General features: G+C 30.0%; 92 protein-coding genes and 8 tRNA genes. 54 read left to right on the top strand and 46 right to left on the bottom strand.

Annotated elements, in window-relative coordinates; translation table 11 throughout:
• Together CRV02_RS14855 and CRV02_RS11730 are read left to right on the top strand one after the other, a co-directional pair.
• On the top strand, positions 1-201 hold a 201-nt coding region (locus CRV02_RS14855), incomplete at its 5' end, for an Hpt domain-containing protein (RefSeq protein ID WP_164968999.1).
• Between the two features lie 160 nt (positions 202-361).
• Positions 362-640 (top strand): c-type cytochrome, encoded by a 279-nt coding sequence (locus CRV02_RS11730; RefSeq protein WP_129085447.1) that lies wholly within the window; start codon positions 362-364, stop codon positions 638-640.
• 27 nt (positions 641-667) lie between these two features.
• Here CRV02_RS11730 and ccoS read toward each other — a convergent pair whose 3' ends face one another.
• Both ccoS and CRV02_RS11720 read right to left on the bottom strand, forming a co-directional pair.
• Complete coding sequence (gene ccoS / locus CRV02_RS11725) at positions 668-895, bottom strand: cbb3-type cytochrome oxidase assembly protein CcoS (protein ID WP_129085446.1); 228 nt, start codon at positions 893-895, stop codon at positions 668-670.
• Between the two features lie 13 nt (positions 896-908).
• Positions 909-3,344, bottom strand: coding sequence for a heavy metal translocating P-type ATPase (locus CRV02_RS11720; RefSeq protein ID WP_129090478.1), 2,436 nt, complete (start codon positions 3,342-3,344; stop codon positions 909-911).
• A gap of 96 nt (positions 3,345-3,440) precedes the next feature.
• Here CRV02_RS11720 and CRV02_RS11715 point away from each other — a divergent pair, with 96 nt between their 5' ends.
• Positions 3,441-5,063 (top strand): EAL domain-containing protein, encoded by a 1,623-nt coding sequence (locus tag CRV02_RS11715; RefSeq protein WP_129090477.1) that lies wholly within the window; start codon positions 3,441-3,443, stop codon positions 5,061-5,063.
• A 2-nt stretch (positions 5,064-5,065) separates the two neighbouring features.
• Here CRV02_RS11715 and gmk read toward each other — a convergent pair whose 3' ends face one another.
• From gmk to rpsB, 5 genes are read right to left on the bottom strand one after another with little or no spacing between them, the layout of a single operon-like run.
• Positions 5,066-5,683: a guanylate kinase gene (gene gmk, locus CRV02_RS11710; RefSeq protein ID WP_129090476.1), complete on the bottom strand. Its 618-nt coding sequence runs from the start codon at positions 5,681-5,683 to the stop codon at positions 5,066-5,068.
• 1 nt (position 5,684) lies between these two features.
• Positions 5,685-6,473 carry a hypothetical protein gene (locus CRV02_RS11705; RefSeq protein ID WP_129090475.1) on the bottom strand — a complete coding sequence of 263 codons (789 nt, stop codon included), beginning with the start codon at positions 6,471-6,473 and terminating at the stop codon, positions 5,685-5,687.
• A 1-nt stretch (position 6,474) separates the two neighbouring features.
• Positions 6,475-7,164: an ABC transporter ATP-binding protein gene (locus tag CRV02_RS11700; protein ID WP_129090474.1), complete on the bottom strand. Its 690-nt coding sequence runs from the start codon at positions 7,162-7,164 to the stop codon at positions 6,475-6,477.
• 35 nt (positions 7,165-7,199) lie between these two features.
• Complete coding sequence (gene tsf, locus CRV02_RS11695; RefSeq protein ID WP_129090473.1) at positions 7,200-8,243, bottom strand: translation elongation factor Ts; 1,044 nt, start codon at positions 8,241-8,243, stop codon at positions 7,200-7,202.
• A gap of 2 nt (positions 8,244-8,245) precedes the next feature.
• Positions 8,246-9,046 carry a 30S ribosomal protein S2 gene (gene rpsB, locus CRV02_RS11690; RefSeq protein ID WP_129090472.1) on the bottom strand — a complete coding sequence of 267 codons (801 nt, stop codon included), beginning with the start codon at positions 9,044-9,046 and terminating at the stop codon, positions 8,246-8,248.
• Between the two features lie 231 nt (positions 9,047-9,277).
• Here rpsB and CRV02_RS11685 point away from each other — a divergent pair, with 231 nt between their 5' ends.
• The 10 genes from CRV02_RS11685 to CRV02_RS11640 all read left to right on the top strand — a co-directional run bounded on the left by CRV02_RS11685 (position 9,278) and on the right by CRV02_RS11640 (position 18,889).
• Positions 9,278-10,228, top strand: a complete 951-nt coding sequence (locus CRV02_RS11685) for a MoxR family ATPase (RefSeq protein ID WP_129090471.1) — start codon at positions 9,278-9,280, stop codon at positions 10,226-10,228.
• Positions 10,229-11,062 (top strand): DUF58 domain-containing protein, encoded by an 834-nt coding sequence (locus tag CRV02_RS11680; RefSeq protein ID WP_129090470.1) that lies wholly within the window; start codon positions 10,229-10,231, stop codon positions 11,060-11,062.
• On the top strand, positions 11,059-11,448 hold the full coding sequence (locus CRV02_RS11675) for a hypothetical protein (protein WP_129090469.1): 390 nt from the start codon (positions 11,059-11,061) through the stop codon (positions 11,446-11,448). Before CRV02_RS11680 ends, CRV02_RS11675 begins: the two co-directional genes overlap by 4 nt.
• A complete protein-coding gene (locus CRV02_RS11670) occupies positions 11,441-12,355 on the top strand; it encodes a VWA domain-containing protein (protein ID WP_129090468.1) in 915 nt (304 codons plus the stop codon). Before CRV02_RS11675 ends, CRV02_RS11670 begins: the two co-directional genes overlap by 8 nt.
• Positions 12,356-12,364: 9 nt before the next feature.
• Positions 12,365-13,234 carry a hypothetical protein gene (locus CRV02_RS11665; RefSeq protein WP_129090467.1) on the top strand — a complete coding sequence of 290 codons (870 nt, stop codon included), beginning with the start codon at positions 12,365-12,367 and terminating at the stop codon, positions 13,232-13,234.
• A 78-nt stretch (positions 13,235-13,312) separates the two neighbouring features.
• Complete coding sequence (locus CRV02_RS11660; protein ID WP_129090466.1) at positions 13,313-14,284, top strand: AraC family transcriptional regulator; 972 nt, start codon at positions 13,313-13,315, stop codon at positions 14,282-14,284.
• 103 nt (positions 14,285-14,387) lie between these two features.
• Positions 14,388-16,460: a TonB-dependent siderophore receptor gene (locus CRV02_RS11655; protein ID WP_129090465.1), complete on the top strand. Its 2,073-nt coding sequence runs from the start codon at positions 14,388-14,390 to the stop codon at positions 16,458-16,460.
• A gap of 45 nt (positions 16,461-16,505) precedes the next feature.
• Complete coding sequence (locus CRV02_RS11650) at positions 16,506-16,808, top strand: hypothetical protein (protein WP_129090464.1); 303 nt, start codon at positions 16,506-16,508, stop codon at positions 16,806-16,808.
• Positions 16,809-16,817: 9 nt separating this feature from the next.
• Positions 16,818-18,392: a PepSY-associated TM helix domain-containing protein gene (locus tag CRV02_RS11645; protein WP_129090463.1), complete on the top strand. Its 1,575-nt coding sequence runs from the start codon at positions 16,818-16,820 to the stop codon at positions 18,390-18,392.
• Positions 18,389-18,889, top strand: a complete 501-nt coding sequence (locus CRV02_RS11640; protein WP_129090462.1) for a hypothetical protein — start codon at positions 18,389-18,391, stop codon at positions 18,887-18,889. The genes CRV02_RS11645 and CRV02_RS11640 overlap by 4 nt, the downstream gene beginning before the upstream one ends.
• Positions 18,890-18,898: 9 nt before the next feature.
• Here CRV02_RS11640 and CRV02_RS11635 read toward each other — a convergent pair whose 3' ends face one another.
• The 4 genes from CRV02_RS11635 to ileS all read right to left on the bottom strand — a co-directional run bounded on the left by CRV02_RS11635 (position 18,899) and on the right by ileS (position 23,883).
• Positions 18,899-20,185: a UDP-N-acetylmuramoyl-L-alanyl-D-glutamate--2,6-diaminopimelate ligase gene (locus CRV02_RS11635; RefSeq protein WP_129090461.1), complete on the bottom strand. Its 1,287-nt coding sequence runs from the start codon at positions 20,183-20,185 to the stop codon at positions 18,899-18,901.
• The gene (locus CRV02_RS11630) at positions 20,166-20,759 is read right to left on the bottom strand and encodes a hypothetical protein (protein ID WP_129085428.1); all 594 of its coding nucleotides are present in this window, start codon (positions 20,757-20,759) and stop codon (positions 20,166-20,168) included. The genes CRV02_RS11635 and CRV02_RS11630 overlap by 20 nt, the downstream gene beginning before the upstream one ends.
• The gene (locus CRV02_RS11625; RefSeq protein WP_129006955.1) at positions 20,759-21,037 is read right to left on the bottom strand and encodes a NifU family protein; all 279 of its coding nucleotides are present in this window, start codon (positions 21,035-21,037) and stop codon (positions 20,759-20,761) included. The genes CRV02_RS11630 and CRV02_RS11625 overlap by 1 nt, the downstream gene beginning before the upstream one ends.
• Positions 21,038-21,153: 116 nt before the next feature.
• Positions 21,154-23,883, bottom strand: coding sequence for an isoleucine--tRNA ligase (gene ileS / locus CRV02_RS11620; RefSeq protein WP_129090460.1), 2,730 nt, complete (start codon positions 23,881-23,883; stop codon positions 21,154-21,156).
• A gap of 382 nt (positions 23,884-24,265) precedes the next feature.
• On the opposite strand from ileS, the gene CRV02_RS11615 reads away from it, so the two are divergent.
• From CRV02_RS11615 to CRV02_RS11495, 25 genes are all read left to right on the top strand, one after another.
• Positions 24,266-25,624: an FAD-dependent oxidoreductase gene (locus tag CRV02_RS11615; RefSeq protein ID WP_129090459.1), complete on the top strand. Its 1,359-nt coding sequence runs from the start codon at positions 24,266-24,268 to the stop codon at positions 25,622-25,624.
• Between the two features lie 58 nt (positions 25,625-25,682).
• The gene (locus CRV02_RS11610) at positions 25,683-26,177 is read left to right on the top strand and encodes a CinA family protein (RefSeq protein ID WP_129090458.1); all 495 of its coding nucleotides are present in this window, start codon (positions 25,683-25,685) and stop codon (positions 26,175-26,177) included.
• A gap of 59 nt (positions 26,178-26,236) precedes the next feature.
• Positions 26,237-26,312, top strand: a tRNA-Lys gene (locus CRV02_RS11605).
• A gap of 24 nt (positions 26,313-26,336) precedes the next feature.
• A tRNA-Glu gene (locus tag CRV02_RS11600) sits at positions 26,337-26,411 on the top strand.
• Positions 26,412-26,418: 7 nt separating this feature from the next.
• Positions 26,419-26,494, top strand: a tRNA-Val gene (locus CRV02_RS11595).
• Positions 26,495-26,506: 12 nt separating this feature from the next.
• Positions 26,507-26,583 (top strand) — tRNA-Asp (locus CRV02_RS11590).
• Between the two features lie 15 nt (positions 26,584-26,598).
• Positions 26,599-26,674: transfer RNA gene (locus tag CRV02_RS11585), tRNA-Lys, on the top strand.
• A 24-nt stretch (positions 26,675-26,698) separates the two neighbouring features.
• Positions 26,699-26,773 (top strand) — tRNA-Glu (locus CRV02_RS11580).
• A 7-nt stretch (positions 26,774-26,780) separates the two neighbouring features.
• Positions 26,781-26,856 (top strand) — tRNA-Val (locus CRV02_RS11575).
• A 12-nt stretch (positions 26,857-26,868) separates the two neighbouring features.
• Positions 26,869-26,945 (top strand) — tRNA-Asp (locus CRV02_RS11570).
• 94 nt (positions 26,946-27,039) lie between these two features.
• Positions 27,040-28,623, top strand: a complete 1,584-nt coding sequence (locus CRV02_RS11565) for a cache domain-containing protein (protein WP_129090457.1) — start codon at positions 27,040-27,042, stop codon at positions 28,621-28,623.
• Positions 28,604-29,266: a response regulator transcription factor gene (locus CRV02_RS11560; RefSeq protein WP_129085423.1), complete on the top strand. Its 663-nt coding sequence runs from the start codon at positions 28,604-28,606 to the stop codon at positions 29,264-29,266. The genes CRV02_RS11565 and CRV02_RS11560 overlap by 20 nt, the downstream gene beginning before the upstream one ends.
• A 176-nt stretch (positions 29,267-29,442) precedes the next feature.
• A complete protein-coding gene (locus tag CRV02_RS11555; protein WP_129085422.1) occupies positions 29,443-29,697 on the top strand; it encodes a DUF4212 domain-containing protein in 255 nt (84 codons plus the stop codon).
• 12 nt (positions 29,698-29,709) lie between these two features.
• A complete protein-coding gene (locus CRV02_RS11550) occupies positions 29,710-31,587 on the top strand; it encodes a sodium:solute symporter family protein (protein WP_129090456.1) in 1,878 nt (625 codons plus the stop codon).
• Positions 31,588-31,714: 127 nt separating this feature from the next.
• Complete coding sequence (locus tag CRV02_RS11545; RefSeq protein ID WP_129090455.1) at positions 31,715-33,532, top strand: DUF294 nucleotidyltransferase-like domain-containing protein; 1,818 nt, start codon at positions 31,715-31,717, stop codon at positions 33,530-33,532.
• Positions 33,532-34,164 (top strand): 3'-5' exonuclease, encoded by a 633-nt coding sequence (locus CRV02_RS11540; RefSeq protein WP_129085419.1) that lies wholly within the window; start codon positions 33,532-33,534, stop codon positions 34,162-34,164. The genes CRV02_RS11545 and CRV02_RS11540 overlap by 1 nt, the downstream gene beginning before the upstream one ends.
• Positions 34,165-34,415: 251 nt before the next feature.
• Positions 34,416-34,730 carry a DUF485 domain-containing protein gene (locus tag CRV02_RS11535; protein ID WP_129085418.1) on the top strand — a complete coding sequence of 105 codons (315 nt, stop codon included), beginning with the start codon at positions 34,416-34,418 and terminating at the stop codon, positions 34,728-34,730.
• A complete protein-coding gene (locus CRV02_RS11530) occupies positions 34,730-36,379 on the top strand; it encodes a cation acetate symporter (RefSeq protein WP_129090454.1) in 1,650 nt (549 codons plus the stop codon). Before CRV02_RS11535 ends, CRV02_RS11530 begins: the two co-directional genes overlap by 1 nt.
• A 311-nt stretch (positions 36,380-36,690) precedes the next feature.
• The gene (locus CRV02_RS11525) at positions 36,691-37,005 is read left to right on the top strand and encodes a DUF485 domain-containing protein (RefSeq protein ID WP_129085416.1); all 315 of its coding nucleotides are present in this window, start codon (positions 36,691-36,693) and stop codon (positions 37,003-37,005) included.
• Complete coding sequence (locus tag CRV02_RS11520) at positions 37,005-38,654, top strand: cation acetate symporter (protein ID WP_129090453.1); 1,650 nt, start codon at positions 37,005-37,007, stop codon at positions 38,652-38,654. The genes CRV02_RS11525 and CRV02_RS11520 overlap by 1 nt, the downstream gene beginning before the upstream one ends.
• Before the next feature lie 95 nt (positions 38,655-38,749).
• Complete coding sequence (locus CRV02_RS11515; protein ID WP_129090452.1) at positions 38,750-40,594, top strand: putative nucleotidyltransferase substrate binding domain-containing protein; 1,845 nt, start codon at positions 38,750-38,752, stop codon at positions 40,592-40,594.
• Complete coding sequence (locus tag CRV02_RS11510; RefSeq protein WP_129090451.1) at positions 40,587-41,207, top strand: 3'-5' exonuclease; 621 nt, start codon at positions 40,587-40,589, stop codon at positions 41,205-41,207. The genes CRV02_RS11515 and CRV02_RS11510 overlap by 8 nt, the downstream gene beginning before the upstream one ends.
• Before the next feature lie 60 nt (positions 41,208-41,267).
• Positions 41,268-42,458, top strand: coding sequence for an acetate/propionate family kinase (locus CRV02_RS11505; protein ID WP_129090450.1), 1,191 nt, complete (start codon positions 41,268-41,270; stop codon positions 42,456-42,458).
• Between the two features lie 194 nt (positions 42,459-42,652).
• On the top strand, positions 42,653-43,645 hold the full coding sequence (gene pta / locus CRV02_RS11500) for a phosphate acetyltransferase (protein ID WP_129085411.1): 993 nt from the start codon (positions 42,653-42,655) through the stop codon (positions 43,643-43,645).
• Between the two features lie 33 nt (positions 43,646-43,678).
• Positions 43,679-44,878: an acetate/propionate family kinase gene (locus CRV02_RS11495; protein ID WP_129090449.1), complete on the top strand. Its 1,200-nt coding sequence runs from the start codon at positions 43,679-43,681 to the stop codon at positions 44,876-44,878.
• A gap of 65 nt (positions 44,879-44,943) precedes the next feature.
• On the opposite strand, the gene CRV02_RS11490 is transcribed toward CRV02_RS11495, so the two are convergent.
• The 4 genes from CRV02_RS11490 to aroQ form a co-directional block, all read right to left on the bottom strand.
• Complete coding sequence (locus tag CRV02_RS11490) at positions 44,944-46,326, bottom strand: DEAD/DEAH box helicase (protein WP_129090448.1); 1,383 nt, start codon at positions 46,324-46,326, stop codon at positions 44,944-44,946.
• A 153-nt stretch (positions 46,327-46,479) separates the two neighbouring features.
• Entirely contained in the window at positions 46,480-47,370 is an 891-nt protein-coding gene (gene sppA, locus CRV02_RS11485) for a signal peptide peptidase SppA (protein WP_129090447.1), read from the bottom strand.
• Positions 47,363-48,592, bottom strand: coding sequence for a metal-dependent hydrolase (locus CRV02_RS11480; protein ID WP_129090446.1), 1,230 nt, complete (start codon positions 48,590-48,592; stop codon positions 47,363-47,365). The genes sppA and CRV02_RS11480 overlap by 8 nt, the downstream gene beginning before the upstream one ends.
• A gap of 3 nt (positions 48,593-48,595) precedes the next feature.
• Positions 48,596-49,096, bottom strand: a complete 501-nt coding sequence (gene aroQ, locus CRV02_RS11475; RefSeq protein ID WP_129090445.1) for a type II 3-dehydroquinate dehydratase — start codon at positions 49,094-49,096, stop codon at positions 48,596-48,598.
• A 65-nt stretch (positions 49,097-49,161) separates the two neighbouring features.
• Between aroQ and CRV02_RS11470 the strand changes: the two genes are divergently transcribed.
• From CRV02_RS11470 to mnmA (CRV02_RS11455), 4 genes are all read left to right on the top strand, one after another.
• Positions 49,162-50,187 carry a M24 family metallopeptidase gene (locus CRV02_RS11470; RefSeq protein WP_129090444.1) on the top strand — a complete coding sequence of 342 codons (1,026 nt, stop codon included), beginning with the start codon at positions 49,162-49,164 and terminating at the stop codon, positions 50,185-50,187.
• A 59-nt stretch (positions 50,188-50,246) separates the two neighbouring features.
• Positions 50,247-50,732, top strand: a complete 486-nt coding sequence (gene folK / locus CRV02_RS11465) for a 2-amino-4-hydroxy-6-hydroxymethyldihydropteridine diphosphokinase (protein ID WP_129090443.1) — start codon at positions 50,247-50,249, stop codon at positions 50,730-50,732.
• A gap of 47 nt (positions 50,733-50,779) precedes the next feature.
• Positions 50,780-51,877, top strand: a complete 1,098-nt coding sequence (gene mnmA / locus CRV02_RS11460) for a tRNA 2-thiouridine(34) synthase MnmA (protein ID WP_129090442.1) — start codon at positions 50,780-50,782, stop codon at positions 51,875-51,877.
• A gap of 121 nt (positions 51,878-51,998) precedes the next feature.
• Positions 51,999-53,030: a tRNA 2-thiouridine(34) synthase MnmA gene (gene mnmA, locus CRV02_RS11455; RefSeq protein ID WP_129090441.1), complete on the top strand. Its 1,032-nt coding sequence runs from the start codon at positions 51,999-52,001 to the stop codon at positions 53,028-53,030.
• Between the two features lie 35 nt (positions 53,031-53,065).
• On the opposite strand, the gene CRV02_RS11450 is transcribed toward mnmA (CRV02_RS11455), so the two are convergent.
• Entirely contained in the window at positions 53,066-54,172 is a 1,107-nt protein-coding gene (locus CRV02_RS11450; protein WP_129090440.1) for an Opr family porin, read from the bottom strand.
• 182 nt (positions 54,173-54,354) lie between these two features.
• Between CRV02_RS11450 and CRV02_RS11445 the strand changes: the two genes are divergently transcribed.
• From CRV02_RS11445 to lepA, 3 genes are all read left to right on the top strand, one after another.
• Positions 54,355-55,287 carry a ribose-phosphate pyrophosphokinase gene (locus tag CRV02_RS11445; protein WP_129085401.1) on the top strand — a complete coding sequence of 311 codons (933 nt, stop codon included), beginning with the start codon at positions 54,355-54,357 and terminating at the stop codon, positions 55,285-55,287.
• A gap of 78 nt (positions 55,288-55,365) precedes the next feature.
• Positions 55,366-56,379, top strand: a complete 1,014-nt coding sequence (locus CRV02_RS11440; protein WP_129090439.1) for an OmpA family protein — start codon at positions 55,366-55,368, stop codon at positions 56,377-56,379.
• 133 nt (positions 56,380-56,512) lie between these two features.
• On the top strand, positions 56,513-58,300 hold the full coding sequence (gene lepA / locus CRV02_RS11435; RefSeq protein WP_129090438.1) for a translation elongation factor 4: 1,788 nt from the start codon (positions 56,513-56,515) through the stop codon (positions 58,298-58,300).
• Between the two features lie 108 nt (positions 58,301-58,408).
• Here lepA and CRV02_RS11430 read toward each other — a convergent pair whose 3' ends face one another.
• The 3 genes from CRV02_RS11430 to CRV02_RS11420 all read right to left on the bottom strand — a co-directional run bounded on the left by CRV02_RS11430 (position 58,409) and on the right by CRV02_RS11420 (position 62,192).
• A complete protein-coding gene (locus tag CRV02_RS11430) occupies positions 58,409-59,341 on the bottom strand; it encodes an STM4504/CBY_0614 family protein (protein ID WP_129090437.1) in 933 nt (310 codons plus the stop codon).
• Between the two features lie 280 nt (positions 59,342-59,621).
• On the bottom strand, positions 59,622-61,838 hold the full coding sequence (locus tag CRV02_RS11425) for a heavy metal translocating P-type ATPase (protein WP_129090436.1): 2,217 nt from the start codon (positions 61,836-61,838) through the stop codon (positions 59,622-59,624).
• Positions 61,839-61,850: 12 nt separating this feature from the next.
• Positions 61,851-62,192 (bottom strand): helix-turn-helix transcriptional regulator, encoded by a 342-nt coding sequence (locus CRV02_RS11420; RefSeq protein ID WP_129085396.1) that lies wholly within the window; start codon positions 62,190-62,192, stop codon positions 61,851-61,853.
• Between the two features lie 100 nt (positions 62,193-62,292).
• On the opposite strand from CRV02_RS11420, the gene CRV02_RS11415 reads away from it, so the two are divergent.
• From CRV02_RS11415 to CRV02_RS11390, 6 genes are read left to right on the top strand one after another with little or no spacing between them, the layout of a single operon-like run.
• Positions 62,293-62,862: a phosphoribosyltransferase family protein gene (locus CRV02_RS11415; protein ID WP_129090435.1), complete on the top strand. Its 570-nt coding sequence runs from the start codon at positions 62,293-62,295 to the stop codon at positions 62,860-62,862.
• Positions 62,863-62,892: 30 nt separating this feature from the next.
• Complete coding sequence (gene hisH / locus CRV02_RS11410; protein WP_129085394.1) at positions 62,893-63,504, top strand: imidazole glycerol phosphate synthase subunit HisH; 612 nt, start codon at positions 62,893-62,895, stop codon at positions 63,502-63,504.
• A gap of 12 nt (positions 63,505-63,516) precedes the next feature.
• The gene (gene hisA, locus CRV02_RS11405; protein ID WP_129090434.1) at positions 63,517-64,224 is read left to right on the top strand and encodes a 1-(5-phosphoribosyl)-5-[(5-phosphoribosylamino)methylideneamino]imidazole-4-carboxamide isomerase; all 708 of its coding nucleotides are present in this window, start codon (positions 63,517-63,519) and stop codon (positions 64,222-64,224) included.
• A gap of 12 nt (positions 64,225-64,236) precedes the next feature.
• Positions 64,237-65,556, top strand: coding sequence for an MFS transporter (locus CRV02_RS11400; RefSeq protein ID WP_129090433.1), 1,320 nt, complete (start codon positions 64,237-64,239; stop codon positions 65,554-65,556).
• A 57-nt stretch (positions 65,557-65,613) separates the two neighbouring features.
• Positions 65,614-66,165, top strand: coding sequence for a TetR/AcrR family transcriptional regulator (locus CRV02_RS11395; RefSeq protein WP_129085391.1), 552 nt, complete (start codon positions 65,614-65,616; stop codon positions 66,163-66,165).
• Between the two features lie 51 nt (positions 66,166-66,216).
• A complete protein-coding gene (locus CRV02_RS11390; protein ID WP_129090432.1) occupies positions 66,217-66,726 on the top strand; it encodes an HPP family protein in 510 nt (169 codons plus the stop codon).
• A gap of 17 nt (positions 66,727-66,743) precedes the next feature.
• Here CRV02_RS11390 and CRV02_RS11385 read toward each other — a convergent pair whose 3' ends face one another.
• The 18 genes from CRV02_RS11385 to CRV02_RS11300 form a co-directional block, all read right to left on the bottom strand.
• Positions 66,744-69,704: a DNA mismatch repair protein gene (locus CRV02_RS11385; protein WP_129090431.1), complete on the bottom strand. Its 2,961-nt coding sequence runs from the start codon at positions 69,702-69,704 to the stop codon at positions 66,744-66,746.
• A gap of 1 nt (position 69,705) precedes the next feature.
• Complete coding sequence (locus CRV02_RS11380) at positions 69,706-70,125, bottom strand: heme-binding domain-containing protein (protein ID WP_129090430.1); 420 nt, start codon at positions 70,123-70,125, stop codon at positions 69,706-69,708.
• 5 nt (positions 70,126-70,130) lie between these two features.
• Positions 70,131-70,460 (bottom strand): co-chaperone YbbN, encoded by a 330-nt coding sequence (locus CRV02_RS11375; RefSeq protein WP_129090429.1) that lies wholly within the window; start codon positions 70,458-70,460, stop codon positions 70,131-70,133.
• Entirely contained in the window at positions 70,444-72,486 is a 2,043-nt protein-coding gene (locus tag CRV02_RS11370) for a DUF1538 domain-containing protein (protein WP_129090428.1), read from the bottom strand. The genes CRV02_RS11375 and CRV02_RS11370 overlap by 17 nt, the downstream gene beginning before the upstream one ends.
• A gap of 159 nt (positions 72,487-72,645) precedes the next feature.
• Positions 72,646-74,199 carry a 2-isopropylmalate synthase gene (locus tag CRV02_RS11365; RefSeq protein WP_129090427.1) on the bottom strand — a complete coding sequence of 518 codons (1,554 nt, stop codon included), beginning with the start codon at positions 74,197-74,199 and terminating at the stop codon, positions 72,646-72,648.
• Positions 74,200-74,429: 230 nt separating this feature from the next.
• Entirely contained in the window at positions 74,430-75,017 is a 588-nt protein-coding gene (locus tag CRV02_RS11360) for a phosphatidylserine decarboxylase (protein ID WP_129090426.1), read from the bottom strand.
• A 67-nt stretch (positions 75,018-75,084) separates the two neighbouring features.
• Positions 75,085-77,658 carry a HAMP domain-containing sensor histidine kinase gene (locus CRV02_RS11355; protein WP_129090425.1) on the bottom strand — a complete coding sequence of 858 codons (2,574 nt, stop codon included), beginning with the start codon at positions 77,656-77,658 and terminating at the stop codon, positions 75,085-75,087.
• Positions 77,659-77,661: 3 nt separating this feature from the next.
• Positions 77,662-79,494: a PAS domain S-box protein gene (locus CRV02_RS11350; protein ID WP_129090424.1), complete on the bottom strand. Its 1,833-nt coding sequence runs from the start codon at positions 79,492-79,494 to the stop codon at positions 77,662-77,664.
• Positions 79,495-79,686: 192 nt separating this feature from the next.
• Positions 79,687-81,792 (bottom strand): ATP-dependent zinc metalloprotease FtsH, encoded by a 2,106-nt coding sequence (gene ftsH, locus CRV02_RS11345; protein ID WP_129090423.1) that lies wholly within the window; start codon positions 81,790-81,792, stop codon positions 79,687-79,689.
• Entirely contained in the window at positions 81,793-82,614 is an 822-nt protein-coding gene (locus tag CRV02_RS11340; protein WP_129090422.1) for a 50S ribosomal protein L11 methyltransferase, read from the bottom strand.
• Between the two features lie 46 nt (positions 82,615-82,660).
• Positions 82,661-83,593, bottom strand: a complete 933-nt coding sequence (locus CRV02_RS11335; RefSeq protein WP_129085378.1) for a tRNA-dihydrouridine synthase — start codon at positions 83,591-83,593, stop codon at positions 82,661-82,663.
• Between the two features lie 2 nt (positions 83,594-83,595).
• A complete protein-coding gene (locus CRV02_RS11330) occupies positions 83,596-84,612 on the bottom strand; it encodes a hypothetical protein (RefSeq protein ID WP_129090421.1) in 1,017 nt (338 codons plus the stop codon).
• Between the two features lie 15 nt (positions 84,613-84,627).
• The gene (gene dksA, locus CRV02_RS11325) at positions 84,628-84,981 is read right to left on the bottom strand and encodes an RNA polymerase-binding protein DksA (RefSeq protein ID WP_129085376.1); all 354 of its coding nucleotides are present in this window, start codon (positions 84,979-84,981) and stop codon (positions 84,628-84,630) included.
• Between the two features lie 49 nt (positions 84,982-85,030).
• Positions 85,031-85,486, bottom strand: coding sequence for a 23S rRNA (pseudouridine(1915)-N(3))-methyltransferase RlmH (locus tag CRV02_RS11320; protein ID WP_129090420.1), 456 nt, complete (start codon positions 85,484-85,486; stop codon positions 85,031-85,033).
• Between the two features lie 41 nt (positions 85,487-85,527).
• Positions 85,528-86,394, bottom strand: a complete 867-nt coding sequence (gene accD, locus CRV02_RS11315; RefSeq protein WP_129085374.1) for an acetyl-CoA carboxylase, carboxyltransferase subunit beta — start codon at positions 86,392-86,394, stop codon at positions 85,528-85,530.
• Between the two features lie 27 nt (positions 86,395-86,421).
• Entirely contained in the window at positions 86,422-87,630 is a 1,209-nt protein-coding gene (gene metK, locus CRV02_RS11310; protein ID WP_258239296.1) for a methionine adenosyltransferase, read from the bottom strand.
• Between the two features lie 96 nt (positions 87,631-87,726).
• Entirely contained in the window at positions 87,727-89,529 is a 1,803-nt protein-coding gene (gene glmS, locus CRV02_RS11305; protein ID WP_129090418.1) for a glutamine--fructose-6-phosphate transaminase (isomerizing), read from the bottom strand.
• Positions 89,530-89,593: 64 nt separating this feature from the next.
• Entirely contained in the window at positions 89,594-90,367 is a 774-nt protein-coding gene (locus tag CRV02_RS11300) for an inositol monophosphatase family protein (RefSeq protein WP_129090417.1), read from the bottom strand.
• Between the two features lie 78 nt (positions 90,368-90,445).
• Here CRV02_RS11300 and CRV02_RS11295 point away from each other — a divergent pair, with 78 nt between their 5' ends.
• Entirely contained in the window at positions 90,446-91,033 is a 588-nt protein-coding gene (locus CRV02_RS11295) for a YkgJ family cysteine cluster protein (protein ID WP_129090416.1), read from the top strand.
• Between the two features lie 56 nt (positions 91,034-91,089).
• Entirely contained in the window at positions 91,090-92,520 is a 1,431-nt protein-coding gene (locus CRV02_RS15140; RefSeq protein WP_129090415.1) for an HD-GYP domain-containing protein, read from the top strand.
• A gap of 336 nt (positions 92,521-92,856) precedes the next feature.
• Here CRV02_RS15140 and groL read toward each other — a convergent pair whose 3' ends face one another.
• The 6 genes from groL to CRV02_RS11260 form a co-directional block, all read right to left on the bottom strand.
• Positions 92,857-94,491: a chaperonin GroEL gene (groL, locus tag CRV02_RS11285; RefSeq protein ID WP_129090414.1), complete on the bottom strand. Its 1,635-nt coding sequence runs from the start codon at positions 94,489-94,491 to the stop codon at positions 92,857-92,859.
• 1 nt (position 94,492) lies between these two features.
• A complete protein-coding gene (groES, locus tag CRV02_RS11280) occupies positions 94,493-94,750 on the bottom strand; it encodes a co-chaperone GroES (protein ID WP_129085367.1) in 258 nt (85 codons plus the stop codon).
• Between the two features lie 118 nt (positions 94,751-94,868).
• Positions 94,869-95,732: a polyprenyl synthetase family protein gene (locus CRV02_RS11275; RefSeq protein ID WP_129090413.1), complete on the bottom strand. Its 864-nt coding sequence runs from the start codon at positions 95,730-95,732 to the stop codon at positions 94,869-94,871.
• Between the two features lie 2 nt (positions 95,733-95,734).
• Positions 95,735-96,058, bottom strand: coding sequence for a YbaB/EbfC family nucleoid-associated protein (locus tag CRV02_RS11270; RefSeq protein WP_129090412.1), 324 nt, complete (start codon positions 96,056-96,058; stop codon positions 95,735-95,737).
• Entirely contained in the window at positions 96,051-96,434 is a 384-nt protein-coding gene (panD, locus tag CRV02_RS11265) for an aspartate 1-decarboxylase (protein WP_129085364.1), read from the bottom strand. The genes CRV02_RS11270 and panD overlap by 8 nt, the downstream gene beginning before the upstream one ends.
• A gap of 20 nt (positions 96,435-96,454) precedes the next feature.
• Positions 96,455-96,814, bottom strand: a complete 360-nt coding sequence (locus CRV02_RS11260) for a ferredoxin (protein WP_129085363.1) — start codon at positions 96,812-96,814, stop codon at positions 96,455-96,457.
• Between the two features lie 148 nt (positions 96,815-96,962).
• Here CRV02_RS11260 and CRV02_RS11255 point away from each other — a divergent pair, with 148 nt between their 5' ends.
• Positions 96,963-97,493, top strand: coding sequence for a peptidylprolyl isomerase (locus tag CRV02_RS11255; RefSeq protein WP_129085362.1), 531 nt, complete (start codon positions 96,963-96,965; stop codon positions 97,491-97,493).
• 13 nt (positions 97,494-97,506) lie between these two features.
• On the opposite strand, the gene CRV02_RS11250 is transcribed toward CRV02_RS11255, so the two are convergent.
• From CRV02_RS11250 to CRV02_RS11240, 3 genes are read right to left on the bottom strand one after another with little or no spacing between them, the layout of a single operon-like run.
• A complete protein-coding gene (locus CRV02_RS11250; RefSeq protein ID WP_129090411.1) occupies positions 97,507-98,883 on the bottom strand; it encodes a response regulator in 1,377 nt (458 codons plus the stop codon).
• Position 98,884: 1 nt separating this feature from the next.
• Complete coding sequence (locus CRV02_RS11245; protein WP_129090410.1) at positions 98,885-99,277, bottom strand: response regulator; 393 nt, start codon at positions 99,275-99,277, stop codon at positions 98,885-98,887.
• Positions 99,278-99,288: 11 nt separating this feature from the next.
• Positions 99,289-99,789, bottom strand: a complete 501-nt coding sequence (locus tag CRV02_RS11240; RefSeq protein WP_258239295.1) for a chemotaxis protein CheW — start codon at positions 99,787-99,789, stop codon at positions 99,289-99,291.
• Between the last annotated feature and the right edge of the window lie 132 nt (positions 99,790-99,921).

The following is a 99,921-nucleotide window of genomic DNA, read 5'->3' as shown; positions in this document are numbered from 1 at the left end:
GAAGAGTTAGAGAGTTTAATTGAAAATCAAGAGAAAGAAGCAATAGCCCAAAAGGCTCATTACATCAAAAACTCTTGTTTAAATGTCGCTTTAGATGATATCTGTCAATTGTTGCAAAAATTGGAAAAAATTGATATTGAGAGTATAGATAGTAATAAACTTTTAAATGAAATAAAAAGTAATATAGAAAAAATAGTTTAAAAGAGGAAGAGTAAAATAAAAGTAATTTTCTTAAAACTAATGTATAAATTAGAAGAAATATTATCCTAGGTTATAATTTTGTCTTTAATTTCAGGGGTTTCATAAGTTAAATAAAAGAAAAAAGTGATAAAATTTAGTTTTATATAAACAAGGAGATTAAATGAAAAAGATTGTTTTAGGAACAATGATTGCTGCTGCTTCATTAATGGCTGCAAACTGGGCACCATGTGCTGGATGTCATGGGGCTGCTGCAGAAAAACCTGCTCTAGGAAAATCTGCTGTAATTAAAGGTTGGCCAGTTGAAAAAACTGTTGCTGCATTAAAAGGTTACAAAGATGGTTCTTATGGTGGAGCTATGAAAGGTGTTATGAAAGGTCAAGTTGCAAGACTTTCTGATGCTGATATTGAAGATTTAGCTAAGCAAATCGCTGCATTCTAATTAGCTTTTCATATAATAAAAAGTGAATCACTTCTTAGGTGGTTCACTTTTTTTATGCTCTTTGGCTTTTTTTACTTTTTCCTCTTTTTTAACGGCATCATTTAAGTCATCAGTTCCATCAAATAATAATCCATCCATCATTTTTCTACTATCATCAAACTGGCCACCTTTTGCACCCCAAATAAATACAGCTAAGATTGCAAAAGAGACAACAAGTCCTACAATTAACATCATCAATAAAGTATCATTTATCATTTTTTTGTCCTATTTATTTTTGTTTAATTCTCATAGAGTTTGCAACTACTAGTAGTGAACTTAAACTCATAGATAAAGCTGCTACTAAAGGTATTACAAGTCCAGCCATTGCTAAAGGTATAGTTATTGCATTATACACTAAAGATAAAGTAAGATTCTGTTTTATAAACTTATAGGTTCTTCTTGATATCATAAATGCTTTTAAAAGACTCTCTAGTGAATTATTTAATAAAACAACATCTGATACAGAGATTGTTACATCTGAAGAGTTACCCATAGCTATGGCAACATCTGATTTCGCTAAAGCAATAGAATCATTAATACCATCACCAGCCATAATAACTGTTTTTCCTGACTCTTTTAAACTTTTTATATATTCTGCTTTTTTTATAGGATTAATTCCTGCAACAAAAGTTTTAATTCCAACTTGAGATGCTACTTTAGAAGCTACACTTTCATTATCACCAGTTAACATCACAACATCTAAACCATTTGAGTAGGCATCTTTAATAAGCTCTTTAGCACCCTCTTTTATCTCATCTACTAATTCAAACGTTGCTATTACTCTTCTATTGATTGCAAAGATATATACTGTGTTATTTGAATCAAATTTATAGTTAATACCACTGTCTTTTAAAAGCTCAATATTTCCACCCATAAGATGAAACAGTTTTCCATCTACATTTTTATATTTTGCTTTTATTCCCTTTGCTTCAACTTGTTTTACATCAAATATATCTTTTATCTCTAAAGATAACTCTTTTTCAAGATGTTTTTTAACTGAAACAGAAACTGGGTGAGTTGAAGCTTCCAATACAGAATATAAAAGATTTAACTTATGAATATTATCATCTAAAAGTCTCATCTTTTTAACTTTTAATTCACCCTTTGTAATAGTTCCAGTTTTATCCATCACTAAAGTATCAGCTTTAGCCATTGATTCAATATATTTTGCTTCTTTAAAAAGTAGACCTTTTTTAGCAAGTTCTGAAATACCAACCAAACTAGCAATTGGTGTAGCAAGAGCTAAGGCACAAGGACAAGCAATAACAATAACAGAAATAGCTACGATAAATGATTTTTCAAAATGGTTAGTTCCCTCATAATCAAAACCTAAATCTATCCCTAAGAAATACCAAACCAAGAAAGTAAGTAAAGATAAAGAAAGAATAGTAAGAGTAAAACCTTTTGATACTTCATTTGCTTTATGCTCAATTTTTGGTTTTGAACTAAGAGAATCTTCAAGCAAAGTTACAATAGAGTTTAAAGTTGAATCTTTATATGTTTTGCTAGCTTCATATCTAATAACACTATCACTATTTATTGTTCCACTAAATACTTTTTGACCCTTCTTTTTATAAATAGGTAAAGACTCACCTGTTAAACTTGATTCGTCAAAATTCCCTTCTCCACTAGTAATAAAACCATCAATACAAACTTTTTCACCAGACCTTAACTCAATAATATCACCTACTTTGATACTATTTAGTGGAATTGATTTTTTAACTCCATCTTTTACTACAGTTGCTTCTAAAGGAAGTGTTCCTTTAATTTTATCTAAAGTATCTACAGCACTTTTTTTACCAATGACCTCTAAATACTTTCCAACTAATACAAAGGTAATAATCATAGCAACAGAGTCAAAATAGCTTTCACCTTTTGCCCCAAAAAGAATAAATAGTGAATAAATATAAGTTAGTGTTGCTCCTGAACTAACTAAGAAGTCCATATTTAAAATACGATTTCTTAAACCATAATATGCACCACGGAAGAATATCCATCCAGAATAGAATAATACAGGAGTTGCAAGAATAAATTCACCTAAATGAACAAAACCTCTTACTTCTTCATCCATTCCTGTGAAAAAGCCAGTATATTTTGCAACAGAAAGCATCATAATATTCATACTTGCAAAAACTGCAACCATCATACGAATAAAATAGTCTCTTTTTGATTTTACAGCTTGTTCATCAGCAGCACTTGCATCATAAGCATAAGCGTTATAACCAATACTTCTTATTTTTTTGATTATGTCTGATAGATTAACACTTCTATCATCCCAAACTATCTTTGCTTTATTATTTGTGAAATTAATATCAGCACTTACTATGCCATCAGTATCATAAAGTACTTTTTCATTAAGCCAAACACAAGCAGCACAATGAATTCCTTCAATGATTAAATCAATTTGTTTAAAACCATCTTCATTTGTAGAGATAAACATCTCTTCAAAACTTTTGGTATCAAATCTATTAATATCATCATCAACTTCAATAGGAGGATTAATAGTTTTATTTCCAAGCTTATCATAAAAAGAATCTAGTCCATCATCCTTTAAAAGATGGTAAACTCCTTGGCAACCTTTACAACAAAAATTTAAATTACTCTCTTTTATCATAACACTATCATCAAATTCTAAATGGCAGTGATCACATCTTGTTTTAGACACTAAAATTCCTAAAATAATATTGTATATTGCTTACATATAATGTTCATCTAATATATAGTATAATATTATATCGTAATATATATGGAGTAAGTCTTAATGATAGAAAATGTATCAATTTTAAAAAATATCACAATTCTTTATGCAGAAGATGAAGCTGCACTTAGAGAAATAACACTTAATATCTTAAAAGGCTTTACAAAAAAACAACTTGTAGCTGAAAATGGAGCACAAGGTTTAGAACTATTTAAAGAACATGAATCTGAAATAGATATTATTATTACTGACGTTAATATGCCTATTATGAATGGGCTTGAAATGATTAGAGAAATCAAAAAAATCAACTCAAATATTCCTATTATTGTAGCAACTGCTTTTTCAAATACTGAATACTTATTAGAAGCTATTGATATAGGTGTTGACAAATACGTTTTAAAACCAATTGACATGAAAAAACTTCTTCAACTTATGAGTCAATCTTTACTTTACCATGAATTAAAAGACTTATATGTTGATAACTTAACTCACCTTCCAAATAGAAATAGACTAAAAAAAGACCTTGAGACATCACAACAAGGTTTAATGGCAATGGTAAATATTGATAAGTTTTCAACTATCAATGACCTATTTGGAGAAACAAATGGAGACAAAGTTCTTATTGAATTTGCAGACTCATTAAAGAAGTTTTTTAGAAAAGAAGACTTTAGAATTTATAGAATTGAAGCAGATAAGTTCTTAATTGTTTCAAATGATTTTAACAGAGATATTCAAGAATTATATCAACTATGTAAAGATTTTGAAAACTATATTGAAGAAGACCCTGTTTACATTGATGAGCATGAGATTGACTTAAATGTCACTATTGGTATTGCAAAAAGTGAAAACTCAAACGCTTATAAATATGCACAAAGAGTTGTTTCTTATGCAAGAAGAAAATTTGAACCAATCTTAATCTATGATGACTCATTTAATATTCAAGAATCATTTGAAGAAAATATTAAATGGATTAAAAAAATCAAAAATGGTGTTAAAAATGACAACTTTAAAGGATATTTCCAGCCAATCGTAAATACTCAGACAAAAGAAGTATACAAGTATGAAGCTCTAGTTAGATACATAGAAGAAGATGGAACTGTAGTTTCTCCATACTTCTTTTTAGATATTGCAAAAAAAGCTAAGCTTTATCCAAATATCATCAAAATCATGATTAACGAAGCCTTTAACCTAATTATCAAAAAAGGTAAAAGAGTTGCTGTTAATATTTCTTTTGAAGATATTGCCAGTGAAAATACTATGTCTTATATCTATTCAGTGATAGAAGAACATAAAAACCATGCTCACCTTTTAGAATTTGAAATTTTAGAATCAGAAGAGATCTCTGATTTCTCAGAAGTATTTAAATTTATCGAAAATGTTAAATCTTATGGTTGTAACGTTGGGGTTGATGACTTTGGTGCAGGATACTCAAACTTTAATATGCTAGTTAACCTAAAAATCTCTTATGTAAAAATTGATGGAAGTTTAATCAAAAATATTGATTCTTCTGAAAATCAAAAAATCATTGTAAAAACTATTACAGAGTTTGCTAAAAGATTTGGTTTTGCAACAGTTGCAGAGTTTGTTTCTAGTGAAGAGATTTATAAACAAATAAAAGAGCTTGGTGTAGATTATTGCCAAGGGTATTACTTCGATGCCCCTTTAAGCTTTGATGAGATAAATTAAGACTAGTAACCTAACCAGTTCTTAATTAACTCTTCTTTCTCAAAAAGTTTTGATTTAATTCTTGCTATTTTAGCAATAGAAATTAACTCAGAACTTGCTTTTTCTAAATCATCATTTTCTACAAAATAATCATACTTTTGGAAAGATTTAATTTCATGTTTTGCATTCTCAATTCTTCTTGCAATAACAATACTTGAATCAGTATCTCTATTTTTCAGTCTTGTTTCTAATTCATCTAAAGAAGGTGTTGTAATAAATACAGAAGTAACTACTTTATCAAGTTTTTTTCTTACTATCTCATGTCCTTGAACATCAATATCAAAGATAACAAGCTTACCCTCTTCTAAAGCTTTTTTAATAGGCTTTAATGAAGTTCCATAATAATTTCCATGTACTTCTGCCCATTCAAGGAATTGTCCATTTTTAATATCTTCTTCAAACTCTTCTTTTTTTACAAAAAGGTAATCAACACCATTTCTTTCACCCTCTCTTGGGTCTCTTGTTGTTGTTGAGATTGAAAAGTAATAGTCTTCTATCTCTTCATATACTTTTTTTAAAAGAGTTGATTTACCACATCCACTTGGACCTGAAAGTATTAAAATAGCACCTTTTTTATCCATATTAATTATCTACCTTTAAACTTAATCTAACATATATATCTTCACCATTTGAAAGTCTATCAATTACATTTTGATTAAACTTTTGTAAAAATGGTTTTAACTCTTCTATAGAGTAATTATTTAATAATACTTTTATAGGAGTATTTGCATCTTTTGCTTCATGCTCATCTAAATCAAACTCATACTCACTTACTTCACTTAAAGCATCATCAATAATTTCATTAATATCTTTCCAGTCATTTTCTGTAACTAGAACTTCTTTTTCTATCTCTTCATCATGTAGAATATCAGTGATTTTACTTAATTCACTATTATCTAATATTCCACCATCTTTTAAAGAAGCAATACTTACTATTGACTCATCATTGTCTTCTTCAATATTATAAGCTACATCATCAGCTAAAGACTCAACATAGTTTGAAATTATTTCCTCTTCATTTGCTGCATTTCTAACATCTTCTTTTGTAGTTTCATCTTCTTTTATATACTCAATTTGTTCAGATAACATTTCTTCTAAAGCTGTTGGTAAAAAAGGTCTAGTTATTATAAAGTCTCTTGATTTTTCAAAAGGAAGTTCTTCACTAGTTATTGCTGCAAGTTTTTTAGTATTTCTTTTTAAGTTATTAAAGTCATCGTTAATATACTCTTCATCAACAACTATAATATCTACAATATCTTCTCTTTTAAAGGATAAGTCTTGTTTAACATTTATTGTTAAATCTAACTTTTTACATACTAATCTAAATATCTTTTCAATTATAGGAGTTTTTGTAATTAGTACCAAATCCATTTTATTTCAACTCCTTTAATTGAAGATTTTCTAGTTTATATACTTTGTCACACTGTTTAGCTAAATCATTCTCATGGGTAACTAAAACTAGTGCGGCACTATTCTCTTTTATGTAGTTAAATAGTGTATCCATAACTACTTGTGCTGTATCTTTATCTAAATTACCTGTTGGTTCATCTGCAAATATAATTTTAGGTTTTTTTGTTAATACCCTTGCAATTGAGAGTCTTTGTTGTTGTCCACCACTTAACTCCCCTACACTTTGGTTTAATACAAACTCTATGTTAAGCTTTTTTAATAGCTCTTGGTCTACATCATTTCCACTTAATAGTGTAGCAATTTTTAAATTATCACTTGCAGAAAAACCACGAAATAAATAATGAGCTTGAAATATTATACCAAAATCTTCTCTTCTTATATTTAAAAGCTCTTTTTTCTTTAATCCATATAGATTCTTATTATTGTAAATAATTTCACCTGATTTAGGGATTAATAAAGAGGATAAAATATTAAGTAAAGTTGATTTTCCACTTCCACTCATACCAATAATAGAGATTGACTCTTTTGGTTGTATTGAGAAAGTTATATTTTCAAAAAGTTTATAATCAAATTCGTGGGAAATATTTTTTGCGTCAAGCAAGTTAGGTTTTTGTTCAGCAATGGGTGAGTTATTATCTAATTGTTCACCCATTACTTCATCTTCATTATTATTTAGTAAGATACTAATTAGTTACCCATTTGAGCAGCTACTTCAGCAGCGAAATCTTCTTCTTTCTTTTCGATACCTTCACCAAGCTCGAATCTTACATACTCAACGATTTCAATTGATGCATCAACAGCTTTAATAGCTTCTTCAACAGTCATTGAATCATCCATAACGTAAGTTTGAGATAATAATGCATGTGTTTTATCTAATTGAGAGTTATCTTCAATCCATCTGTTAATTTTACCAGCAACGATGTTGTCGATAATTTTTTCAGGTTTACCTTGAGCGATTAACTCTTCTTTCATTTCATTTCTAGCAGCTTCAACTGCATCTTCAGTTAATTGTTGTTTTGAAACAAATTGAGGAATATTTTTAAGAGGTTTCCCAAGTCTAACTAACTCTTCATTCTCTTTTTCAATATCAGCAATAATTGCTTTATTTTCAGACTCAATGAACTCAGCTGATAAATCTTCGTAAGAAATAACAGTTGGCTTCATAGAAGCTGCATGCATTGCAACTTTCTTTAATAATTCAGCAGTTTTTTCTTTTGCAGCATCATCACATTTTGCAGCTAAGATAACACCAACTTTACCCATGTGAACATAACCATTAACAACTGGTCCTTCAACATTGATAACTTTTCTTGCAACTAAGTTTTCACCGATAACTGCAATTTTTTCATTTAAGAATGTAGTAAACTCTTGACCATCAATTGAAGAAGAAGCTAAAGCTTCAGCATCATTTAGGTTGTTTACTTGTGCGTGAGTTGTAATTTGCTTAGTTAACGCAATAAACTGGTCGTTTTTAGCAACGAAGTCAGTTTGAGAGTTAAGTTCAGTCATTGTAGCTTTAGTATTCTCTTCATTGATTAAGATAGATACTAAACCTTCTGCAGCAACATTTGATGATTTTTTAGCAGCCTTTGCAAGACCTTGCTCTCTTAACCATGTTTGTGCTTCTTCAATGTCACCATTACACTCATTTAATGCTTTTTTACAATCAAGCATTCCTGCACCAGATTTTTCTCTTAATTCTTTAATTAATTTTGGAGTTGCTCCTGCCATAATTACGCTTCCTTAGTTTCTTCAGTTTCAACTGCTTCAGTTTCACCCTCAGCAACAGCTTCTGCAACAACCTCTGCAGCTTCTTCAGAAGTTACAGGTGCTTCTTCTTCACCAACTTCGTCAGCTAATGCAGCTTTACCTTCATTAATTGCTTCTGCCATTTCGTTGCAGAATAATTGAATAGATCTGATTGCATCATCGTTTCCTGGAATTGGGAAATCAACTAAATCAGGGTCACAGTTAGTATCTAATGGAGCTACAACTTTGATTCCAAGTCTTCTAGCTTCTTTAATAGCGATTTTTTCTTTTACTGCATCAAGTACAAACATTAAATCAGGAAGTTTGTTCATTTCTTTGATACCACCAAGGTATAATTCTAACTTCTCTTCTTTTCTTGTAAGCATTAATGCTTCTTTTTTAGTTAGAAGGTCTAATTGCCCTTCTTCTCTCATTTTTTTAATAACTTCTAATTTTCTAATAGATTTTTTAATTGTTCCGTAGTTTGTTAACATACCACCTAACCATCTGTGGTTAACGTATGGCATACCACAATTTTCTGCAGCTCTTTTAACAGCTTCAGAAGCTTGTTTTTTAGTACCAACGAAAATCATTGTTTGACCTTCAGCTGCTGCATCTCTAACTACATTGTATGTATATCTGAAATATCTTAACGTTTTTTGTAAGTCAATAATATAAATATTCTTTCTAACACCGAAAATGAATTTTTTCATTTTTGGATTCCATCTTCTTGTTTGGTGTCCGAAGTGTACACCACACTCTAATAGGTCTTTCATTGTAACCATGTTTTGTTCCTTGTTTTAATTTTTTAGGGTTTTGCCTCTGTGCCCCTTAATGGCAAGTACAATTAACTTGTCACAACCCATACCAGGATTGACACATGTGAGGTTTCTATTTAAAATAGAGTCGTGATTTTATCTAATGTAAGTTTAATTTTTCTTTAAGCTGTGCATTTAAGCTTTTAGTATATTTCATTTGATAAAATACATAAAAATTTATTTATAAATTGAGGACTAATGTTACAAAATAAAGTATTAAGTGTAAAAGAAGAGCTTTCAAAAGTTATTGTAGGTCAAAGTGAAATGGTTGATGCCTTATTAATAGGTCTTTTTACAAATGGACATATTCTTTTAGAAGGTGTTCCAGGATTAGCAAAAACAACAACAGTTAAAACTCTAGCTGATATTATTAGCTTAAACTTTAAAAGAGTTCAGTTTACCCCTGATTTATTACCTAGTGATATTATTGGCGCCCAAATTTATGATATGAAAATAAGCGAATTTAAGATAAAAAAAGGACCAATTTTTACTAACCTTTTACTTGCTGATGAGATAAACAGAGCCCCTGCCAAAGTTCAATCAGCCTTACTAGAAGTTATGCAAGAAAGACAAGTAACAATTGCAGAAGATAGTTTTAAGATTGACTCACCTTTTTTAGTTCTAGCAACGCAAAATCCAATTGAGCAAGAAGGTGCATATACACTTCCAGAAGCACAATTAGATAGATTTATGTTTAAAATTGTAGTTGGATATAACACAAAACAAGAAGAGTTTGAAATAGCAAAAAAAGTAACTTCAGATGAAAATATTGAGTTAAATAAAATATTAGATAAAGAGACTCTTGAAGAGATTAAAAAAGAAGTATCAAATATTCATATTGATGAAGAACTAGAAAAATATATTGTAGATATAGTTTGTGCAACAAGAGAACCTAAAGAGTATGGCTTAGAAGACATAGCTGACTATATTCAGTTTGGAGCAAGTCCAAGGGCAACTATTGATATGTTTAAAGCAGTAAAAGCAATGGCATTTTTAAGGGGCAATGATTTTGTAAGTCCTATTGATATAGCTCTTGTAGTTAAAAATATTTTAAGACATAGAATTATTTTATCTTATGAAGCAGAAGCAATGCAAATTTCAACGGATGAACTAATTCAAAAAATAATGGAAAAAATACAAATCCCATAAATGAATAACTCTTTAAAAAAAATATTAATAAAAACAAGAAGACAAATCTTTTCAGAGAATATTGGAAACAACTCTTCCCTTTTAAAAGGTGAAGGTTATGATTTCTTAGAATTAAAAGAGTATGAGTATGGAGAAGATATCAAAAACATAGACTGGGTAATTAGTGCTAAGTTTAAAAAGCCTTATGTAAAAGTCTTTCATGCTCAAAGGGAACTAAATATTTCAATTGTTCCTATTTTAACTGGTTCAGTTCACTTTGGAACAAAGAAATTTAAACAAGAACTTATTACAGAAATATCCTCTATTTTAGGATATTCTTGTATCAAACAAAGTGATCCATTTACTTCTTTTATTGCAAATGAAAATGTAAACCTTTGTACAAAAAAATCAAAAAGACATTTTGCAGTAAACAAAATGGCAGAAGAGATTTTCAATTACAACAGTGTTGGTAAACAACAAGACTTTAAAAAGATTACTGAAGAGTTATTATTAAAAATCAAAAAGAAATCTACAATCTTTTTAATAGGAGACTTTTTTGATATCAAGAACTTAGACTTAAAAGTTCTTAGCAAGAAACATGAGATAGTTATAATAATGGTAAGAGATAGATTTGAAGAAAAACCTGAGGCCTTAGGAAATGTAAACCTTGTTGACCCAACAACTAACTATAACTTTGATGGAAACTTAAATAGTTCACTAATCAAAAAATATGAACAAGAGGTAAAAGAGAATGACCACTTATTTTTTGAGCATCTTCAAAAGTGTGCTATAAAGTCTATCAAAATATACACTCATGAAGAGCCTTTAGTAAAACTATTAAGGCTAATGCAATGATGGAGAATATTAAAATTCATGATATTAAATCCTTAGTAGAGATACCTGATTTTTCTATTTATATCTATATTTTACTTATAAGTGTTGCTGTTTCTTTAGTGCTTTTACTGCTTTTCTTAATATATAAAATAATCAAAAATAGAAAAAAAGATTTTAGAAAAGAGTATTATAAAATCTTAGAAGAAATAGATTTTAAAGACTCTAAGCAGTGTGCATATACGATTACAAAATATACAAGACTATTAGCAGTTTCTCAAAGAGAAAAAAAGCTAGCAGAAGAATTAATAGATGAGCTTGAACAATACAAATACAAAAAAGATGTAAAAGAGATAGATGAAGATATTAAAATACTATTTTCAAGATTTATGGATAGTATAGATGTTTGATTATTTACTTTCAATAAGGTTTGAATACCCATATCTTTTATTAATTATTTTACTATTTATTTTTTGCTCAATCTTTTGTAAAGCAAAAATTCCAACATATATTGTTCCTCATTTAAATATCTTTGCTAAAAACCAAGCTAGTACAAATGTTTTTCAAGGTTTACTAAAATATATATCCATTGTAGGAGCAATAATTGCCCTAGCCTCACCTTATACTAAACTAAACACCCAACTTATTAAAAATGATGGTATTGATATAGTATTAAGTTTAGACACAAGTGGTTCTATGAAAGAGCTTGGCTTTAATCCTTTAAATCCAATGGAAAGTAGATTTACTGTTGTAAAAGATATTGTAAAAGAGTTTATTCCCAAAAGAGTAAATGACAATATTTCTATTGTAGTTTTTGGAACATCAGTTATGATGGCTACACCACTTAGCTTTGATAAAGATGCTCAGTTAGAAATAATTGATTATTTAGATGTAGGTGTTGTAGGAGATAAAACAGCTCTTATTGATTCCCTTGTTTCCTCAACAAATATATTAAAATCTTCAAAAGCAAAATCAAAAGTGATTATTCTTTTAAGTGATGGTGCTGATAACTCTAGTACGATTCCTTTAGAAATTGCATTAAAACTTTTAAATAAATATGAGATTAAGGTTTATACTATTAGTATTGCAAATTCAAACAAAATCATTTTAAATCAAATTGCTACTCAAACAAAGGGAAAATCATTTTCTGCAAACTCGAAAGAGAAGCTAAATGAAATCTATGAAGAGATTAATAAGCTAGAAACAAGTAAAATAGAAAATAATAAGATAACATTAAAAAACTATTTATTTTTCTATCCACTATTTTTAGCTATTATGTCGTTAATTATACTGATTTATTTGAAAAATAAAGAGTAAGGGCACTTTTTGGAAAAAAACAATACAGAAAAATTAAAAGAAGTATTAAGTCAAACTATATCTCAAGAGAATATTGAAAAGAAACTAAAAGAGAATACTAAACCTAAATCTAATGAGAATAAGCCAAAACCAAAAAGTAATTCTAGTTCTAAAAAAGCTAAGAGCATAAACCCTGAACTTTCAATTCCAAAAGTTACACCCCAAGCAAAACCAAAAATTAAAAATACAAATGACATGAGATTTGTAAACTATTTAATCTACTCATTATGTCTAATCATAATAGTAACCCTTTCAACAATAATATATCTACTTCTTGAAAAAGAAGAAAACAAACAACAAACTCCTATTAAACCAGAGATACAAAAAGAAGTTGTTATAAAAAAGGTTATTGAACCTAAAGAAGTAGAAGTAATAAAAGAGAAAGTTGTAACAAAAGTAGAGACTAAAATTGTTGACTTAGACAATAAAAACTTTAGAAAGTTTTATTACACTCAAAAATCAAAAGTTGTTAAGTGTTATGACTTTAAAGCTAATAGTTCTTTATTAACTGCAAGTTGTCAAGAAAAAATTACTGATTTTGTTAAAAATACAAAAAACCTAACTAGAGTTGAGATTATTGCAGTAGTTGCAGATGCAGATAATGTTGTATTTAATAAAATTAAAGATGATATTAGTAAGCAACCTAAAAGTACTCAAAACAGAGTAAAAGAGTATTTAATAAGAGGTTTCTCAAGACAAAGAGTTATTGAAACAGCATCTTTTATTAGAGAAAATCTAAATGACTATGCAGTTGTTACTCCTACTAATTACTATGTAAAATCTGCAAAAGATAATAAAGGTATTATTATCAAAGGTTTTTATACAAGTGAAAGCAAATAATAACCTCATCAAAAGTCTTAATAATAACTATTAAATGTAGATTTGTTTTTTTAAAGAAATAACTGTACAATCCAGTTTATGGACAAAATTAAAAAAACTGAATACCTAGATATCTTTGAAGAAATAAAAACAATCAAAAACCCTTTTTCAAGAGAAAACTTTATATGTAATGTTAAACCTGAATATGGTTTAGGTGATTATATTGGATATGATTCGGGAAGTGGAATTGCTTTTTTTCTTAGCAACTTTTTATTAAATCAAGACAAAATCCTAATTGAAAGATCAAATGTTGCAGGTGCAGTTTTAATTTTTAATCTTGGAGATAATTACTCTTTTACTTTTGAAGATAACTCAAAATTTGAACTTAAAAAAAACTCTTATTTTTTAGGTTTCTGTTCAGATAAATTTCTTGTTGATGTTAGCATAAAAAAAGGTGCTGAATACAATATGTTAACTATTGGAATCAAAGAAGAACTATTTTTAAAACTAGCTCATAATTTAAAAAATCTAAATGAAAAAATGCAAGAAGCAAAAAAGAAAAACTATGCAATTATAAAAGGAAGTCAAATTGATCCCGAACAAAAGGAGATTCTATCTGCCTTTACTAAAAAAGAAAAAAAAGAATACTTGCTTACAGATTTAAATCTTGAATCAAAAACAATGAGCCTTATTGAATATACTATAAAAAAGATAGTTTCAAATATAAATGCAACATACAAAATAGATAAAACTATTATTAACTCCCTTGAAAAGGCAAAACAACTTATCAATACTTCTTATTATGAAAGCCTTACTATAAAAGAGATTGCATACAAATCCGCTATAAATGAATGCTATTTAAAGAAAGACTTTAAGCGGTATTTCGGAATGACAGTTTATGAAATGATTCAAAAAAGAAGACTACATGTAGCGAAAGAACTTTTACAAGAAGAGTTTAGTGTAAAAGAAGTTTGTTCAAAAGTAGGATATAAGCATGTTGGAAACTTTAGTAAACTATTTCAAGAACATTTTAATATCTCACCAAGTAAATATAAAAAGCAATTCAATTAATTTTCCCTTTCATAGATAAAATTTTCCCTTTCTTGACTTTATCATATTGATAATCATAATCATTAATAGTAATATTCCAACAATTTATTCAAGGAGCCTATTAATGAGATTTTATTTTTCTAAAAGAAATCTATCAATCTACCTTTCTAGTTTACTAATTGCTAGTTCGTCATTATTCGCAAATGACACAGAAAAAAAAGAAATAAAAAAATTAGACACAGTGACTGTTGTTAGTTCTGAAGCTTCAAACTATGCAAGTTTTGATGAACCTTCAATAAACAGAACAAATATTGATATTGAGAATAGTGCAAAATCAATCCAAATCTTTAACGATGATTTTATAGAAGATTATCAACCACAGACTTTAGATGACATAATTAAAATGTCTTCAAATACTACATACCAAGGGAATAATCACGGGAGAAGTATTGAAATTGGAATGAGAGGTTTTTCAAATGTACCAATTTTAATTGATAGTATGAAGATTACTAATAGTACTGCAAATCAAGAAATATATAATCTACAAGCAATTGAAGTACTAAAAGGTCCAGATTCATTACAATATGGACAATCAAGTCCTGGTGGCTTAGTTAATATTGTAAAAAAGAAACCACAAAAACAAGACCATGGTGAGATTCAATTTAAAGTTGATGAACATACTGCATATACAACTAATGCAGATTTTGGTGGAGGTATAAATAGTGATGATTCTCTAAGATATAGATTAGTTACTAGTTTTAAACATGGAGAAGATTATACTAACTCTAACACAGATATAAATAGACTATTTATCGCACCTACTATTGCATATGATATTAATAATAACCATACTTTTTCTATTATGGCAGAATATCTAAAAGAGAAAACACCCTCTTCTTTTGGTACATATATAAATAGCAAAGGTAATCTTATCGCTCCTATTGAGAATATGAGTTCTCACCCTGATGAAGAGTTTAAAAAAACCCAAAAAATAGTAGGTTTTGATTTAAATAGTGACTTTGATACTTGGAATTCAAACTTCAAATACAGATATATTGATTATGTAGGAACAAATGGGGATGTTCACATGCCTCAAGCATATAATGAAGCAACTGACACAGTAAGAAGAGTTTATGCATATCAAAGCCAAGAGTTTTCAGAACATGCCCTACAATATACTTTAAATAAAGAATTAAATATCTTTAATATAAAAAACAATATTAGTTTAGGTGCCGATTATAATAAGGCATATAGTCAAACATTTATGCACTTTGACCCTTTTAATGCATATAACCTTGATTTAGCTAATCCAGATTATGAAGATTTTACTTCACTGTCAGACCACCCAGGTGCTATGGATATGACTGGAGAAAAAACATATAATAAATCTTGGGGTATCTTTTTACAAGATAGTATTCATTTAACTGAAAATCTAATCTTCAATGCAGGACTAAGATATAGTGAGTCAAAACCAAAAGATGGACAAAAAAGTGATGCTTTAACTCCTTCATTAGGTTTAGTTTATAAAGTTACTCCTAGTACATCTATTTATACAAACTATTCAGAATCATTTACACCAAATACTAACTTAGATGAAAATGACAATATTCTTGACCCAGAAGAAGGGAAAGGTTATGAGTTAGGAATTAAACAAAAATTCTTAGATGATAAACTAAATCTTACTGCTGCAATTTTTAAAATAGAAAAAGAGAATGTTCCTCTAGTTCAAGGTCTTGCTCCAAACACATACTACAAAGCTAGTGGTAAACAACAATCTCAGGGTATTGAGTTTGATTTAACAGGTCAAATAACGTCTAACTTAGCAATTGTTGCTTCATATGGTTATACAAAAACTAAAGATTTAGATAATGATAATAATAGATTAAAAAATATTCCAACTCATACTGCAAATATTTTTACAACTTATCACTTAAGTTCATTTAACTTACCAAATACATATATAGGTGGAGGAGCAAGATTTTTAGGAAGTAGATATACAACTAATACAAATGACCTAAAACTTGATTCTGAGATTATTTATAATGCGACAGTTGGATATAAAAAAGGTAATTGGAAAGCAAGTTTAAATGTACAAAACCTAACAGACGAAGAGTATGTAGAAGGTGCAATGTTAGCTAATAGAGTATATGCAGGTACTCCAAGAACAATTATGGCAACTATTAGCTACAAATTTTAATTAGATTTCTCAAAGAGGAAACTCTTTGAGAATAAAAGGTAAAAAATGTTAAAAAATATATATCACTATTTAAAAACCCCAGAAAATGATGGCAAAAAAATAGGACTTTTTAGAGTGCTTTGTTCAATATTTGGAGGTCTTATTCTTGCTTATTTAGCTATGACTTTATTTGCCTTATTAGCACCAATGAAAATAAGAGAAGCAGCTATTATATCTATTATGTTTAATACTTTTATTTGGGCATGTGCAACTACGTGGATTGCTCTTTCTATTTCAAAACTTCAAGCTTTATATAGATTCATTCTACCTACATCTGTTTTCTCTATAGCATTAATTATTTTATATTAAGGTATCAAAATGGAAGAATCGAAATCAAAACTATTTAAACAGCGACTATTTAGAATTCACGTAGCCGCAGGAGTAACTTTTTCTATACTTATGTATATTGCAATCTTTTTCGGAGTTTTTGCAATTTTACTACCATATATTAAGACTTGGGAAAAACCTTCACGTCATATTGAAAAAGTAGATATTACAAAAATTGATTATAACTATATGATTGATGAAGCTTTAAAAATTCCTAACTATCCTAAAAACAATTTGTTAATCAATCTACCTGGAAATATGGGAGACCCTGCTGTTGTTATCACACATAGGTTTGCAAAACCTCTTGCTTTTAATCCTATAACAAAAGAAAAACTAAATAATGAAACAAAAGAACAAACTCACTTAGCTGAGTTTTTAAATGAACTTCATTATGGGCAACCCTTAAAAATAATAGGAAGAATCTCATTTGGTTTAGTAGCAGTTGGAACTATGGTTTTAATTATAACTGGTCTTATACTTATTACTATAATGAAATTTAAAAACCAAGGTAAAACTCAACAAGCAGTTTTTTCAAAGATCCATATAAAAGTTTTTACATGGGCTTTCATTCCTTTTTTCCTTATAACCCTTAGTGGTGCTATTATGAATGTGGGATTAATTAGTGCAGGTCCTATGTCAAAGGTTTTAACAAAAGGAGAAGCAAACTCAATAGATGCAGTTGTCGGGACTGTTCTATTTCCTCAAAGTAAACCCATCAAAAAAGTGGAAGAAAAAGAAAGTATGCTTTCTATAAAGCAGTTGTTACTACAAGCCAAAGAGATTAATCCTCAATTAGATTTAAAACAAGTTAGACTAATCAACTGGCATGATAAAACTGCACAAGTTGAGATTATTGGGTACAACCCATATAAACCTTTTTTAAATGGTGGAATATTTAATAAACCTAGTATCACACTTAGTGCAGTAACTGGTGAACTAATAAAAGAAAAAAAAGTTATGGATAAAGTTTGGTCTGTTTTTGTGGCAGAAGGAATCTTCTTTTTACATTTTCTATTTGGAATTGATATTTTTTCAAGACTTGCTGTTGCAATTATAATGTCACTTTGTGCTATTGCAATTGGTTTTGGAGTTATGCTTTATTTAGAAAAAAAGGCTAAAAGATATGATGGAAAAATCACTTTTTATCATTGGCTTGGAAAATTATGTTTAGCTAGTATGATAGGAATAATTCCAGCAACTGCTTTTTTATTTGTATTTCAATGGGCTATGCCTTTTGATTTAGAAGATAGAGTTTTATGGCAAAAAGGAATCTTTTATAATGTTTGGCTATTAACTCTGTTTTGGTCATTTTATAGAATAAACTCATATAAAGCTTCAAAAGAGTTTTTATTTGTAGGTGGTAGCTTATTTATACTTTCTACTTTTATTCATAGTATAAACTCTAATTTTACTCCTATTGATTTATATACTAAAGAAATGGGAAATATTTTAGGGGTAAATATTGGGCTATTTTTATTTGGAGCTTTATTAATATATATAGCAAACAAGCTTCCTAAAGAAAGAACAGAAGCAAAACAATTTTGGAAAATAAAGGCAAAATCATGAATAAAATTTTTAAATTAATTTTACTATTTTTACTTCCAGTTACTTTATATTCACATTCACTATTATTGAATATTTATGATAATCAAGATGGAACAATTACAATAGAAGGAATGTTTAATACAGGAGAGAGTGCAGCTGGAGCTTTTGTAAAACTGCAAGCTCTAAACTCAGGTGAAATACTTTTTCAAAAAAGATTACCTGATTCAAATGAACTTACAATAAATATACCAAAAGTAAAATATCAAGTTTTACTTGATGGTGGACCAGGACATACTGTTATAAAAGAAGGAGTTCCTCCAAAAGGTGGCTTTATAAAAGAAGAGAGTAAAGAAGTTAAAAAAAAGGATAAATCTTCAAAAATGAGTGCACAACTTTCAAGTAGTAAAGCAGTAACTATTTCTATTGTTGTTGCATTTATTCTTCTTTTTGCAACTATTTTTATTAGTATAATAAATACAAATAAACTAATAAATGAACTTCAAACTAAAAGTAGATAATTTCTACTTCTAGTTTAAATGTTTTAATACCTCTTCTTTATCACTTAAAGGCATTTTTTGATCGTAGATGATTTGATAAGGTTCATCACCTTTTCCTAAGATTAAAAGTACTGAGTCTTTATCTTGCCGTGCAAGTTCAACACCTTTTTTGATAGCCTCTTTTCTATTAACCTCAATATAAAGATTATTTTTATTTTGTATTCCCTTGCAGATATCTTCTATGATTAAATCAGGGTCTTCAAATCTTGGGTTATCACTAGTTACAATAATAGTTTTAGCAAAGTTTGCTGCCATTTGTCCCATTATTGCTCTTTTATCTTTATCTCTATTTCCACCTGCACCAAATACTGCAATGATATTTTTATGATTAAAGCTTTCAAAAACCTCTTTCATTCCATCAGGAGTATGGGCAAAATCAACTATAACAAAAGGGTCTGTACTAATTGTTTCCATTCTTCCACTAACCCCTGCAAAGTTTTCAACTACAGCACAAATCTCATCTAAGCTTTTTTCTGTAACCATATCAGCCGCTGCAATTGCTGCTGTTAAATTGTAGATATTAAATATTCCCATTAAAGAAGATGAATAAGAGTACATCTCTTCTATTTTAGAGAACATTACATTAGTTCCATTTTTGAAAGAGTATGCGTTAACTTTATAAGTTGATGGATTTTCTAAAGAGTAAGTTAATGCATTTGTAGGATTAAATTTAACTACCTTATCATCTTTGTTTATTAGCTTTTTACTATCATCATCAAAAAAAGAGTTTTTAATATTGATATACTCTTCTATTGTTTTATGATAATCTAAATGGTCTCTTGTAATATTTGTATGAATCTTAAGTTCAAACTCTAAACCTTCAATTCTTTTTTGCTCAATTGCATGGGAACTTACTTCCATTACAAAAAACTCACACTCATTTTCTATTGCTTTTTGAATATGAGCAAAGTTTCCAAGTTGTACAGGAGTAGTTAAAGTATACTCTTCAACTCTCTCATCATTTATAAAAAACCCTCTTGTACCTTGTAAAGCTACTTTATATCCCAAATCTAAAAGAATAGAATAAATAGCTCCTGCAGTTGTTGTTTTTCCATTTGTTCCAGTAATACCAATTACCTTTATAGAACTCATATCAAAATGCTCTTTAAGCTCAGTTGCTTTGATTACTTTTTCACAACCATTTGCTATAGCATCATCTACAAATTTTTCATTTTGCTTTGATTGAACAAAAACTGTTCCAGAAACTGCCTCTTTTGAGTTGTCAGTATATATTTTATTATTTATGATTAGTTGCAAGTTTTTTCTCTTCTAGTTTCTTATATAGCTCTTCTATTTTTGAATCATATGAAAAATAGTCATTAAATCCATCTAAATATGAATAAGCTGTACTGTTAAAATCGTTTTCAATTAATTTATCTACAAAGTCAAAGAAGTCTTCTTTTGATTCAATTGCAACTTTAGTAGAAAACATAATATCTTCAAAAGCTACTCTGAATGAACCCCTTGAATCAATAAGTCTTTTAAAGTCTTCATATTTAATAGCATCAAGTGAATCTATAGTTGATGAACTTAATTCTTGTAGAATATCCATCATCTTATCCATATCACCATCATATGCATTTACTACATCTTCTACATAGGCTATTGCTTCTTCTATATTTTCATCTTTTGCTACTGAGAAGTAGTCATAAAGAGACATTGCTTTTTGTTCATCTTCACTAGCAATATCGCAAAAAAGAGCATAAATAGGATACTCTTTATTTGTTGGAAAATTTGATGATAGTTGTGAATATATAAATAAAGCTTTTTCAAAATTTTTATCTAAAAAATGTCTATTAGCTTCATTAAATAATCTATTCTCATTTATCATTAAAGCTCCTGTAGATTGTTTTCCATACCTTGTGGTACATTTACTATTTGTAGCTCTGGATGTATTGCAGCTTTTAACTCTTTTTCTACAATAAACTTTAGAGTACTAGAGCTTGCACTACATCCTACACAAGCACCTTGTAGTTGTACAAATACTCTTCCATCAATAATATCTAATAATTCTATTGCCCCACCATCACGTGCTAACATTGGAGAAACTTTTGTTTCAATAATATTGCTAACTGGTGGTCTTAAATCTTCATCTGAAAATGGCATCATAATCTATTTACCTTTTTTACTCTTTTTGTTAACATAAACAACTCCAATAGCAGAAATCGCTAAGATTACTGCTATTGTAGAAAATATAAAGTTTAATGTTACTTCAGATTCAAACATTAATTCAACACACTTTCACATCTTGAACAAAGTGTTTCTTCATTTACAGATGTAAATTTCCAACATCTTGGACATTTTTCTTGCGCTGCTTTAGAAACTGTAAATTTAATATCATCTATCTCAAAACTTGCTAACTCTTCAGTTGAAGAAGCCTCATTTGAAACAGAACTTACTAAGAACCAATCACTTGCTTCTGTTTGTCCTAAAGATAAAACATCTTCAGAAGAAGTAACTATTTGAAGTTCTAGTGTTGATTTAATAATCTTATCTTTTTTAAGTGTATCAATTGCTTCAGAAAACTTTTCTTTTGCTTTTAATAAAACTTCTTCGTTAAGTTTACTTTCAACTGTTGGTAATACTAACTTTTCAAAGTCAAAAATATCTTTAGTCTCACCTTTGATTACTTCTGGTGCAAACTCTAATAACTCATCCATTGTATATGTTAAGATACAAGAAAGAGTTGAGATTAATTTTTTAGCAATAATTGCCATAGCACTTTGAGAACTTCTTCTGTGAATATCATTTTTGTCATCACAATATAGTCTATCTTTACATACATCTAAATAGATACCAGATAAATCTACTACTAAGAAGTTATTTAGTTTATTAAGACCTTTTGAGAACTCATAAACTGCAAATGACTCTTCAATCTCATCAAATACTTTTTTAGCTTTATTTAAAATCCAAGTATCTAAGCTACCCATTTTTTCAACATCAACAATTACATCTAAATCATCAACATTTGCTAAAAGGAATCTTGCAGTATTTCTGATTTTTCTATAAAGCTCTGCATTTTGTTTTAAGATATTATCAGAGATTTTTAAATCACTTTGATAATCACTCATTGCAACCCATAATCTTAAAATCTCAGAACCATATTGCTTCATAACTTTATCAGGAGCAACTACGTTTCCTTTTGATTTAGACATTTTCTCACCTTTTTCATCAACTGTAAACCCGTGAGTTAAAATTGATTTATAAGGAGCTATTTCTTGTGAAGCTAATGTAGTTAAAAGTGAAGATTGGAACCAACCTCTATGTTGGTCACTTCCTTCTAAATACATATCAGCAGGGAATGTTCCCGCATCATAGTTTCTACTTCTAAGTACTGCATTTTGAGTAGAGCCAGAATCAAACCATACATCTAAAATATCCATAGTTTTTTCTAAATCTTCTGGGTTTAATCCACTTCCAGGATATAATAACTCTTCAATTGGTAAGTCATACCAAGCATCACAACCTTTTTGTTCAAATACCATAGCTGTGAAGTTAAGAACTTTTTCATCGAAGATGATTTCATCAGTCTTTTTATTTCTAAAGAATGCAATAGGCACACCCCAGTCTCTTTGTCTAGAAATACACCAATCAGGTCTTCCATCAAGCATTGATTTTAATCTATTTCTTCCCCACTCTGGGTAGAATGTTAGATTTTCAACTACATCAAGTGCATTTTGTCTAAGAGTTTTGTTTTGCTCACCATACTCATCATCAATAGAAATAAACCATTGCTTAGTTGCTCTAAAGATAATAGGCTTATGTGTTCTCCAACAATGTGGATAAGAGTGTCTAATATCTACATGTTTAAGTAAAGCATCACCTAACTCTTCTAAAATTAGTTCATTTGCTTTAAATACATGAAGTCCAAGATATTTATCTGTATCATGGAATAATTTTTCTCTTACAATTGTTTCATCATATTTACCATAAGCATCAACTGGCATGATAACATCAAGTCCATATCTAAGACCTACTTTGTAGTCATCCTCACCATGACCAGGAGCTGTATGAACTGCACCAGAACCAGCTTCCATCTCAACATGTTCACCAAGGATAATTTTAGATTCTCTTCCATTTAATGGATTAATAGCATGAGAGTTTTCTAAATCTTTTGGATTTATAGAATCTACAATATCACCTTTGATAACTTCTTCTTCAATTAAAGAGTTATATAATTTTTTAGCAACAATAAATTTATCACTAGTTAAAACATACTCTTCTTCACCATTTAATGCAATACCTGTATTTGCAGGAAGTGTCCATGGTGTAGTTGTCCAAATAATAACTGAAGCATCAAGTTTTTCATGTTTAAATGCAACATAAATAGATGGTGAAGTTTTATCTTCATACTCAACTTCAGCTTCTGCTAGTGCAGTTTGAGCTGCCCATGACCAATAAACTGGCTTAGATCTTTGAACTAATAAACCTTGTTGTGCAATTGCGCAAAGCTCTCTATAGATATTTGCTTCAAATTTAAAGTCCATAGTTAAATATGGGTTATCCCAATCACCTAATACACCAAGCTTTTTAAATTCATCTCTTTGAATATCAATAAATCTACTAGCATGTGCTCTACAAAGTTCTCTAATTTTAGATTTAGGAAGCTCTTTTTTCTTAGTACTTCCAATTTTTTCTTCAACTTTTTGCTCAATTGGTAGACCATGACAATCCCAACCTGGAACATATCTAACTGATTTTCCATCAAAGTAGTGATACTTAACGATAATATCTTTTAGAACTTTGTTTAATGCATGTCCAATATGAATGTGACCATTTGCATATGGAGGTCCATCATGTAGAGTAAACGAAGGAGCACCTTTTCTGTTCTGCTTCATTCTGTCATAAACTTTAGCTTCATCCCAAAGTTTATATTTTTTTGGTTCATTTTGCGGTAAGTTCCCTCTCATAGGAAACTTTGTTTTTGGTAAAAGTAAACTCTCTTTATAATCCATTTTAATACCTTATTAACTCAATTTCTATTATCTTTATATAAATCGCCGATTATATCTAAAGGATATTTAATTTTGAATAAGTTAAAAACTTTAGAAAAATCACTAAGTCTTACTTTTCTTATAACATAGACTTATAAATATAATAAAGTTATTTTTTTGTACAAAAAGTGTACATATCAAAAATTTATTAAGCAAAAAAGATATATTTTATTTCACTTGTACACATTTTGAGTATAGAAAAAATTGAAGAAAAATCAATAAAATGTTACTATTACGCATATTTTCTTTAAGAAAAGTCCCTTTGCTAAAAATTATAATACAATATGAAGTTAAATGTGTTAAAATTTTTTGCAAAAATAAACTATGATAGGAATAAATTAATATGAGTACAAAACATTATCAAGTTGCAATTGTAGGTGGTGGAATCTCTGGTGCTGCACTTTTCTACGAAATCGCTAGATATACAGATGCTAAAAGTGTATGTATTTTAGAGAAATATGAAGACTTAGCAACATTAAACTCTAAAGGAACAAGTAACTCTCAAACTATTCACGTAGGTGATATTGAAACTAACTATACTTTAGATAAAGCTAAGATTACAAAAAGAACTGCAAAAATGATTGAAAAGTTCTGTTTACAATATGGGCTTCAAGATAAAATCATGTTTGCTCATCAAAAGATGGCTTTAGGTGTAGGTGAAAAAGAAGTTGAATTTATTAAAAATAGATATGAAGAGTTTAAAGAGTTATTCCCTTATTTAGAGTTATGGGATAAAGAAGACCTAAGAGAAAAAGAACCTTTATTAGTATATGCAGATAAAGAAAGAACAAAAGATAGACCAGAACCAATTTTAGCAATGGGTACTCAAAGTGAGTATACTACAGTTGATTTTGGAGAGATGACTAAAGAATTAGTTAAAGCTGGACAAGAACAAGAAGGTGTTGAAACTGACGTTTATTTCAACGCTAGAGTAGATGAAATTGAAAAAGTAGGTGACAAATATAAAATTACTACAACAAGTGGTTCAGTTTATACTGCTGACTTCGTAGTTGTAAATGCAGGTGCTCACTCATTACACCTTGCACATAAAATGGGATATGGAAAACACATGGGATCACTTTCTATGGCTGGATCTTTCTATATTACTAATGATACATACCTAAATGGTAAAGTTTATATGGTACAAAATCCAAAACTTCCATTTGCAGCCCTTCATGGAGACCCAGATATTCTTTGTGATGGAAAAACTAGATTTGGACCAACTGCATTAGCACTTGCAGTACTTGAAAGATATAAAGGTGGTAAATCTTTCTTTGAATGTTTAAAAACTATGAACATTGGTGGAGATACTATCAAAATCTTCTGGGACTTATTAAAAGATTCAGAAATCAGAAATTATGTATTTAGAAACTTCTTATTTGAAGTTCCAGGAATCAATAAAGGTCTTTTTGTTAAAGATGCAAGAAAAATTGTTCCTTCATTAAGTACAGATGATATTGAGTATGCAAAAGGCTTTGGTGGAGTTAGACCACAAGTACTTGATAAAAAAGAGCAAAAACTTATGTTAGGTGAAGCTTCTATTAATCCAGGTGATGGAATCTTATTTAATATGACTCCATCTCCAGGTGCTACATCTTGTTTAGGTAATGCAGAGAGAGATATTAAAATTGTTGCAGAATATCTTAATTTAACATTCGATCAAGATAAGTTCTTAGACGAATTAACAGAAAAAGAAGACTAATAGGATTTTTCCTATTAGTTATCTTTAATATATACATATATAATAGTATATAAATACAATGTTTACTCAACAAGATATGCAGGAACTGCAAAACCTGCTTAAACTTCACAAAAAGACTATTACAACAGCTGAAAGTTGCACAGGTGGTCTTATTGCTTCTAAAATCACAGAAATCACAGGATCTTCAAATATATTCAATGGTGCAATTGTTTCATACTCTAATGAAATAAAATCACAAGAATTAAATGTAAAAAAAGAGACTCTAGAAAAATTTGGTGCTGTTAGTATTCAAGTTGTTGAAGAGATGTTAGAAGGTGCAATAAAAAAATTTGATGCAGACTATGCAATTGCTGTAAGTGGAGTTGCTGGACCAGATGGTGGAACAAAAAGCAAACCAGTTGGAACAGTTGTTATCGGTATAATGGGACTTCAAGAAGGTAAAGATATTGAAATATTTCACTTTTCTGGGGTAAGAAATGAGGTTCAAAATAAGGCTGCAGAAAAAAGTTTTGAAAAAATTTCAAAATTTTTTCGAAAAACCCTTGACAAATAAAAAAAAACCTATTATAATTCCAGTCCAATTTAAGAAGAACAACTTCAAAATTGGCTAAAGACCCGTTAGCTCAGCTGGTAGAGCATCTCCCTTTTAAGGAGGTGGCCGAAGGTTCGAATCCTTCACGGGTCACCAGTTATTTTAAATTTTATTTTGTATGGCCCCTTCATCTAGCGGTTAGGATCCATGGTTTTCATCCATGTCACAGGAGTTCGAGTCTCCTAGGGGTCACCATACATTTGGTCGATTAGCTCAGTTGGTAGAGCGCTACCCTTACAAGGTAGATGTCAGTGGTTCGAGTCCACTATCGACCACCATTATCAAATGTTGCGGTTGTAGTTTAGTTGGTTAGAATGCCTGCCTGTCACGCAGGAGGTCGAGGGTTCGAGTCCCTTCAACCGCGCCATTTTTTATTTTATTTGACCCGTTAGCTCAGCTGGTAGAGCATCTCCCTTTTAAGGAGGTGGCCGAAGGTTCGAATCCTTCACGGGTCACCAGTTATTTTAAATCTTATTTTGTATGGCCCCTTCATCTAGCGGTTAGGATCCATGGTTTTCATCCATGTCACAGGAGTTCGAGTCTCCTAGGGGTCACCATACATTTGGTCGATTAGCTCAGTTGGTAGAGCGCTACCCTTACAAGGTAGATGTCAGTGGTTCGAGTCCACTATCGACCACCATTTTTAAGTTGTGCGGTTGTAGTTTAGTTGGTTAGAATGCCTGCCTGTCACGCAGGAGGTCGAGGGTTCGAGTCCCTTCAACCGCGCCACTTCTTATTTACACATTTCCTACATTTTTTTATAAACTATTTATTATTTTTTAGATATCCTTTTTTGTTATTAAAATCAAGGAATACTTAAATAATGATCCGTGCAAAATCTTTATACCACCTAATTCTTTACAGTATCATTTTTATTATCTTTTTAACATCGTCATTTACTTTTATTATTATTGACAATGCTTTTGATGATTTTAATGAAAAAATTCAAATAATGAAAAATGACTATTTTTCAAAACAAAAAGATTTAATAGAAGCTGATATAAGAAAAACAACTAAGTTTATAGATTACTATCACAATAAATACAAAGATACTAAAACAGAACAAGAAATCAAAAATGATGTTCTTCATGCAATAGAGATGATGAGAGAAGTTGAAAATATAAATGACTATGTATTTATATATGACTTTGAAGGAACATCAGTATACTACCCTATTTCAAGAAACAACATAGGTAAAAACCTTTATGAATTTACAGACCCAACAGGAAAAAGAGTAATTAAAGAACTTGTTGATATCTCTCAAAAGAAAAATGGTGGTTTTGTAAAATATATTTGGTATAAACCCGAATTAAAAGATGAAGCTCTAAAAATATCTTATGCCTTATCATATAAACCTTGGAACTGGACTATTGGAAAAGGTATCTACTTAGATGAAATTGATGCACTTATCAAAGAGAAGAAAAAAGAGCACGATGAAAAAATCTCAAACTATATTCTTCAAATATTATCATTAACTATTATGTTAGTTCTTTATTCAATCTTTATATATAAGAATGCCACAATTTTAATTGTAAATGACGTAAAAGAGATAGGAAGATACTTTAAAGAGACACAGAAGTCAGATACTAGAATAAGTCAAAACAGACTTATCTTTGGAGAGTTTAAAGTTATTGCAAACTATGCATATGATGCAATGCATAATATAAAAGATAAAAACCAAATGCTTGAGGGTTTAAATAAACACCTAGAAGAAAAAGTTGATGAACAAACAAAGGCATTAAGTAACCTTTTAGAGTCACAAAAAAAATTTTTAAAGAATTCAGTTCATGAAGTAAATACCCCTTTATCTATTATTAGAACAAATATTGATTTATTAAAAAGACACACTCCAACTAATAAATATATTGCTAATATTGAAAGTGGAGCAAAGATAATACAATACATTTATGATGATTTATCATATTTAATTAAAAAAGATAGAGTTGAATATCCAAAAGAGTATATTAACTTCTCAGAATATTTAATCGAAAGACTTAATTTCTTTGATTCAATCGCAAAAGCAAATGATTTATACTTTATTAATAATATTGAAGAAGATATATATATTAAATTTAATCATACTGAATTACAAAGAATAGTTGATAATAATATTTCAAACTCTATAAAATACTCAAAACCGAAATCACCTATTTATATAAGACTATCTTACTTTAATGATGAAATTGTTGAGTTCTCTGTAAAAACAAACTCTGAGATGATTGAAAATAAAGAAAAGATATTTAGCGACTTTTATAGAGAGAACAATTCTCGTGGTGGCTTTGGTTTAGGGCTAAGAATTGTAAAAGAAATATGTGATAAAAATTTAGTTATAATTAATCTTGATTCAAACGATAAAGATACAAAATTTACGTATAGGTTTAGAATAAATGAAAATACTACTTCTTGAAGATGAAATAATGTTAAACAATGCGATATCTGAATATTTAAAAGATATCGGACACATGGTTGAGAGTTTCACAAATGGTGAAGATGTTATCGAAAATGTTGATACTAGTTATGATTTACTTATACTAGATATAAATGTACCCAAAAAAGATGGCTTTGAAATTCTACAAGAACTCAATGATAAAAAAATCTACATTCCTACAATATACATATCAGCTTTATTAGATATTGAAGATATTACAAGAGCATATGATTTAGGTTGTAGAGAGTACATTAAAAAACCTTTTCATTTAGAAGAGTTAGGTATAAAAATAAACCAAATTCTTAAAAAAGACCAAAACAATACTACTCATATAAGATTTTCAGAAAACTACTCTTATTCAAAGAATGAAAAAACTCTTTATTTTAATGGTGAACCACAAACACTTACTAAAAAACAGCTAGATATTATCCATATTTTGGCACTTAACATCAATATGATTGTAGACTTTGAGAGATTTAGAGTTGACATCTGGGGTGGGGAAAATATTGATAATCCTACAATAAGAGCAGAAATTTCAAGACTTAAAAAAGCACTAAAAGAGGATTTTATCAAAAATATCCGAGGTTTAGGCTACAAAATTGACAGATATTATTCTGTTTAATAAATCCCTTAATTAGGCTCTTTAAGAGCCTAAATGCTACGTTAATCCTACGAAATATAAATTTTTTTATGATTTTTTTTTAATTGCTACCCTTTTGCTACAAACTGTTATTATACTTACAATGTTGAATTACTGAAAAGGATTTACTTTTTAGTAAAACTTAAAAAGGAGTACTTATGAGTCCAGAAAAAGCTCAAGCTTATTGGAAAGAAAATATTTCTACAATCCTTAAACTATTAGTTGTTTGGTTTGTTGTTTCTTTCGGTTGTGGAATTTTATTCATAAATGAACTTAATACTATTGAAATCAGTGGTGTTAAATTAGGTTTCTGGTTTGCCCAACAAGGGTCTATCTATGTTTTCGTAGTCCTAATTTTTGTATATGTAGCAAAAATGGGTGCAATTGACGAAAAATATGGCGTACACGAATAGGAGATTTATAAGATGGAATTACAATCATTAATTTACCTATTTGTAGGTATTTCATTTGCAATTTATATTGGTATTGCACTTTGGGCAAAAGCAGGATCTACTAAAGATTTCTATGTAGCTGGTGGAGGTGTTCACCCAGTAGCAAATGGTATGGCAACTGCTGCAGACTGGATGTCAGCTGCTTCATTCATTTCATTAGCAGGTATCATTGCATTTAAAGGTTCTGATGGTGGTGCTTACTTAATGGGTTGGACAGGTGGATACGTTCTACTTGCTATGTTATTAGCTCCTTACTTAAGAAAATTTGGTAAATTTACAGTACCTGATTTCGTAGGTGATAGATACTACTCAAATGTAGCAAGAACTGTTGCAGTTGTTGCTGTTATCTTCGTTTCGTTCACATATGTTGCTGGACAAATGAGAGGGGTTGGTATTGTATTCTCTAGATTCTTACAAGTTGATGTAAATACAGGTGTTGTTATTGGTATGGCAATTGTATTCTTCTACTCAGTACTTGGTGGGATGAAAGGTATTACTTATACACAAGTTGCACAATATGTTGTTATGATTTTTGCATATATGATTCCTGCAATTTTCTTATCATTACAAGTAACTGATACATTCTTACCACAATTAGGTGTATTTGGAACAACTGTATTTGAATTCCATGATGGTGTAAAAGCTATTCCTGAAGGGACCTATCTGTTACATGCACTTGATTCTGCTGTTACTGATTTAGGATTCAAAGCATATACTGAGCCAGGTAACTTATGGAACATGTTCATGTTAACAACTGCATTAATGCTTGGTACTGCTGGTCTTCCACACGTTATTGTTAGATTCTTTACAGTTCCAACTGTACAAGATGCTAGAATTTCTGCTGGTTGGGCATTAGTATTCATTGCTATTATGTATACAACTATTTCAGCTGTATCTGCGTTCTCAAGATTAAACTTAATCAAAAACGTTCAAAATGTTGAGTATTCAGCATTTGTTAACGGAGAATTAAAGCATGCTGATGGAACTCCAAATAATGGTAACTGGTTTAAAACTTGGGAAAATGGTGGATTAATTGCTTGGACTGATAGAAATGGTGATGGAAAAATCCAATATGCACCAGGTGCAGCATTTGATGGACCAAAAGGTAAACCTTCATTTGATGGTGAAAAAGTTGGTGAGCATGGTGAAAGAGTTACTACTAACGGTAAACCAGCAGCTAACACTGGAAAAATTGAAAATGAGCTTTATGTAGATAGAGATATCATGGTACTTGCCAACCCTGAGATTGCTAACTTACCTAACTGGGTAATTGCATTCATCGCAGCTGGTGGTCTTGCAGCAGCATTATCTACAGCAGCAGGTCTATTACTTGTAATTGCTTCAGCAATTTCACATGACTTAATGGGTCAAGTAATCTTTAGAGATCCAGAAACTGGAAAATCTAAATTAACTGAGAAATCAGAATTAATGTGGGCAAGAGTTTCAGCAGTAGTTGCAATTTGTATTGCAGGATACTTAGGAATTAACCCTCCAGGTTTCGTTGCACAGGTTGTTGCATTTGCATTCGGTCTAGCTGCAGCAGCATTCTTCCCAACAATTATCCTTGGGGTATTTGATAAGAGAATGAACAAAGAAGGTGCGATTGCTGGTATTTTAACTGGTCTAATCTTTACATTCGGATACATTATTTACTTTGTATTCTTAGGTGGAAATCCAGAAGATTACTTCTTAGGAATTCACCCAACAGGTATTGGTACAATTGGTACAGTGTTACACTTAATTGTAGCTCTTGTAGTATCTAGAATGACTCCTGAGCCACCACAGCATATTCAAGATCTAGTAGAATCTATTAGACTTCCAAATAACGCTGGTGAGGCACACGATCACTAAGCCTTCAAAAGTCAACCTTCGGGTTGGCTTTTTTTTTACTTTAAAAATAAAATATTTTTTTACATTACTATAAGAGATTGTGTCATACAATATAATAATCTAAAAAAATATTATAAAGGATTCTCATATGAGTCTTAGAGATCAAAAAGCTTTTCTTTCAAACATTCACCCTTTTGAATTGTTAACAGAAGAACAAATGGACCATTGTATTAGACATATGGATATTGCATACTATGCAAAAGGTGAAGTTCTTATAACACCTGAAAAAATACCTAATCATTTTTTTGTAATCATTAAAGGTATTGTTCATGAGTATAATGAAGACCAAGTTCTTATGGACTTTCACTATCAAGACTCATTTGATGCGAACTCTTTAATCTATGGAAAAACTAAAAACTCTTTTAAAGTCTATGAAGACCTGATTTGTTATGAAATTGAAAAAGATATATTCCTTGAACTAATTGAAAAAAATGATGGCTTTAAAAACTTCTTTTTAAACAATTTAGTTAATAAATTTCAAACACTAAAAGATAAAGAGTATACCTCAGAACTATCTTCATTTATGATTGCAAAAGTTGAAGATACTATTTTACATCCACCTTGTATTGTTGAAAAAGGAACAAAGCTTATTGATGCAATTGATGAATCAATGCAAAGAAATACTTCAACAATTATAGTAAGAGGTGAGAACAATGAGCATGGAATTATTACAGACTCCTTACTTAAAATAAAAGTTTTATTAGAAGGTAGAGATTTAAATATTCCTGTTGAAGAGATTGCTATCTTCCCAATTTTAAGTGTAAATCTTGATGATTACCTTTTTGAAGCACTTACTTTATTAATCAAAAAAAATATAAAAAGAGTAGGAGTTGTAAACTCAAAAGGTGAGATTCTAGGTATTTTAGAACAAATTGACGTATTATCTCATTTTGCAAATCATACTTATGTTGTTGATTCAAAAATCAAAAATGCTAAAACATTAAAAGATTTAAAACAAGCAAGTGAAGAGTTAGTTGATACAGTAAAAACACTTAATGCAAAAGGTGTAAAAGTAAATCATATTTCAAGTTTAATTGGACAATTAAATACAAAAGTTTATAAAAAGATTTATAAATTTATTGTTCCAGAGGAACTTCAAAAAGATGCTTGTCTTATAGTTATGGGAAGTGAAGGAAGAAATGAACAAATTATAAAAACTGACCAAGACAATGCATTAGTAGTTAAAAATGGAGTTGATGTAGAACAATATAGACCATATATGCAAGAGATAACTGATACACTTATTGACTTTGGATACCCTCCTTGTGAAGGTAATATTATGGTATCAAATCCATTTTGGTGTAAAACAGTTGAAGAGTATAAAAAAGAGACTGCAAGATGGATTCAAGCCCCAGATATGCAAAACTATATGGATTTAGCAATCTTCTTTGACTCATTTGCAGTTGCAGGAGATAAAGAGTTATTAATTAATCTAAAAGATGATTTATTTAATAAACTACATGATAAAGATGTATTTATGGCATATTTTGCAAAAGCAACTTTAACTTTTGATACCCCAAGTACAGTAGCAAACTTCATGACTAAAACCTATAATATTGATGTTAAAAAAACAGGTGTATTCCCTATTGTTCAAGGAATTAGAAGTTTAAGTCTTAGAGAAAGAATTAGAGAAACAACTACTGTTAAAAGAATTCAAATCTTGCGAGAAATGAAAGTTTTAGAAGATGAAACTGCTAGTGAATTATTAGAAGCTTTTGAAGTTTTAAATACTTTAAGACTAAAAGCTCATTTACAAAAACTTCAAGATGGAAAAGAGATTGACAATGAAGTTGATACACACAGTCTAGGTAAAATCGAAAGAGATTTACTAAAAGATTCTTTCAAGATTGTTAATAACTTTAAAAAGTTTATAACTTACACATTCAAAATTGATAAGATTTCATAATGTTTAAGAACTTTATTAATTCATGGCGAAAGAAAAAACTTCTAAATAAGAAGTATGAATATCTATTTGATGATCCACCAAAAGATGAATATGTTTGTTTAGATTGTGAAACAACAGGACTAAATCCAAGAAAAGATGAAATCCTTTCTATTGGGGCAGTTCATATAAAAAAGAATAAAGTTTTAATGAGAAAGACACTAAATATTTTTGTTAAACCATCAATGAAAATTACAGAAGAGTCAATTAAAATACATCAAATTAGACCTATTGATTTAGAAAATGGCCAAGACCCAAAAGATGCAATCCTTGAACTTCTAGAATTTATAGGAAATAGACCTATTGTAGGATATTACATTAAATTTGATATTGCGATGATATCAAAATATACAAAAGAACTAATTGGAGTATCTCTTCCAAATAGACAAGTTGAAGTATCATCAATGTATTTTAAAACAAAAAAAAGGAGTTCAGATTACGAATTTGTGGACTTAAAATTTGACACAATTTTAAAGGAATTAGATATTCCAGAACTTGGAAAACATGATGCACTAAATGATGCAATTATGACATCAATGATTTTCTTAAAATTAAGAGATTTATCTCCAGCAAATTCTACTTTTTATACTGGGTAAAATAGCTTTATCGTAGCATTAAAATAGCACCAACATAGCATCAAAATAGCATGCTACGTTAATGCTATTTTTACATGTAACAAATCGTTACTTAGGGGCTTTCTTCACTTAAACTTGACTTAATAGTCAACTAAAATTTCATTCTCTATTCATTCTCATGTATAATATTCAAATGTTTTTTATGAATTATTATTTTGATTATAAATTATCAAAATATAATACATAGAAATATTATCTTAGAAAGGACGACTATGAATGACGAATTAGTAGCTAAAATTAAAGCTAATCCAAGTTACCAAGACTTAGTTAAAAAAAGGTCTAGTTTAGCATTAAAACTTGCAATCTTTGTACTTGCAATTTTTTATGCATTCATCTTAACTATTGCATTTGAACCATCTGTTTTAGGAATTAAAACTGGAGAAGGTGTAATGACAATAGCATTCCCTGTAGCGGCAGCTATTATTATAGTTAGTTTTTTTACAACATTAATTTATGTAAAAAAAGCAAATGGTGAGTTTGAAGACTTAATTGATCAAGTAAGACAAGATGTAAAGGATGAGTTATAATGTTTAGAATATTAGCACTTTTATCAATCTTTGCTGTTGCAGTATTTGCAGCAGGTGATGCGAACTTTGAAGCATCACAGAGAGAACTTAATATTCCAGCAATCATTATGTTCTTCATTTTTGTTGGTGGTACTTTAGGTATTACTTATTGGGCAGCTAAGAAAACTAAGTCTGCAAGTGACTTCTATACTGCTGGTGGTGGTATTTCTGGTTTCCAAAATGGTATGGCAATTGCTGGGGATTATATGTCAGCAGCATCATTCCTTGGTATTTCAGGACTTGTTTACTTAAGTGGTTATGACGGTTTAATTTATGCAGTTGGATTCCTAGTTGGATGGCCAGTAATTTTATTCTTATTAGCTGAAAGATTAAGAAACTTAGGTAAATTTACTTTTACAGATATTGCTGCATTTAGATTAGGTCAAAAAGAGATTAGAACATTAGCTGCATTTGGTTCATTAGCAGTTGTTACTTTATATCTTATTGCACAAATGGTTGGTTCAGGTAAACTTATTCAAGTATTATTTGGATTAGAGTATGAGTATGCAGTACTATTAGTTGGTGTAATGATGATTATTTACGTTACATTTGGTGGTATGCTTGCAACTACTTGGGTACAAATTATTAAAGCAGTTTTACTTCTTTCAGGTGTATCATTCATGGGATTCATGGTATTAAGCCATTTTGGATTCTCTTTTGAAGCATTAGCTACAAAAGCTGTTGAATCACACGAAAAAGGTCAAGCAATTATGGAGCCAGGGGGATTTATTTCTGACCCAATTTCAGCTATTTCTTTAGGTCTTGCTTTAATGCTTGGTACTGCTGGTCTTCCACACGTACTTATGAGATTCTTTACTGTTGGAAATGCTAAAGAAGCTAGAAAGTCTGTTGTTTATGCAACTGGATTTATTGGTTACTTCTACTTAGTTATCGCAATAATTGGTCTTGGAGCAATTGTTTTCTTAAACTCTGATGCTGGTGCTGCATACTTTGTTGATGGAAAATTATTTGGTGGAAACAACATGGCTGCAATTCACTTATCACACATTGTTGGTGGTAATATTTTCTTAGGATTTATTTCAGCTGTTGCATTTGCTACAATCTTAGCAGTTGTTGCTGGACTTACTCTAGCAGGTGCATCTGCAATTTCACATGACCTTTATGCATCTGTAATTAATACAAATGCTACAGAAGAGCAAGAAATTAGAGTTTCTAAAATTGCTGTTATTGTAATTGGTATTATTGGAGTTGTATTAGGTATTGCGTTTGAACAACAAAATATTGCATTTATGGTTGGTCTTGCATTTGCTATTGCTGCATCTGCTAACTTCCCAATTCTATTCTTATCAATTTACTGGAGAAAGTTAACTACAAGAGGTGCTTTCTTAGGTGGTATTGTTGGTTTAGCTACAGCAGTAATTCTAGTTGTTATTGGGCCAATTGTTTGGGTAGATATTTTAGGAAATAAAGAAGCTTTATTCCCATATAAACACCCTGCACTATTCTCTGTATCAGCAGCATTCATTGCAATTTGGTTCTTCTCAGTTACTGATAAATCTCAAAGAGCAAAAGATGAAGAGAAAGCATTTGAGGCTCAAAATATTAGAGCTCAAACTGGTTTCGGAGCTGCAGGAGCAGTTGATCACTAAAAGTACACTTTGTACAGTTTTAGTACATCAAAGAGAGTTTAAATACTCTCTTTGAACAAAAAACTATCATAAAGCCCAATACTTAGGCATTTTGCACTGCTATTTCTTTGCTACCTTTCTACAAACTTCTAATTTTTTTTACTTTTAATGTACAATTTTTGTTTAAATTAATTTTTTTCCATGTATAATTTAATTTGTTTGTTATGCTATGTTGATGCTACCCATTAGCGTAGCTTATTACTAAACAAATTATAAATATTAGTTTATCTTATTTGTTAGTAAATAAGGGTAGATTGATAGAAGGGGAAAAGATGAAGGACGAATTAGTTGAAAGGATTGAAAACAATCCTAAATATCAAGAACTAGTTTCTAAAAGAACTGGTTTAGGTATCAAACTTGGTATCTTTGTACTTGTAATGTTTTATGCATATATTTTAACAATTGCATTTAACAAAGAGGTATTAGCTACTAAAATTGGTGAAGGAATGACTACAATTGCATTTCCTATTGCATTAGCTATCTTAGTAATAAGTTTCTTAACTACACTTGTTTATGTGAAAAGAGCAAATGGTGAGTTTGAAGACTTAACTAACGATATTAAAGATGATGTAAAGGATTTAATGTAATGTTTAAAATATTAGCACTAATTTCTGTTTTTGCATTAACTGCTTTTGCTGCAGGTGATGCAAGTTTTGAAGCAACAAAAAGAGATCTTAATATCCCAGCGATTATTATGTTCTTTGTTTTTATTGCTGGTACTTTAGGTTTAACAGTTTGGGCTGCAAGAAGAACTAAATCTGCAAGTGACTTCTATACTGCAGGTGGGGGAATCACTGGTTTCCAAAACGGTTTAGCAATTGCAGGTGACTATATGTCTGCTGCTGCATTCCTTGGTGTATCTGGACTTATTTACTTAAAAGGTTATGATGGTGTTATCTATGCAGTATCATTCTTAGTTGGTTGGCCAATTATTCTTTTCTTTATGGCTGAAAAATTAAGAAACCTAGGTAAATTTACTTTTGCTGATATCGCTGCTTATAGATTAAGTCAAAAAGAGATTAGAACACTAGCTGCATTCGGGACACTTTCAGTTGTAGTTTTATATCTTATTGCACAAATGGTTGGTGCAGGAAAACTTATTCAAGTACTTTTTGGTATGGAGTATGAATTTGCAGTAATCTTAGTTGGGGTTATGATGATTATTTATGTTACTTTTGGTGGTATGTTAGCAACTACTTGGGTACAAATTATCAAAGCTTGTTTACTTCTTTCTGGGGTTTCTTTCATGGCAATCATGGTTTTATGGCAGTTTGACTTCAACTTTGAAAGTTTAGCTGTAGCAGCTACTGAAAACCACAAAGATGGTGAATCAATTCTTGCACCAGGTGGATTTATTTCTGACCCAATTTCAGCTATTTCTTTAGGTATGGCTTTAATGCTTGGTACAGCAGGTCTTCCTCACGTACTTATGAGATTCTTTACTGTTGGTAATGCAAAAGAAGCTAGAAAATCTGTTGTTTATGCAACTGGTTTTGTTGGTTACTTCTGGGTTATTATTACTATCGTTGGATTTGGAGCAATTGCATTCTTAAATACAGATGCAGGAGCACAATATTTTGCAGATGGTAAACTATTTGGTGGAAACAATATGGCATCTATTCACTTATCACATATGTTAGGTGGAAATGCATTCTTAGGATTTATTTCAGCAGTTGCATTTGCTACAATTTTAGCAGTTGTATCTGGACTTACATTATCAGGAGCATCGGCTATTTCACACGACCTTTACTCAAATGTAATTAATCCAAATGCTACAGATGAGCAAGTTGTTAAAATTTCAAAAGTTACAGTTGTTGTTGTTGGTATTGTTGGTGTAATCTTAGGTATTGCATTTGAACAACAAAATATTGCATATATGGTTGGATTAGCATTTGGTATTGCAGCATCTGCAAACTTCCCAATTCTTTTCTTATCAATTTACTGGAGAGGATTAACTACTAGAGGTGCATTCTTAGGTGGTTTATGTGGTCTTATTTCAGCGGTTACTTTAGTAATTGTGGGACCAATTGTATGGGTACAAATTTTAGGAAATGAAGAAGCTTTATTCCCTTATAAACACCCAGCATTATTCTCAGTAACAGTTGCATTTATTTCAATCTGGTTCTTCTCTAAAGTAGATAACTCAGAAAGAGGAAAAGCAGAAAAAGAATTATTTAGAGCTCAAAACATTAGAGCAAATACAGGTATTGGTGCAGCAGGAGCAGTTGACCACTAATACTTAAAATCAAAGAGATTTTCTCTTTGGTTTTAAAGGTTTTTATTATTAATTTCAATATAATGAATTAATAAATTAATAATAGAGACTTAAATATGAGCATACAAGAACAAGTAACCTTTTTAAAAGCAATTCACCCCTTTGATAAACTTACAAAATCTCAATTAGAGTACTTCGCAGACAACCTTGATATTGTCTACTTAAAAAAAGACAAAATCATTCAAAATGTTTCACAAGAGCCAGAGTTTTTATACTTTATTATAAAAGGTATTGTACAAGAAAAAAATGAAGAGAAAGAGGTTTTATCTTTTTATTCAAATCAAGAGTTTTTTGATTCTGTTTCACTTATAGAAAACTTTTCTAAACATAAGTTTGTCACAAAAGAAGAGACTATTTGTTATACCCTACCAAGGGAAATATTTATTAAAGTCTTGCATGAGAACTCTACTTTAGAGAGTTTTTTCTTTCAATCTATTTCACAAAAACTAAATGGAAATGTTCACCACGAAAAAAATAAAGAGCTTGCAAATTTAATGATTGCAAAAGTGAAAGATGCAAGAGTACATGAAGCACTTATTTTACCTTTTGAAACTTCTATTTTTGATGCGGTTACAAAACTAAAAGAAGTAAAAGTGCCTACTTTATTACTTGAAGATGAAAATAAAGAGATACACATTGTTACTGACTCAGATTTTAGGGAAAAAGTGATTTTAAATAGAATGAGTTTTGATGAAAGTGTTGGAAAAATCTCTAACTCTGGTTTAAGATATGTAAATGAAAATGACTTTTTATTTAATGCTCAACTTCTAATGACAAAACATGGATTAAAAAGATTAGTTGTAAAAAATAATGATGATAAAATTGTTGGTATTTTAGACCAAATCTCTTTATCTTCTTTCTTTGCAACTCACACTTTCTCTGTATCAAATGAAATTACAAGGGCAAATACAGTTGAAGAATTAAAAGTTGCTAGTCAGTCGTTACTAAAAATCATTAAATCTTTATATGCAAAAGGTGTAAAAGTTTCATTCATTTCTAAATTAATCAATCAATTAAATAGAAAAGTAATGAATAAACTTTTCATTATGTTAGCACCAGAAGAATTAATTGGAAAATCTTCATTAATAGTAATGGGAAGTGAAGGTAGAGGGGAACAGGTTTTAAAAACAGACCAAGATAATGCTCTTATTGTATCTGATGAGTGTACAATTTCAAAAGAAGAATTACAAAAATTCACTTCTTTATATACTGAAACTTTAGTTGACTTTGGTTTCCCTAGATGTGAAGGGAATATCATGCTTTCAAACCCTTATTGGTGTAGAACAAAACAAGAGTTTAAAGACTTAATCTATGACTGGATTAATAAACCAGAGCAAGACAGCTATATGAATTTAGCAATTTTTTATGATGCTATTTGTGCTTCAGGAGATAGAAAACTTTTAGATGATTTAAAACAATATATGTTTAAAGTTTGTTCTGACTCAAAAAGTTTCTATATGCATTTTGCCAAAATTGTTATGGACTTTGATGTTCCTTTAGGTTTCTTTGATGGCTTTGTTTTTGATTCAAAAAATAAAGAGCACGAACATGAACTTGATATAAAAAGAGGTGGTATCTTTATTGTTGTTCAAGGAGTTAGAGCCCTTTCATTAGAAAATAAACTAATGCGTGCAAATACTCTTAAAAGAATAAAAGAGTTAACAGATAAAAAGGTATTCACTGAAGAGTTTGCCGATGAGTTAACTGAAGCCTTTAATTATCTATGTACATTAAAACTAAAATCAAATATTGAAAAACTAGATTCAGGACAAGTAATTGATAACTACATAGACCCTGATACTTTAACAACTATGGAAAAAGATTTATTAAAAGATAGCTTTAAAATTGTAAACAAGTTAAAGAAAAAACTAGAAAATCACTATAAGTTGAACTATGTTTAATAAACTAAAAAACTATTTTAATAGAAAAAACCTGAAAGATGAAAAGTTTTCATACCTTTTTGAGAGACCAATAGATGAAGAGTTTGTCTGTTTTGATTGTGAAACTACGGGCTTAAATCCTTTAGAAGACGATATCATTTCTATTGGAGCTGTTATTATAAAAAATAATACTATTGTTTCAAGTAAAAAGTTTGTTAGATTTGTAAAACCAGAAACAAAACTTCAAGTGGATGCTATCAAAGTACACCATATAAGAGAGTGTGATTTACTAGAAGCTGGAAATATTGATACTGTAATTGAAGAGTTTTTGGAGTTTATTGGAAGCAGAAAACTTGTTGGTTACTACTTAGAGTTTGATATTGCTATGATAAATAAGTATCTAAAACCAAAATTAGGAATAAAACTTCCTAATAAAGCCTATGAAGTTTCTGCTATTTATCACGACTGGAAGATTGAAGCTATTCCACAAAGTAACATAGACCTAAGATTTGACACTATTTTAAAAGAGCTGAAAATTCCTCCTTTAGGAAAGCATGATGCCTATAATGACGCCATTATGACGGCTATGATGTTTCTAAAATTAAAAAATCAAGCAAAAGTGAAAGTAAAGTAACTACATATCATTGACACATCTTTTTGATATAATGCTCCAAATTCAAAAAAAGGTGTGCTAATGTTAGTTCTTGTATTAAACGCAGGTAGCTCTTCACTTAAATATCAACTTATGAAACCTGAGTCTGGTGAAGTGCTTGCTTCTGGTCTATGTGAAAGAATTGGAATAGACGGAAAACTTGTACATGAATCTTTAGGCAAAAAGAGTAAAAAAGAGATAGATATGCCAACTCATAAAGAGGCAATTGAAGTTGTATTAAAGACTTTAACTTCGGGGGAAACAAAAGTTATTGACTCTATTGATGAAATTGAGGCTATCGGTCATAGAGTAGTTCATGGTGGAGAGTATTTTAACTCTTCTGTTATTGTTGATGATGATGTTATCTCTAAATTAAAAGAGTTAATTCCTTTAGCTCCATTACATAACCCTGCAAATATTATGGGTATGGAAATTGCTAAAGAGATTTTACCTACAAAACCGAATGTAGCGGTATTTGATACGGCATTTCATCAAACTATGCCTGCATCTAACTATATGTATGCTGTTCCATATGAAGATTACAAAGACCATGGTGTAAGAAAATATGGATTCCATGGAACTTCTCACTATTATGTTTCAAATAAAGCAAAAGAAGTTTTAAATAAAGATGACTCAAAAATCATTGTATGTCACTTAGGTAATGGTTCTTCTGTATGTGCAGTAAGAGATGGAAAATCAATTGATACATCTATGGGACTTACTCCTTTAGAAGGCTTAATGATGGGAACAAGATCAGGTGATATTGACCCAGGTGTTATGGCATACTTAATGGAAAAGAAAAATATGTCAGCAGAAGAAGTAACAAACTATTTAAATAAAAAATCAGGTCTTCTTGGAGTATCTGGAATTAGTTCTGATTTAAGAGAAGTAATTGAAGCTTGTGAAAATGGTGATGAGAGAGCAAAAACAACTATTGATATGAAATGCAATAGAATCAAAAAGTATATCTGTTCATATGCAGGAATGCTTGAAGGTGTTGATGCTATTTGCTTCACAGCAGGTATTGGTGAAAATGCTGATTTAATCCGTGAAAAAGTATGTTCTGGATTAGAGTTTATGGGTATTGAAGTTGATACTGATAAAAACAAAGATAGAACATCATGTGATATCAAAGAAATCAATAAAGATACATCAAAAACTAAGATCTTCATTATTCCAACAAATGAAGAATTAGTAATCGCACAAGACACATATAACTTAGTAAAAGCGTAATGCTTTTACTAACCACTTTCTAACCACCTACTAAAAAATACACAAAAATTTATCCTTATGTAAAAGATATGTACTACTTTTATACACACATAATAAATATGTATAAAACTTTTTCACTTTAGCCGCTGCAATGCTATTTTAATGCTACGCTTGAATATTATAATTTTTACTGATTTTATAAAAAAGGACGCTTGATGGGTTTAATAGAAAGTATTAAAGAGAATGCTAAAAAAGAACTTAAAACTATTGTTCTTCCAGAATCTGAAGACGAAAGAGTACTACAAGCTACTCAAAAGGTTTTAGAAGAAAAAACTGCTAATGTAGTTTTAATCGGAAACGAAGAACAAATTAAAGCAGATGCTGCTTCATGTGGAGCTTCAATCGAAGGTGCAACAATTATTGATCCTAAGAAATTCGATGGGATTGAAAGATATGTTGACGAATTAGTAGAGTTAAGAAAATCTAAAAATTTATCTAAAGAAGAAGCTACAGAAATCATGACTACTGAACCAAGATTTTTTGGTTGTATGATGGTAAGACTTGGTGAAGCTGATGGACTTGTTGCTGGTTCAAACTCACCTACTGCTGACGTATTAAGAGCTGCTATTCAAGTTATTAAAACTGCTCCTGGAATAAATACAGTTTCATCTGCATTTATTATGGAAACAGCTGACGGTAAATTTGGAGACAATGGATTAATTTTATTTGCAGACTGTGCAGTTATTCCAGAACCAAATGCAGAACAATTAGCTGATATTGCTAGTGCTACTGCTGCTACTGCTAAATCAGTTGTTGGTTTAGACCCAAGAGTTGCTATGTTATCTTTCTCAACAAAAGGTAGTGCAAACCACCCATTAGTTGATAAAGTACAGTATGCTGTTGACTTATTAACAGAAAGAAATGTTGATTTTGAATTTGATGGTGAATTACAAGCAGATGCTGCAATCGTTGAAGCTGTAGGAGCTAAAAAAGCGCCAGACTCTAAAGTAGCTGGAAAAGCTAATGTACTTGTATTCCCAGATTTACAATCAGGAAATATTGGATACAAATTAGTTCAAAGATTTGCAGGAGCTGCTGCTCATGGTCCAGTTGTTCAAGGTTTAGCAAAACCAGTAAATGACTTATCAAGAGGTTGTTCAGTTGATGATATCGCTAACTTAGTTGCTATCACTGCTACACAATGTTAATTTAAAATTTAGAAAGAAAGAGGGAAAAGATATATGTTAGTATTTATTTTAAACGCAGGAAGTTCATCATTAAAGTACCAATTAATGAATCCAATCAACAAAGAGACTTTAGCTGTTGGTATCTGTGAAAGAATTGGTATTGATGGTGCACTTAAACATGAGTTTGGTGATGATCAAAAATTAAAAATTGCAGCAGATATGCCAACTCATAAAGAAGCAATTGAATTAGTACTTAAAACATTAACTGAGGGTGAAGGAAAAGTAATTGACTCAATCGATGATATTGAAGCAATTGGACACAGAGCAGTTCATGGTGGTGAAGAGTTCTCTGGTTCTGTAATGGTTACAGACAGAGTTATTGAAACTATGAAAAAATTAATTCCATTAGCGCCTTTACATAATCCAGCAAATATCATGGGAATGGAAATTTGCCAACAATTAATGCCAGGTAAACCAAATGTAGCTGTATTTGATACGGCATTCCACCAAACTATGCCTGATTATGCATATATGTATGCATTACCATATGACCAATACACTAAAAATGGTGTTAGAAAATATGGTTTCCACGGAACATCTCACTTCTTCGTATCTAACGAAGCTGCTAAAATGTTAGATAAAAAACACAATACTAGAATTATCGTATGTCACTTAGGAAATGGTTCTTCTGTTTCTGCAGTATTCGATGGTAAATGTATTGATACTTCAATGGGTCTTACTCCTGTTCAAGGTCTAATGATGGGAACAAGAGCTGGTGACGTTGGAGCTGGTGCTATTCAATACATGATGGATACTGAAGGTTGGGATATCAAAGAGATGCTTGACGTACTTAACAAAAAATCTGGTATCGTTGGTGTTTCTGGTAAATCTTCTGACTTAAGAGAAGTTCTTGAAGGTATGGAAGAAGGTGATGAAAGATGTAGATTAGCAGTTGATATGATTGCTTATAGAATTAAACAATACATTGGTTCATACGCTGCTGCACTTGATGGTGTTGATGCATTATGTTTCACTGGTGGAATCGGTGAAAATGCTGCAATTATTAGAGAAAAAGTTTGTGCTGGTCTTGATTATATGGGATTAAATATCGACCCAGTTAAAAACAACAAAAGATGTGGAGATGCAAGAGATATTTCTACAAATGGTTCTTCTGGAAGAATCTTCGTTATTCCTACAAATGAGGAATACGTTATCGCAAACGATACTTATAAAATCGTTAAAGGTGTTGAGTAAGAAATTACTCCTCACTCATACTAGGGAAAAGAAAAAAGGCAAGGAATCACACACCTTGCCTTTTTTTATTTACTTTTACTACCTAAACCTTTTCTATAATTACCTGTAATTTTTCTGTTTGAATTTCTTTTAGAAGTCTGTCTTTTTCTATTATCGATAAACTCTTCTACTTCTTTTTTAAAATCTTTTTTTTCGCTATGTTTAGCTCTTTTATTTGAACTTGGCTTTGTTCTTCTTTCATTTGTATTAGTAGAGTTTTTTTTACTATTTTTATTTTTTGTATTTGATGTTTTCTTTGGCTTTTTTAGTGAACTAAGAGTAAAACCTTCTACATCTCTTACAGGAATAGTTGTTTTTGTTAATTTTTCAATATCTTCTAGAAATTGAGCTTCTTCATCACAAACTAAAGATAAGGCTTCTCCTACATTCCCTGCTCTACCTGTTCTTCCAATTCTATGAACATAGTCTTCTGGTACATTTGGTAATTCATAATTAATTACATGGGGTAAAAGTTCAATATCAATACCACGTGCAGCAATATCAGTTGCTACCAGTACTCTAATTTTCTTTGATTTAAAATCTTTTAGAGCTGTAGTTCTTGCACCTTGTGATTTATTTCCATGAATTGCTAAAGATGAAATATTATTCTTATTTAAAAACTCACTTAATCTATTTGCTCCATGCTTAGTACGTGTAAAAACTAAAACTTGATTCCACTCTTGAGTATGTATTAAAAAGGCTAAAAGACTTTTCTTTTTCTCTTTACTTACATAATGAACAGCTTGTGAAACCTGCTCAGATAAAGTATTACTTCTAGCAACTTCTACAGTTTGAGGATTTGTTAAAAAAGAGTTAGATAACTTTTTTATTTCATTGGAAAAAGTAGCAGAGAAAAGTAGTGTTTGTCTATGATTTGGAACCTTTGCTACAACTTTTTTTATATCATGTATAAATCCCATATCTAACATTCTATCAGCTTCATCAAGAACTAGAAAATCTACCCTTGATAAGTCTATAGTGTTTTGAGACATGTGATCTATTAATCTTCCTGGTGTTGCAATTACGATATCAACACCCTTTCTTAAACTAGCTTTTTGAGGGTTAATTCCAACTCCACCAAAAATTACGGCTGTTTTTAAATGCAGATATTTACTATAAGCTTGAATATTTTCAAAAACTTGAAGTGCTAGTTCTCTTGTTGGAACTAAAATTAGTGCTTTTATATAAGCCTTTTGTTCTTTTTTATGAGGTTTTGAACTCATAAACTCTAAAAGTGGTAGAGTAAAAGCTGCTGTTTTACCTGTACCTGTTTGTGCTGCTGCAAGTAAATCTTTTTTTTCCAAAACCTTTGGAATAGCTTGCTCTTGGATTAAAGTAGGTTTTGTATAACCTTGCTCTTCAATCGCTTTTAAAATATTAGGATTTAATCCTAATTTTGTAAATGACATATATGACCTTTGATATATTAGTAGTCTAAAAAAGTAATTCGTGATAAATGAAGAATATGCAGATTTTTACTATAATTTTTTCGTATTATAACACAATTTTTGAAAAGTAATAAAAAAAAGAGAAGAAAAGATAGAATTAAAAAATTCTATCTTCTAGTAAGCTTTTAGCCCACCCTCAAATAATACAGAGAAGTTAGATACTGTTTCTTGGATTATTCTATCTAAGAACTTATCAAATTTATCCTCTTTTTTCCAAGAAGGATTTACTACACCTGATAATTCAATTACTCTATTTTGAGCAAAAGTTAAAGTACTAACCTCATCAACTAATCCAACCTCTTTTGCTTGAGAAGAAGTAAAAATATGAGCATCAGCAAACTTTGTATGGTCTTGAACTTTTAAACCTCTTGCATTTGCTACATCTGTTATAAACATATTGTATGTATCATTTATAACTTTTTCTAACTCTTCCTTTTCATAATCAGCCCATTGCCGTGTAGGAGTTCCTGATTCTTTAAACTTCCCTGCTTTAACAGTTTGAGTTTTTACACCAATCTTATCCATTAGTTCTTCTAAGTTAGTTCCTTGAAAGATAACTCCAATAGAACCAACCATAGACCCTGGATTTGCAATAATCTCTTTAGCCCAAATAGAAGAGTAGTAACTTCCACTAGCCATAACACCACTTGCATATGCGACAACTGGCTTTAAAGCATTTAACTCTTTAATTGCATAAGCTATTTCAACAGATGGTGCTACTGCACCTCCTGGAGAGTTTACATCAAGTAACACTCCCTTGATATTATTGTTCTTTTTAGCTTCATTTATTTGAGCTAAAACTTTTTGCGAATCTAAAATAGGACCATATAGTTCTATCTTTTGTAAATTTGCAGTTTCAAAACTTCCTTCTTGAATATTTGCTTCATTTGAAGTTGATACAAAGTAGTAAACAATTGTTAAGAAAACTATTGTCTTAAAATATTTCGTAATAAAATCTAAAATAGCAATAATAGGATAAAAAAGTTTTTTAAAAAAATTAAGCATTTTGTCCTCCAATAAAAACTTTATTTACAAACTTAGTATGTAAAATTACATTCATACATAAATCCTCTTCATCTTTGATATTATCTGGTAAGTTGATTGCTATAATATCTGCATCTTTTTCTTTTACTAATTGTCCTTTTTGTAAACCTAAAGCTTTTGCACCATTTATAGTTGCCGCTTGAAGTAAACTTTTTGAAAAGGAAATTGGATTTTTATCCACATGCATCATTAAACAATTTCTTAACTCATCAAACATTGATAAAGAGTTATTTGAACTAAGTCCATCTGTACCAATTGTAAATGGTACTTTTAAATCAATTAATCTATCTATATCTAACTTTGTGTTGTTTAACAATCTATTTGAAGTTACACAATGATTTACAAAAGCATTTAACTCTTTTATCTTTTTTAAGTCATTATCACTTGCTTCAACACAGTGAGTAAATGATAAATTATCTATATCTTTAAATTGATTTAAAAACTCCATTGGTTTTGTAACACTTTTTTCTTGTCCTAAAAAGTTTTTGAAAAACTCTAAGAAACCACCCTCATCACGATGTAACCACTCAAACTCTTCTGGTGATTCTAAAAAGTGAGAACTAACTGCTAACTTATCTTCTCTTGCAAGATTTAAAGTCTCCCTTACTAAAAATGGATGTACTGAATATGGAGAGTGAATAGCAATTGCTGGAATAAAATTTTTACTTTCATTCTTTTTTGCTGTATTTAATCTTGCTTTAAAATCTGCAAATAAGTTATCTATCATATCAGCCTTACTTCCAATTACTTCAGTAAAAAATACTGTATTAATAGGAGTTTTCACACATGGTTCTATATCTAAAGAGTATGAAGAAATAGCTCCAATTGTTGTGGTACCACTTTTAAGCATCTTAGATAACTTTTTAGAGATAAGTTTACTAGTTGCTTTTTCAACTAACTCTTCTCTTGATGCAATAACAGAGTTTAGCCATTGCATAAAGTTTCCATATTTTAAAGTTGTTGCATTTGAAGAGAACTCTAAATGAACATGAGAGTTTATAAGTCCTGGCATTAAAACTGAGTTTTCACGTAAAGACTCAATTTCAACTTCTGGATACTTATTTTCAATGAACTCTTTAGTACCCACATCAATAATTTTTTCATCAAAAACTATAGCACCATCTTTTATGATGGTACTATCTTCATTGCAAGTTATTATCCATGAGGCACTTAGAATTTTCATTAATTACTTCTCTTCTGCTTGTGCTTGAGCTTTAGCTACTGCTTCTTGTTGTGCTTGGTGAGCTGCTTTAACTTCTGAAATAATTTGAGTTAAAGAGATAAGTCCTAAGTGGTAAGAGAATGGACCAAATCCTGTGATAACACCAGTTGATGCACCAGCAGTGATTGATTTTTGTCTAAACTCTTCTCTTTTATAAATATTTGAAATATGTACTTCTACAGTTGGAAGATTTACTGCACTTAGTGCATCTTTAATAGCAATTGATGTGTGAGAAAATGCCGCTGGATTAATTAAAATACCATCAACTGTACCTAAACACTCTTGAATTCTATCTACGATTTCACCCTCTAAGTTTGATTGGAAAAACTCTAATTCAACATCATTTTGTGCTGCACTAGCTTTCATTTGTTCATGAATTTGTTCTAAAGACATAGGACCATAAATATGTTGTTCTCTAACACCTAACATATTTAAATTTGGACCTTGAATAACTGCAATTTTCATATTATATTCCTTTTATGATTTTTGGGTAAGATTATATTTAAAATTTAGTTAATGAAAGATGAATTATGAGGAATTATTTATTATTAAACGAAAACGCCATCTACTATGAGTGTGGATTCTCTTGTGACAATGTAATATTTATAAAATTAGAAAAAGATAGTTTTTTTATCACAGATGCTAGATATACAATTGAAGCTAAAGAGTATGCAAAAAATTGTCAAGTTATAGAGAGTTCTGATTTAGTAAAAGATGCTCAAAAAATATTGAAAAAATCTAAAATCAAAAAAATAGTATTTGATCCAAATGATTTCACTCACTCTTTGCACCAAAAACTAACAAATGGTTTAAAAATAGAGTTTATTCAAAGGGAAAACTTTTCAAAACTAAAAAGAATAATCAAAACAGATGAAGAGATTGAGTTCCTAAAAAAAGCTTCAATGATAGGTAAAAAAGGTTTTAAAGAACTAGCTAAATATATTAGAAAAAATGGTTTTAATCAAAAAGAAAACTTTTTACACTTTAAAGCAATTGAAAAAATGTCACAAACTGGAAAATATGATTTAAGTTTTGACCCAATTGTAGCTATTAATAAAAATGCAGCAAAACCCCATGCCTTACCTACAAAAAAAAAACTAAAACTACATGATTTACTTCTTGTTGATGCTGGAGTAAAATATAAAAGATATTGTTCAGATAGAACTTGTACAGCTCATGTTGATTTTGAAACTTTTAATTTTAAAAGGGAACAAAAATTTAAAAATAAAAAAGAGCAAAAAATATATGACTTAGTATATAAAGCTCAACTAAATGCTATTTCTAAAGCAAGAGTTGGTATGAAAGCTAGTGAAGTTGACAAACTTACTAGAGATGTAATTGAAAAAGCAGGTTATGGAAAATATTTTGTTCATAGTACAGGTCATGGTGTGGGACTTGATATTCATGAATTCCCAAATATCAACAGTAAATCTGATGTAATAATAGAAGACAACATGGTATTTACTATAGAACCAGGTATTTATCTTCCAAATAAATTTGGAGTAAGAATAGAAGATACAGTTGTAATGAAAAATGGAAAAGCTGTAATTCTATAAGAAGTAATACAAAATCAATCTAAACTAATTTAATAAGTTTTATATTTTAAAAGGAAATTATGAAAAAAAAATTATCAGAGGACTTAACCCTTTTTTATACTCCAAATTATCCAAAAACTTTCAATACTTCTACAAATAAAAAGTATATTGTAACGATTGGAATTGGGGGAAATATAGGAGATACTAAAAAACTATTTGATAAGCTAATCTTATCTTTAAAAAATAATACTAAGTTTGATTTACTTATGACATCTCCTCTACTTTTGAATCCTCCTTTTGGTTTTTTAGAACAAAAACCATTTTTAAATGGTATAATCAGACTTAGTACAAACCTTAGTGTAAATGAATTTTTCAAAATTACACAAAGATTGGAAAAAAGATTTGGAAGAAAGCGGTCCTTTCAAGATGCGCCTAGAACCTTAGATATTGATATAATATTTTTTGATAATAAGAAAATAAATACTAAAAAACTTATTATCCCTCACAAAGACTGGGCCAATAGAGAATCAGTGATTATTCCCTTAAAACTTATGAATAAATTATAAAATGAAAAACATAGTTCTTTTAATAAGGAACTTTTTTAAGGAAAATTATGAAAAAAAAAGTAGTTGTTGGAATGTCAGGTGGTGTTGACTCTTCTGTTACAGCATTACTATTAAAACAACAAGGCTATGATGTAGTAGGCTTATTTATGCGAAACTGGGAGTATGGTATCAAAGGTAGCCAATGTCCTAACAGAATTGAGTTCGAAGATGCAAAAAGAGTTGGAGAACTAATTGGTATTGAAGTAAAAGGTAAAGACTTTGTAGAAGAGTACAGAACAAAAGTATTTGATGTATTTTTAGAAGGTTTAAAAAAAGGACTTACTCCAAACCCAGATATCCTTTGTAATAGAGAGATTAAATTTAATGTATTTTTAAATGAAGCAAAGAAAATGGGAGCAGATATGATTGCAACGGGTCATTATGCAAAGATTGCTAAATATAAAGACCACTTTGTATTAGATACTCCAAAAGATAGTTCAAAAGACCAATCATATTTCTTACATGCTCTTTCAAGTGAACAACTAAGTCATGCAATGTTCCCACTTGGTGATTTAACTAAAACAGAAGTTAGAGAAATAGCAAGAGAACACAACTTACCTGTAAGTGATAAAAAAGATAGTACAGGTATTTGTTTTATTGGTAACCAAAGATTTGATGATTTTATTACTCAACACTTAAAAGCAATTCCTGGTGATATGATAGATGAACACGGAAAAGTTCTAGGAAAACACAAAGGTCTTATTTGTTACACATTAGGTCAAAGAAAAGGTATTGGTCTTGGTGGAATCAAAGGGCTTGAAGGTGAAAACAATACTCACAAATCATGGTATGCTGCAAAGAAAAATATCGAAGATAATACTCTAACAGTAGTTCAAGATACAAATCATCCACTACTTATGAGTGAACAAACAGAAGCCTCTCACATGCACTGGGTACTAGAAGAGGCACCAAAAGTTGGTGATAAGCTTCTGGCTCAAGTAAGATATAGACAACAAAAACAAGCTTGTACAGTAGTTGAAGTAAATGAAGATAAAGTTTTAGTTAAATTTGATAAACCTCAAAGAGCTGTAACGTTAGGACAAAGTCTTGTTTTATATGATGGGCAGTATTGCCTTGGTGGTGGTTTTATAAGTAATTATTACTAGAGTAAAGAACAACTCGTTGTTCTCTTTAGAGTTTTGCTACTTTTAATGGAATTTATTTCCATGATAAAAAGTAGTTGTACATATATGGTCCCTTTTAAAAGGGCTTTTTAAAAGGAAGTAAATGAAAAAAGTAATGGTAGGTATGAGTGGAGGAATTGATTCTTCCGTTACAGCCTACATGCTTCAAAAAGAAGGTTTCGAAGTTGAGGGATGTTATTTAAAACTTCACAATAGAACCGATGGATATCATGAGCAAAATCTATCATATATAGAAGATGTAGCAAAATTTTTAAATATCAAATATCATGTATTAGATTTATCAAAAAAGTTTGAAGAAGAAGTATATGACTATTTTGTTGACTCTTATTTAGAAGGTACAACACCAAACCCATGTGTAAAATGTAATAGACAAATTAAATTTGGAGCTATGCTTGATTTTGCAAAAAAGCATAATGCTTCATATTTAGCTACAGGTCACTATGTAAAAACAGATGGAAAGTTTATCTATGAAGCCGATGACAATACAAAAGATCAAAGCTATTTTTTATCACAAGTAGATAAAGAAGCCTTACCATATATGATGTTTCCATTAAGCACATATAAAAAAGAAGACATCATTAAGTTTGGTGCAAAGCTTGATAAAGCTTATAAAAGAATTACAGAAAAAAATGAATCTCAAGAGATTTGTTTTGTTGAGACTGTTTACACAGATGTTGTAAAAAGACATGCAAATATTGATATTCCAGGAAAAGTTTTAGATGAAAAAGGAAATATTGTAGGGGAGCATAAAGGTTATATGCACTATACGATTGGAAAAAGAAGAGGTTTCACAGTTTATGGAGCCCAAGAACCTCATTTTGTTACAAAACTAAACCCAAAGAATAATACAATCATTGTAGGTAAAAAACAAGCTTTAGAAGTAAACAGTGTAGAAGCTGAAAACTTAAATATGTTTATTGATGAAAAAGAGTTTGAATGTACAGTAAAACTAAGATATAGATCATTTTCAGTTCCTTGTAAAGTAACAATTAAAGATAATAAAGCAAAGATTTTTCTAACAGAACCTGCATTTTCAGTTGCAGCTGGTCAATTAGCTGTTTTCTATGAAGGAAATAAAGTTATTGGAAGTGCTTGGATTAAAGCTACTTCATAATAGAAACTAAGAGGTTAGCCCTCTTAGTCTTTTAATTAAAATGTATATGATAGTGTTAAACTTCCATAAGTACTGTCATTAGAGTCTGCATCATCACTATCTGCATCAATATCAGCATATAGTAATCCAACACTTAATGAATCAGTAAAAGAGTAAGAAACAGTAATATTTAACTCTTTTTCATCAAACTCATCTGCTCCATACTCTGTATCAGAATATAATGCCCCTAATCCAACACCTGCAATTTCATATCCTAATGAAGCATAAATAGTTTTTGCATCTGCTGCATAAATTTGGTTACCTGAATCCATAAGGTTAATATTATCTCCATATGTATCCATTAAACCAACTCCATAATCTTTATCAGTTTTGATATATCCAAGTGCTGCTGAGAAGTCTTCAATTGAAGCCCCTACTTCAAGATTTAAGATATTACCATCATCTGTTGTTGCATCTTTCATCTCAGAATCAACACTACTTCCTGCATAATGAGCTACTGCTGAGAACATATCAGTTGAAAATGAAGTCTTTAATCCATAAAAATCAACAGCATCTGGTGCAGAGTATGCATAAGGATTGATTTCTAAAGACTCTATACCGTTATATTTGATATCTAAAACATATGCACCATCTTCTGTTAATTCTGTGAAATCACTACTTTCATCCTCATCAGATGCTGCTTGTCTATCTGTATATCCTAAAACTATTGTTGTATCTGGTACTGCTGTAATAGCTGCAACAACTGCTTCATTATAATCTCCTAACCACTCTAAATCAATTGCTTGTCTACCAGCAGTAAGAGAGAAAGACTCATTTGCATACTTTAAATATGCTTCAGTCATAAGAGCATCGTGGGCAAATGAACCCTCATAATCATCCTCTTCCACTTCTGAAAATTCATGGTTTGCTCTAAAAGCCATTTTTGCACTTAGTCCATTAAATGTTCCAGTTTCATAAGCTAAACCAACTGTACCAGCTGTAAATCCAGAATCTGCAACACCTTCATTATCATACTTAACTGTATGCACAGTAATATCTCCACTTACTGTTCCACTTTTAAATGCCTCATCAATTGTATCTGCCGCGAACAGTGTTGATGTTCCTAATAATAATGCACAAGTTAAAATGCTAATCTTTTTCATAAATCTCCTTTAAATATGTTGCAATAATTGTAATATAACCATAAAATTTGTAAACACTATTTTTGTATATTTATTAGACATTTTTAATATATATTTTTTATTCTTTTATATATAAATTCAATATAAGAAGTATTTAGCTAAAATCACGAAATTAAATACTTACTACACATAAGGAAAATCTAATGTCAAAATATAAGCTTTTTAGTGGTACTGCGAACCCTGAATTTGCTAAAAAAGTTGGGAAATACCTAAACGTTGAAGTTGGAGAAGCTTCTATAAACAAATTCAGTGATGGTGAAATCTCTGTGCAAATTAAAGAGAGTGTAAGAGGACAAGACGTATTTATCGTTCAACCTACATGTGCTCCAACAAATGACCACTTAATGGAACTTTTAATTATGATTGATGCACTTAAAAGATCAAGTGCAGCATCAATTTCTGCTGTTATTCCATATTATGGATATGCTAGACAAGATAGAAAAGCTGCTCCTAGAGTTCCAATTTCTGCAAAATTAGTTGCTGATATGTTAGAAGCTGCTGGAATTGATAGAATGATTACTATTGATTTACATGCTGCACAAATCCAAGGGTTCTTCAATATTCCAGTTGATAACTTATATGGTTCTGTTTTATTTGTTAGCCACTTAAGAAGCAAAAATCTTAAAAACCCAATTATTGCAAGTCCAGATATTGGTGGAGTTGCAAGAGCAAGATCATATGCTGATAAATTAGGATATGACTTAGTAATTGTTGATAAAAAAAGAGAAAAAGCAAATGTTGCTGAAGTAATGAATATCATTGGTGATGTAGAAGGTAAAGATGTTATCTTAGTAGATGACATGGTTGATACTGCTGGTACTTTAGTAAAAGCTGCTGAAGTATTAAAGAAAAAAGGTGCAACATCAGTTATGGCTTGTTGTACACATGGTGTACTTTCAGGACCTGCTTTTGATAGAATTAACAATGGAACATTAGATGAATTAATTATCTCTGATACAATTCCAATGCATGGAGAGAGTGATAAAATCACTGTTTTAAGTGCTGCTAAAATTATGGGTGAAACTATTAGAAGAATTACACATAACGAATCAGTAAACTCAATTTTTATTGACTAGATATAACTAAATAATTATTTAAAAGCTAAATTAATTACTTTTTAGTTATGATGGTAAATAAACACAAAAGGAAATAACATGAAAAAGATTATATTATCTGCGGCCTTATGTGCATCACTTGCTTTCGCGGCAAACAGTGATTACAAATATGAGATTACACCAATGATTGGTGGAAATGTTGCTGAAGGAAATCTAAACTTAGATGACGATCATTATGCAATCGGTGGTTTAAGTTTTGGTGTAAACTTTGATGATACTGTTTATGACCAAATCGAAGTAGGTATTTTAACTTCATTAGAAGAAGTTGATTATGATGGTATTGATAGAGATACTGACATTACAAGACTATTTACAAACTTTGTAAAAAACTATGAACTAACAGATAATACATCTTTATATGGATTAGTTGGTTTCGGTTTAGAGCATTTTGAAAATGAAGAGCTTGGAAACAAGACTGCTTTATTTGGAAACTATGGTATTGGTTTAAGATATGAATTCTCTAATGATATGGCATTAAAAACTGACATTAGACACTTAATTAATACTAATGATAGAGATAACAACTTAGTATATACTGTTGGTTTAGCAATTCCATTTGGTGAAAAAGCAGCTCCAGCTCCAAAAGAAGAACCACAAGTTCAACCAAAACCTGCAATTGCAAAATTAGCAGACACTGATGGTGATGGTATTCCTGATATTAAAGATAAATGTCCAGATACTCCAAAAGGTGACATCGTTGACCAAAATGGATGTTCTTTAAAAGTAAACCTAAACATTAACTTTGATTTTGATAGTGCAAGAATTAACAATGAGTACGATTCAAAAATCACAAAATTTGCTGACTTCATGAAAAAATTCCCTTCTGTAAAAGGAAAAATTGAAGCACATACAGATTCAGTAGGTACTGAAAAATATAACCAAGACCTATCTGAAAGAAGAGCTGCAGCTGCAGTTAAAGCTTTAGAGGAAAAAGGTATTGATAAATCAAGACTTAACTCAACAGGATATGGTGAGTCTAAACCTAAAGCAACAAATGAAACAAGAGAAGGTAGAGCTGAAAACAGAAGAGTTGAAGGTTCTATTTACAGATAATTCTTAACACTTAAGTACAGGAATCTTCCTGTACTTTACCTCACTAAATCAAAAACTTAACTAGTAACTAACAAAACTTTAGATATAATCGCGAAATTTAATATATAAATACTTCAATTACAGGAATTTAATTTTGCAAAAAAATATTAGAAACTTTAGTATTATTGCCCATATTGACCATGGAAAATCTACATTAGCTGATAGAATTATCCAAGAGTGTGGAGCTGTTACAGATAGAGAATTATCTTCACAGATGATGGATACTATGGATATTGAGCAAGAGCGTGGTATTACTATTAAGGCTCAAAGTGTAAGATTAAAATATATCAAAGATGGCGAAGAGTATGTCTTAAATCTTATTGACACTCCGGGTCACGTTGACTTTTCATATGAAGTAAGTAGATCTTTAGCTTCATCAGAAGGTGCTTTACTTATTGTTGATTCAACACAAGGTGTTGAAGCTCAAACTATTGCTAACGTATATATTGCTTTAGACAATGACTTAGAACTTCTTCCAGTTGTAAATAAAATCGATTTACCAAGTGCTGACCCAATGAGAGTTTTAGAAGAAACAGAAGAGGCTATTGGTCTTGATTGTACAGAACATAACCTAATCTCTGCAAAAACTGGTGTTGGAGTAAAAGATTTAATTGACTCAATTGTTGATAGAATTCCAGCACCTCAAGGTGATGAAGATGCGCCAACAAAAGCTCTTATCTATGATTCATGGTTTGATAACTACCTTGGAGCTTTAGCACTTGTAAGAGTTTATGAAGGAAGTATCAAAAAAGGTCAAGTTCTTAAAATGATGAATACAAAAGTTGAACACCCTGTTTTAGACTTAATGTATCCTCATCCAATCAAGAGAGAAAAAACAACAGAGATTAAAACTGGTGAAATTGGTATTGTAGTTCTTGGACTTAAAACTCTTGATGGAATTGCAGTTGGTGATACAATGACTGATGCAAAAAATCCAACAGCTGAGGCTATTGATGGATTTGAACCAGCAAAACCATTTGTATTTGCAGGACTTTACCCAATCGAAACAGATAAGTTTGAAGATTTAAGAGAAGCCTTAACTAAGCTTCAGTTAAATGACTCTTCTATCTCTTTTGAACCTGAATCTTCAGCTGCACTTGGAAGTGGATTTAGAGCTGGTTTCTTAGGTATGCTTCATATGGAAGTTATTAAAGAAAGACTTGAAAGAGAGTTTAACCTTGACCTTATTGCAACTGCTCCAACAGTTGTATATGAGGTTGAAAAAACTGATGGTGAAAGAATTGAAATTCAAAATCCATCTGAACTTCCTGAACCAAACTATATTGAGACTATTTACGAACCATATGTAAAGGCTACAATTTTAGTTCCAGATGAGTTCTTAGGAAATGTTATCAAACTTCTAAATGACAAAAGAGGTATCCAAATTAAAATGGACTACTTAGGTAAAAGAGTTTTACTAGAATATGATATTCCTATGAATGAAATAGTAATGGACTTTTACGATAAACTAAAATCTACTACAAAAGGTTATGCTTCATTTGATTATGAGCCAATTGGATTTAGACCAGGTAACCTTAAAAAACTTGATATTAGAGTTGCAGGGGAAGTTGTTGATGCACTTTCTATTATTGTTCCAGAAGACAAAGCTGTTTCAAGAGGTAGAGAGTTTATTAAAGCACTTAAAGAGTTAATACCTAGACAACTTTTTGAAGTTGCTGTACAAGCTTCTATTGGTAATACTGTTATTGCTAGAGAGACTGTTAAATCTATGGGTAAAAATGTTACTGCTAAATGTTATGGTGGTGATATTACAAGAAAAAGAAAGCTTTTAGAGAAACAAAAAGCTGGTAAGAAAAGAATGAAGGCAATTGGTAAGGTGAACGTACCACAAGAGGCTTTCATGGCTGTGTTGAAGATTTAATCTTCAGCACATCTTCTACGTTGTCACTTCAATTTTAAATGCTCATTTACGAGCTGTAAACTCCGCTTTAAAATTAAAGCTCCGCCTTGAATCTATATCTTTATATATCTATAATTTTTTTTCTGCTTCAATTAAAAAAACTAATGTAGATGCTGTCATATGTAGCATATAAGATACTAAATAATCAGGAACCTTTAGCATTTCATTACCTTGGCCATGTCCACCCATTTTATTTCTTCCTGTAGGTATAGCTCCTTCTAATAAACTTCTTAATGAATTTAAATTATTTTGCCAAAATTCAGGTATTAGATTTTTTTCAAAACATATATTTATAAGATTTTTAACTGTTGCATTAGATTGATATTTCCATTTTCTTTTAATACAGATTGCTTTAATTGTACTTTCAAAAGCTTTTAAACAATCATTTAATGATTCTTTATTTCTTTTATGACGATAATGTTCATATGCTGAAAGAAACTCTTCTTCTGCACCTTTATAATCTTTACAATTTAATAATTTTAATGCAGGTTTTACAACTTCTTTATGAATTAATTCTGAGTCAATTCTTATTATTTCACTATCTATAAATTGATAGCCAATTCCATGTTCTTTAAAACGTTGATTTAACTCAGCAATTGCATTATCTGCAATCTCTTTAGCATTATCTTTGTGCATATAATCAAAATTAATACTTAGCCTATTAATTGCTCTAAAAGTAAGTTCAACAATGTCAATAACTTTTTCAATATCATTTTCTTGCAATAAAAAGTTAGCTAATTCAGAAAGGTAATTTCTATTATATTTATCTGCGGTTGGCAATTCAAATAGCCCATATTCTCTACAAAGAATATTCACTATTTTGAAATAAGTATCTTTAACATTACGGTATTGAATATAATCCCTATCACTACCTAAACTATCTCCCCAAATATGAATAATCTGTACCCTTAGAACTTCTGGGATATTATCATATTCATAGATATCTGATAATTCTCCTCTTTCTTTTTTTCTTCTTTTAGAAAATAGTTCAATTATTCCCATATAATTCTCCTAAACTATATTTATTTAATATTATCAAAAATATCAATCTTTTTAAATTATATTACAATCTGCAATAAGTTAAATTATATATATTAGAGTATAGAGAATTTAATTGTGAGCATTTAAAAAATAGCGTAAAGAAAGTTTTGAGAAATTCGTAAAAAAATTTAAACTGTCTGAGACGAAGTCGAGTTTTTAAATTTTAGAATTTTAACAAAAACTTTTAGCTAATTTTTTATCCTGCTCACGCTTTTTTGCGATACTTTTTATAAAAAAAGTATCAAGAAGAAGATGAACAACAAGAACTTCCACTACAACAACTTGTAGTCTCTTCTTTCTTCTTCTCACTCTTTATTTCAGTAGAACATCTATTATCACTACAAGAGTTATCTTCACACACTGATTCTTTTGGTTTATCTTTTATAGTTCTAAGTATTCTCATTGAATTGAAAATTGCTAATAATGCAACTCCAACATCAGCAAAAATTGCCTCTTTCATACTAATCATTGCTCCAGCCCCAAGTACTAAGAAAGCAACTTTAATAGCCATGATAAATACAATATTTTGATATACAATTACTTTTGTTTTTTTAGCAATTTTAATTGCATCACTAATTGATTTGATATTATCATTTAAAATTACAACATCAGCAGATTTAACAGCAATATCACTACCAACTCCACCCATAGCAAAACCTACGTCAGAATTAGCAAGTGTTGGAGCATCATTGATACCATCTCCTACAAAAGCAGTAACCTTGTTTGTATCTTTTTTTATAATTTCAAAGTTTGATAACTTATCTTGTGGTAAAAGTTCATATTTAACTTCATCAATTCCTAAAGAGTTCGCTACATTAAGTGCAACCTCTTTTTTATCTCCTGTAAGCATATATGTTTTTTCAATACCTAAGCTTTTAAGTTCTGCTATTACCTCTTTTGCTTCTACTTTTATAATATCACTTACTACAATATATCCTGCAAATTGTGAGTTAATAGATACAAATACTACATTTAACTCTTCTTCAATATTCTCATCTACTTTTACACCAAACTTTTCTAGTAATCTATCATTCCCTACTAAAACCTCTTTTGAGTCTATTTGTGCTTTTATTCCTAAACCACTTAACTCTTCATGTAAGGCTATTGCTTTTGAATCAATCTCTTTACCATATGAAGAAACGATTGATTTTGCAATTGGATGAGTTGAGAAACTCTCAGCATAAGCAGCAACTTTTAAAAGCTCATTTTCATCTATACCAAAGGCTTTTACTTTTGTTACTTCAAATACACCATGAGTAAGTGTTCCTGTTTTATCAAAGATAATATTTTCTATTTCCGTTAGTTTTTCTATATAGTTTGCACCTTTAACTAAAACACCTCTTTTTGATACTGCTCCAATAGCAGAGAAAAATGACAGAGGAATAGATACAACTAAAGCACAAGGACAAGATATAACTAAAAATACCAATGCTCTTTCAATCCAATCAGAGTATAAAGTCCCTTCTATAATCATAGGAGGAATAAAAGCCAACATCACAGCAAGAATTACTACAATAGGAGTATATCTTGAAGCAAATTTTGTTATAAACTTTTCTGCTTTTGCTTTTTTAGAACTAGCACCTTCAATCATCTCAATAATCTTTGCAACAGTAGAGTCTTTATATAAAGATTGCACTTTTACATAAGTAGCGTTTGAAAGATTGATAAAACCACTTAGTACTTCATCATCTTGTTTTACAGTTTTAGGTTTAAACTCTCCTGTAATAGCACTTGTATCAAAGGAGCAAGAGCTATCTAAAAGTACTCCATCAACTGGAACTTTTTCCCCTACTTTTACTAATATAGTATCGCCTATTTTAACTTCATCAGGAGATTTTTGAACTACTTTTTCACCCTCTTTAACATTTGCAAACTCTGGTTTTATATCTATTAGAGCATTAATACTATTTCTTGAATTATTAACTGCAACACCTTGGAACATCTCACCTACTTGGTAGAAAATCATTACAGCAATACCTTCAACATACTCCCCTAGCCCAAATGCACCAATTGTTGCAATTGACATTAAAAAGTGTTCATCAAATAGTTTTCCACTTAGTAGATTTTTTCCTGCTTTATATAAAACATCCCATCCAACTAAAAAGTATGCTATTAGATAAACAGCTAATTGTAAAACTTCATTTTGAATATAGTTATATGAAATATATGTTAATAAAATTGAAACAATTGTTATAGCTAAAAGTTTTTTGTCAAGTAGTTGCCAAAAAGTTCTTTGAGCTCTATTTTCATCTTTTACAATAAATACTTCTCTTTCAATACTTTGAATCTCTTTTTCAATTTTGTCTAATAAATTATCTTCTGTATTTTGTTCAAAACTTAATGTTGATGTTGAGAAGTTTAGTCTTACATTTGATAATTCTTCTAATTCGTTTAATCTTTTTTCTATCTTTCCTGCACAATTTGCACAATCTAAGTTTTGTAATTTGACTTTTTGCATAGATTATTCCTCTTAGCCTTTTATGATATGTTCTAATCCCATATCATAGATTTTTTTAATGTGTTCATCATCAAGTGAATAATACATTTGCTTTCCCTCACGTCTTGGTTTAACAATTTTTGAATTTTTTAATACTCTTAATTGGTGAGAAACAGCAGACTGACTTACATTTATAAGTTCACTTATAGCTCCAACACATAACTCTTCTTCTTTTAATACTGAGATAATTTTTATTCTTGTTGTATCTGCAAAAGCTTTGAAAAGCTCTGCTACATCGTATAAAGTCTCTTCATTAATTAATGTTTCTTTTACTTTTTTTACTTCATTTGAATGGTCACAACACTCATTACTCATTTTAAAATCCTTTATATGTACATATGAAGAAGTAATCATATGTTATATAAACTTAAAACTTTATTAGTTTATAAACTAAATACTAATAATATAAATTATTATGAAATGTTTATCTTGTGAAACCTTTAGTCTAAATATTATATGTAAAACTTGTCAAGAGAAGCTATTAAGGCCCTCTTTTCATAAAAGAGAACTAGCGGATGGTTTTTATAACTATTCCTTTTACTCTTTTACAGAAATAGAAGAGTTTTTAACTTCAAAATACTATTTTCATGGAGATAGAGTATTTAATACTTTAGGAAAACTATCATTTAAAAAATTTGCACAGAATTTTGAATTTGAGCAATTAGTTTATTCAATAGGTATAGATGAACATACTAGACATGAGTTCTCCCAAACTGCTATTTTATCAAAACATCTAAAATCAAAATACATAAAACCTCTTTATGGAAAATGTAAAGCTACAAATATAGTCAAATACGCAGGAAAAGATTTAGAGTTTAGAAAAAAGAACAAAAGAAAATTTGATATTAAAGTGTCAAATAAGAGTATTATTTTGGTGGATGATTTAATAACAACTGGAACAACTATCCTTGAGGCTAAAAAAGCTTGTGAAGAAAAAAATAACCAAGTTCTCTTCTGCTTAACCCTAGCTGATGCAAAAATTTAGTATAATCTCATTTTTTTAAAGGATATAATTTTGGTTGGAATCATTGACTACAATATGGGAAATCTTGCTTCAGTTTACAATGCATGTCATCTAATTGATGCTAAAGCTTCTTTTGTAAAAGACCCAAATGAATTAAAAAACTTTGATAGAATCATTTTACCAGGAGTTGGCGCTTTTGGTGATGCAATGGAACATCTTAATCAAACTGGAATGAAAGAAGCAATTTATGAATTTGCTAAAAGTGGAAAACCAATGATTGGTATTTGCCTTGGTATGCAACTTCTTTTTGAAAGCTCAGAAGAGTTTGGAGCACATGAAGGTTTAGGTTTAGTAGATGGAAAAGTTGTAAAATTTGATAAATCAAAAATGCACGAAGATACAAAAGTTCCTCACATGGGTTGGAATGTAATTAAAACTTCAAATGAACACACACTATTTGAAGGATTAACAAATCCTTACCTTTATTTTGTACACTCATACCATGCAGTTACGGATTCTAAAAATGTAATTGGAACTACAGAGTATGGATATGATTTTGTAAGTGCTGTACATAAAGAGAACATCTATGGTTTTCAACCACATCCAGAAAAATCACACGATAATGGATTAAAAATACTTAAAAATTTTATGAATATTAAATAATAGGGAAAAGAAATGGATATTTTACCAGCAATTGATCTTAAAGATGGAAAAGCTGTAAGACTTAGTAAAGGACTTATGGATAGTGCAAAAATCTATTCAGATGAGCCTTGGCAAGTTGCAAAAAGATTTGAAGAATTAGGAAGTAAGTGGGTTCACGTTGTTGATTTAAATGGTGCATTTGCAGGAGAACCAGCAAACTTAGAACAAATCAAAAAAATCAAAGAAAACTGTAATCTAAAAATCGAAGTTGGTGGTGGAATCAGAGATGAAGAAACAATCAAAATGTATGTTGAACTTGGAATTGATAGACTAATCTTAGGTTCAATTGCTGTAAAAGATCCACAGTTTGTAAAAGATATGGCTTCAAAATATCCAATCGCCGTTGGAATTGATGCTATGAATGGAATGGTTGCAGTTGAAGGTTGGGCAGAAGTATCAACTATGAAAGCAACTGATTTAGCCAAAGAGTTTGCAAATGCAGGTGTTGAAGCAATTATTTGTACTGATATCTCTAAAGATGGAATGCTTTGTGGTGTAAATGTAGAGTTTACAGAATCAATTGCACTTGCATCTGGTGTTGATACTATTGCTTCTGGTGGAGTAAAAGATATCAATGATATCACAAACTGTAAAGCAAATGGAAACATCGCAGGTGTAATCGTAGGAAAAGCATTCTATGAAGGTACACTTGACTTAGAAGAAGGATTTAAAGCCTTATAAAAAAGGATAAAAATGCCTTTAAAGAAAATCAATCCTGATAATATTTACAATAAACTTGTAAATGAAGAAGATGCCAGAGTTTGCAAAGCTATTGATGAAAAAGCTTGCAAGGTAGTTCCTGGCAACTTCCTTCTTACTATTATCTCTTATTTTTTTAATAAACTTGCAGATGCAGTTGCAAATGCAAAAGTTGTCTTACCTTGGATAATGGAGAGTTTAAATGTTCCATTATTTCTTATTAGTTTTTTAGTTCCAATAAAAGAATCAGGTTCCTTACTTCCGCAACTATTTATAGCAGCATATGTTAGAAAACTTCCCATTAGAAAGTGGGTTTGGTCTTTAGGAACTTTTCTACAAGCCTTATGTATGTTTGGGATAGCCCTAGTTGCTTGGAATATGGAAGGCTTAAATGCTGGACTTGCAATCATTGCTTTACTTATTGCTATGAGTTTAGCAAGGGGTTTATGCTCTGTTGCGGCAAAAGATGTAGTAGGAAAGACTATTCCTAAAACAAGACGTGGAGCACTGAATGGTCTATCTGCTATGCTTGCAGGTTTGCTTGTTGTAGTACTTGGAGTTTACTTTTTATTAAATGGTGAAAAACCATTTTCAGCACAAAACTTTGGGGTTTTACTTTCACTTGCAGGATTCTTTTGGATATTAGCTTCTATTACTTATGGTCAAATAAAGGAGTATCCAGGAGAGACTGATGGTGGAGGAAATGCTTTTACTGTAGCTATTTCTAAACTTAGTATTTTAAAAACAGACAAACCTTTTAGACTATTTGTTATTACAAGAGCTTTGTTTCTTTGTTCTGTTTTATCTGCACCTTTTTTTGTAATTATTGCTCAACAAAATAGTGATGCAAATGCTTACCTTTTAGGTCTTTTTATTCTTTCAAGTGGTTTAGCTGATTTATTATCTGCAAACTTTTGGGGTAAATTTTCTGATGTTTCTAGTAAAAAAGTTATGATTATTGGAGCAACTATTGCAACAACAGTTGGTTTTATAGTAGTTTTCATAGACTTTTTTTATAAAGAGTTATTCTCTATCATTTGGATTATGCCTATTATCTATTTTATTTTAAGTATTGGATATCAAGGTATTAGAATAGGTAGAAAAACTTATATTACTGATTTAGCAGAGGGAAATAAAAGAACAGACTACGTTGCTGTAAGTAATACTTTAATAGGCTTTATCTTACTTTTAAGTGGTCTAATTGGAACACTTAGTTCTTTTATAGGACTTGGTGGAATAATCCTTGTATTATCTCTTGTAGGGGTATTGGCTATTTATTTAGCAAAACAATTACCTGAAGTTCAAGAAGATTAATTTGACATTGAAATAAAAAAGTGATACAATTTTATCAAACCATCGTTTGGGAAAAATATGGCAATAAAAAAAACATCTAAAGAAGAGATATTAAACAAAGCAATAAACCTTTTTAAAACACAAGGCTTTAGTCATACTTCTATGGCAAATATTGCAGATGAATGTGGATTAATAAAAGGAAGTATCTATCATCATTTTAAGAATAAAGATGAGATAGGACTTGAAGCACTTAAATATATAAGTGAATACTTTGATAAAAATATTTTTTCAATAAAAGATGAAACACTTTCAACAAAAGAAAAGTTAGAAAAGATAGTTAAAAAGACAGATGAATACTTTTTAAATAGTACGGGAGGTTGTTTATTAGCAAATTTAGCAACTGAAGTTTCTAGTCAAAATGAAGAGTATAAAGCTATCATTGTTGAGTATTTTAAAACTTGGGAAGAGTGTATTGCTAAAGTACTTGAAGAGAAGTATTTTAAAAAAGAGTCTGAAAAGTTAGCATATGAATATATTTGTACTTTACAAGGTGCAATTATTATGTTTAACCTTACAAATGACAAAATTAAACTTTTAGAAGTAGGAAAAAACCTATTATCTAAGGTTTAATTTTTTTTGTTTATTTTACCAAACAATCGTTTGTTTGATTAAGGAGAAATTATGAGTTACATAAAAAAAATAAAAGGAAATAAAGCAGAACTTCCACCAAAAGTAAAAGCTATTGAAGTTGCCTTTGCTTTTATTGGTGCATTTATTGCAATATCGATTGTTGCCTATCTTACTGATAGTTATGAAAATATCTTTATTATGGGTTCATTTGGAGCAACTTGTGTTTTACTATTTGGATTTAGTGATAGTCCCTTTTCACAACCAAGAAATATCTTTTTTGGGCATGTGATATCTACATTTATGGGATTATTCTTTTTACATCTTGTTGGTGATTATTGGTGGAGTTTAGCTCTTGCTTTAGCTTCTGCTATTGCAGTGATGCTATTAACAAGAACTGTTCACCCGCCAGCTGGTTCTAATCCTGTTATTGTATTTATTATGGGTTCATCTTGGGAGTTTCTATTTTTACCAACAGCTTTAGGGGCTATTATAGTAATTCTAGTTGGAGTTTTTTATAATAATTTACATAAAAAAAGAGTTTATCCAAACTACTGGATATAAGAGTAAAGTTTTAAACTTTACTCTTGTTCTTCTGTCATAGTATAATGAAGCTCCAAACCTTTACTTGTAGCTACAAAACCATTTATATTTACTTTTCCTTCATGTACCATTTTATGATGTAGTTTACATAAAGGTATTAGATTATATTTATGATTTTGATTTACATGACCTATGAAGCCATCTTTATTTGCTCTTGCTTGTTCTTTGATATGGTGTACATCATCACAAGCTCTTCCACAAATAACACAAGATGAAGCAAAAACATCTTTGTTGTATTTTGAAGTCTTCTTTTGAGTAAGTCTTTCAACCTTATCATAATCGTCCGTTAATCGCTTTCTAATATCATTTGCAACGCTTAAGAACTCTCTATCCATATGAAGTGATTTTGCATACTCTAAACCATACATAGAAGAACCACTTCCATGTTTTAGTTTTCTATCAAAGATTAGTTTATCTTCTTCATCTTGATACATTACAGATAAGTGAAGCGAAATTATATTTTTAAGCTTTTCTATCTCTTTTATCTCTGGTAATTGATGTAAATGTGTTGCAAAAACAAAGATTGATTCTAGTTTTGCTAACTTTAAAATAGCACTTGCAACAATAGATAAACCACTCATTGTCTCTGTACTATGAGAGATTTCATCTCCTAAGATTAATGATCTTTTTGAAGCACGATTGAAAATATTTTTAAGTTCAAGCATTTCAACTGCAAAAGAAGAAAGTCCTTTAGCTATATTATCAGCTCCACTAATTCTTGTAAATACTGAATCAAAAATTGAAAATCTCATTGATTTTGCAGGTACATAAAAACCTGCTTGAGCTAAAATAACAGCAATACCAATTGATTTCATAAGTGAAGATTTACCAGAAGAGTTTATTCCATAAAGTAAAATACCATGCATTTTATTATCAAACATATTCACAGGGTTTGAGTTTTTGATTATCACATTATCTTTGAACTCATCTTTAGCAAGGGATAACTCCCCTAAGATAATATCATTTGGTACATAAATCCCCTGCTCTTCATTGGCTTCAATAATAGGATGTCTTAAATCAATAAGCTCTAAGAAGTTTTCATCATCTTTTGTTTTTACTATCTTTGGGCAAACATAGTTATATTTTTTTGCTGTTTTGATATTTGAAACTGTCAAATCAACCTCAGCAATAAACTGAACTAACTCTTCAAGTAGTGTTGCAAACTTCTTTTCAAACTCATTTAGTTTTTCTTTAAATACAAGTTTATTTAGCTCAATGATTTTTCTTAGATTATGTACATACTTATCTGAGATTTCATCTGTAAGTTTGCAAGAGATTTTTACAGAAGTAGTTTGCACTTTATAATTAAAGTCTTTAAAAAGAAGTAAATCATCATCAATGATAATATGTGAGTTTAACAACTCTTCTTTTACTAAGTTATATCTATTTTTTGTTAAGCCTAAAAAGAAACCTTCCTTATCAAGTCTATTGATACTTACAAAGTTTGAGTCTTTTGCATTTAATAAATTTAAGATATGGTCTTTTATCAATTCTAATTTTGAATATAATACTTCATTTTGTCTGTTTAATTCATCTATTTCATGGTTTATTCCATCACAAACCATATTTGACTCAACATCTTTAAGCATATACTTTCCAGAAATAGCTAAATCAAAAGTTGATTCAATAGAGTCTATAAACATCTGAAGTTGTGCTAAGCTACAAGGTGGAGTTATGAACTTATAGTTCTCCATAAAAGCTACTACTTCTTTTATACTAAGAAGTGAATCATATAAATAGTTTAATTCAAAAGGATGAAGCCTTGCAAGTTTTATTCTTCTTGTAAGTCTTTCTATATCATAGATATTTGCTAATTCATTTTCAATAGGTCCATGGTAATCAAATAACTCTTTTGAAAGGGCAAACCTTCTTAATAGTTCTTTACTATCTTTTACAGGATGAGTTAGTCTCTCTTTTAAAAGTCTTTTTCCCATTGCTGTTGAAGTATTGTTTATAAGTTTTATCAAACTTGGATTATGAGAAGTCTCTATAATATTTAATTGCTCTAAAGCATTGTTTCCTAAGTAAATATATTTTGAAACATCAAGTTTAATTGGAAGAGAAAGCTTTTGAACAATATTTGAATCATGCCCTATAACAAAATCAATAAGTATTGCTAAACTTTGAGAACTAAGAGGAACTCTTTCCATATCAAGATGCTCAATTGCTGTAAGTAGTGATTCCACATCAAATACATTTTTAAATAGTTCATTTTGATAATTAATCTTTGGAATAAATGTTCCAATATGAAAAGTCTTTAGTTTTAACTCAAGATAATCAATTACTTCTTTTTGATTTATATTTTTATCTGCAAAAGTTACAACAACTTCATTTGTACGGTGCATATTCATATAGTTAAATACTTCATCTAAAGCATAAAACTTATCTTCACTAGTACCATGTACTTCATTGTAGTAACACTTTCCTGTAGTTACATCAATAGCTGAATAACCCACAAGATAGATACCTTTTATCTGGTCAACCACAAGTGAAGTGATATTGTTTTCATCTTGGTCAATTACAAAATCAAAGTTTGTACCAGGGCTTACTACTGTATCAAGGTATCTGCTTACTTTTGGAGGAACACCTTTTTGTCTTATAATTACTACTGTGTATTTTTGTTCAGCAATAATTCTAGCAAGATGTTTTTCTAGTGATATAGCAGGAACACCTGCCATGATTGGGTTTTCTTGAGAGTTTTCTAAAATAGATTTATTTTTTCTAGTTAATTGAATATTTAATAGTTCTGCTATCTCTTTAGCTTTTCCTATTTGTTCTTCATCATTATTAACTTCATAAACTTCAAAGAAAGTACCTATTTCCATAAGTACTACAGTATTTTCTCCATACTTCTTTTCAAAAAGTTGTTGAAGTTTAAAATACGTAATTGTAAGTAGAGTTTTCTTCTCGTCTAATAAGGCTTGAACTTCTTCTCTCAAACTATTTTTTCACTCCAGTCCATTCTCTAATAAGTGTTCTTTGCTCTCTTGTTAAATTTGCATCATCATGCGCTTTTATATATGAAGCTAGTGGCATAGAAGCATATGCTGTTCTAAAGATAGCTTTCATTTTTTCTTCTTTTTTCTCTTCACTATATGTTTCCCAAATTGAGAAGTTTAATGCTTTTCTTCCATTTGTAACATGAGAATCAATTATCCAAGAAAAAGGAGCAACATAAGAGTACCAAGGCCAAGTTGTAGAGTTTGTATGGCAGTCATAACAAGCAGATTTAAAAATAGTTGTTATCTCAGGGGGAGTTTTCATTTCTAACTCTGGGTTCGTTTCACTATTTACTTTTTCAGTTTGTATAAACTGCATTGCAATAAATACTAATAAAAATATTAAAAGTGTTCTTTTCATTCTTCTTATTCCATAAATAAATTGTATGGTCTTTTTAACTCCTCTATGAAGTTTAAAACAGAGATATTTCGTCCTTCTCTCTTAAACTCTTTTGAATCAAAAAATACCAAGATAGTTGGTATAGAAAATACCGAAAAATTGCTTGCTATCTCTTTATAGATATCAGCTTTTACTTCATAAATTTTGATTTTAGGTAAGTGCAGATTAACTTGTTGTTCTATTTTAGGTTTTAGTGCAGTACATACAGAACAGTTTTCTCCTGAGAAGTATATAAGTACAGCGTCTTGTGTACTTATAATACTTTTAATCTCTTCTAAACTATTTAGATTCTTCATTTGCTATTTTTTTATGCTCATGAATTTTTTCTAAAACTTTTTCTTCTTCCTCTTTGATTAGTTTTTCTACATCATTTTCAGGATTTTTATGGTCTTTTCTATTTACAAAAATATCATGTCTACTTAAACTAATCCCTTTCATATGTGTTAATGGGAATGCAAAAGCAATACCTTTTCCTGTTGTTGTAATATGTAAGGAATGAATAATAGATTTAATAACTGGATTTACTAAACTTTGAGGTAATAAGAATAGTAATAACGCATCATTTGCTTCAAATGATGTTCTATAGTAGTTATCAATTTGTCCAAGACCAATTCCATCCGCTCTTAATACAGTAACACCTGGTGCTCCTGCTTTATTTGCAGCTTGAATTGCATCAATTTTTTTATCTTTTGGAACAATAATAACAACTGCTGAGAAATCCATTGGTAAAGAGTGTCTTCTATCACTTCCATCAATATTTACAGTTGCTAAATCCATATTTTCTGCATCAATTAGAGCATCTTTTAAGATATTTGCAGCTTCAATTTCAGTATCAGATTTAACACCAAGTTTTTCAATAATAATACCATAAAGCATAACTGTAATCATTGGGAAAAGTGAAGCAAAAGCAATAAGTCCAAAACCATCAATAAGTGGACTTCTTCCTTCTATATTAGTTGCAAGTCCAATACCAAGTGCAGCAACAAGAGGTACTGTTACAGTTGAAGTTGTAACCCCACCAGAGTCATAAGCTATAGGAATAATATACTTTGGAGCAATAGAAGTTAAAATAATAACTAAGATATATCCAAAGATAATATAGTAGTGAATATGTCCACCATCTACAATTCTAAATGCACCTAAAGCAATACCAACAGCAACACCAAAGGCAACAAAAACTCTTAATGCAAAGTCATTTATTTTACCATCTGAGATATCTTTTGCTTTTTTCGCAATTGCCATAAGTGCAGGTTCTGCCATTGTTGTAGAAAAACCAATTGCAAAAGCAAATGCATAAATCATCATCACAGAATCAGATTTTGTAAGTTGATAAGCCATAGTCTCACCAAGAGTAAATAACCCCATTTCAAGACCAACAATAAAGGCATCAAGACCTAAAATAACAAGTACAAATCCAAGTAGTACAGTTTTTAAATTATCAATTCTTTTCTTTAATACAGCATATTGGAAGAATAGAATAATTAATAAAATAGGAGCAACATCTTTTACAACATTGAAAATACCAGTTAATAAACTATCAAAACTAATTGTAGCAGCAGTAGATACTTTTGCTTCAACGGCAACTTTAGTTACATTAACAACTTCAGATACATCGACTAAGTTATAAACAGCAATACCATAAACCTGTACAAAAATCATTGGCGTTAAAGATGCAAAAGCAATAAGTCCAAAACCATCAATAACAGGGTTTCTTCCTTTGATTGTAGTAGCAAGTCCAATTCCAAGTGCAGCAACTAAAGGAACTGTAACAGTAGAAGTTGTAACTCCACCTAAGTCATAGGCTAAACCAATAATCTCTTTTGGAGCAAAGAAAGTTACAGATACAACTAAAATATACCCAACGATTATATAATAATGAATTGGGTGTCCCTTGTAGATTCTAAATACACCTAAAAAAATAGCAAAACCAACAGACCCCGCAACTACAAGTCTAAGAATAGTAGCATCTATACGTCCACTTGAAATAGAAGCAGCTTTATCAGCAATAACAGCTAAGGCTGGTTCGGCAATTGTTGTACCAAAACCAATTAGAAAAGCAAAAAATAGAACCCACAGCATAGTTCCATGTTTTGCAAAGTCTCTAGCTAAACCTTCTCCAACGGGGAAAATACCAATTTCCAAACCTTGTAAGAAAATTGCTAAACCAATACCAACAATACCTAAACCAATTGCAGTACTAACCCATCCTTCAGGAACAGCTTGAATAATTGCAAGTTGGAAAAATAAAATTACAACAATAATAGGAACTAAATCCCTAAACGACTCTTTCAACAGCTTTAAAAAGAAGCTCAATTGTGTCATACACTCTCTCTTTCACATAAATTTAATATAACCTTTAGTATTTATTTTAATATGATTATTCAAATTTTTTGCTGAAAAAAGTAATTTTAAAACTTCTTTTTTTAAAAGTTTAGGAAGAGTTAAGTTACAAGATAGCCCTTGGCTACCTTGTTTTAAGAATTATACTTGGTGAGTATTATTTTTAGATAATCTTTGTTTTTGAGAAAGGTAAGAGTTTAATGCACTTACATATGCATTTGCTGTTGCAAGCATTGTATCAACACTTAATCCATGTCCTACAAATGATGGTGAGTTTTCATCAAAAACTACTCTTGTAGTAACTTTTGCTAATGCATCTTTACCTTCTGTTACAGAAGTTACATTATAGCTTTGTAACTCTCCATTGTATCCTGTAAGTCTATCTATTGTTTTAAAGATTGCATCCATTGTTCCATTTCCAATATTTGCATCAGTTAATACCTCATCATTGTGTTTAATAGAAACTGCTGCTGTTGGAACACCATTTGAACAGTCTGAAATCTGTAATCCAACTAATTCAAAAGTTTTGTCTTGGTTTAATGACTCATCTGTAATTAACATTCTTACATCATCATCAGTAACATCTTTTTTCTTATCAGCTAATATTTTGAATTTTTCAAATGCAGAGTTTAACTCTTCATCACTTACTTTATCAAATCCTAACTGATTGATTTTATCTCTAAATGCTGCACGTCCTGAATGTTTTCCTAAGATTAATGTAGAATCTTTAATAACACCTACATCTTCAGGTCTCATAATTTCATATGTTTCTTGGTGTTTTAATACACCATCTTGGTGAATACCACTTTCGTGAGCAAAGGCATTTTTACCAACAATTGATTTGTTTTGTTGCGGTTCAACACCTGTAATAGTTGCAACTAACCTTGATGTAGCATAGATTTCAGGAGTATTAATTCCTGTATATAAATCACCAAAGGCATCTTTTCTAGTTTTAATAGCCATTACAGCTTCTTCTAACGCTGAATTCCCTGCTCTTTCACCTAAACCATTGATTGTAACTTCAATTTGTCTAGCACCATTTTGTACTGCTGCTAAAGTATTTGCTGTTGCTAATCCTAAGTCATTGTGGTTATGAACTGAGATTCTTGCTCTATCACCTGCGAAATCAGATAACTCTTTAACCATCGCACCTAATTCTGTTGGTAATCTATATCCAACTGTATCTGGTAAGTTAATAGTTGAAGCACCAGCAGCAATTACTGCATCCATAACTTCTTTCATAAATGGGATTTCAGATCTTCCTGCATCTTCTAATGAAAACTCAACATCATCAACAAATGTTTTTGCATACTCTACAGCATGAACTGCTCTTTTAATAACTTCTTCTTCACTCATTTTTAACTTATATTTCATATGAATTGGTGAAGTAGCAATAAATGTGTGAATTCTATGTAAAGGAGCTCTTTGTACTGCTAAACCAGCTTGTTTGATATCGTTTTCAACTGCTCTACTTAAAGAACAGATTGAAGAGTTAACAACTTGCTCTGCAATTCTAGAAACTGCATCAAAGTCCCCTGGACTTGCTGCAGCAAAACCTGCTTCAATTACATCTACACCTAACTTTTCTAACTGTAATGCAACTTTGATTTTCTCTTCTGTGTTCATTGAACAACCAGGAGATTGTTCTCCATCTCTTAATGTAGTATCAAAAACTATAATTTTATTCTTATCCATAGTGTGTAACCTTTAAAAATGTACAATATTATATCTTTTTTTATTTAAAAAAGAAAAACTAAAACGTGGGATTATTATTTTGTAATATGTTATATATTAGAGGAAGTTTTTAAGAAGCAGAAGAGTGTTAACACTTTTTATGAAATGGTTTTTATAAAAATCAAATATTTTCATTTACTCTCCTTTAAAATTATGGATATTATAATCTTTTATTATTTTTTTGTCAAGGGCTATTTTGCCCTTGCTATAACTGTTTTACCAGCTTCTACTTTTTTATCAAGAGATATTAATAGTTCTTTTGACTGGTCGATTTCTACTACTACTTGTCCATGTAAGAATACTCCTAACTTATCACCCATAAGTGCTTCTGTTGAGTTAAGATTAATATCTGTTCCATACAAAGAAGAAGTTAATTCTACTTTCATATCTGAGTAAGTTAAAGTAGCTTTTTCATTAAGTTTTTTTGCTTTTAAAGAGTCAAGAAGTGTATGTAGACCCTTTTTATGTTCAACTACAAAGTTACCATTTTTAGGCGCTCTTAAAATATGATTATCACATAAAGAAACATCAATATAAACTAAAGTTTTTGTAGCAGTTTTATCTATAGATGAAATTCTACCAGAAACAGGTGATAAGATATCTGAGATATCATAATCTTTTTGTAGCTTTTTATTTCTATAAATATATGCAAAACCAAGAGTTAATACAAAAAAGATAAATGTAAAAAACTCACAATCTAAAACTAAAAATATAAAAAAGGCTATAAATAAATATAAAACTTTTGTTTGCCCTTCTTTTGCTATAAAACTATTTAACATCTTTTTTCCCTAAAATTTTAATATGATATTATCATCTTATATTTTAATAATTACTTTGTATATAAGACTAGGCTTTTTTAAACTCAATTCTAAATGTTGTTCCCTCTTTAGAACTCTCTTTTAAATAAAGTTTTCCTTCCATATTCTTTTCAATAATAGTCTTAGTCATATAAAGTCCTATTCCTGTTCCTTTACCCTCTTCTTTTGTAGTAAAATATGGTTCAAAAATCTTAGCTTGATTCTTCTGTTTTATTCCTTCTGCATTATCTATGATTTCAATCACGATTAAAGAGTTTTCTTCAAAGAAAGCTATTTTTATAAAACTATCTTTAATACTATTTTCTATTAAAGCATCTTTTGCATTGTTAACAATATTTAAAAGTGCTTGAGAAAGTTCATTTTCATAACCATAAATATTTATTCTATAGTCTGGGAAATCTTTTATTATATTAATATCACTACTACTAAAACTTGCTTCTACTAAAGTAATAACCTTTTGAATACTTTTTTCTAAAGAGAACTCAACTTTAATTTTATTGGGTTTAAAAAAGTCTCTAAAATCATCTATTGTTTTAGACATATTATTTGTTAGCATAGTTGCTTTATTTACTGACTTTTCTATATTCTTTTCATTTAAATTCCCACTATAAAAAGAGAATTTTATATTTTGAATTACTAAAGAAAGTGCATTTAAAGGTTGTCTCCATTGATGAGCAATATTTGAAATCATCTCTCCCATTGCAGCATTTTTTGATTGTTGAATTAAAAGTTCTTCTTGTTTTCTTTGTTTTAGAACCTCTTTTTCTACTCTTTTTTCTAAATTAGCATTTAAGATTTTCTCTTTTTGAATCTGCTCTTGAATTTTTGATGCCATATTATTAAATGATTTTTCAAGTTTTCCTATTTCATCATTTGTTGTAATTTCAATTCTATAGTCTAACTCATTTTTTGCAAACTTATTTGTTCCAATAAGAAGTCTCTCTATTTTTTTACTAATATATGAAGATAACCATAAAGCAATCAGAATAACTATTAAAACCATAATTATAGTAACTATTGAAAGTTCATTTATTAACATCAAAATAAATTTATGGATTTCAAAACCATTTTGATTTACAACCTCTTTCATACTCTCTTTTTGCTGATTTAAGATTTTTGTTACACTCTTTTTAGTTTCATTAGCAGCAGCATGGAACTCATCAACATTTGCACCAATGGTTACAAAACCAAAACCTCTTTTTGAGTTAGCATATTGTCCTGTATAATAAGGAATAGTTGCAGCGGTTGTTAGTTTCCAAACATTACTCCAATAAATAATAAATGAACCATAACCGCCATTTTTAGTTACTTCCATCCAACCATGACACTGTGGAGCAAAGTTTAAATATCTACAATCAAGTCCTAAGTTTCCATCTTTTAATACTTGCTCTAAATTTGGTTTTTTATCTAATGATTGTTCATGAAAAATAGGATAGTTTTCTAAAAACTCATTTATTTTCAAACCAGAATTTTTATATCTTAAAGCTAAACTTTGACTTATCCAAGGCATAGCTTCTTCACCTGTATTTTTATCATATCCAGAGATAAAATAGTCTCTTACATGGGAAATATTTTTTCCTTTGTTATCCCACATAAATGCATAGTTCCCTGAACCTGCATCAATAATATCTTCATTTAAATTTTTACCAGCAGGATTAATAGTATCGGTAAACTGCATAATATGCTTATGGTCTAAAGCTAAAGATACAAAGCCAACTTTTCTATTATTTTTAAATACTGGAGTAACAAATCTGATAATTCCCTCAAATTTTTTACCTACTGGATTTTCTTTTCCAGCATAAGCAGAATTTTTAGGGTCAAACTCTAAGTTTAATCTATCTGTTTTAACTTTTGTGTATTCACCAATAACTTTAGAACCAATATATTCTCCAATTACATTAGAAACATAAATTTCATCTTTTTTTAGCTTCTTAAGCTTATCAAAATAGTTTTCTGCTTTGATATAGGTGTTTCTCTTTTTTGAAATATCCTTTAAAGTTTCATCAATAGAAGAGATTTTGTAAAGCTCTTCTCCCTTTAAATTGAAATAAGTTATCTCTTTATATAAAGGTATTTTCTTTTTTATTAACTTTTTTGGTTCTGTAAAGTTAAACTCTCTTTTGTTTTCATCTAAGATTGTTCTTGTTATATCTATTTTTTCTTCTACAGGAGTATTTTTTGGTATCCATTTATTAGTATTTTTATCATAAATATACTCTTTATGTAAAATAATATCTTTCTCTTTTGAGTTATAAAACTTATTTAAAAGTTTTTGATTTATATCCATTTTAGATAAAAAAAGTAAATCTTCATCCCTTTGATATAAAAACTGGGCTACATTATTTGCTATTTGTTGAGATAACCTTTCTAAAGATAGCTGTGACTTTTTATCCAAATATTTAACACTATCATCAATTGATAATTTTGCAGTTTGATTGATAATATTTTCACTCTCTTTAAAAAGATAGTCTGTACTATTTTTTATATACTTATCAATTTGCATTACCCCAGCATAAGCTAAATACGAAAGTAATAATAGAGGTATTATCTTTATAAATACAAAGATAAGTATTAGCTTGATTTTAATACTTAAATTTTTCATTGTTTAACTTTCAAAATTATCCTTGTATTTATCCCTAACCTTTAAAAAATCATCTAAATTATCAAAAAACATTTTTAATAAAGTTGGGTCAAAATGTTTCCCACTTTGCTCTTTAAAAAAATCTAATATCTTTGCTAAAGGCCAGGCTTTCTTATAAACTCTATCGCTTCCTAAAGCATCAAATACATCTGCAATTGCTGTTATTCTTCCATAGATATGAATATCTTCACCCTTTAAACCTTGAGGATAACCAGAGCCATCCCATTTTTCATGGTGAGTATATGATACAACTGCTGCTGCTTTTAAAATAGATCTAGTTGAATTTTTCAAGATTTCATAACCTATTTCAGCATGGGTTTTCATAATTTCCCATTCATTTTCATCTAGTTTTCCAGATTTATTTAGAATTTCATCAGGAATTCCTACTTTTCCAATATCATGCATTGGAGAAGCGGCAAATAGACAACTCTCTTCTTCTTTTGATAAGCCATATTTACGTGCAAGTATTTTTGAGTAGTTTGCTACCCTTTTTACATGATTACCTGTCTCTTTGCTTCTTGTTTCTCCAACCTCACCTAATCTATAGATTAACTCACGTTGTGTATCTTCTAACTCTTTATGAAGTTTTTCAATATCTGTAATATCATGTCTTACACCCATATATTCATAAACTTCTCCATTTCTGTCTAAAAGAGGATATAAAATTGCTTTACAATAAAAGATTGAACCATCTTTTGCTTGGTTAATGATCTTCTTTTTTAAAACCTTTTTTTCAGCCATTGCTTCAAACATAAAGTTAATATCTTTTTCATACTCTTCTTTTGAAATGCTTCTATCTCTTAAAATAGAGTATGGCTTACCTATTAATTCATCTTTAGCGTATCCACTTACTTTACAAAAAGCCTCATTTACAAAACTTATATTCCTATCTAAATCAATTCGAATAATCATATTAGATTTATCAACTATATCTTTATAAGTTTTTGCTACTCTTATTGAGTCTTTTAAATTTGTAGTAAACTTTTCATTTCTATTTTTAAAATACTCTTTTGACATTTCTAATTCAGTAATATCATTTCTTAAAGCAATAAATTCTTTAATCTTTCCATCAATATTTAAAATTGGCTTGATAATAGTATCTACAATATAATAATCACCATTTTTCTTTTTATTCTTTATTTTTCCTTGCCAAACTTTTTTATCTAGAATTGTACTCCACATTTCTTCAAAAACTTCGCTTGGAGTATCTTCATGGCGAATTATATTATGAGACCTTCCTAAAAGTTCTTCAATTTTATAACCTGATATCTCTTCAAAAGGTTTATTTACATATGTAATTATTCCATTTATATCAGTTTTTGAAACAATTGACCTTTCATCTACAATACTTCTATATTGTTCAAAGGTATTTAATATTTGCTTATTCTCTTTTTCTAAAAGAATATTTTTAGCACTCTCAATCATTATCTTAATTAAATAGTTCAAATCAAGGGGTTTAGTTATATAATTACCAAGATTTAGTTTAATTGCTTCCATTAAGTATTCTGTGTCATTAAATGCTGTTGTGATAATAATTTTTGCTTCTTTATCTATCTCTCTAATAGCATAACTCATTTCTAGACCATTCATTTTTGGCATTTGAATATCAGTTATGATTAAATCTATTTGATTATTTTTAAAGGTTTCTAAACCCTCTTCTCCATTTGAAGCAATAAATAGTTTTTTTACTTTTCCTGATAAAAAAAACTCTAACTCTTCTTGAATAAATTTATTATCTTCTACATAAAGTACGTTTAACTCATTTAAAAAAGTTAACTCTTTTTTCATTTGAAGCATTTATCTCTCCTTAGAATTAGAAGCTGAAATAGTGAACTCAAGTCATCCTCGATTATCACTCTTGAATATTAATAGTATCATAATAAATGTAACATATTTACTTACAGTTTAAAGGAGGTAATTATTTTAATATAAAAAAGTAAGGAAAACCTTACTTTTTCTTTAGCCTATATTTTAGGGGGGGGGGGGATATTATTTAGTATCGTCTTTAGTAGAACTATTTTCATCAGTTAAAGATGTAGTATCTTCTTCAACTGTATTAGTTTCTTCAGTAGTGTTTTCTTTAGTTTCAGTATTCTCATCTGAAGAAGACTCTTCCTTTGAAGAATCTTCATCTTCATTTAAAGCTTCAGTATGTAAATCTTCATCTTCAAAAACAACTCCACCATTCTCTTTGATAATCTCTCTTACTCTTTCACCAGAGATAACTTCAATATCAAGTAATTCAGCTGTCATTTGCTCAATTGCTTCTTTATGGTCTCTTAACTCTTGTAATACTGCTTCATATCTTTCATTTAATACAGTCTTAACATGGTCATCAAGATTTTTTGCCATCTCATCTGAGAAGTCTTTTTGAGTTTGTCCACCTAAGAATTGGTTTTGTCTTTTTTCTAAAACCATAAGACCTGCAACATCACTCATACCATAAATAGATGCCATTGACTTAATAATATCAGTAGCTCTTTCAAGGTCATTTCCAGCACCTGTTGAAATCTCACCAATAAATACTTCTTCAGCTGCTCTACCACCAAGTAGTGTATCAACTTCAGCTATTAGCTCATGTTTTTGCATTAAGTATTTATTCTCTTCTGGAGTATTAAGTGTATATCCTAAAGCCGCTAAACCTCTTGGTACAATTGATACTTTATTTACTTTTTTAGCACCTTTTGTAATCTCTGCAATTAATGCGTGACCTGATTCATGGTAAGCAACAATCTTTCTCTCTTTTGGTGAGATTCTTCTTGATTTCTTTTCAAGTCCTGCAATTTGTCTTTCAACTGCTTCTTTAAAATCACTTGGGTCAACTTGATCTTTTTTAGCTCGCCCTGCTAAAAGTGCTGCTTCATTAATGATATTTGCTAAGTCTGCACCAGCAAGACCTGCTGTCATTTTAGCTACTTCTTTTAAGTCAACATTTTTACCTAGTTTTACATCTTTAATATGAACTTTAAGAATCTCAATTCTTCCTTCATAATCAGGTTTATCAACTAATACTTGTCTATCAAATCTTCCTGGTCTTAATAATGCTGGGTCAAGAACTTCTGGTCTATTTGTAGCTGCTAATACAATCACAGGAGCAGCTTCAGTTGAGAAACCATCCATTTCAGCAAGAAGTTGATTTAGAGTTTGTTCTCTTTCATCATTTCCACCCATTGGTCCACCAGATGCTCTACTTTTACCAATTGCATCAATCTCATCAATAAAGATAATTGCAGGAGCTGCTTTTTTAGCTTGCTCAAAAAGGTCTCTAACTCTTGAAGCACCAACACCAACAAACATTTCAATAAATGCAGAACCAGAAACAGATAAGAATTCAACATCTGCTTCACCAGCAACTGCTTTTGCTAATAATGTTTTACCAGTACCTGGAGGTCCTACTAGTAGAACACCCTTTGGAATTTGAGCTCCAAGTTTTACATATCTTTCTGGGTCAGATAAAAAATCAACAACCTCTTGTACTTCTTCTTTTGCCTCTTTATTTCCAGCCATATCTTCAAATTTAACATTTGGCTTTTCAGAGTTAATCATTTTCTTAGAGCTTCCAATTCCTAGGATTCCTCCAGAACCTCCACCCATAGATTTAGACATTCTTCTTGCTAAGAACATCCAAATTGCAAAGAAAATAAAGATTGGTAAAACCCATCCAAATAGTACATCTGCTAATAAGTTCTCTTCATTGATACCACCATAAGAGATACCTTTTTCTTCTAATGAAGGAATTAAAGTATTATCTGGAACTACTCTTCTTACTGTATAAGTAGTAACTTGTCCATTTGCTGGTTTACTTACTGCTTTAATTTGAGTATTTCCAATTCCTACATATTGGATACTTCCACTAGAAATCAATTTCTTAAGTTCTGAGTATGCAATAGTTTGCTTTTTAGCTTGTCCATAAGCAGCAATATTTTGATTTGCTACAGTACCCATTTGAGAGTTACCCTCAGGGAATAATGTTTTAAATACAAAAATAGTAACTATTGAGAAAACAACAAATACTAATAATGGATTATTATTAAAAAAGTTATTGTTATTATTATTGTTGTTATCTTGGCCATTTTTATCTGGTCGATTCTTCATTTAAATTAACTCCTGTTTTTTAAATATTACTGTTATCCACTCATTTTTATGAATAAGCTCTAACTGTTCTAAGTCTTTAAATTTTCTAAGTACCTTATCTTTATGTTTATCTAAAATACCTGATACAACTAGTATACCATCATCTTTTAAGCATTTTTTTAAATCATTATGAATAAATACTAATACATCTGCAACGATATTTGCAATTACCATGTCATATTTTTTATCTTTAACATTGTTTGCAGAACCTGTCCATGAATTATTGAAAGTAGTACTATTAAGTTCAAAGTTTGATACAGTATCTTTAATACAAACTTCATCTGTATCACAAATATCTACTTTACAACCTAACTTAGAAGCTGCAATTGCTAAAATACCACTTCCTGTTCCTACATCAATTACTTCATAATCTTCTTTTGCATAAGAACTAATTGCTTCAAGACAAGAAGATGTTGTTTCATGGTGACCTGAACCAAAAGATAAAGCAGGGTCAATGATAATATCTATTTTATCATCTCTTTTTTCTTCCCAAGAAGGTCTTACAAAAAACTTCCCTACTTCAACTGATTTTACAGACTCTTGATACTGTTTTATCCAGTCTTCATTCTCTTTTTTTGTTAAGGTCATTTTACAGTTGATATTAACTGCTTGAGAGAATTTTTCAATTCCCTCTTTTATATCTTCTAAATCATCTTCACTTCTAGCAATAATTTTTCCATCAAACTCTTCTATTGCTTCGTTAGTTAATGCTGCAACTAGGTCAAGAAAAACTTCATAATTTTCTTCTGGCTCAACTATTAACTCATAATAATAATCTGTCAATTCGTTCCTTAAAATTTAAATAGTAGCTATTCTAACTAAATAGCTTTTAAAAAAAGTTTTCTATCATATCTCGCATAACTTTTTCATCATTTATACGATTAATTATATCTCTAAACTCTGCTGCACCTTGATAGCCTTTAGAGTATGAATGAAGTAGTTTTCTAAACATAACTGCTCCATGAATACCATGAAAATCAATTACTGCATCAAAGTGCTCTAAAATAATCTCTCTTTTTTTATCTGCACTAATATCTTCAATTCCATGCTTTAGTTGATAGAATACCCATGGTTTACCGATTGCACCACGTCCAATCATTACACCATCTGCATTAGTATACTTTAATACCTCTTGAGCTTTCGTGTAGTCTTTTATATCTCCATTTGCAATAACTGGAATTGATACAGCTTCTTTCATAGCTTTAATTGCATCATAATCAACAGGAGCTTTATATTTCCCTGCTCTTGTTCTACCATGAACAGATACAAAGTCAACGCCACAAGCTTCAACTGCTTTTCCAATCTCTACTGGAATTTTTGTATCAACTCCTAGTCTTACTTTTGCACTAGTGTATTGTTTTTTAGAGTATTTTTTTACTGTACCTAAAATCTCTTCTAGTTTTTTTAAATCACCTAGAAGGTTAGAACCAGAACCATGATTAAATACTTTAGGAGCAGGACAACCACAGTTTAAATCAATACCATCAATTCCTTCTATATCATTTAAGATTTCAACAGCATCTCTTACTAATTCTGGTTTATTTCCAGCTATTTGAACAATATATGGATCTTCTTGTGGAGATTTTTCAATCATTTTTCTTGTTTTTTCTGATTTATAAACAAGGGCATTTGAAGAAATCATTTCAGAAATAGTTACGTCTGCACCAAATTTTTTAACAACAGATCTAAAGGGTAAGTCTGTATATCCTGCTAGTGGTGCCAGCACAATAAGTGGCTGGCTAAAGTCAATTTTTTTTGTCATTATTAGTTTATGTTAGTTATGTCTTCTAAAGAGTAGTGTTTACCTGCATCTTTTAAATCTAGTACAGCTCTAATAGCTTTATGTTCATCATCATTGTATCCTGATAATAAATCTTTTAGCTTCTCAATCATTTCAAGCTCTAATAGAATATAAAAATATGCACCAGCGGCTGCTTCATTATCATTTGATAATGTTTCAAAAAGGTCTAATAGTTTGTCTGGATTTAATGCATCTTTGTATAATTTTGCAAGAGTTAAAAACTCTTGTTCTGTATAATCTAAACTTTTAGTAATCTTTTGTATTTCTTCTTTAGATAATCCAAATTCTGAATTATCAATATCTTTTAAAAATAGTTTTAAAGCCATGTCTTTTGTAAGTTTTACGTTTGAGTAAACCTTTTTAACAGTAGTCATGCTTTTGTTTTCTAATACTGCATAAAATGCTGCTTTTACAACTTCTTCTGCAAAGTTGTCTTGTTTTTTTAATACATCAACAGCATAATCAATTTGTTCATTGATTTTATTAATTAAATTCTTTTTAGCTAAGGCTGAATCAGGATTAAGTTTTAAACTCTTATCAGCAATATGCTTACCTGATTCAATATCTTTTATTGAAGCTACAATAGTATTTAACTCTTCATTTGAAGAAGTAAATGTACCTTCTTTTACAGAGATATCTAACTGTTTTAAAATTGAAGCAAGGTTTTTATAACCTTGAGTTTTAAATCTTCTTTTATCTTCTTTTTGAAGTAATAAAGACTTAATTGTTTCTACAATTGATTCTTCATCTTTAATAAAGCCTCTTGTTTTGAAGAAGTTTAATGAACCATAAAATACTAAATGTAGAACTGTAAAAAAGAATAATGCTGCAACTGGAATTATTATCCATAAAACAGTTGGTAACTGCATAGTATAATCTAAAACTGTAATTTCGTAACTACCACTTTCTACACTATAAACATAAAGTGCTACAGCAATTATTAATAAAAGGGAAAACCCTATATATTTTTTAAGTCCCACATAAAATCCTTTTTATTATTGTTCTTTTTCGTGAATCTCTCTACAAGGAGTACAATACTTTGCAAATGGTTTAGCTCTAAGTCTTCCAATAGCAATAGACTCATCACACATTTCACAAGTACCATAAGTACCTTTTTCAATTCTTTTTAATGCGTCTTCAATCTCATTTAACTCTTTAATTTGTTGGTTAGCGATAATCCCTTCCTTAAAACTATCACTTGAAACCTCTGCATAATCATACTCATCATTACACTCAGAGTTTTTTAAAGAATCGATACTATCTCTACTACCTTGAATGTTTTGAGTGATTAAATCTCTTCTTTCGACAAGAATATTTTTCAACTCTTCAATCTGTTTTGCATTAGCCATATTATACCTTATTTAAAAAATTTTGCAATTATACTGAAAATATTATAAATTATTTATGATATGGATGATTGTTCTTTATAGCAAGGCCTCGGAAGATTTGTTCTAGTAAAACTACAGTTACAACTTTATGCGCCATAGTTAAATCACTAAGACTAATTACACTTTGACATTTATTTAAAAAGTCTCTTTCAAAGCCGTATGCTCCGCCTATGAAAAAGTTAACTTCACTGTCATTTGAAATCATTTTTGAGAATTTAAAGCTATCTACTTTTTTTCCAAGAACATCAAGTGCGATACAATGTCCATTTAGATATTTTTCAAAAGCTTGTGTATAAGATTTTTGTGCTTCAGTTTGAGATATATTTTGAGCTTTTGCAATATTTTTATCGAAGATATGATGAACTTCAACCTTTGCATACTTTGAACACATTTTAATAAACTCTTTATTTAGTTTATCAAAGTCATCACTGCTAGGTTTTACTATTGCATATATATTTATTTTCATGAGAGATAAAATAGAAATCCCAAAAGGGATTCTATTAAAAATTAGCTAACTTGGCTATCTTTGTAGAACATTGTTAAAAGATCAGATAGAGTTTTCTTCATATCACTTCTATTAACAACCATATCAATTGAACCTTTTTCTAATAAGAATTCAGCTCTTTGGAAACCTTCTGGTAAATCTGCACCAATAGTTTGTTTAATAACTCTTTGTCCAGCAAATCCAACTAAAGCTCCTGGTTCAGCCATAATAATATCACCTAAGAAAGCAAATGAAGCAGAAACACCACCCATAGTTGGGTCAGTTAAAACTGAGATATAAGGAAGTTTTGCTTGGTCCATTTTCTTTAGTGCTGCAGATGTTTTTGCCATTTGCATTAAAGAGAAAGTTGACTCTTGCATTCTTGCTCCACCTGAAGCAGAAACAATAATTAAACCTTGGTGTTTTTCCATAGCTCTATTTACGGCTCTAACAATTTTTTCACCTTCAACAGAACCTAAAGAACCACCCATAAATGCGAAGTCAAATACAACTACTTGTACTGGTAAACCATTGATTGTACACTCACCACTAATAACAGCAGAAGTTCTACCTGTTTTCTTTTCAGCTTCGTCAACTCTTTTTTTATAAGATTTTTTATCAACAAATTTTAAAGGATCTATAGGTTTTAAATCAGCATCATACTCAACAAAAGAGTCACTATCTGCTAAAATCTCTATTCTTCTTTTAGCTCCAATTCTCATGTGAAAATTACATTTTGGGCATATATTGTTTTGATTTTCAACCTCTTTAAAGAACATTAAAGATGAACACTCTGGACATTTAATCCAGTGTGTTGGTGCATCTTTTTTAGTTGCTTGTTGTTCTTTATTATCAAATGAAATTTTACTAAATAAGTTTTTTAAATCCATTATAAATCCTTTTTAAAATTTATCTTTTTAAATATTTTTTAATTTCTCAACTTCGTCAAGTTTTTCCCAAGGATAATCACTTTGACCAACTTGTCCTCTTGAAGCTACATCAGCATAAAGGAAAGTTTTTTCACTTGGCTTATCTAAACCAAATTTTTCAGTAATCCATCTTGGAGTTAATGAGTACTCATCCATTACAAGTTGAGATAATTTATCGTCATCAAATTTTGTGAAAGTACCCATTGTATCAACTGCTACTGAAGTTGGTCTTGCAACTCCAATTGCATATGAAATTTGAACAATTGCTTTTTTAGCAAGTCCTGCTGCAACAATATTTTTTGCAATCCATCTAGCAGCATATAATCCAGATCTGTCAACTTTTGTATAATCTTTTGAAGACTGAGCTCCACCACCAATAGGTGAATAACCACCAAAAGAATCAACAATAAGTTTTCTTCCAGTTAATCCTGAGTCATGTAATGAAGAGTGAGATACATATCTTCCTGTTGGGTTAATATGAATAATAGTCTCATCTTTGTTATACATATCAGTTGGTAATCCAGTATCATCAATTAAACCTTGAATTAACTCTCTTACCTCTTCGATTGGCATACCTTCTACAGAAGGAGCACTTACAACAATTGTATGAATTTTTTGAGGTTTACAATTCTCAAAATTCTCTTTTGTACCATAATCAACAGTAACTTGAGTTTTAATATCAACTCCAAGTTTTTGATTATGTTTTAATGCATAGTTATATACTTTATCACAAAGCATTCTAGCATAAGTAATTGCTGCAGGCATTAAATCTGCCGTTTCATCTGAAGCGAAACCAAACATAATTCCTTGGTCCCCTGCTCCAATATCACCTGTTTCTTGATCAACACCCTGAGAAATATCAGGAGATTGTTGATTTAATAAAACTTGTACTTCTACATCATCAGGATGAAGGCATTGCTCTTTTGTAAAAGCAGACTTACCGTCATAACCAATTTTTGCTAAAGCATCTTTTACTAGTGTTTCATATTCTTCTTGTGAAAGTTGGCATTTTGACTTAACCTCTCCACCAATAACAACGTGCTTACCAGCAACAAATACTTCAGAAGCAACTCTTGAATTAGAGTCTTCCATAATTAGTTTATCAACTATTGTATCTGCAATAATATCTGCACATTTGTCTGGGTGTCCTGGGCTTACAACTTCACTTGTAAATAAGTAGCTTGTTTTGTTTTCCATTTTTGTTTTCCTATTTTGTTTTCCATTTTTGTTTTCCATCAAATACATACTTATCTTTTATCTTTAAACTACACTAAAAAAATAAAAAATTAATATTTATTCAACAGTTACTGACTTAGCCAAGTTTCTTGGCATGTCAACATCGTTTCCTAATCGTATTGAAATCTCCATTGATAGAAGTTGCAATACAACTAACATTTCAAAAAACTCTAACATATAATGATCAGCTTTTTGAGTTTTTATAAAATCATCACTAAGTTCAAACTCTAAAGGAGAAATCGTACAAATAGTAGAATCTCTAGCACTTAACTCTTCAACATTAGATTTGATTTTGTCATATAATAAATTTTCAGGCATTAAAGCAATCGTGAATAACTCAGGATCTGCTAATGCGATTGGACCGTGTTTCATTTCACCTGCTGGATATCCTTCTGCATGCAAATATGAAATTTCTTTTAATTTTAAAGCACCTTCAAGTGCTAATGGGAAAAAGACATCTCGTCCTATAAAGAAAAAACCATGGCCATGAAGATATCGTTTTGATAATCTTCTTGTTTTTTCATGCATTTTATCACTTACAATAAGTGACTTTGGAACTTCCCTTAATGCATGAATCTCTTTTTGTAAAGTTTCTGGTGAAATCTTATCATTTTGCTTAGCAAAATATAAAGAAAGCATCCATAAAACTACTGTTTGAGTAGAGAAGGCTTTTGTTGAAGCAACACCTTTTTCTATTCCTGCCCTTGTAAGAATAGTATTATCTGCAAGTCTAGTCATAGATGAATTATCTACATTACATACAACTAAAGTTTTAAGTCCGGCATTTTTTGCCATCTTTAAAGCTTCTAATGTATCTGCTGTTTCACCACTTTGAGAAATAACTATAAATAGACTGTTTTTATTTAAAAGTGGTTCTTTATATCTAAACTCACTTGCAATAACAACATTACATCTAATTTTTGAAAGTCTTTCAAAAAGATATGAAGCTGTGATTCCCGCATGATATGAAGTTCCACATGCACAAATATTTATCTCTTCAATTCCTTCTAAAATAGAAGGGTCAAGCTCATCAAAAAGTATCTCTTCATCTTGAATTCTTCCAAGCATACAATCACTTACAACATTGCTTTGCTCATAAATCTCTTTTTCCATAAAGAATCTAAAACCATCTTTTTGAGCAAACTGTTTTGAAGAAGGTAAAGAACTCCATGAGTAATCATCACTGAAAAACTCAATTCCCTTTGAAGTTGCAATTCCTCCAACTCCGTCTTCTAAATAAACAACATCATTTGCAAGCCCAATTAAAGGAGCATCAGAAGAAGCGAATAAAACTTCACCCTCTTCATTCCCCTTTGCAATAATTAAAGGGCTTCCATGCTTAAAGAAAAATATTTTTTCAATATTTGCTTTTGTAATTAAAAGAATAGAAAAAGCACCTTCTAATCTCTCAATAGTTTGATTAAAGGCTTTATCTTCATCATTACAAAGATTATAATAGTTTTCAAAAAGGTGAACTATTACTTCTGTATCTGTTTGAGATACAAACTTATGACCTTTTTCAAGAAGTTCATCTTTTATTTCTTTGTAGTTTTCAATAATTCCATTATGAACTACATACGAAAACTCTCCTAAGTGAGGGTGAGCATTAAGTTCTGTTGGCTTTCCATGTGTTGCCCATCTTGTATGACCTATTCCTATTGAATATGTATCAAGATTTGCTTTTGAAATTTTCTCTTTTAAGTTTGATAATTTTCCTAAAGCTTTAAAAACATCTATTTTTTCTTTATTTAAAAGTGCAATTCCTGCAGAGTCATATCCTCTGTATTCAAGCTCTTTTAAACCATCTAATAAAATCTCAGTAGTATTTTGCTTTCCTATATATCCAACTATTCCACACATTATTTAATTGCCTTAAACCTTTTTAAAATCAGATATTTTATCTTAAAAGTTCTAAATTGTTACTTTATTGATTAAGTAGTGTTATTAACTCATCATGGATTAAACCATTTGAAGCCACTATATACTTATCTTCAAATAAAGTATATTTATCTCCACTTAGGTTAGTAAACTTACCACCAGCCTCTTCTAAGATAATAATTCCAGCACTTACATCCCAAGCTTTTAGATTCATTTCATAATAACCTTCATAAGTTCCACGTGCTATAAAGCATAAATCAATTGCCGCACTTCCAAGTCTTCTTATATCTTGACATCTTGGAAGAATTATTCTTATTTTTTCAATTACATCATTTAAATCATCTTGATTTGTACTATTACTATATGGAAATCCTGTAGCTAATAAAGATTTTTGAAAATCATTCTCTTTTGAAACTTCTAATTTTTTACCATTTAAAAAAGCACCTTCACCAACTTCTGCTTCATAAAGTTCATCTAATATTGGGTTATAAACTATTCCAATATATGGGTTTTTATCTTTATATACTCCAACTGAAATACAAGTATGAGGTACTTGATTTACAAAGTTAGTAGTCCCATCAATTGGGTCAACTATAATTGAATCTTTAAATTCAATATTTTTATTATCTGATTCCTCAGCAATAATATTAAAATCTGTAAACTCTTTTGAAAACTTCTCTTTTAGAAACTCTTCAACTGCCACATCATATTTAGTAACTAAATCTTTTTTTGCTTTAAAATTCACTTCTTTATTTGAAGAATATCCATCTTTTAATATCTTTCCTGCTTCTTTTATAATTTCTATTAGTTTTTCTTTCATTTTATCTTCCATTAAAATAGTTTTAGGCATTTTAACAAAAATTTGTTACACTAAAATTAATATATTTTAAGAGGTTCTATGAAAAGCTTTATTCCTATTTCAAATAATAATTTTACTTTTGATTCATGTTCTAACTGTAATGCAAACTGTTGTGATGGAAGAAAAGGAACTATTTATTCTCAAGTTTTAAAAGAAGAGTTTGAAAAGACATACAAAAACTTTCCTATATTATTTATTTTTGGAGAGCTTGGTTTTTGTAAGCCAGTTATACTTTTAACAAATGGAAAAGAGTTTTGCTTTTACCAACAAAATCATATGTGTAGCATCTATGAAGATAGACCAACTGTATGTAGAACATATCCCCTTAGCCCAAATTTGGATAATCAAATTTATATTGATATCACTTGCCCTGAAGTAAATAAAGGAAATAGCTTTTTGATAAAAAATGAAAATATTATTATGGACTCATATAAAAACTCTATTTTTGATAATTATCAGGATAAATATATAGAAACACATTTTGAATTTGAAACTCTTGATAATAAAGATTTTGAAGTAGCTATTACAATCAATGATATAATCTTTTATAAATATATTGGAGATAATGACTCTTTATATATAAACCTACACAAAAAATCTTTAGATAACTTACAAAAGTACTTTTAGTCTACACAATAATTAAATAAAACTGTAATAAAATAGTAAGCCAAAAAGGAAGAAGAATGAATCAGTTTACTATTTATGACCTATTAAACTTAAAAACACGTACCTATATTTATTTGATGTCTTTGACTTCACTTGTTTTTTTACAAACTTTCTGTACAAATGTTTGCCCATTTATAGATGGCCTAAGACCTGAGCAACTTTTTAGAAATTTAGTTTTCATATTTATTGCTCACTTGATATATAGAGAAATTCTTTATTACTCATTTAGAAATCAAAGAAAAAACATTTCCCTACCTAGGCAAGCTTATTTTTTAAGTATGATTTCATGGGTACTTGCTGGATGTACTGCTTTTATACTACATGATACACTATATCCAGAGTTTCCTATTTCAAGTCACTTAAAAATATTTTCTAGTTATATCACACTTGGAGCAGCCATTCTTTCTCAAATAGAGTATATACTGTTTGAAAAAAGATATAAAGAGATTTCAAAAAACTCTAATTTTACTATTTTTAATGAAAAGATTTCTCAAAGAATTATTGAAACCTTTTTAATATTTACCATAGCACCTATTGCAACTTTATTATTAATAGTAAGAAGATTTAATCTTGATGGTGTAGTTGATATGCATGTTACACTTGAAATGGTTTATATTGGTTTACTTATGATTATGTCAGCAATTGTACTTGCAATAGTTTTTGGAAGAGTTTTAAAAGAAGATACTAAAACAATTATGTCAAATATTAAAAATATAGAAAATGGAAACTATACAAATACAAAAGTAATAAATAGACCAGATGAACTTGGTGAAATCTCATATGCTATTAAAAATATGTCTTCATCAATAAATGAAGGCTTAAACAAAATAAACAATCTTAACGAAGAGATAATAAGTACACAAAAAGAAGTTGTTTATGCAATGGGTGAAATCGCTGAAACAAGAAGCAAAGAGACAGGAAATCACGTAAAAAGAGTTGCTGAATACTCTAAAATTCTGGCATTAAAATTAGGTTTACCAGAAAAAGAAGCTGAGCTTTTAAAACTTGCTAGCCCAATGCATGATATTGGAAAAGTTGGAATTCCAGACAATATACTAAATAAACCTGGAAAATTAACAGTTGAAGAGTTTGAAGTTATGAAAACACATGCCCAATTAGGTTTTGATATGTTAAAACACTCTGATAAACCAATATTAAAAGCAGCAGCTATTGTTTCAAAAGAGCATCATGAAAAGTACAATGGAAAAGGTTATCCTCAAGGGCTAAAAGGTGAAGAGATACATATCTATGGAAGAATAACAGCAGTTGCAGATGTTTTTGATGCCCTAGGAAGTGATAGAGTCTATAAAAAAGCTTGGGATGATGAAAAAATATTTAATCTTTTTAAAGAAGAAAGAGCAGAACACTTTTGTCCTAAAGTTATTGATGCCTTTTTTAGTAGTCTTGATGAAATATTTGAAATAAGAAAAAGGTTCAAAGACACATAAAAAACTACTCTATAAATTTATTTGTTTTTAAGTTTATTAGGAGCATAATTGTTATTAAGAAAACAATCTTGGAGGTGCAAATGACGAAGGATCTTCTATTTTAGTATTGTTAAAATTAAGACTTAAAAAATTTACTACAGAGTGAATTTTATAAATATGAGTTTTATTTATAAAGATAAGAAAGAGAGGGAAAAGGTTTGAAATCTTTTCCCTTTTTTTATGGGAAATTTATAGATTTCAACTAGACTTCCTTACGGACACGGTGGTGCTAAAGCACATCACCTTAGTCTGCGTCGGGTAAAATCGTGAAACTATTCACGATTTTTTAACCCCAACTTACATCATACCAGGCATTCCACCCATTCCACCCATGTCAGGCATAGCTGGAGCTGGCTTATCTTCTTTAATATCAGTTACTGTAGCTTCAGTAGTTAAAAGTAAAGATGCTACAGATACAGCATTTTGCATTGCAACTCTTTCAACTTTAGCTGGGTCAACAATTCCTGCTTCAAACATATCAACATACTCACCAGTAGCAGCGTTGAATCCAAAGTTTTCATTGTCAGCTTTTTCAACTTCATTTACTACAACACCAGCATCAAATCCAGCATTTGTAGCAATTTGTTTCATAGGTGCTTTAATAGCTCTTAATACAATATCTGCACCAATTTGCTCATCACCATCTAATTCTAAAGCTACTTTAGATGCAGCTCTAATTAAAGCAGCTCCACCACCAATTACAATACCTTCTTCAACAGCAGCTCTTGTTGCAGATAATGCATCATCAACTCTGTCTTTTTTCTCTTTCATTTCTGTTTCAGTAGCAGCACCTACTTTGATAACTGCAACACCACCAGAAAGTTTTGCAAGTCTTTCTTGTAGTTTTTCTCTATCATAGTCAGAAGTTGTATTTTCAATCTCTGCTTTGATTTGGTTAACTCTTCCAGTTACTTTTTCAGTCTCACCAGTACCATCTACAATAGTAGTGTTATCTTTATCAATAACAACTCTAGCAGCAGTTCCTAAGCAAGAGAAATCAGCAGTTTCAAGTTTCATTCCCATCTCTTCAGAAATAACTGTACCATTTGTTAATACAGCAATATCTTCTAACATAGCTTTTCTTCTATCACCAAAACCTGGAGCTTTAACAGCTGCAATATTTAAAGAACCTCTTAATCTATTTACAACTAATGTAGCTAATGCTTCACCATCTACATCTTCTGCAATAATTAATAATGGTCTACCAGCTTGGTTAACTGATTCTAAAATTGGTAACATCTCTTTTAAGTTAGAGATTTTTTTGTCATATAAAAGAATAAATGGGTTTTCCATTTCAGTAATCATTTTCTCAGAATTAGTTACAAAGTATGGTGATAAGTAACCTCTATCAAACTGCATACCTTCAACTACATCTAGCTCATCAGAAATACCTTTTGCTTCTTCAACAGTAATAACACCATCTTTTCCAACTTTGTCCATTGCTTCAGCAATCATAGAACCAATGGCTTTATCTGAGTTTGCTGAAATAGTAGCAACTTGCTCGATTTCAGTTTTATTTGCAACTTCTTTAGAAGAAGCTTTTAAGTTAGCAAGAATTGCTTCAGCTGCTTTATCCATACCTCTTTTTAAAGTAATTGGGTTTGCACCAGCAGTTACATTTCTAAGACCTTCTTTAAAAATAGATTGTGCTAAAACTGTAGCAGTAGTTGTACCATCACCTGCTTCATCAGCAGTTTTTGAAGCAACTTCTTTTACAAGTTGTGCACCCATGTTTTCTAATGTATCATCAAGCTCGATTTCTCTTGCAACAGATACACCATCTTTTGTAATAGTTGGAGCACCAAATGATTTTTGTAAAAGTACATTTCTACCTCTTGGTCCCATTGTAACTTTTACTGCATCAGCTAACTTCTCAACACCTGTAAATAATCTATTTCTTGCATTGTCACTAAAAGTAATCTCTTTTGCCATCTTACATAACTCCTATAACGTTTTCAATATCTAATACTAAGTAATCTTCACCTTCTAATGAAAGTTCAGTTCCTCTAAATTGTTCAAATACGATAATGTCACCTTCTTTTAATTCTGATACTTCAGAACCAACAGCAACTACTTTTGCAGTATTTGGTTTTTCTTTTGCAGAATCAACTAGGATAATTCCGCTCGCAGTTTTTTCTTCAACTTCAGTTCTTTGAGCAAGAACTCTTTTTCCTAATGGTTTAAAATTCATATAATTCTCCTATAAATTTTTTTAATTTAAAAATTTTAGCACTCAAAAATTTAGAGTGCCAAATTTTATAAAATTTTTGCTAATTTGTCAAGAGGTGTGAGTATATTTGACTAAAGTTTTATGAATTGTGCCTAAAAAGGTACTTTGTAAGTAATTCATCTAAATTTTCTTTTAGATTTTTATCAAAAGTATTTAAAGTATTTTCACATTTTTTAGCTAATTTATCTGCTGACTCTTTTGCACCTGCTAATCCTAAAAGATTTACAAAAGAGTTTTTTGCTTCATCATTTTGTGTAGTTTTACCAGCTTCTTCTTCTGTTTTTGTCTCATCTATAATATCATCTTGGATTTGAAATAGTAATCCTAAGTCAATTCCAAAGCTATATAGTTTTTCTTGTGTTTCTAAATCATATTCAGCAATTAATGCACCCATCTTTAAACTTCCAGCAATAAGCTTAGCAGTTTTATTAATATGCAAAAACTCTAATTGGTCTAATTCTAATTTTTTATTTTCATAAAAACAATCAATTGCTTGCCCAATAATCATTCCATCAATTCCACCATCACTAGATAAAGTTTTGATTAACTCAACTTTTATGTCATTGTGTAAAGGTGCATTTGCTATTTTATTAAAGCTTTCTGTATTTAAAGCATCTCCAACTAAGATTGCAGTTACTTCTCCATACTTTTTATGCAAAGTTTCAAAACCACGTCTAAGGTCTGCATCATCCATTGCTGGTAAATCATCATGGATTAAAGAGTAAGTATGAAGCATCTCTAAACCTAAAGCAACATCAAGTGAATTTGGAATAAGTAAAGATTTTTTTGAGTTAACTACACTAAGAAGTAACATTGGTCTAAATCTTTTACCTCCAGCTTGAAGCATATTTGCTAATGCTTCTTCAAAGTGAGGATGAAAAGTTTTAGATTTTGGAAGGTTTTCTAAAAGGTGATTTTCAAAAGTTTCTAATAGTTTATTCATATCTAAGATTTTTGTCCAAAAGAACCAAATCCACCCATCATATTCATTGCCATTGCTTTTTTATTTTCATCGCTTTGTTTTATTACATCATTCATACAAGAGATTAAAAGAATTTGTAAAGAATCTTTATCATCTAATAGTGAATCATCAATTTGTAAATCAATTACTTCAGAGTTTCCATTGATTGAAATCTCAACCATACCACCACCAGCTTTAGCAGTGAAGATTTTATTGGCATTATCTTCTTTAGCTTTATCAGCCATTTCTTGAACTTGCCCCATTACATCATTTAAGTTGATTTTACTTAAATCAATTCCATCAAACATGGTCACTTCCTACTAATTCATTTGTAACTGTATCAATATTATTTTCATCATCAACAATTACTACTGTTGGTTTATAGTTCTCTAACTCTTCTTCTGAATAAGAAGCATAAGAGATTACTATAATTTTGTCACCAATTTCTACTTTTCTAGCTGCTGCACCATTTAAGCACATATCTTTACTTCCAGCTTTCCCTTTAATAACATATGTAGCAAATCTTTCACCATTGTTTACATTTACAATTTCTACTTTTTGACCTACTCTAAGCTTTGAAGCTTTCATTAAATCTTCATCAATTGTAATTGACCCAACATAGTTAAGATTTGCATCTGTAACAGTTGCCCTATGTATTTTACTATACAGCATATCAAATGTCATTTTGTCTTTTCCCTTTTACTCTATTGAGCTAAATTTATAGGTTCTCCCCAGAACTGTTCTGGGATTAAATATTCCGCTACAGGATTACCACCTATAATATGTTCATCTACTATTTTATCTAGTTTTTCCTTAGATAGATTACTATACATATAGTGCCCTGGCTCTACCATCATTACTGGTCCCATTTGACATCTACCTAGACATGAAGTTCTTATTGCTTGAACTGGTCCCATAACACCTTTTTGCATTAATGTTTGAGCAAGATGATTAAACAAATCTTGAGTTTGTTCATTTACACATGAAGGCTTAGGCATTCCAGGAGGTGCACTTTGTTCACATTTAAATATGTAGAACGTTGGTTGAGGCATCTGAGGCATCATATTTAATCCTTTTAAACCTATTTATAATTATTTGCTTGAATTTTAACAAATATTTATTAAAGTCATCTAAAGCATAAGTTTTAATAATGTTTTAAATCTTCAAAGAATATACTATTTGCCACATAAAATTAATAAAGGATAAAGTTAAATGAAAAAGATATTTCTTTTTTTATTTTCACTTGTGTTGTTTTTAGAAGCAAATAATCCAATTGCTACAATTAAAACTTCTCAAGGTGATATTAAAGTAGAGCTTAGAGCTGATTTAGCACCTAAGGCTGTTGAAAACTTTGTAAAACACTCAAAAGATGGATACTATAATGGAACAATCTTCCATAGAGTTATTAAAAACTTTATGATTCAAGGGGGAGACCCAACAGGAACAGGAAGAGGTGGAGAATCTATTTGGGGAAAACCATTTAAAGATGAATTCTCACCAAAAGCTCTTTTTGATAAAACTGGTGTTTTAGCAATGGCTAATGCAGGACCAAATACAAATGGAAGTCAATTTTTTATTACTACTGTTCCAACTTATTGGTTAAATGGTAGACACACTATTTTTGGATATGTAAAAGAAGGAATGGATGTGGTTAAAAAAATAGAGAATGTACCAACATCAGGAAGATATCAAGGAAATAAACCTTTAAGTGAACAAAAAATTATCTCTATTGAAATAAAATAGATTTTTAGGAAGCTTACGAGCTTCCAAAAATTCTAACTAAAACATCTTTTGGAGCTATGTTTAAAAGCTCTTTTTCTAATCTATCAACTTTTTTAGCTTCAGCTTTTGCCTTTTCTTTCCAGTATGAAAGTTTTTGAGAAACTGCTTCTGCATTTTCTACATTTTCAACTTTTTCTCTTAAAGCGCTTAGTTCTTCTTCTAAATCATCAATTTCAATTTCAAAGTTTACTTTTATTTGTTTACACTCTTTTTCATGTTCACTTTCAATATTTTCAAGTTTGGTATGAAGCATTTTATTTTCTATCTTCATATCAGAGTTTTCTTTATTAACTTTTTTTACTAAATTATGCTTCTCTTCTATAGAATCAGCTTCATTTTTAAGCCTTTTATACTCTCGCTTTAATTTTTTATTTTCTACTCTATATTTTTCAACTTTATAGATATACTGATCTTTATCTGTTTTTGCAGCTTTAACTTCTTTTTTAAGATTTTCAATTTCATAGATTAGTTTATTAATTTCATGTTGTAACTCAGCACTTGCTTCTTTGCCTTTTATAAAAATTTCACCCTTATCTTTAATCAAGTGACTTTGCACTTCTCTTCTTTTTATTGCTTCTTGAGTTTCATCTTTTTGAATCATTAGTGAACCAATAAACTCACCAGCATCATTTAATACAGCTACAACTGAAGTATTTGAAATATAGTATGTGCCATCTTTTTTAAGATTTTTTATTCTATCTTCAAACTGCTTATCAACAGGAACTACTTTTTTAATTTTTTCATAGATTTTCTTATCAGTTTCTGGATGTCTTATTGTATCAATATCTTTACCAACTAATTCATCTTTTTCAAAACCTGTAATCTCACAGAATAGTTCATTTACATGCTTTATTTTAAAGTCACTATCTGTTCTTATGACAATATTATTGTTGTACATGATATCTTTATATTTTTTAAGTTCTTTAGTTTGTTGAGCTATTAAAAAGTCTTGATATTTCATTAATGCAAGATCATTAAGAACAGTCATTAATTTTCTTATATCAATTGGCTTTGTTATATACTCAAAAACTTTTAGTTTTATTGCCTCACTTAAAAATTCATTATCAGAATATGCAGTTGCAAAAAGAATAGAGATATCCTTATCTGTCTCTCTTATTTTTTTCACCATCTCTATTCCACTTAGATTTGGCATATTAATATCTGCGATGATTACATCAATATCATCTTTTCTTTGTTCATAGAGTTCTAAACCTTCTTTACCATCTTTAGCAGAAAAAACATTTTGAAAGAAGTTTGATAAAAGTGATACTATCTCACTTCTAACGCTTTCATCATCTTCTACATATAGAATAGTTAATCGTTTTAAAAGGTTCTTATCAACACTAGCCATGTTATTTGCTTCTATCTAAAGATACAATTAAATTTATAAACTTAATAAAATCAAAAGGCTTTAATAAATAGTCATTTACTCCAAGCTCTTTTGCTTTGTTTATATACTCTAACTCAGTATGTGCTGACATCACTATAATTGGAAGACTTATATCTTTTTGTTTTAATCTTTCAATCATTTCAAGACCATTCATAACTGGCATATTTATATCTGTTATAATCATTGATAAATCAGGGTTTTTTTCTATTATTTTAAGTGCTTCTTCACCATTTTTCGCAGTAAGATAATTTGCATCTAATTTATCTAAAGTATCAGAAATAATCTCAATTAGATCATCTTCATCCTCTACAAAAAGAAGCTTCATCGCCCTAAGTTTTTCAATTTTTTCTTGCATTTAAAGCCTTGTTATTTTAGTTCTTCTTTATCAACTACCGATTCAACATCCATAATTACTAACATTTGATTATTTTCTAGTCTCACAAAACCTTTTAAGTATTTTGAAGGAATTGCAGAACCCATATCAGAAACAGGTGCTAAAGATGAGATATCAATTCTTTGTACATCATCAACTTTATCAACCACTAGTCCAATCATTCTTTTATCTTCAGTAATTACAGCAATTACAGCTGTACTGTCATTATAAATTGCTTCACCAGTTTTGAACTTAATTCTTATATCTAAAATAGGTACAACTTCACCTCTTAAATTGATTAAACCTTTTACCCAAGTTTTTGTATTAGGTAGTGTTGTAATTAACTCAGGATAAGTTAAAATTTCTCTTATTTTTGGCAGTTCAATTGCATACTTCATTTTTCCTAATTCAAATGTCATATACTCACTTGTATTTGCATAATTTACAATTTCTTCTTCGTTGTTATTTATGTTGTTTGTTGTATTATTTTCCATTTCTATTACCTTCCTTCTTCTTTATTCCACTGAGCATATAAAGCTTCAGCATCAGCTATTTCTTCTCTTGATGGTTTTCTTCTACAAGACAAATACCCTTTTGTCCCATCACAACTCTCAAATGGATATACT

Source organism: Arcobacter sp. CECT 8989, assembly GCF_004116715.1.
In the GTDB taxonomy this organism is placed as follows: Bacteria; Campylobacterota; Campylobacteria; order Campylobacterales; family Arcobacteraceae; genus Halarcobacter.
Note: the sequence above shows the minus strand (reverse complement) of the source record. Positions and strands in the feature narration are given on the sequence as shown.

Coding starts and splice junctions, on each gene's coding strand:
- CRV02_RS11510 (WP_129090451.1), top strand. CDS start 40,587: ATGTTTAATAAACTAAAAAACTATTTTAATAGAAAAAACCTGAAAGAT.
- CRV02_RS11370 (WP_129090428.1), bottom strand. CDS start 72,486: ATGACACAATTGAGCTTCTTTTTAAAGCTGTTGAAAGAGTCGTTTAGG.
- CRV02_RS11535 (WP_129085418.1), top strand. CDS start 34,416: ATGAATGACGAATTAGTAGCTAAAATTAAAGCTAATCCAAGTTACCAA.
- CRV02_RS11360 (WP_129090426.1), bottom strand. CDS start 75,017: ATGTTAAATAGTTTTATAGCAAAAGAAGGGCAAACAAAAGTTTTATAT.
- CRV02_RS11650 (WP_129090464.1), top strand. CDS start 16,506: ATGTTAAAAAATATATATCACTATTTAAAAACCCCAGAAAATGATGGC.
- CRV02_RS11540 (WP_129085419.1), top strand. CDS start 33,532: ATGTTTAAGAACTTTATTAATTCATGGCGAAAGAAAAAACTTCTAAAT.
- CRV02_RS11390 (WP_129090432.1), top strand. CDS start 66,217: ATGAGTTACATAAAAAAAATAAAAGGAAATAAAGCAGAACTTCCACCA.
- hisA (WP_129090434.1), top strand. CDS start 63,517: ATGGATATTTTACCAGCAATTGATCTTAAAGATGGAAAAGCTGTAAGA.
- CRV02_RS11610 (WP_129090458.1), top strand. CDS start 25,683: ATGTTTACTCAACAAGATATGCAGGAACTGCAAAACCTGCTTAAACTT.
- CRV02_RS11700 (WP_129090474.1), bottom strand. CDS start 7,164: ATGGGTGAACAATTAGATAATAACTCACCCATTGCTGAACAAAAACCT.
- ccoS (WP_129085446.1), bottom strand. CDS start 895: ATGATAAATGATACTTTATTGATGATGTTAATTGTAGGACTTGTTGTC.
- CRV02_RS11300 (WP_129090417.1), bottom strand. CDS start 90,367: ATGAAAGAAAAACTAATAGAAATTATAAAAGAAGCAGGAAAGATATTA.
- glmS (WP_129090418.1), bottom strand. CDS start 89,529: ATGTGTGGAATAGTTGGATATATAGGAAAGCAAAATACTACTGAGATT.
- CRV02_RS11515 (WP_129090452.1), top strand. CDS start 38,750: ATGAGCATACAAGAACAAGTAACCTTTTTAAAAGCAATTCACCCCTTT.
- CRV02_RS11630 (WP_129085428.1), bottom strand. CDS start 20,759: ATGATAAATGAGAATAGATTATTTAATGAAGCTAATAGACATTTTTTA.
- CRV02_RS11355 (WP_129090425.1), bottom strand. CDS start 77,658: ATGAAAAATTTAAGTATTAAAATCAAGCTAATACTTATCTTTGTATTT.
- groES (WP_129085367.1), bottom strand. CDS start 94,750: ATGAATTTTAAACCATTAGGAAAAAGAGTTCTTGCTCAAAGAACTGAA.
- CRV02_RS11670 (WP_129090468.1), top strand. CDS start 11,441: ATGTTTGATTATTTACTTTCAATAAGGTTTGAATACCCATATCTTTTA.
- CRV02_RS11255 (WP_129085362.1), top strand. CDS start 96,963: ATGAAAAAGATATTTCTTTTTTTATTTTCACTTGTGTTGTTTTTAGAA.
- CRV02_RS11260 (WP_129085363.1), bottom strand. CDS start 96,814: ATGATGCCTCAGATGCCTCAACCAACGTTCTACATATTTAAATGTGAA.
- CRV02_RS11495 (WP_129090449.1), top strand. CDS start 43,679: ATGTTAGTATTTATTTTAAACGCAGGAAGTTCATCATTAAAGTACCAA.
- CRV02_RS11490 (WP_129090448.1), bottom strand. CDS start 46,326: ATGTCATTTACAAAATTAGGATTAAATCCTAATATTTTAAAAGCGATT.
- CRV02_RS11560 (WP_129085423.1), top strand. CDS start 28,604: ATGAAAATACTACTTCTTGAAGATGAAATAATGTTAAACAATGCGATA.
- CRV02_RS11245 (WP_129090410.1), bottom strand. CDS start 99,277: ATGCAAGAAAAAATTGAAAAACTTAGGGCGATGAAGCTTCTTTTTGTA.
- CRV02_RS11480 (WP_129090446.1), bottom strand. CDS start 48,592: ATGAAAATTCTAAGTGCCTCATGGATAATAACTTGCAATGAAGATAGT.
- aroQ (WP_129090445.1), bottom strand. CDS start 49,096: ATGAAAATTGCAGTTATTCAAGGTCCAAATTTAAATATGTTAGGTGTT.
- CRV02_RS11470 (WP_129090444.1), top strand. CDS start 49,162: ATGAGGAATTATTTATTATTAAACGAAAACGCCATCTACTATGAGTGT.
- dksA (WP_129085376.1), bottom strand. CDS start 84,981: ATGGCTAATGCAAAACAGATTGAAGAGTTGAAAAATATTCTTGTCGAA.
- CRV02_RS11450 (WP_129090440.1), bottom strand. CDS start 54,172: ATGAAAAAGATTAGCATTTTAACTTGTGCATTATTATTAGGAACATCA.
- tsf (WP_129090473.1), bottom strand. CDS start 8,243: ATGGCAGGAGCAACTCCAAAATTAATTAAAGAATTAAGAGAAAAATCT.
- accD (WP_129085374.1), bottom strand. CDS start 86,394: ATGGATTTAAAAAACTTATTTAGTAAAATTTCATTTGATAATAAAGAA.
- CRV02_RS11680 (WP_129090470.1), top strand. CDS start 10,229: ATGAATAACTCTTTAAAAAAAATATTAATAAAAACAAGAAGACAAATC.
- CRV02_RS11525 (WP_129085416.1), top strand. CDS start 36,691: ATGAAGGACGAATTAGTTGAAAGGATTGAAAACAATCCTAAATATCAA.
- CRV02_RS11645 (WP_129090463.1), top strand. CDS start 16,818: ATGGAAGAATCGAAATCAAAACTATTTAAACAGCGACTATTTAGAATT.
- CRV02_RS11655 (WP_129090465.1), top strand. CDS start 14,388: ATGAGATTTTATTTTTCTAAAAGAAATCTATCAATCTACCTTTCTAGT.
- CRV02_RS11685 (WP_129090471.1), top strand. CDS start 9,278: ATGTTACAAAATAAAGTATTAAGTGTAAAAGAAGAGCTTTCAAAAGTT.
- CRV02_RS11295 (WP_129090416.1), top strand. CDS start 90,446: ATGAAAAGCTTTATTCCTATTTCAAATAATAATTTTACTTTTGATTCA.
- CRV02_RS11565 (WP_129090457.1), top strand. CDS start 27,040: ATGATCCGTGCAAAATCTTTATACCACCTAATTCTTTACAGTATCATT.
- CRV02_RS11640 (WP_129090462.1), top strand. CDS start 18,389: ATGAATAAAATTTTTAAATTAATTTTACTATTTTTACTTCCAGTTACT.
- CRV02_RS11275 (WP_129090413.1), bottom strand. CDS start 95,732: ATGAATAAACTATTAGAAACTTTTGAAAATCACCTTTTAGAAAACCTT.
- CRV02_RS11530 (WP_129090454.1), top strand. CDS start 34,730: ATGTTTAGAATATTAGCACTTTTATCAATCTTTGCTGTTGCAGTATTT.
- CRV02_RS11615 (WP_129090459.1), top strand. CDS start 24,266: ATGAGTACAAAACATTATCAAGTTGCAATTGTAGGTGGTGGAATCTCT.
- CRV02_RS11335 (WP_129085378.1), bottom strand. CDS start 83,593: ATGACAAAAAAAATTGACTTTAGCCAGCCACTTATTGTGCTGGCACCA.
- pta (WP_129085411.1), top strand. CDS start 42,653: ATGGGTTTAATAGAAAGTATTAAAGAGAATGCTAAAAAAGAACTTAAA.
- CRV02_RS11430 (WP_129090437.1), bottom strand. CDS start 59,341: ATGGGAATAATTGAACTATTTTCTAAAAGAAGAAAAAAAGAAAGAGGA.
- CRV02_RS11365 (WP_129090427.1), bottom strand. CDS start 74,199: ATGGATAAGAATAAAATTATAGTTTTTGATACTACATTAAGAGATGGA.
- CRV02_RS11250 (WP_129090411.1), bottom strand. CDS start 98,883: ATGGCTAGTGTTGATAAGAACCTTTTAAAACGATTAACTATTCTATAT.
- CRV02_RS11675 (WP_129090469.1), top strand. CDS start 11,059: ATGATGGAGAATATTAAAATTCATGATATTAAATCCTTAGTAGAGATA.
- CRV02_RS11425 (WP_129090436.1), bottom strand. CDS start 61,838: ATGCAAAAAGTCAAATTACAAAACTTAGATTGTGCAAATTGTGCAGGA.
- ileS (WP_129090460.1), bottom strand. CDS start 23,883: ATGGATTATAAAGAGAGTTTACTTTTACCAAAAACAAAGTTTCCTATG.
- CRV02_RS11715 (WP_129090477.1), top strand. CDS start 3,441: ATGATAGAAAATGTATCAATTTTAAAAAATATCACAATTCTTTATGCA.
- rpsB (WP_129090472.1), bottom strand. CDS start 9,046: ATGGTTACAATGAAAGACCTATTAGAGTGTGGTGTACACTTCGGACAC.
- CRV02_RS15140 (WP_129090415.1), top strand. CDS start 91,090: ATGAATCAGTTTACTATTTATGACCTATTAAACTTAAAAACACGTACC.
- CRV02_RS11730 (WP_129085447.1), top strand. CDS start 362: ATGAAAAAGATTGTTTTAGGAACAATGATTGCTGCTGCTTCATTAATG.
- gmk (WP_129090476.1), bottom strand. CDS start 5,683: ATGGATAAAAAAGGTGCTATTTTAATACTTTCAGGTCCAAGTGGATGT.
- CRV02_RS11350 (WP_129090424.1), bottom strand. CDS start 79,494: ATGCTTCAAATGAAAAAAGAGTTAACTTTTTTAAATGAGTTAAACGTA.
- CRV02_RS11395 (WP_129085391.1), top strand. CDS start 65,614: ATGGCAATAAAAAAAACATCTAAAGAAGAGATATTAAACAAAGCAATA.
- CRV02_RS11420 (WP_129085396.1), bottom strand. CDS start 62,192: ATGAGTAATGAGTGTTGTGACCATTCAAATGAAGTAAAAAAAGTAAAA.
- CRV02_RS11545 (WP_129090455.1), top strand. CDS start 31,715: ATGAGTCTTAGAGATCAAAAAGCTTTTCTTTCAAACATTCACCCTTTT.
- CRV02_RS11440 (WP_129090439.1), top strand. CDS start 55,366: ATGAAAAAGATTATATTATCTGCGGCCTTATGTGCATCACTTGCTTTC.
- CRV02_RS11270 (WP_129090412.1), bottom strand. CDS start 96,058: ATGTTTGATGGAATTGATTTAAGTAAAATCAACTTAAATGATGTAATG.
- mnmA (WP_129090441.1), top strand. CDS start 51,999: ATGAAAAAAGTAATGGTAGGTATGAGTGGAGGAATTGATTCTTCCGTT.
- CRV02_RS11550 (WP_129090456.1), top strand. CDS start 29,710: ATGGAATTACAATCATTAATTTACCTATTTGTAGGTATTTCATTTGCA.
- CRV02_RS11660 (WP_129090466.1), top strand. CDS start 13,313: ATGGACAAAATTAAAAAAACTGAATACCTAGATATCTTTGAAGAAATA.
- metK (WP_258239296.1), bottom strand. CDS start 87,630: ATGGAAAACAAAACAAGCTACTTATTTACAAGTGAAGTTGTAAGCCCA.
- CRV02_RS11445 (WP_129085401.1), top strand. CDS start 54,355: ATGTCAAAATATAAGCTTTTTAGTGGTACTGCGAACCCTGAATTTGCT.
- sppA (WP_129090447.1), bottom strand. CDS start 47,370: ATGCTTAATTTTTTTAAAAAACTTTTTTATCCTATTATTGCTATTTTA.
- CRV02_RS11320 (WP_129090420.1), bottom strand. CDS start 85,486: ATGAAAATAAATATATATGCAATAGTAAAACCTAGCAGTGATGACTTT.
- CRV02_RS11520 (WP_129090453.1), top strand. CDS start 37,005: ATGTTTAAAATATTAGCACTAATTTCTGTTTTTGCATTAACTGCTTTT.
- folK (WP_129090443.1), top strand. CDS start 50,247: ATGAAAAAAAAATTATCAGAGGACTTAACCCTTTTTTATACTCCAAAT.
- mnmA (WP_129090442.1), top strand. CDS start 50,780: ATGAAAAAAAAAGTAGTTGTTGGAATGTCAGGTGGTGTTGACTCTTCT.
- panD (WP_129085364.1), bottom strand. CDS start 96,434: ATGACATTTGATATGCTGTATAGTAAAATACATAGGGCAACTGTTACA.
- CRV02_RS11555 (WP_129085422.1), top strand. CDS start 29,443: ATGAGTCCAGAAAAAGCTCAAGCTTATTGGAAAGAAAATATTTCTACA.
- CRV02_RS11375 (WP_129090429.1), bottom strand. CDS start 70,460: ATGAAGAATCTAAATAGTTTAGAAGAGATTAAAAGTATTATAAGTACA.
- ftsH (WP_129090423.1), bottom strand. CDS start 81,792: ATGAAGAATCGACCAGATAAAAATGGCCAAGATAACAACAATAATAAT.
- CRV02_RS11505 (WP_129090450.1), top strand. CDS start 41,268: ATGTTAGTTCTTGTATTAAACGCAGGTAGCTCTTCACTTAAATATCAA.
- CRV02_RS11400 (WP_129090433.1), top strand. CDS start 64,237: ATGCCTTTAAAGAAAATCAATCCTGATAATATTTACAATAAACTTGTA.
- CRV02_RS11625 (WP_129006955.1), bottom strand. CDS start 21,037: ATGATGCCATTTTCAGATGAAGATTTAAGACCACCAGTTAGCAATATT.
- groL (WP_129090414.1), bottom strand. CDS start 94,491: ATGGCAAAAGAGATTACTTTTAGTGACAATGCAAGAAATAGATTATTT.
- CRV02_RS11705 (WP_129090475.1), bottom strand. CDS start 6,473: ATGGATTTGGTACTAATTACAAAAACTCCTATAATTGAAAAGATATTT.
- CRV02_RS11240 (WP_258239295.1), bottom strand. CDS start 99,789: ATGGAAAATAATACAACAAACAACATAAATAACAACGAAGAAGAAATT.
- CRV02_RS11415 (WP_129090435.1), top strand. CDS start 62,293: ATGAAATGTTTATCTTGTGAAACCTTTAGTCTAAATATTATATGTAAA.
- CRV02_RS11380 (WP_129090430.1), bottom strand. CDS start 70,125: ATGAAAAGAACACTTTTAATATTTTTATTAGTATTTATTGCAATGCAG.